Origin of the sequence: Curtobacterium sp. TXMA1 (genome assembly GCF_020162095.1) — a bacterium.
Lineage (GTDB): Bacteria > Actinomycetota > Actinomycetes > Actinomycetales > Microbacteriaceae > Curtobacterium.
In genome coordinates this window covers 1,486,040-1,601,382 of sequence record NZ_CP083910.1, presented here as the reverse complement: position 1 = coordinate 1,601,382, position 115,343 = coordinate 1,486,040, and the positions used below count along the sequence as shown (strand labels likewise).

Sequence of the window (115,343 nt, the reverse complement as noted above, 5' to 3'; positions counted from 1 at the left end):
CGGTGTTCCTCGCCCGCACGACGTCCCGACTTGACCAGGCGGCGACGCTCAAGCGCCTCCGGTACCTGAAGGCCGGGGCCGCGTACGTCCTCGGCGTCCTCGCCGTGCTGCTCTGGACCAGCCTGCTCGTCCCCGTGCCGGGGGCGGTCGTCGCGTGGTTCGGCACCGTCGTGATCGGGCTCGCCCTGGCGACCTCGCTGCCGTGGCGGGCGTGGGCTCGGCGGCTGCGGCGGCGGACGGTGGTCGGCTGACCGACACCGCTCGGACGGCGACGGTCGTCGGAGCAGCGCCGCTCTCGTCGATGCCCTGGGTGCACGCTCAGCGCCGGTTCCCGGTGTCCGGGGCGCCCTGACGGTTCCGGTCAGCATGCTGAGCGGCATGAGCACACCCCTGGATCCGCGCGTCGGCCGGTCGCCTCGCTACCGTCACCGGCTCGTGTCGATGGTCTCGGTGGGGCTGGTCGTCGCCGCCGTCACCGCCCTGACCGTGGGCCCTCGCTGGGCGGCCTCCGTCGGCTGGGCCGCGGCCTGTGCCGTGTACGTCGTGACGGCGTTCCCGCTGCTCCGTGCCGACGCGGACCGCACGGCCCGGTGGGCTGCTCGCGAGGACCCGCAGCGGACGGCGTCCGACCTGTTGCTCGTCGGCGCGTCCGCGGCGAGCGTCGTCGCGATCCTCGTCGTGCTGAGCACCGCGCGGGGGCTGCACGGGACGGCGCAGGACCTGGCGGCCGCGCTCGGTGTCGTGAGCGTCCTGCTGTCCTGGCTGCTCGTGCAGACGCTCTTCACGCTGCGGTACGCCGAGCTCTACTACAGCGGGACGCCCGGTGGCGTGGACTTCAACCAGCAGGAGCCTCCGCGGTACACGGACTTCGCGTACTTCGCCATCACGGTCGGCATGACCTACCAGGTGTCGGACACGACGATCACGGCGAGCACGATCCGGGCGACGACCCTGCGGCACGCGCTCCTGTCGTTCTTCTTCGGCACGGTGGTGATCGCGAGCGTGATCAACCTGGTCGCCGGACTCGGCAGCTGAGCGCAGGCTCACGGTCCAGCCGTCGCCGCTGCGCGCCTCACGGGATGGGCACCGGCGCCCACGACACGAAGAACTGCATCCGGAACGTCGGCGTCGTGTCCGACGGACGGAACCGCGAGCTCAGCGCCGCGGACATCCCGTCCGGCACCGGTACGTCGGTGCTCGCTCCCAGCCGCCCGCTCGTCTCCGTCTCATCGATCGAGGGGACCGAGTCCACCTTCTCCTGCAACTCGTCCGCGGCGCTCGTCGGCAGGGCTGCCGCTCCGAGTGCGTGTCGGTACGCCTCGACCCCTGCGGCCGCACCGGACGTCGACGGTCCCTCGACCTGCAGGACGAACGACCGACCGGGTGGTGTGATGACCTGCCCGGTGGAGTCCGTCAGCCCGTCCGGGAAGTCGTCGACGGTCACGATCACCTCGTCGACCGGCAGGTCGACGACCTGGTCCCCCGGCAGGAGGAAGCGAGCTGGTCGATCGTCGGTGGAACTGAAGGCAGCGACCGCGTTCCGGACCGGTGACCCGCCGTCGGTGTCGACGCCGAACGTCTCGACGCTCGGTGTGCCGGTGAGGTCCCAGACCTCGACGCCGTCCTCGAGGTGCATCGCGGTCGGCTCGGGCCCGTCGTGCTGCACGTCGGCGCGACCCGGGTCCGGAGACCCGACGACGTCGCCTGCGGTGCCGGGTGGCTGCCCGACACAGCCCGACAGCAGCACGACGGCAGCAGTGACGACCAGCGCGACGGTCAGCCGACGACGAGCCCTCGGCCCCACCGTTCTCCGCAGCACATCGACCCCGGTCCGATCCCCCACACGCAGGAGGCTAGCCCCTCCGACCGCTCTCGGCCGCGCTCGTCGGACCGATCGGGAAGGGCGCGCAGCCCGTCCGGCGTTGACTGACGCGTCGGACGAACCCTTGAGGAGACACGTGCTCGGTCCAGAACTGGTGGTGGCCCTCGGGCTCGCCATCGCCGTGACGGCTGCGGTCGCCGACCGGATCAGGATCGCACCGCCCGTGCTCCTGCTCGTCATCGGCGCGCTGCTCGCCTTCGTCCCCACGTTCGGCCGGGTCGAGCTACCGGCGGACGCCGTCCTGCTGCTGTTCCTCCCCGCGCTGCTCTACTGGGAGAGCCTGACCACCTCGCTCCGCGAGATCCGGAAGAACCTGCGCGGGATCGTCCTCATGGGCACGGTGCTCGTGGTCGTGACCGCCGGTGTCGTCGCCACGCTCCTGCACCTGCTCGGGATGCCGTGGGGGCCGGCGTGGGTGCTCGGTGCAGCGGTCGCCCCGACCGACGCCACCGCCGTCGGTGTGCTCACGAGGATGCTGCCCCGCCGCAACGTCACCGTGCTCCGTGCGGAGAGCCTGGTCAACGACGGCACGACCCTGGTCGTCTACGGCATCGCGGTCGCCGTCACCGTCGGCACCCAGGAGCTCACCTTCTGGAGCGTGTCCGGCATGCTCGTCCTGTCGTACGTCGGCGGGGTCGCGGCCGGGCTCCTCGCCGCCTGGCTCGGCTCCCTCGTGCTGCGGCGGGTCGACACGGTCGTCCTCGAGAACCTCGTCACGCTGCTCGTCCCGTTCGCGGCCTTCCTCGGCGCCGAGGCGATCGGTGCGTCCGGGGTGCTCGCCGTCGTCGCCGCGGGCATCGTCGTCAGTCAGGTCGCGCCGAAGCTCGACCGGGCGGAGACCCGCCAGCAGGTCCGCGCGTTCTGGTCCTTCCTGACCTACCTGCTGAACGGCGCGCTGTTCGTGCTCGTCGGGATCGAGGCGATGGTCGCTGCCCGCGCTCTGGAAGCCCGTGAGCTCTGGACGGGGATCGGTCTCGTCCTGGCGGTGTCCGTGGTGCTCGTCCTCGTCCGCTTCGCCTTCGAGGGCACGATCGGCGGGACGGTCTGGCTCGTCACCCGACGCTTCGGCGGCGCGCCCCGCGAGGGCCGCCGCGACCGACTCGTGAGCGGCTTCGCCGGGTTCCGCGGCGCCGTCTCCCTGGCGATGGCCGTCGCCGTCCCGCGCACGCTCGAGTCAGGTGGGACCTTCCCGGACCGCGACCTCATCGTGTTCGTGACCGCCGGCGTGGTCGTCGTCACCATCGTCGGTCAGGCGCTCGTGCTGCCCGCCGTCCTGCGGCGCGCAGCGCTCCCCGAGGACGAGTCCGTCGGGGAGGAACGCCGCTACGCCGAGCGCACCGCCGTCGAGGAGGCCCTCGACGCACTCCCCCGGCTGGCCCGGAAGGCCGGCGCCGACCGAGCGACCATCGACCGCGTGCGGCGGGACCTCGAGGCGCACCTCGACGTCATCCAGGCGCGCGAGGAGGACGACGGGGACCACCCGACGCTGCAGCGCCACGACGCGACGGTCGCCCTCGAGCTCGCCCTGGTGCGGCACAAGGCCGCCACCTTGCTGCGGCTCCGGGACGACGACGAGATCGACGACGTGGTGCTCCGGCAGGTCCGGGCCGGCTACGACGCCGAGGAGGCACGACTGGAGGGCTCGACGCCGCCCTGAGCCCGCCACGTGGTCGCGCTCGGTCAGCGGTCAGGTGGTCGGGACCTGACCCGCTCGGAGCATCGCCCGCTCCAGGAGTTCGAGGTCGATGCCGACGTGACGCCGCGCGAGCACGCCGGCGTCGACCGCACGGCCGTCACAAACGGCGTCGACGAGCCCCTCGTGCTCGCGGAGCGCGCGTTCCTCCATCTCGGCCATGCCCTCGGCGGTCCCCCAGAGGTGCGCGGGCGCCGCGATGGACACCTGCGACTCGAGGTCGGCGAGCGCCGCGGCCAGCACGGGGTTGCGGGCGGCGTCGATGATCGCGCGGTGGAGCACCGCGTCCGCCTGCTGCTTCTCGAGCCCGGACGCCGCGGCTCGGAAGTCCTCGAGCCGCGTGCGCAGCGTCGCGCGCTCGTCCTCGGTGATCCGCTCCGCTGCCGCGGTCGCGAGTGCGCCGTGCAGCAGGGCGATCGCGTCGGTGGTGTCGCGGATGCCGGCCCAGCGCGCGAGGAGCGTCCGGCCGACGGCGTCGGAGGACGAGTCCGGCCACTGCGAGCGCACGAAGGTCCCGCCGCCACGACCCCGACGGGTCTCGAGCAGCCCGCGGTCGACCAGTCGTGCGAGGGCCGCGCGCACCGTGACGCGTCCGACCCCGAGGAGCACGGCGAGCTCCCGCTCGGGCGGCAGCCGCGACGCGGGCAGGTACTCGCCCACGGCAACGGCCGTGACGAGCCGGTCCTCGACCTCGTCGACCCGGGTCTCCGTCGCGCGATCTGGCACTCCGCCCCCTCCTTGCGTTTCGTCCACGTTAAAGGACGAGAAAAGGTATTGCAGGGGACCTTTGCTCGGTCCATGCTGTGCGTCATGTCCCGCATCACCGAAGGCACGATGCCGTTCCAGGACGGCGAGACCTGGTACCGCGTCACCGAACCCGACGCCCCGATCACCGGGGCGCTCCCGCTCGTGGTCCTGCACGGCGGCCCCGGCATGGCCCACGACTACCTCCGGAACCTCGCGGCCCTCGCCGACGAGACCGGTCGCACCGTCGTGCACCACGACCAGTTCGGGTGCGGTCGGAGCTCCCACCGCCCCGACGCTCCCAGTGGGTACTGGACCCCGCAGCTCTTCGTGGACGAGTACGCCGCCCTCGTCGCGCACCTCGGCCTGGACGACCACCACGTCCTGGGGCAGTCCTGGGGCGGCATGCTCGGGTCCGAGATCGCCGTCACGCAGCCGGAGCACCTGCGGTCGCTCGCGATCTGCAACTCCCCCGCGTCGATGCAGCTCTGGGTCGACGGCGCCGCCGAGCTCCGCGCGCAGCTCCCCGACGACGTGCAGGACGCCCTCACCCGCCACGAGCAGGCCGGCACCGTCGACGACCCCGAGTACCTCGCGGCCACACAGGTGTTCTACGAGCGCCACGTGTGCCGCGTCGTCCCGATGCCCGCCGACTTCGTCGACTCCGAGACCCAGATGGAGCAGGAGCCGACGGTCTACCACACGATGAACGGGCCGAACGAGTTCCACGTCATCGGCACGATGCGCGACTGGACCGTGATCGACCGGCTCGACCGCGTGGCCGTCCCGACCCTCGTCGTCGCCGGTGAGCACGACGAGGCGACACCGGCCACCTGGCAGCCCTTCGTCGAGCGCATCGCCGACGTCCGCCAGCACGTCTTCCCCGGGGCGAGCCACTGCTCGCACCTGGAGCAGCCCGAGGAGTTCCGCCGCGTGGTCGCAGCGTTCCTCGCCGACCACGACGACGCCGCGCCGGGCGACCAGCCCACCGACTGACCCCCGGACCGGCCGACAGCCGGTCGCACCGGCCCACCAGGCCGACCACCCGTCCGACGGGAGGCGCGCACCCACCCCGCCACGCACCTCCCGGCCGACACCCCACCGGACCCGACGAGCGCGCCCACCCCGCCACGCGCCTCCCGGCCGTCCCTCCCCTCTTTCCCACGCACCGTCTCTCCGAACGGAACCGACATGTCGCAGCAGCACAGCGAGCTCTCCGCGCAGCAGCAGCTCGAGGCCTACGGCTACAAGCAGGAGCTCAAGCGCTCCGTGTCCACCACCGACCTGCTCGTCTACGGGCTCGTCTTCATGGTGCCGATCGCCCCGTGGGCGATCTTCGGCACCGTCTACAACGCGTCGAGCGGCATGGTGCCGCTCGTCTACCTGGTCGGCCTCGTCGCGATGATCTTCACCGCGCTCGCGTACGCGCAGATGGCGAAGTCGATCCCCCTCGCCGGCAGTGTGTTCTCGTACGTCGGACGCGGCATCCACCCGACCGCCGGCTTCTTCGCGGGCTGGGCGATCCTGCTCGACTACCTGCTCGTCCCGACGCTGCTCTACGTGTTCGCGGCCGAGAGCATGGTCGGCATCTTCCCCGGCACGCCCCGCTGGCTGTGGGCGCTCGTCTTCGTCGCGATCAACACGGTCATCAACCTGCTCGGTGTCTCGTCGCTGAAGCTCGCGAACCGGGTCTTCCTGCTCATCGAGCTCGTGTTCGTGGCGATCTTCGTCGTCATCGCGATCGTCGCGCTGACCGGCGGGACCGTCCCCGGCGCATCGTTCAGCACCGACCAGGTGTGGGACCCGTCGAAGGTGTCCGCGCCGCTCATCGCCTCGGCGCTGTCGATCGCCGTGCTGAGCTTCCTCGGGTTCGACGGCATCTCCACCCTGTCCGAGGAGTCGACCGGCCGCCGCGGCGGTGCCGGTACGGCGATGGTCCTCGCACTCGTCATCGTCGCGTTCCTGTTCGTCCTGCAGACCTGGCTCGCCTCAGCGCTGGCGGCCGGACGTGACGCGTTCGCGGACGACGAGGTCGGCAACGCCTTCTTCTCGATCGTCGAGCAGGCCTCGTCGAGCGGGTGGGCCACCGCGTTCTTCGCCGTGAACGTCCTCGCGGTCGGCATCGCCAACGCGATGGCAGCTCAGGCAGCGACGAGCCGCCTGCTCTTCTCGATGAGCCGCGACCGGCAGCTGCCGGCCTTCCTCCACAAGCTCAACGGTCGGCAGGTCCCGCAGAACGCGATCATCGTCGTCTCGGTGCTCTCCGCGATCCTCGTGCTGTTCTTCGTCGGCCAGATCGACACGATCTCGTCGCTCGTGAACTTCGGCGCCCTGTTCGGCTTCATGCTCCTGCACGTGTCGGTGTTCGTGCACCACGTGGTGAAGGGGAGGTCCCGCAACTGGCTGCTGCACCTGGTCGTGCCGCTCGTCGGCTTCCTGATCATCGGCTACGTGCTGCTCAACGCCGCCGTCGAGGCGAAGGTCGGCGGGATCATCTGGCTCGTCGTCGGCGCCGCGGTGTTCCTCTACTACCGCCGGACCGGCCGCTCGACAGAGGTCGGGTCGGAAGAACCGAGCACACTGGGCGAGGGGTCCGTCGGCCCCGCCACCACCACCGCGGAGGACCGCCGATGACCACGCCCGACCACTTCCTGCCGAACACCCTCGGTCGCCCGGGGTTCTCCGCCGACCGGGACCCCGTGCTCCGCATCACCCCGGGCACCGGCGAGACGATCGGCTTCGAGACCACCGACGCCGTCTACGCCGAGCTCGACGAGCACCACGACCTCGCGCAGCTGCAGGCACCGATCAACCCCGTGACCGGACCGGTCTGGATCGAGGGCGCCGAACCCGGCGACACCCTGGCGGTGCACATCCACGACATCGAGCTGACGACCCACGGCTGGTCGGTGTCGCTGCCCGGGTCCGGGGCGCTCCAGCACGTGATGCCCGAGGGGGTGTTCGCCCGCCGCTGCCCGATCGAGGACGGCGTGGTGCACGTCACCGACCGGCACGCGTTCCCGGTCCGGCCGATGATCGGCTGCATCGGCGTCGCACCGGCCGAGGGCACGAACTCGACGATCATGCCCGCAACCGCGGAGGGCGGGAACATGGACGTCACCGAGGCCCGGCCCGGCTCGACCGTGTACCTGCCCGTGCGGGTCCCCGGTGCCCTGCTGTCGATCGGGGACGTCCACGCGATCATGGCGGAGGGCGAGTCGTCGTTCGTCGCCATCGAGGCGCAGGGCACCGCGATCGTGTCCGTCGACCTGGTGCGGGGCGGCCGACCGCTCCGTGCGCCGCGCATCGAGACCGACGACGAGTGGCTCTTCGTCGGGCTCGGCGACCCCGTGCAGGAGAGCGTGCGGCGCGGGTACGAGGACGCGTTCGCCTTCCTGGTCGAGGATCACGGCTTCACCGCCGAGGACGCCTACGCCGTGCTCAGTGCGGTGGGCGACTCGAAGCTCGGTGGCCCCACCGGGTCGGGCGACCCCGACCCGCTGCACCCGTTCGCGGCCGTCGGCGCGGTGACGCTGCACCGGGTGCCGAAGGCGGTCCTGTAGCGGCCGCCGGACGGGCGGCGCGCGGCACGGCGCGGCGTGCTGCCGCAGAACGCGGGGCAGCTCGCGCCACGGACCTCCGTGGCGCGAGCTGCTTCCGGTTGTGCGGACGGTTCCGGACGACGACGTCGGACGGGAGGCGCGTGGTGGGGCCGCCGCGTGCCTCCCGTCCGGGGGACGGTGCCGGAGGTCGCATGGCCGGCACCACGGTCCGCTCAGCGTTCCGCTCATCGGTGCGACCGACGGCGCGGCGCGACCTCGTTGGACCGCGACCGAGCGGCGGGACGCACCGCCGGCTCGGGCATCGACTGCCAGACCTGCCCCCAGACCTGTTCGTACTCGACGCGGGACACCTGCCCGCGCCGGACCGCGTCCTCGACCAGGCAGAGCAGGTCGAGCGAGGCCTCGAGGAGCCGGTCGTCACCGTGCACCTCCGGCCGACCGTTGCCGTGGAACACCGTGACCGTCAGGGTCCGGACACCGGGGCGGACCCGCCGGGTCGCCCGGCCGAGCAGGACGAAGCCGACCACGTACACCAGGACCGCGACGACGACCCCGACCACGGGCACGCGGTGCAGTGCCACGACGAGGGCGACCGCCACGAGAGCGCCGGCAGCGCCCCAGACCTGGAGCGCCCGGAGCAGCAGGAGCTCACCGGTGGTGGTGCCCGGAGCGTGCACCTCGAGCGTCCGGCCGCTCCACAGCGCCCGGGTGACGGGCTGCACGGAGCACCGTCCCCAGGGGTGCCAGCCGGTGCGGCGGAGGGGATGCGGGTGTCGGTCTCGGTACGTGTCCACGTCGTCCACACTGGGACCGACCGGGCGAGGGTGGGCCGGTCCTGACGGTGTCCTGACGGCACGGAGCACATCCCGTGCGCCGTCCTGACGATGCTGCGGAGGCGGCCGCGCGCTGCCCGTCGCCCGTCGCCCGTCGCCCGTCGCCCACTAGCGTGGCGGGATGGACGACCACACCCTCGCCGCCGCCCTCGTGACCGACGCCGCTCGGCTCGCAGCAGACATGCGACGGGACGGGACCGACGCGGAGCGGAAGACCTCGGCCGCCGACCTCGTCACCGCCGCGGACCGCGCGGCCGAGGACCTCGTCCGCCGACTGCTGCTCGAGCACCGTCCGGACGACGGGGTGCTCGGCGAGGAGGGCGCCCGCGCCGAGGGCACCGACGGACGCCGCTGGACCGTCGACCCGGTCGACGGGACCTACAACTACGTCGCCGGACTCCCCGCGTGGTGCAGCGCCGTGTCGCTCGAGGTCGACGGCGTGCTCCGGGTCGGTGCCGTGTGCCGACCGACCGTCGACGAGACCTGGGTGGCGTCCGACGGCACGACCACCTGCAACGGCGAGGACGTGCCGCCGCTGCCGGACGTGGCACTCGCCGCGACGAGCGTGGCGACGTTCCTGAACAGCTCCCACCTACGCGCTGCCGAGACGGGGCCGATGACAGCGCTCCTGGCCGCCGCCGCGACGGTCCGGATCAGCGGGTCGGGGTCGTGCGACATGGTGGACGTCGCCGCCGGGCGGATCGGGCTCTGGGTGCAGACGGACTGCGCCGACTGGGACTGGCTCCCGGGGCGCGCGCTCGTCGAGGGGGCCGGCGGTGTCGCGACCGTCGTCCGGGCACACGGGCACGACTGGCACCTCGCGGGTGCTCCGACCGCGGTGCGACAGGCGGGCGAGCTGCTCGGCGGCTGATGCGCCTCGTGTGGAGGGGCGGCACTGCCCGAAGTCGCCCCTCCACACCGTCCGGTACACCTCGTCGTGCACCGGACGCGTCCTCGGCGGTACCCCCACCGAGACGTCCTGCCGTCAGGCGGTGGCCGGCAGGCGGTCCTGGTCGTCGACGGCGATCTCCACGGTGCCCGACGCCGTGGGGCGTCCCAGCGCTCGGAGTTCCCAGCCCGCCGCGCGGTAGGCGTCCGCGTCGAGCGCGTGCCGACCGTCGACGATGCGTCGGTGGTGCACGAGGGTACCGAGGTCGCGCGGGTCCACCGTCCGGAACTGCGCCCACTCGGTCAGGAGCACGACCACGTCCGCGTCGATGACGGCCGCGGTGAGCGACTCCGCGTACCGCAGCGTCGGGTACGCGCGGGCGGCGTTCGCCATCGCCTCGGGGTCGTACACGGTGACGACGGCGCCCGCCTCGTCGAGCATCCGGGCGACGTCGAGGGCCGGCGCGTCGCGGATGTCGTCGGAGTTCGGCTTGAACGCGGCACCGAGCGCCGCGATCCGCTTGCCCGCCACCGATCCGCCGGCCATCTCCGTGACCAGGTCGACGGTCCGCTGCCGGCGCCGCAGGTTGATCGCGTCCACCTCGTCGAGGAACCGGACCGCCTGGCCGACACCGAGCTCCTGCGCCCGGGCGGAGAACGCGCGGATGTCCTTCGGCAGGCACCCGCCGCCGAAGCCGAGACCCGGCTTGAGGAACCGGCCGCCGATGCGGGTGTCGTGGGACAGGGCGCTCGCCAGGACACTGACGTCCGCCCCGGCCGCCTCGCAGACCTCGGCCATCGCGTTGATGAAGGAGATCTTCGTCGCCAGGAACGAGTTGGCGGCGACCTTGACGAGCTCCGCCGTGGGCAGGTCGGCCACGACGAGCGGGGTCCCCTCGTCGAGGATCGGTCGGAACGCCGCCCGCAGCTGTGCCTCCGCCCACGCCGACCGCACGCCGAACACCAGCCGGTCGGGGTGCAGCGTGTCCTGCACCGCGTAGCCCTCGCGGAGGAACTCCGGGTTCCATGCGACCTCGACGTCGGCGCCGGCCGGCGCGACCTCCGCGACGAGCGCGGCGAGTCGCTCGGCGGTGCCGACCGGCACGGTCGACTTCCCCACGACGAGCGCACGCCGGTCGATGTGCGACGCGAGCTCGCGGAAGGCCGAGTCGACGTAGGTGAGGTCGGCGGCGTGCGACCCCCGCTGCTGGGGCGTCCCCACGCAGACGAAGTGGACGTCGCCGAACTCGGCGGCCTCGCGCAGCGACGAGGTGAACCGGAGCCGACCGGAGGCGAGGGCCTCGGCGAGCTGCTCGGGCAGGCCGGGTTCGTGGAAGGGCACCCGGCCGGCCACCAGGGCCTCGACCTTCGCGGGATCGACGTCGACGCCGAGGACCTCGTAGCCGAGGACGGCCATCGAGACGGCGTGCGTGGCGCCGAGGTACCCGGTGCCGATGACGGTCAGGCGGGGGTGGTCGACGACGGGTGGCATCCCGGTGGCCGGGATCGGGGTGACGGAAGCAGACATGGGAAGGCTCGCTCTCGGGTCGCGAAGGGATGGGTGTGGACGGTGCGGACGGACCGCGGGGACCGTCGTGCGTCAGTCGGTGCAGCTCGTGGTGCTGAACTCGTTCGAGCCGACCACGGTGTTGTCGCAGGAGACGGTGTTGCCCTCGACGGGGCGGAAGGCGAACGCGACGCCGTCGGTGTTGCCGAGGTCGACGCGGTTGTCGGTGAAGGTGTTGTCGGTGCCCCAGCCGGAGAGCAGCTCGTGGGTCTGGAACCCGTCGAGCGGCGATCGGACGCCCCGGTTGCCGGTGATCGTCCAGCCGTTGCCCTTCACGTCGACCCAGGAGTCGGCGTGGTCCTCGCCCTGCATGCCGACACCGTCGAAGGAGTTGTCCGACAGCGTGCCGCCGGTGGTGCCCTCCTTGATGTCGACGTTCTCGGCGGCGGTGTCGGAGATCGTGTTCCCGGTGACGACGTTGCGGTCGCTCCGGTCCTCCTGGCAGTCCGAGACCTTGCACCAGTTGCTCTTCGAGGACCCGACGTAGATGCCCTCGCCGAACTGCGGCTTCCGGAGTCCGGTCTTCGTGACCGAGCTTCCGCTCACCGTGTTGTCGCTGCTGCCGGCGCGGAGGTGGATGCCCTCGTCGCCGATGTCCTGCACGGTGATCCCGTCGACGGTCGTGTGCTGGACGTCGTCGAACATGACGCCCTTCTGCCCGTTCTGCACCGTGAACCCGGCGAGCCGCCAGTGTGACGCCCCGTCGAGGTGCAGGACGTAGCCCTTGTCGGTGCTGCCTCCGTCGAGGACGGCGCCGGTCGGGCCGCACAGGGTGATCGGCTGCGCGGAGGTCCCCGCGGCGCTGCCGGTGAAGTTGCCCGTGTACGTTCCCGGTGCCATCGCGATCACCTGGCCGGCGGTCGCCTTCGACAGCGCCGCCTCGAGCGCCTTCGCCGTCGAGACCGTCGTCGTCGCATCGGCCGAGCAGGACAGGTCCGCCCGCTCGGCGTCCGGCGCCGTGGTCGGGGCCGTCGACGGCGCCGACCGGGTGGGCGACGGCGTCGGGGCGGTGGTCCGCTCCGACGGGCGGGGCGAGTCGGCAGCACGGGGCGCATCCGGCGTGCTCGCCGCGACCCAGACCCCGCCGACCACGACCGCGCCGACGACCAGACCGACGGCACCCACGACCAGGTGGGACCGGAACCTCCGCAGGGGTGTCGTCATCGGTCAGCTCGCCGTCTGCGGCGTCGCGCCGCCCGGGTCGGCGGCGTGCGAGCCGCGGGCCGTCGGCGCCGGGGGCAGACCGAGCGACACCGGGTCGACCGCGCCGCGGGTGAAGCTCGACAACGGCGCGAGCTTGGCGTACGGGTGCTCGCGTCGACCGGCCGAACGGCGCCGACGGATCCCGCCGATCGCCGCGATGAGCACGACGAGCAGGAGCACGGTCCAGAGCACGGTCAGCGGCTGGAAGATCGCGCGCAGGGTGACCAGGAATGGCTTGGTCGAGTGCCACTCCACCGTCGTGTTGCCCTGCTGTGCGGCCCCGTCGGACCGGGCCAGGTCGATGGCGCTCGGCCCCGACCCGCGGACGGTGTTGTTCTCGATCTGCGTGCCGTCGGCGGCACCGACCGTCGTGACGCCGTGCATCCGCGCGTCGGTCACGGTGTTGTTCGTCACGGACGACGCGGTGGCGCCGCGCAGGTACACGCCGATGTCGGCACCGCTGATCGAGTTCTCGGAGACCTCGGTCGCGCTCGGACCGTCGACCACGGCGATGCCGTTCTGCGTCGAGTCCTTGACCACGTTGTTCCGGATGACCACGTCGTCGGCGTCGTGCCGGACGACGATGCCCATCTGGTTGCCGGTGGCGGTCGATCCGCTGATCCGGACGTTCTTCCCACCGATCACCTCGACGCCGTAGCGGCCGTTGTCGGCGCTCGTGCTGTCGGTGAGGGCGTTGTTGCCGTACGTGGTGGTCGGCATGCCTGCGGAGTTCGGGCCGTCGGCGAGGCCGCTGCCGTTCAGGGTGATGCCGTTCCGCCCGTTGTCCGTGGCCTTCACCTGGCTGAACACGATGCCCGTGGACGCACGGGTCATCTTCACGCCGTCCATGGCGTTGTCGGTGGACTGCACCGACGTGAAGGTCGAGTTCGTCACGTAGCGGTGCAGCACCAGACCGTCGATCAGGGAGTGCTCGACGGTGGCGTTCGACATCGTCACGCCGTCCGCACTCGTCAGGAACAGCCCGTAGGCGTTGCCGTCGAACGTGACGTGCTGGACGAGCGCCGAGACGTAGCTGTAGGCGCCGGCACTGGCCGAGCTGCCGCCGGTGCTCGGCAGCGCCCCGGTCGGCAGGATCGCGTTGCCGAAGACGTCCTGGGTGGTCCGCTTCGTCTTGCCCTGCTGGTCGCCGGACGCCTGGTCGAGCGTGGTGAGGTCGGTGCCGGTCAGCGAGACGCCCCCGGTCGTGCCGCTCCAGAACCCGAGGTGCGAGAACGACGCGTACTTCAGCGTCGCGGTGCCGCCCTGGACCCGCACGTACGCCCGCCCGTCGGACGTCTGCGTGTCGACGGCGCCGGCCTGCGGGTCCCACGCGTCGATCGCGACGGGGGACTTCGCCGACCCGACGACCTGCAGGCCACCGGCCTGCGTCACGATCGAGACGAAGCCGTCGTGGTTGCTCTTCAGGTGGATGCGGAGGCCGTCCGGGCTCGCGAGCCGGAGGGTCGCGCCGTTCTCGACGACGATGTTCTCGCTGAGGAGCCACGAGCCGTCCGGCTGCTTCACGAAGGTGGACGGCGCGAGCTCCGTGAGGTCGTCGATCGTGTACGGGGCGCCGCGCGCCACGAGCACCAGCGTGTACGACGACCCGGTCGCGAGGCGGTACGGCTGGGAGACCGCGAGCCCGCTCCAGCGAGCCGCCGAGGCGAGTGCCCGCACGTTGTAGATCCGGTCGTCCTCCGCGGAGACGAGCCGCGCCTCCTTGTCCGGGTCCCCCTCGTAGGGACGCCCGACCGGGGTGGCCCCGCCGGCCGCCGCGGCCGTCGAGCCGGATCTGCCGGTCGACGCACTCGCGGCGGGCGCAGCGGCCGCGCCGGCCAGGACGAGTCCCGCGCCGATCGCCAGCGCGGTCGCACCGCGCAGGATCGTGGCGCGCACGCGGTTCATGCTGCCACCGCCTGGTCGTCGGCAGCAGCGGAGGCCGCGACCGCACCGGGCTGGACGACGACACCGGGCGTCGGACGACGGGTCTCGACGACGGGCTCCGGCTGGAGCGTCCGCGCCTGCTGCCCGTCACCACCGACCTGGTCGGCGTGCCGGGTCAGCCACCCCTGCTTGTTCATCGTGACGAACGAGTACACCTTGATCGGCAGGGCGACCGCGATCACCACGAGGGCGAGCAGCGGGAGCACGAACAGGTCCAGCGGGTGCCGCTTGAGGTTCGAGACGCCGCGGACCGCGCGGCCGAAGAGCAGCCAGCCGAGGGTGAAGAGCACCCCGACCGTGCTGAGCTCCAGGCGGCTGAAGAGCAGGTACCACATCGTGATGCCCATGGTGACCGGGGTCAGGATGATCTGCAGGACGGTGATCTTGGTCACGAACGGCACCCGCCACACCCACCCCTTCGCGATCGCGGTCAGGTACGTGCGGTACGAGTTGCGACTCCAGCGGATGCGCTGCTTGAAGAACGCCTTGCCGCTCGCGGGGAACATCGACAGCGCCTTCGCGGACGACTGGTGCACGGTCTTGTAGCCGGACGCGATGACGAGCCACGTCAGGCGACCGTCGTCACCCGCGATGCACCGGCGGCCGAGGAAGAACTCGTTCTCGAGGTTGTCGAGCACCGGCAGGACGGCGGAGCGGCGGTACGCGGCGGTGCGCCCGGAGAGGATCGGCACGGCGCCGGCGGCACCCATCGCGGGGACGTAGTTGAAGTACCGCAGGTTGACCAGCCAGTCCGCGATGATGCGCCAGATGCTGGAGTTCCGCTGGTACACGTTCTGCTGCGTGCCGACGCCGCCGACGCGCTCGTCGACGAATGGCATCTGCACCGCCTCGAGGAGACCGGGCTCCCACGAGGTGTCCGAGTCGACGAGGACCAGGACGTCGTACTTCGCGCGACGGATGCCCTCGCCGAGCGCGCTGCGCTTGCCGACGTGGTGGAAGAGCACCGGCTTGACGGTGGGGTCGCCCACCGCCACGATCCGGCGGTACGCCTCGGTGTCCGCGACGTCGAGCACGATGATGATCTCGTCCGGGTGCTGCTCCCGCCAGGAGTCCAGGCAGCGGAGCAGGATGTCGGGGTCCTCGTGGAAGGACGGCACCACGACCGAGGTCGTCGTGCGGAAGCCGTTCTCGACCGGACGGGCCCGTGCCGAGAGCACGACCCGGTAGAGCCAGAGCGCCCAGACGATGATGCCGGCGATGCCGATCGGGAAGTACTTGAGCGCTTCGTGGCCGAAGGCGGCGAGGTTGTCGAGCACGACCTGGGTCGAGGTCTGCGACGCGAAGAGGACGAGCGGGTGCATGAGGTCGGGTCCTTCGTGCGGTGTTCGGTTTCGGGTACGGAACACGACACTCGGCAGCACCGCACGACGACGCACCGCGTAGGGTGACGCGGAGAGAGGCCTGGGTCAGCGGTGCAGAGAGGGTCGGGACAGCGCCGGATCCCCCCGTCGCTGCGAACCGCCAGGCCGGTCCGGGGAGCGTTGTCCCGCCTCCGACGCTGAGCGTTGGCCTGAACGTACTCTCGGGTGTGTCGCACCACAAGCACAGGAGACCGCAATGCGGGTTTGCGCGAATCCGTAGCACGGTGTTCCGCCACACTGGTGCGGTGACGACTGCGCTCCAGCCGCCCGCCCGCGGCCTCGCCCCGCTGTACCTCGCCGGCTTCACCACGGCCTTCGGCGCCCACGGTGTCGCGAGCGTGCTCGGCGCCGAGACCGACGACCTCGGGCTGTCGCTCGTCACCCTCGGCGCCGTGCTCGCCCTCTACGACGTCGCCGAGGTCGTGCTCAAGCCGCTCTTCGGCGCGCTCAGCGACCGCATCGGCCCCAAGCCCGTGATCGTCGGCGGCCTGGCAGGCTTCGCGGTCGCCTCGCTGCTCGCGGTCGCCGTCCCCTCGGTCCTGGTCCTCGCGCTGGCTCGGCTCGGCCAGGGGGCCGCCGCGTCGGCGTTCTCCCCCGCGTCGTCCGCCGCGGTCGCACGGCTGGCCGGACGCCAGCGGCTCGGCCGGTACTTCGGCCGCTACGGCGCGTGGAAGAGCCTCGGCTACGTGCTCGGCCCGGTGCTCGGCATCGTGCTCGTCGAGGGCATCGGCCTGCGCGCGCTGTACGTGGCGCTGACGGTCCTGGCGGTCGTCGCAGCCGCGTGGGTCGCGGTCGCGATGCCGGTCCTGCCCGTGCACGCGCGGCGACGCACGACGCTCGCCGACCTGGTCCGGCAGACCACGGACCGGTCGTTCCTCGTCCCGACGCTCCTGCTCGCGACGACGACCGGCGTGCTCGGGGTCGTGGTCGGGTTCCTCCCGCTCGTGGCGGTCCGGCTCGACCTGCCCGCCCTCGTCGGCGCGGTCGCCATCGCCGTGGTCGCCCTCGTCTCCACCGTGCTGCAACCGCTCACCGGGCGGCTGCGCGACCAGGGTCGCCTCCACATCCGAGCCGGGTGTACGGGTGGACTGCTGCTCGCTGCCGCCGGACTCGCGGTCCTCGCAGCCCTGCCCGGCCCGATCACGCTGTTCGTCGCGGCCGCGGCGGTCGGCGGCATGCTCGGCACGGTCACGCCGCTCGCGTTCGCGCACCTGGCCGCGTCCACCCCCGACGACCGGATGGGCCGGACGATGGGCAACGCGGAACTCGGGCGTGAGGTCGGCGACGCCGGTGGGCCGCTGCTCGTCGGCGCCGTGGCGACGGCGTGGGGCCTGCCCGCGGCCATCGCCGTCGCGGCGGTCGCGACCGCCGCGGTGGGTGCCACGGGTTGGCGGGCGCTGCGCTCGGACGCCGCCGGTGCCCCGGTCACCACGGGGACCGACGCCGACGTGGCAGGGCCGTCGACCGGCTCCTGACGTGACACGGGTCCGGACGGGAGGCACGGTGCCGGCCCGCCACGCGCCTCCCGTCCGTCCCGGTCGGACCGGGCACCGTCGGCGTCAGGACGCGACGGGACCGAACCAGAGCAGGACCGGGGCCAGGACGAGCAGGACCGCGCAGAGGGCGGGGACCGCGGATCCGCGGCCGTCTGCGCGTGCTCCGCGGGCGCGCTCGGCGAGCGCGAGGGCCACCCAGGTGGCCCCGTAGGGCGCGATGGCGAGCAGCACCACCAGCGGGTACAGGAACAGGCTGCCCTGCGAGTCGGTCAGCAGCACCGGGAGCCAGAGCACGGCCCAGAGGACGGCGAAGCTCAGCGCGGACCCCACGAGGAGCGCCAGCGCCACACCGATGCGGGTGTCCGTGGAGGGCGAGGGACCGGCGACCGGGTGCACGTCCCGAGGCTACTGCCGATGCGACGAGCGCGGTGGTCCGATCTCGGTCGCGCCGTTCGCCAGCGCCGAGTCGAGGGGAGATCAGCTATCGTGCACCCATGACTGCCGAAGTGTGGATCGCCATCGGGGGCACGGCGCTGTTCGTCGTCTACTGGATCGGGCAGTTCTTCGCGTGGTTCTCGAGCAAGCACGGCCGAGGGGTCACCGACGGGTCGGCGCCGACGATGCAGGGCAGCCAGACGGCTCCGCCGGACCTCGGCGGTCACGGCGGGGGCCACGCGGGCTGATCGCGCCGCCGGCGCTGACGAGCGGGACGACGCCGCCGACCTGTCCGGAGCCCTCCCGTGGGATGCTCTGGTCGTGCACTACCGGCTGATGAACGAGTACGGCGTGGGCTGGCCCCTGTGGGACGACGACGGGCCGTGTCCCGAGGGAACACCGGCGCTCTCGCCTCGGCTCGCGGCGGAGGTCCGTGACTGGGCCCGGAACTTCGACGAGCACTACGACGTCGAGTCGGGTTGGCCGACGGAGTCGTCCGCCCGGTCCCACGAGCGTCGGGGGCGCCGGCTGGTCCTGCTCGTCGACCGCGAACTCGCGCAGCTGGACGACGTCGTCCTCGAGTACTGGGAGACGAACCACCGCCGGGGCCTGTAGCGGCGGTCTGGTCGTCCAGGTCGGGCCGGGGCCCGGGCGCTGCGGGGCCTACGCTCAGTGCATGCAGGAGACCAACGCGGACCGGTGGTTCGGCGTCCGGTGTGTGTTCCGCCACGGCGAGGGCACCTACGAGGAGCGGATCGTGACGGTCCTCGCGCCGAGCGCCGAAGCGGCCATCGAGAAGGCCGAAGAGTACGCGGAGATGCTGGGTGCGCCGTACCTCGGGCTCGCGCAGTCCTACGAGATCGCCGATGATCCCGGTGACGGCGCCGAGGTGTTCTCACTGATGCGCGACTCGGAGCTCGATGACGAGGCCTACCTCGACACCTTCTTCGACACCGGCGGCGAGCGGCAGCAGGACGTGGAGACACCTCCGTCCCCGAAGGGCCGACCCGACGGGCCGCCGACCGACGAGCCCGGCCCGGTCGACGAGCCGGGTCCCGTTGACGAGCCGGGTCCCGTTGACGAGCCGAGCGCAGGCGAGCCGGCCTCCGTCGCGCCGGACGCCGAGTCGGTCCGTGATGCGACGATCGCGACCTGGACGATCAACCACTTCTCGCGGAGCAACCCCGCGGGCACGGGGCAGGGCGACGTCGCGGCGCTGTTGCGCCGGGTGGCGCAGAGCATCGACGACCTGGGCGACGTGTCGGTCCAGGACCTGACCTTCGCGAGCAGCGTGACCGCCGGCGAGGACGACCTCACGGTGACCGTCTACTACCACCCCGAACCACGACGGCGCTGACGTCCCCGTACCGGGTCGTCGTGCGTGGCAGCGATCGCGTCGAGGAACTGCAGGGCATCAGCGGACTCCGACCCGGCCGGTGCGGAGTACAGGACGAGGGTCTGGTCCTGTTCGGCGAGGTGCAGGTCGTCGCAGTCGACCGTGATCGCGCCGACCGTCGGGTGGGTGAACGTCTTCGTCAGCACCGAGACCGGCTGGACGTCCCGCCGTTCCCAGAGGCGCGCGAAGTGCTCGCTGCCCTGCCGGAGTTCGTCGACGAGCGCCGCGATGACCGGGTCCTCCGGGTACCTGGCCGAGGCGGACCGCAGCTCGACGACGACCTGTCGGCGGAACGCGGCCGCGTCGGAGATGCTCATCCAGTCGGCGGGCGTCGGGGTCGTCACGACGATCCTCGCCACACCGCCCGCAGAACGCGATCGCGGGTTGACCGACGCAGTGCTCCACGGCCTGTTCGCGCAGATCCTGACGGACGAGCCCGTCACGGCGCAGTCCGGCCCCCTCGCCGCGGCCGTGGCGTTCCGAGCCGTGACGAGCGAGCTCGGACAACTGAGCGGCGGCGAACGCGTCCTCCTCGAGGAGTGGCTCGACCGGGTCATCTCCCGTGCCGGCGCAGGGTGACGGGCCGGTCGTCGCGACGGATCCCGCGGCGGAGCGTGTCAGCGCCCGATACTGGAGTCATGGCATCACCGCTCGTCCTCGACGTCGACCACTCCGGCCTCACCGTGGCCGATCTCGACGATGCGTTGGTGCTGTGGTGCTCCGGTCTCGGGTTCACGCTCGATCGCACCCTCACACTCGACGTGGACCTCACGGCGGCGCGTTCACCGTCACCCCCCGCTGCCCACGTGCACCAGCACTGACCGCGTGTTCCCGACCGGGGTGATCGGGGCTGATCCGGTGCAGATCCGCAGCCGGTCTTGCCGCGACGCTGCGGAGTACCGCACCATGGAAGCCCTCGTCCGACCCGATCGCTCGGAGGACCGATGCTCACCACCACCGCCTCCCCACGTCATCGGCTGCTGTTGCAGGCCACGGCGACGCTGGCGTTGCTGCTGCTGGTCGGCTTCACGGTCCTGATGCACACGACGGCCGGACACACCGCCGGCCACGAGCACCCGATGGCTGCTCCCGCGACCACCGCGGAGCACGGCCACATCGAGCCCGCCAGCCACGCCGACCACGTGGCCCCGGTCGCCGCGGTGATGACCGTCCTCACCGAAGCGGGCTGTGACGGCGGCCCGTGCGCGCTCGTGTGCTCGCTGATGGGGATGGCGTGCGCGCTGACGATCGTGCTGTTCGCATGGGCGCTGCTGCGCGCACGGACCGGCGGCATCCTCGCCCTGCTCGCGCGGCTGCTCGCGCTGACCGACCGGCTACCGCGCCGCACCGCGGCACCGAGACCGCCGTCACTGACGGCGTTGCAGATCATCCGCATCTGATCCGCCCCCTGCGGGACCCACCCCCGGAGGGTGGCTCCCGCATGCCCGGATCCGGGAGGCATCCGCCTGCCCGGAACACCTCACGCATCCACGGGAACGGAAGATCATGCACACCACCACCACGCGTACCCTCGCGATCGCTGCCGCACTGACCCTCGGCCTCACCCTCGCCGGCTGCTCCACGAGCACCAACGGCTCCGACATCGGCTCGGCGTCGGCGTCGGCGTCGGCGTCCTCGGCCCACAACGACCAGGACGTGGTGTTCGCGCAGATGATGCTGCCCCACCACGAGCAGGCCGTCGAGATGAGCGAAGTACTCCTCGCCAAGGGCTCTGGCGTCGACCCCGACGTCGCTGACCTCGCGGAGCAGATCACGTCCGAGCAGTCCCCGGAGATCCACCAGCTCACCACCTGGCTGCAGAATTGGGGTGGACCGACCGGGTCGGAGCACGCCGGGACGGGCCACTCGATGACGGGGATGATGTCCGACGCCGACCTGGAGGACCTCGACCAGGCGTCCGCGGAGGATGCCGGGAAGCTCTACCTCGAGCAGATGATCCAACACCACGAGGGTGCCATCGGCATGGCAGAGACCGAGATCGACGAAGGCGAGAACGATGACGCGGTGGCGCTCGCGAAGTCGATCGTGCAGAGCCAGAGCGAGCAGATCACCCGGATGCAGGACGTGCTCGCGTCGATGTGAACCGACCTGGGACGCGGCGTCGTTCCTGCACCGCCGCGTCCCACGACCGCTCCCCTACCGCTTCAGGTTCGTCAGCTCCTGCAGCACCTCGTCCGAGGTCGTGATGATGCGCGCGTTCGCCTGGAAGCCACGCTGCGCCACGATCAGGTTCGTGAACTCCTGCGACAGGTCCACGTTCGACATCTCGAGCGTGCCGGACGCCAGCGATCCCACGCCGGCGGATCCGGGCACGCCCACGTTCGCGTTGCCGGAGTTCGCGGTGGCGCGGTAGCCCGACGCCCCGGTCTTCTCGAGACCCGCCGGGTTCGCGAAGGTCGCCAGCGCGATGCGGCCGATCGCCAGCGAGGACCCGTTCGAGAACGAGCCGACGACGGTGCCGTCCTTCGAGATCGAGTAGCCCTGCAGGGAGCCCGCCTCGTGGCCGTTCTGCGACGAGATCGACGCCGTGTTGAGCGACGCGAAGCCGGACAGCTGCGTCATGTCGACCGCGATGCCGCCGACCTGCAGCGTCTGACCGCTGGTGATCTTGCCGTCGGCGCCGAAGGTGATCGTGCCGGTGGCCGAGGTCCCCTGGCCGTTCGAGGCGGCGACCGACCAGCCGGCGGCGGTGCGCGTGTACCCGAGGGACAGGGTGTGCTTCGTGCCGTACTGGTCGTAGACGGTGGCGTCGCGGTTGAGCGTCTCGCCGACCGCGGTGTCGGACGGCAGGTTGCCGGAGACCGTCGCCGAGCTCGTCGCCGTCGCCGGGGCGGCCGCGTCGATCGGCAGCGTGATGTCGCTGAGGCCGCCGCCGTCGTTCACGACGCCGTTGGTCGCCGAGTAGCCCTGCACGATCTTGCCGTCGGCGGTGACGAGGCGCCCGTTCGCGTCGAAGTCGAACGCGCCGGCGCGCGAGTAGACGGTGTCGTTGCCGAGCCGGGTCACGAAGAACCCGTCGCCGGAGATCATCAGGTCGGTGGCCTTGCCGGTGGCCTGCGCGGAGCCCTGGGCGAAGTTGGTGGAGACGCCTGCGACCTGCACGCCGAGGCCGATCTGCGCGGGGTTCGTCCCGCCGATGCCGGTCTGCGGTCCCCCGGCGCCCTGGGTCATCTGCGACAGGGTGTCCTGGAAGACGGTGGTCGACGACTTGAAGCCGACGGTGTTGACGTTGGCGATGTTGTTGCCGGTGACGTCGAGCATCTGCTGGTGCGAACGGAGACCGGAGATGCCGGAGTAGAGCGAGCGGAGCATGGTGCGACCTTTCGGTGGAGGAGGTCAGGAGGAGGGAGGGAGGAGTGGAGCGGCTCAGGCGGCCTTGATACCGGAGATCACGTCGAGGTCGACCTCCTTCCCGTTCACGGTCACGGTCGGCACGCTGTTCGCGTACGACACGGCGGTGGCGGTGCCCGAGACCGCGGTCCCGGTGCTCGCGTCGGTGTAGCTGACCTGCTTGCCGACGAGGTTCGCGGCGGCGATGCGCATCTGCAGCGAGAAGTTCTCGTTCGCCGTCGTGGTCTGGTTGGTGATCTGCTCCATCGTCGCGAGCTGCGTCTGCTGGCTGATCATCTGGTTGGTGTCCATCGGCGAGGACGGGTCCTGGTTCCGGAGTTGCGTCACGAGCAGCTTCATGAACACCTCGGAGTCCATCGTCTGGGACTTCTTCGCGCTGGCGGTCTGCGCGAGCGCCGCGGCCTGCGTCGCTGCGTCCACCGAGCCGGTGATGCCGTCGAGGGGCATGGTGTGGTCTCCTTCGTGTCCGCGTCAGGCGAGGACGTCGAGTCCGACGGATCGGACGGTGGTGGGTCGGGCCGTGAGCGGCGCGGTCGGGGTGGGGCGGGCCTCCGGATCGGAACCCGGTCGCAGCACCGCCGGAGCCGGTCGGTCGTCGCGACCCGGCTGCGCGCCCGGGTGGTTCTGCGACGACAGGTCGAGGGTCGTCGTGACCCCGCTGCCGGCCGCGTCACGACGGAGGTCCGGCAGGACCTGCCGTACGGCGTCGCGTCCGGCGTCCGAGGCGGCGAACAGCTCGACGTGCATCCCGTGGGCGGTGACGTGCGCGCGGACCGTGACCGGCCCGAGTGCGTCGGGCGTGACCTGGACGGTGACGACGTGGTCGCCGGGGCCGGCCTGGGCGAGCGTGAACAGCGGTCGGGCGAGCTGCTGCGCGAGGGGCGTGGGAGCGTTCGCCGTCGTCGCGCCGGAGGCAGCGCCGGCGCCGGCGGCGGACGCCGTCACCGGCACGGCGGACGCGGTCTCGCCACCTCGCACGGTGGACCCGGCCTGGAGGCTCACAGCACCCTGGTCCCCCGTCCGTCGGTCCGACTCGTGGCCGGTCCGGGGACCCGTGGCCGGGCCGGTCTGCACGACGGACGCGTCGGCGGTCGACGCGCTCGGTGTGACCGCTACCGGGTCGGACACCCGACCTGCGGTCGAGCCGGGCGCCGCCGCACCGGCGGCGGCCACGGCGGAGGCGGTCGTGCTGGCAGCGGGGGTGGCGCTCGTCGCGTCCGCTCGGGCGGTCCCGGCCATCGCGAGTACGGCCGGGGCCGTGACGACCGGCGTCCCGCGGGACGGCGTGCCCGACGTCGTGACCTCGATCGCCGCTCGCACGGTGCCGGCGGTGGTGCCGGCAGCGCCCGTGACCGACGGGTCTGTCCCGGCCGCCGGTGCCCCCGCAGTCGTGGCGGTGCGCAGATCGGCCGTCGTCGGGGTCGTGGTGCTGGTCGGTGTCGCGGGGCTCGGCGGTGTCGTGGTGCTCGTCGGGGACGTGGCGGCCGTCGGTGTCGTCGGAGCACCTGTGGACGCGGACGCGGTCAGGGGTGCGGTGGCGGCGGTGCTCGGGCTGGCGACCGCGAGCGCGACCTGCTCGACTGCGGTCGGGGCGCCACCGGGCACTGCCGCGGCGGGCACGACCGCGGCGGACACGGCGAGGGCGCCGAGGAGCGCCGGGTCGACCACGACCGGCGGGGTGCCGGTGTCCGGAGCGCTGTCCGAGGCGCTGTCGGCCGCACCGGGCGCCGCCGGTCGCGCCGCCGTCGTGCGCCCCGTCGCGGCCCCGGGGGCTCCACCGGCCCCGGAGGCTCCGCCGGCCGCGGTCTGCGCACCGGTACCGGGGGCAGGCGTGCTCCCGGCAGCGGCGAGGGCAGCGCCGAAGGGCAGCGCGGACGCCGAGGCATGTGCGGCGCCTCCGCCGGTCGTGCCGGATGCCGTCCCGGGGGTCGTCGGAGCAGCGGGTGCCAGGGTCACGGGACTCATGCCGCGTTCCCCCGCATCGCGGACAGGAGCGCCGCCGTCTGCAGGTCGGTGACCGACTGCGCAGCACCCGCTGCCGGGACGGACCGGGTCGCCGCCGGAGCCGCGGCCTCGCTCGGCACGATGCGGCGGATCGTCGCGATGTCCGAGTCCTTGTACCAGTTGTCCACGATCCGGACGTCCTTCCCGGGCCGCGGTGCGTGCAGCACCTTGCCGTCGCCGACGTAGATCACGATGTGCTGCTCCCCCTTGGGGACGATGAGGTCGCCCGGCTTCGCGTCCTTGAGCGACCCGACGGGCACCCCCATGTCCGCCTGGTCGGGCACGACGCGCGGCATCGTCACGCCGAGGTCCTTGAACACCGTCTGCACGAGCCCGGAGCAGTCCATCCCGGACCGGGTCGTCCCGCCGAAGACGTAGGGCACGCCGAGGTACTTCTTCGCGTCCTCGACGACGTCGGACCCGGTGGCGCCGCTGCCGGTCGCCAGGGTCCCGCGGCCGGCGTCGACCGACGTCGCCGGGGTGCGCGTCGCCGTGTCGGTCGCGGCCGTGCCCGTCGCGGTACCGGTCGTCGCCGCACCGGTCGCGGTGCCGGTCGCGGTCGCGAGGGCGTCGGCGAACGCGCCGCTCGTGGCCTCGGCGGACGATCCGACCGCGGCCGCGGTCGCGGTGCCACCGCGGAGGGCGTCGATCTGGGTGCGGATCTCGGCGATCCGGGAGAGCACGGCGTCCACGCTCATCGGGCACCACCTTCCGTGCGGCGGCGTGCCGCGATCTCGTCGAGGGCGTGCTGCTCGGCGCGCAGGTCGGCGGCGGCCTGCTCGCGGTCGTGGTGGCCCTCGAGCTTCTCGAGCCCGAGGGCGGCCCGGCGGGCGGCGGCGTACGCGGCCTGCGCGCCGTCGGCCTCGGCGCGGCGGGTCCGTGCGACGGCGTCGAGCTCCTCGAGCATCCCGCGCGTGGATGCTCGCGCGGCGGCGAGGGCGCTCAGGGTCGCGGCGTCGGTGACGGGCTGCGTCTGCTCGCGGTCCGCCAGGTTCCGCCGGGCGGCGATGCGGGCGTCCGCGGCGTCGCGGAGTCGCTCGTTCGCGGCGGCCAAGGCGGCGGCGGCGCGGTCCTGCTCGGCGTGCCGCAGGCGCAGCAGTCCGGCGAGGGGGAAGCGTCTGGCCATCAGGCGGACACCCCCAGCCGGGCGACGAGGGCGTCGAGGGCACGCCAGGAGGTCCCGGCATCGGCCCGCTCGTCCATGCCCTGCCGGAGGAAGGCGTCGATCGCGTCCTGGTGGGTGACCGCGGCGTCGACGAGCGGGTTCGTCCCCGGCTGGTACGCGCCGACGTCGAGCAGGTCCTGCGCGTTCCGGCGCGCCGCCATGACCTTCCGGAGCGCCGTCGCCGCGGCACGCTGCCACGGCTCGGTGACCTTCGACGCGACGCGGGACACCGACCCGAGCGCGTCGACGGACGGGAAGTGCCCGGTCACGGCGAGCCTGCGATCGAGCACGACGTGCCCGTCGAGGATGCTCCGCGCACTGTCCGCGATCGGCTCGTTGTGGTCGTCGCCGTCCACGAGCACGGTGTACAGCCCCGTGATGCTGCCGACCCGGTCGGTCCCGGCGCGCTCGAGCAGCCCGGCGAGCACCGAGAACGTCGACGGCGGGTAGCCCCTGGTCGCGGGCGGTTCGCCCACGGAGAGGCCGATCTCGCGCTGCGCCATGGCGACGCGGGTGAGGGAGTCCATCATGAGCACGACGTCCTGCCCGGCGTCACGGAACGACTCGGCGATGCGGGTGGCGACGAACGCGGCGCGCAGGCGCATCAGGGCCGGCTCGTCCGACGTGGACACGACGACGATCGAGCGGGCGAGCCCCTCCGGGCCGAGGTCGTCCTCCAGGAACTCGCGGACCTCGCGGCCGCGCTCCCCCACCAGGGCGATGACGTTCACCGCGGCGTCGCTGCCGCGGGCGATCATCGACAGCAGCGAGGACTTCCCGACGCCGGAGCCCGCGAACAGGCCCATGCGCTGCCCGCGGCCGACGGTCGTCAGGGTGTCGAGCACGCGGACGCCCAGCTGCATCGGCGCGTCGATGCGCGTGCGGGCCATGGCGTTCGGCGTGGCGTGGTCGATCGGCACCCAGGCGTCGGTGTCGAGCGGACCGCGGTCGTCGATCGGCCGCCCGAGCCCGTCGAGCACGCGCCCGAACAGCCCGGCGCCGGTCGGCACGAGGACCGGTCGACCGGTCGGGCGCACGGGTGTGCCGGCGGTCACGCCGACGAGACGCCCGAGCGGCATGCAGCGCACACCGGTCGAGTCGGTGGCGACGACCTCGACCGGAGCCTGCGGACCGTCCTCGGCACCGACGGTCAGCACGTCGCCGATCCGGGCGTCGACGCCGGCGACGGTCAGCCCGAGGCCCACCGCGCTCGTCACGACACCGACGCGCTGCGGTGCGGCGAGGGCGATCGCCTCGTCGAGGCCGCGGGGACGGAGGGGCGTCGTGGTCACCGGGACGCCTCCTGCGGGTCGGTCGACCGGCCGGGCGCGTTCCGGCCGAGCGCGGTCCGCGCGCGGTCGAGTGCGGCACCGAGGCGCGCGTCGAGCAGCCCGTCGGGCAGGTCGACGACCGCGTCGCCGTCGTGCAGCGCCGCGTCGGCGACGACGGGGACGGGCAGCGCCAGGTCGGCGACGCGGGCGGCGTCACCGGGGCTGAGCCGGACGGCCACCGGGACCGTGGCGTCGACCGAGGCGAGCGCCCGCCGGACGGTGGCCTCCGCGCCGGGGGTGGGTGGTGCCTCCAGGCCGTGACCCGTGACCGCGGGTGCGTCCTGGCGACCCGACCGCACCACGTGCCCGACGACGGCCTCGGCGAGGTCGAGGGCGGCGTCGACCAGGGACTCCTCGGCGTCGTGCAGGACCGGTGCGACCTGGGAGAGCATCGCCGCCGTGGCGGCGTCGAGGACCTGGACGCGGCGGACCGTCTCGGTGTGCAACGCGGCGAGACGCGCCTCGTGCTCGGCCTCGAGCCGGGCGTGCAGCGCGGCGGTCTCGGCCTGCGCGGCGCGGAGCCCCGCGGCGTACCCGGCGGCGTGCCCGCGCACGTCGGCCGCCGCCGCGCGGTCGCGGGCAGTCGCGCTCCCGAGCACCGGGAACGCGACGCGCTGGACGGTGGCGTCAGTCAACGAGCTCGTCCTCCTCGGCGCGGTGGACGGTGATGGTGCCCTCGGCCTCCAGCTCGCGCACCGAGCGGACCACCTCGGCCCGTGCCTCCTCGACCTGCGAGACGCGGACCGGGCCCATGGCCTGCAGCTCGTCGTCCAGCAGCTGGCGGTTGCGCTCGGAGACGTTCGCGCGGATGGTCTCGACGACCGGGGCCGGTGCGCCCTTCATGGCGGTCGCGAGGAGCTTCGAGTCGATGCCGCGCAGGACCTGCTGGATGTCGCGGGACTCGAGCTTGACGATGTCCTCGAAGGTGAGCATGCGCGAGCGGATGTCCTCGGCGAGCTCCGGGTCGCGCGCCTCGAGACCGTCGAGCACGGCCTTCTCGGTGGCGACGTCCGACCGGTTGATGATCTCGACCAGGGGTGCGATGCCGCCGACGACCTCGACGCTCTCGCGCGGGGACACCACGGCACCGGCGCGCTGGCGGAGGACCCCGGCGACGATCCCGACGGCCTCCGGGGTCGCGGTGCCCATGGTGGCGAAGGCCTGGGCGACGTCGGTGCGGACGCGATCATCGACCCCGGCGAGCACCGCGCTCGCCTGCCCGGGGTTCAGGTGCGCGAGCACGAGCGCGATGGTCTGCGGCAGCTCGCCCTCGAGCAGGCTGACGACCTGCCCGGGCTCGGCGTCGTCGAGGAACTCGAACGACTGCCCGGCGAGGTTCGACGCCAGGCGGTCCATCACACCCGCTGCGCGCTCGGAGCCGAACGACGCCTCGAGGAGCCCCAGTGCGGCGTCCTTGCCGCCGCGCTTCTGCACGCGCCCGCGCTGGGTGATGCGGTGGAACTCGCTCATCGTGCGGTCCACGACGCTGTCGTCGACGCGGCGCATCCGCACGATCTCGGCGCTGATCTCCTCGGCCTCGAGCTCGGTGAACTGCTTCATCACCTCGGCGGCGCGCTCGGTCTCCATCTGCATGAGGATGAGCGCGACCTTCTGCGCGCCGGTCAGGGTGCGCTCGGCAGCGCCACCGCCGGCGGGCACCGGGACGAGGGCGCTCACACCGGCGTCCGGTCGTCGAGGAGTCCGCGGAGCAGGTCGGCGGTGCGCTTCGGGTCACGCTCGGCGAGTGCCGAGATCTCCTGGCGGCGCCGTTCGGCGCTGATCTCGTCCGTCGTCAGCACCTCGGTCGGGGCGTCGTCGTGCGGCAGGGTCGGCAGCGCGACGGTCTCCGGCTCGGCGGCCGGGATCGCCAGGTCGTCCGTGCCGAGTGGCAGCTCGAACGTCTCGCCGGCGAAGACGTCGAGCTCGCCGACGTCGACGGCCTCGCGCGACTGGCGGCGGGCGCGGCGGGCGAGGACGATCGCGAGCACGATCGCGGCGGCGAGGACGGCGACGACGATCCCGGCGGTGCGGATGGCCGACCACATGGCCTGCTGCTGCTCGGTCTGCTGCTGCTCCTCGAGGGCCTTCGCGGCGTCCTTCGCGGCGGAGTCGTCGAAGTCCATCATCGCGACCCGGACCTGGTCACCGCGGGTGTTGTCGGCACCGGCTGCGGCGGACACCAGGTCGTTGATGCTCTGCAGGTTGGCGTTCTGCACCGAGTCCGCGCGGGAGTTCAGGGCGACCGAGATCGTCTGCCGCTGGACGCCCCCGGCAGGGATCTGCGTCGTCTCGGTGGTCTTGTCGACGGCGTTGTTCTTCGTCGCCGACTCGTTCTTGTAGCCGCCGTCGCCGGCAGCCGTGCCGTTCGCGGTCGTGCCGCCGGCCGTGCCGTTCGGGACCGCGATGTTGTCCGGGCCGAGCACGCCGGTCGCACCGGCACCCGCGCCGGAGCCGGAGCCGTACTCCTCGGTGGAGCTCGACTCGTTCAGGGCGACCGGACCGCTCGTCGGCTGCGCGAAGCTCTCCGAGGTCCGGGTGCCGGACTCCTGGTTCATCGTCGCCGAGACGACGACGCTGGCGTTGCCCGGGCCGAGCGTCGTGTCGAGCAGGTCCTGGATCTTCTTCTGGGTGGTCGCGTCGTAGTCGGCCGCCTGGTCCGCGCCGCTGCCGGTCGCGCCGGTCCCGACCGCGGACAGCGTCTGGCCCTTCTGGTCGACGACGGAGACGTCGGTCGGCTGCATGCCCTCGACCGCGGCGCTCGTCAGGTGCACGATCGACTGCACCTGGTCGGTGGTGAGCTGCGCGCCGTTCTCGGTCGCGACGAACACCGACGCCGTCGGGTCCTTCTCCTCGGAGACGAACACGGTCTTCTCCGGGATGGCCAGCTGCACGGTCGCGGCCTTCACGCCGTCCATCGACGAGATCGTCTTCGCGAGCTCGCCCTCGATCGCGCGCTTGTAGGTGACGTCCTGCTGGAACTCGGAGCTCGTCACGCCCATCTTGTCGAGCAGCGAGTAACCGCCCTCGTTCGACGACGGCAGGTTGTTCGACGCCGCCTTGAGCCGCTCCGAGTACACCTTGTCCTGCGGCACGAGGATCGTCGCACCGCCGTCGGTCAGCTGGTAGGGGACCCCGTCCGTCGTCAGCTGGTCGGTGATCGAGCTCGCGTCCGCCGCCGCCAGCCCGGTGAAGAGCGGCGCGTAGGACGCCTTGCCGAGCCAGCTCGCCAGCGCGATGCCGCCGAGCACGAGCGCGGCGACACCGATCAGCGCGATCGTGCGCTGTGCGGCCGAGAAGCCCTTCACGTAGGCGACGATGCGCCCCCACGTGTTCTGCACCGCGGCGGGCATCAGGCCTGCATCCGCATGATCTCGTTGAACGCGTCGACGCCCTTGTTGCGGACGGCGGCGACGAGCTCGAGGGTGACCTGGGCGCGGGTGGACGCAATGGTGGCGTCGTGGATGTCGTCGAGGTTGCCCGTGACGGCCTTGAGTGCCAGGGTCTTCGAGGTGCTCTGCAGCTGCTGCAGGCCGTCGACCGCGTTGCCGAGGCTCGCGGCGAAGCCGTCACCGGTCGCCTGCACCGCGCCGGCGCCGGCTCCCGCCGCACCGCCGAGCGCGCCGGCACCGGTCGCGGCGTCCGTGGCTCCGGCGAACGCGCGGGTCATGGCGTTGGTGGTCACACCGTGCAGGGCGTCGATGGGCATCAGTTCTTCCCGATCTGCAGTGCCGCCTCGTAGGCGGTCTTGGCACGGTCGACCACGGCGGCATTCGCCTGGTAGCCGCGCTGGGCCATGATGAGGTCCGCCATCTGCGTACCGAGGTCGATGTCCGGCATGCGGACGTAGCCCTCCGCGTTCGCGAGCGGGTTGTCCGGGTCGTACGTGACGCGGCCGGCGGCACTGCCGAACGCCGCACCCTTCACGTAGGCGCCGGACGTGCCGGCACCCTCCTGCACCTCGACGTACCGGGCCTGGAACGCCGAGTCGTCCATCGACCGCACGGTGTTGACGTTCGCGATGTTGTCGGAGATCGCGTCGAGCCACTTCCGGTGCACGGTCATGCCGGTGCTCGCGATGCCGATCGCGTCGAAGGTCGTCACGAGTTCGTCCGCATCGCTGCACGGAGCGCCGTCGCCTCGCCGCCGACCGCCTGGGTGGCGAACTGGTAGCGCAGGACCGTGTCGATGTTCGACAGGGTCTCCTGGTCGAGGTTGACGTTGTTGCCGTTCTCGTTCGTCGGCTCGAGGCTGCGCGCGGTCGTCGCGGTCGCATGCCCGTCACCGTGCACGATCGACTGCGCGAGGGCGTCCTCGAAGCGCACCTTCTCGGCGTGGTAGTTCGGCGTGTTGATGTTCGCGATGTTGTTCGCGATGGTGCGCTGCCGCAGCGACAGCCCGTCGAGCGCGCTCTGCAGCGCGACGCTCGTCACGGAATCGAACACGGGTGGCCCGTCCCCTCGGTGTGCGACGTCGTGCGACGTCGCCGATTGGCGGTGGCCGATCCGTGGCCGAACGAGTGAGCGATCCGTGCTCGCGGGGCGCTGTCGGCGGGTGCGTCCGGGGCGTTAGGGCTCGCCCCGAACGGGGGCGGGGCTCGGTGCGCGGCGTGCGCGTGGGGTCTCCGACATCCCACCCGTCGATCGATCGGGGCGATGTCGATCCATGCACGTGCTTCACATGCGGCCACACGGTGCGACGAAGCACGCCTCGATCGACCGGTGCGATGTCGCGGATCGGTGTCAGGCGGAGGCGTCGAGGTACACGGAGCCGCGCGGCTCGTCCGTCGCGGCGACCTGGCGGAGCGCACCGAGGTGCTCCAGGGTCTGCCGCCGCTCCGTCTCGAGCTCCTCGAGCCGGTCGCGCTGCGCGGCCAACAGCCGGGAGGCGCGACCCACCAGTGCGCGCGGCACCGGCCCGAGCGTGGTCGGCTCGGCCCACGGGGCGGCGTCCGGTGTCTCGGCTACGGTCGGCGGGGTGGCGGGCACGGTGGCGTCCGCTGCGGACGCCGCGGTCGTCGTCAGCTCGCGCTCGAGTGCGTCGAGCAGCGCCGCCCACTCGCGGTGGCCGACGTCGACGGCGACGTCGTCGGTAGTGATCTCACCCGCATCAAGCGACACCGAGTGCTCCCCCGCTGCCGACCTGCGGCGCCTGCGTCGTCGCGAGCGCTGCGGCCGCCTCGTGCCACGACTGCCGCAGGGGTTCGAGGATCCGGATGCAGTCGCGCGTTGCCTGCACGTCGCGGTGCACGTTCGCCGTGATCAGGGACGTGGACGCGTAGTTGTAGATGGCGAGGAGCCCCTCGCCACCGTCCCACACGTCGATGCGCAGTGTCGACGACAACTCGCCGACGATCGCCTGGGCGTGCAGGAGCTGCTCGCGCGCGGCCTCCCAGTCGGACGTCGTCTGCGCGGCCTCGGCGCGGTGCAGGTCGAGCAGCAGCCGGTCGTAGAGCATCGTGACGAGCTGCGCGGGCGTCGCCGACAGCACGGCCTCGTTCGTGTACTGCGCGCGGCGCTGGTCGGTCACCGTGCGCGGCTGTGCGGCCTGTCGGAAGGCGGCGGACTGCAGGTCGAAGGCGTTCATGGTCGTTCCCGTCACTTCGACGTCGACGCCAGCTGGCTCGAGAGCCACGCCGACTGGGACTGGAGCTTGCTGAGGCTGGTCTCGAGGGCGGAGTACTGCGCCTGCAGCGTCGCCCGTCGTGCGGTGAGCCGGTCCGACCAGTTGTCGATCTGCGTCGTGAGGTCCTTCGCGACCGACTGCTGCCCGGTGATCGAGGTCGTGATCGACCCCGTGTACTTGTCCGACGCGGCCGTCGCCGCGGCGCCGACGTTCGTCGCGACCCCGGACAGCATGGCCTGCGTGCCCTGCGGATCGTCGGCCAGCGCCTTCTGGAAGACTGCGGCATCGAAGCTGAAGGTGCCGTCCTTCTGGATGACGATGCCGATCGACGACGGCGACTTGCCGTTCACCGGCGTCGACATGGTCGTGGTGAGGCGCTGGACCGCGTCCCGGGTCGTGCCGTCGCCGGTCAGGACGCCGGCCTTCGTCGACGTCGTCCCGGTGGTCGGACTCGTGGTGCTCGAGACCGCCGTGTTGGTCGCGTAGTACGAGGTGATTGCGTTGAGCGCGTCGACGAGCCCGGACGCGACGGCCTGGGCCTTCGTGGTGTCCTGCGCGACCGTGACCGTCACCGGGTCCGTCGTGGTCTGGGTCACCGTGACGTCGAGCCCGGGGAGCAGGTCGTCGAAGGTGTTCGTGGCGCTCGTCACCGTCTGCGCGGCGGCGGTCCCGGCCCACAGCGTGACGCTGGCGTCCCTGCCCTGCGTGACGACCGCGGCACCGGGCTGCGCGAAGACGTTCGTCGCCGTGCCCGCCGTCACGTCGTCCGACGTGCCGCGGTAGAGCTCGAAGGACGCCGCTGCGCCGGTCTTCGTCGCGCTGAGCTGCAGGCGGTAGAGCTTCGTGCCGTCGGTGTCCGTGCCGGCGGCGACCTTCGTGGCGGTGACCCCGGCGCCGGCCTTGTTGATCGCGCTCACCGCGTCGTCGAGCGACCCGGAGGCTGGCGTGACGGTGGTCTTCTTCCCGTCGGCCCCGACGAGCGTCAGCGGCTCTGCGGCCGACGCCCAGGTGGACATCGCGGCCGTGACACCGACGTGTGCGGCCGCGGTGGCGCCGACCTGGAAGCTGACCGAGCCGGCGGAGGCCGTGGCGTCTGTCGCGACGGTGACACCGGTGGACGAACTCGTGGCGCCGTACACGTCGAGCGAGGTGGCCTTGGCGGCGTCGCCGGCCTTCGTCGCGAGGGTCTGCACCAGCGAGTTGATCGTCTGCAGCGACGACACGAACGAGTTGGTGTCGGTGAGCTTGTTCTTGAGCAGGGTCTGCGGCACCTGCTCGATGGTCATCAGCGAGTTGATCAGGTCCGAGGTCTTGAGACCGCTGACCAGACCGTCGATCGCGAGACTGTTGCCCGAGACGGACGACGTCGACATCGCGGGGCTCCCTGTCGTCGGGGGTGGTCGTGGGTGTGGTGACGCCGCCGCCCGGAGGACTCGAACTCCTCCGGACGACGGCGTCGGTGGTGCTAGCGGAGGAGCGAGAGCACACCCTGGGTGCTCTGGTTCGCCTGCGCGAGCATCGAGGTGCCGGCCTGGCTCAGGATGTTGTCGCGGGTGTACTTGACCATCTCCTGCGCCATGTCGACATCGGTGATGCGCGAGCTCGCCGCGGTCAGGTTCTCCTTGGCCACGTTCGTCACGTTGATGGCGTGGTCGAAGCGGTTCTGGACCGCACCGATGTTCGAACGAGCGGCGGAGACGTAGGCAATCTCCGTGTCGATCGCCGTGATCGCCTTCTGCGCCCCGTCAGCGGTGCTGAAGTCGAGCTTCTTGGTCGTGCCCGCCGTGGCGTCGTCGTCGACCGTGAGGTTCGCGGCGATGTCCTTGACGCTGGACTTCGACAGGTCGACGACGATCTGGCTCGACGCGTCGCCGTTCGCGCCGACCTGGAAGGTCAGCTGGCCCGTACCCGTGCCGGCATCCGCCGTTGCCTTCGTGGTGGCAGCCTTGCCGTCGAGCAGCTTGATGCCGTTGAAGTTCGTCGAGTCCGCGATGCGACCGAGCTCCTTCTGGAGCTGCCCGACCTCGGTCTTGATAGCTTCACGCGACGTCTCGTTGTTCGAGTCGTTGCCCGCCTGCACGGCCAGGTCACGCATGCGCTGGAGGATCGAGTGGGTCTCGGTGAGGCCACCTTCAGCGGTCTGCACGACGGAGATGCCGTCCTGCGCGTTGCGGGCGGCGACCGTGAGGCCACCGACCTGCGACTTGAGCCCCTCGGAGATCGTCAGGCCCGAAGCGTCGTCGGCAGCACGGTTGATGCGGAGACCCGTCGAGAGCTTCTCGAGGGACTTCGACAGGTCGTTCTGCGTCGCGTTGAGGTTCCGGTACGTGTTGAGTGCCGAGAGGTTGGTGTTGATGGACATACCCATGGTGGTTTCCTCCGTGAATCCTTGGGTGGTGGTGCCTGCCCGTCCATGGGCTGACATCCGTGACTCTCGGCAGGTGCGCCGAGGTCGTTAGGTGTCGGCGAGGAAATCTCCCCGCCGAGGGTCAACTGGCGACGACGGCCGTCGGCGCCGACGCGTCCTGCACGGCCCGGGCGACCCCGGCGGCGGCGTTCGCGGCGACCCGAGCCAGGTACGCACTGCGCCGTGCCGCGGTCGTGCGGGACACGGGCTCGACCGCGGTGCCGTCGCCGTAGTGCTCGGCGAGTCCGTCCCGCAGGAGCCGCATCGCCTCGGACCGCTGCTGCGACACGGCGGAGTGCGTGATCCCGAGCTCGGCGGCGACCTCGGTCACGGACCGGTCGCCGAAGTAGACGTTCTCGACGACGTAGCGCATCCGGTCGGGCAGCGCGGCGACGGCGGCGCGCAGGTACCGGCGCTTCTCGGCCTCGAGCAGGTCCTCGCCCGGCAGCGGCTGGTCGGACGCGATGACGTCGTGCACGGTTTCGTCGAGCGTGCCGACGGTGCGGCCCGCGTCGGACATCGCGTCGGCGGCGGTCTGGCGGTCGACACCCATCGCGTCGGCGATCTCCTGGACGCCGACCGAGCGACCGAGTCGGGCGGAGAGTGCTTCCTGCGTCGCGAGCGTCTCGCGGATGCGCTTCCGGGTGCCGCGCGACGCCCAGTCGGCCGAGCGCATGTCGTCGGCGATCGCGCCGGTGATCCGGGTGCGGGCGTAGGCACCGAAGGGCACGCCGAGCTCCGGGTCGAACGCCTCGGCGGCGGCCACGAGCGCGAGGGACCCCACGGCGGCCAGGTCGTCGCGGTCGAGGTGGGTGGCGCGTGCACGGACGTCCGACACGATGTAGCCGACGAGCGGCAGGTGCTCCACGATCATCGCGTTGCGTGCGTTCCGGTCCATTGGCTTCCCCTGGTCGACGTGCTGACTGACCCGTCCGTGGGCGCGACGGACACCGGCCCTCGGGAGGCCGGTGCGGTCGACGAAGAACCACCCGGTTCCCTCCGGGCGGTGCACCCGCGCCCCTGCGACGCGGTGCCGGGGCGGACCCCTGCGGTGCGTTCCGAATGTATCGGCTGCGAAGTCCCCCGAGCAGGCTGTGAACGTCCCCAGTGCGGGGGGACGCGGGGTTCCGGCGGTCCGCACTTCGGCGGACCCACGGGCCGGAACGACCGTCCTTGTCCCCCGATCTGGGTGACGGTGCGTCCCCCGACGAACGGCGGTCGGGAGGCTCGACCCGCTCCCGCCCCGTCGCTCGCGCCCGTCTCCTGCTCGCGTCCACCGCCGTGGTCCGCTTACGACGGACGGCCCGGCGTCGATAGTCCCCGGTGTCCACCGGAAGGCGGACCGGCGCGACCCGACCGTCGCCGAACCCGACCCCCACCAGCGAGGAGCCATGAGCGTGAACGACCTGTCCGCCGTCCTCTGGCGCGAGCGCGAACTGCTCGAACTGCTCACGTTCAAGCTCGAGGAGGAGCAGCTCCTGCTCGCCGCCGGGCGTTCCCGCTGGGTCTCGCACGCCAGCCGCGAGGTCGAGCAGGTCCTCGAGCGCCTCCGCAGCACCGGACTCGAGCGCGCCGCGTCGAGCGCCGCCGTCGCCGAGGAGTGGGGCGTCGACCCGGACGCTCCCCTGCGCGACGTGGTCGCCGCCGCCCCGAACGGCCCCTGGGGTGAGATCCTCACCGCGCACCTCACGGCGATGGTCGAGCTGACCACGCAGATCGGCGCGCTCCGCGACGAGAACGACCGCTTCCTCCGCACCGCCGCCCAAGCCACCGAGGAGACCCTCGCCGGCTCGGTCGGCGACGCCGCGACCTACGACGCCTCGGGCGGCTCCGGCTCCCGGGCCGACGGCGCTCGCCTGTTCGAGGGGACCCTGTAGCGCCGTGGTCAGCACCTTCGGATCCCTCGCGACCGCCTACTCCGGCGTGACCGCGGCCCGCGCCGGCATCGACGTCACCGGGCAGAACATCGCGAACGCCGGTACCGCCGGGTACACCCGCCAGCGCGTCACGCAGTCCTCGGTGCCCGCCGTGCAGACCGGCTTCGTCCGCGGCACCGCTGCCCTCGCCGGCCAGGGGGTGTCGATCGACGGCATCGCCCGTCTCGGCTCCCTGACGCTCGACGCCGGGCTCCGGACCGCAACCGGCTCCTCGGCGTGGGCGCAGACCCGCGCGACCGGGCTCTCGGCGATCGAGGACGGCCTGCACGAACCCGGGAAGAACGGCCTGTCGGCACAGCTCGACGCCTTCTGGTCCGCCTGGAGCGACCTGGCAGCGCACCCGGACGACGCGGGCGCCGCCTCCTCCGTGATCGCCACGGCGTCCACCGTCGCGGGCACCCTGGCCGCCGGCTCGACGGCCCTCGACACGCAGTGGAGCACCGTCCGGTCGACCGCCGCGACCCAGGTCGACCAGCTCAACGACGCCGCGGCGCAGGTCGCCGACCTGAACGGGCAGATCCGGTCGACGCTCGCCGCCGGCGGCAGCGCGAACGAGCTGCTCGACCACCGCGACCAGCTCACCCAGCAGATCGCCGGGCTCGCGGGCGGCACGGTCCGGACGAACACCGACGGCACCGTCGACGTGCTCCTGGGCGGGAACCCGCTCGTGCAGGGCGACACCGTCCGCACCGTCGCGCTCGAGGGCGGCGCACGTCTCGGCGACGGGCAGGCCGTCACCCTGCGCTGGACCTCGGGCAGCGCCGGCGCGGTGACGCTCGACGGCGGTTCGATCGGCGGTGCGCTGTCGCTCCTCGCCCCGGCCTCGGGTGGCACCGGCGGCGCGATCGCCGAGGCCTCGGCCGCCTACGACCGGGTCGCGACCCGCCTCGCCGAGACCGTGAACACCGAGCACGCGAAGGGCACCACGACCACCGGCGCCACCGGGCAGCCGTTCTTCGCCCTCGCCGCGGGCACGCCGGCGGCGCAGGGGCTGTCGGTCGTCCCGACGGACGGTGACGGACTGGCGACGCGGAACGCGGCGGGGGAACTCGACGACTCGTTCGCCGACGCGCTCTCGCGACTCGGCACCGTCGCCGGGGGTGCGGACAGCACCTGGGCGACGTTCGTGGCGGGGGTGGGCAGTGCCTCCCGGACGGCCGGGTCGGAGGCGACGCTCACCGGACTCGCCCTGACCAGCGCGCGCACGCAGCAGCAGTCGGGCGCCGGCGTGGACCTCGACGAGGAGAACGTGGCCCTGCTGAGCTACCAGCACGCCTACCAGGGCGCGGCACGCGTCCTCACCGCGGTCGACGAGATGCTCGACACGCTCATCAACCGCGTCGGACTCGTCGGGAGGGGCTGACCGTGATCACCCGTGTGACCACCCAGATGTCGATCGCGTCGGCGACGGAGCGGCTGCAGGCGAACGCCGCCCGCGTCGCCGATGCCACGCAGCGTGCCACCACGCTGCAGGCGATCGCGAAGCCGTCGGACGACCCGGTCGGGACCGGCTCGTCGATGCAGGTGCGGAAGGAGCAGGCCGCCGCCGCGCAGTACGCACGGAACGCGGACGACGCCGTCGGCTGGCTCGCGACGACCGACAGCGCCCTGTCCGGCGCCCACTCCGTCCTCACGACGGTGCGGGACCTGACGGTGCAGGCCGCGAACTCCGGCGTGATGGACGACACCGCCCGCGACGCGTTGATCACGCAGTTCCGGGCGCTGAAGGCCGACCTCGAGTCCGCGGCGAACACGACCTACGGCACCCGGTCCGTGTTCGCCGGATCGTCGACATCGCCCGATGCGTACACGTCCGGCTCGGGCTTCGTCTCCTCGACCACCGCGGTGTCCCGACGGGTCGGCGACGCCCAGACCGTGCGCGTGGACACCCCGGGTGCCGCGGCGTTCGGCTCAGGGACGTCGTCGGTCTTCTCGGTGATCGACGGCATCGTCGCCGATCTGCAGAACGGTGTGGACGTGAACCCGAAGCTCAACGACGTCGACACGGCGCTCAGCACCCTCCGCGCGGCGCAGGCCGACGTCGGTGTGCGGCACGCGGCGGCGCTGAGCGCGCAGGACGCCCTGAAGACCTCGTCCGTCGCACTGGAGACCCGCCGAGCCGGCATCGAGGACCTCGACCTCGCCGGTGCGGTCCTCGACCTGCAGGTGCAGCAGACCACCTACCAGGCAGCCCTCGCCGTCACCGCGAAGGTCCTGCAGCCGACCCTGATGGACTACCTCCGATGAGCATCGACCTGACCTTCCCCACGCCTCCGTTCGGGCTCTCGCCGGCGCCCGTGTTCACCCTGGAGCCCGTCGAGGGCGCCGAGGGCCTCTTCGCCCTGCACGGCGACGACGCCCGGCTCTTCCTGCTCGACGCCGCGGTGCACCTGCCCGACTACGCGCCCGAGCTCACCGACGAGCAGGCGGCGACGATCGGCCTGACCGATCCCGCCGACGCGATGCTGCTCGTCGTCGCGAACCCGGGCGCTTCCGGCACGACGGTGAACCTGCTCGCCCCGGTCGTCGTGCACGCGCGGACGGCCGTCGGCGCACAGTTCATCCTCGAGGACCAGGACCTGCCGCTGCGCGCGGAGCTCGCGCGGCGGTAGGGCGCGGGGCGCGGGACGCTCTCGCGTTGGCGGGGCCAGGTCGTTGCCGCTGTCGTGCGTCCCGTGCGCTGACGTACGACACGTGCGCTGTCGTACGACAGCGGATTCGTCGCACTTCTCGCGCGGCGGCACCGATCAGCGAGCGACACGACAGGCCCGCTGTCGTACGACAACGGTTCCGTCGCGCCGCTTGCCGCCTCCACTCCTGCACAGCCGGGAAGCACGACTCACCGTCCACAGATCGGTTCACCCGCGCCGCGCGCGCCGGTCGACGGCACGACCCTGGTGGACATGCACGAACGAGTCCTCGCCGTCCCGCTGATCCGCACCAGCTGCTTCCCCTCCGCCGAGCGCCGTGCGCTCCAACGTCGTGCACTGCGCGGCGAGCTCCGGTCGGTCCGCCCCGGCGTCCTCGTCGAACCCGCATCGACGGTCCACCTCCTCCCGGAGGAACAGCACCTGTTGCTGGTGCGTGCCACAGCGCACCGAATCCGTCCCCCGAGACTGCTGGCCCACCGCAGCGCCGCACTTGCGTACGGACTTCCCCTCGTCGGTGCGCCGCCGGACCGGGTGGAGCTCCGGGATCCACGGCGCTCTCGCGCGGAGGCCACCGCCCACCAGCGGGTCCGACCGGTGGTCGTCCACGCACCGCGCACCCGGTGGGACGGCACACCGCCCTACGAGCCCTCGACGTTCGCGGGCATCGCCGTCGAGCCGCTCGTCGACGTCCTGGTGGACGTCGCCGCAACCGAACCGCTCGTGACCGCGCTCCCGTTCATCGACGCGGCGTTGCACGACCGTCGAGTGCTCCCGGCGATGCTGGCGGAGGCAGCCGAAACCGTCTCCACTGCCCACGACAAGGCTGCGACGGCGCTCCGGATGGGGTCTGCGCTGTCGGACTCCCCCGGCGGAGTCGGTGTGCCGCGTGCGCTTCGTGCAGCTCGGGGCGCCGGTCCCCGTGCAGCAGCACGTGTTCGCGCGGTCGAGCGAACGAACCGCGGTCGTCGACTTCTGGTTCCCCGACCAGGGCGTCGTGGTCGAGGTCGACGGGCGGGGGAAGTACGGCGAGGGTTCGGAGGCCGCCGCGGCGCACTGGCAGGAGAAGCAGCGCGAGGACTTCCTCCGGTCCTTCCCCGAGGTCCGCACGGTCGTCCGGGTCGTCTGGTCCGACCTGATGGCGCCCGAGCGGCTCCGTGCGAAGCTCCTACGGGCGGGTGTGCCGTGCCGGTGACGCCGGCGGCCCGCACGGAGGCCGAGCCACCGCGCGAGGCCGAACCACCGCGCGAGACCGAACCACCGCGCGAGGCCGAACCACTGCACCCGTCGTCCACCGCGCGCGGAGCTCCCACCACGCGGGCGTACGTTCGCCTCCATGGCCCGACAGCACAACGACGGGGCGATCGTGCCGATGCCGCCCGCCCCGGTCCAGCCCGACCCTCGCGACGACCGGACGCCCACCCAGGACAGCCCGAACGGGTGGACGAAGATGCTCGACCGTGTCATCGCGGTACAGCGACCGGTGGTGGTCGCGCACGTCAACGCGGTGCGCCGACGGCACCCGGACGCGAGCCCGGCCGAGATCATCAGGATCCTCGAGCGGCAGTACCTCACGGCGGTCACGACCGGTGGCGCCGCCGTCGGTGCGAGTGCGGTGATCCCCGGTGTCGGCATGGCAGCTGCGCTCGGTCTGAGCGGCGCGGAGACGGTCGGCTTCCTCGAGGCCACCGCCCTCTTCGCGCAGTCGGTGACCGAGGTGCACGGCATCGCACTCGAGGACCCCGAGCGCTCCCGCACCCTCGTGATGGCCCTCATCCTCGGCGCTCCCGGCACGCAGCTCGTGAAGCAGCTCGCCGGTCAGGCCGCAGGCGGTCCGGCGCGCTCGGCGTTCTGGGGCGAGATGGTGACGGCCTCGTTGCCCAAGCAGGTCGTCAGCGGCATCGGTGGCAAGGTCCGCGACCAGTTCATCAAGCGGTTCGCAGCCCGGCAGGGCGCCTCGGTCCTCGGTCGCGCGCTGCCCTTCGGCATCGGTGCCGCGGTCGGAGGGCTCGGCAACCACGCGTTGGGCAAGAAGGTCGTCCAGGCCTCCCGAGAGGGGTTCGGCCTGCCCCCGCGGCACTTCACGATCGTGCTCGAGGCGAAGCCGACGAAGGAGCGTGGGCGCGGAGCGAAGGAGAAGGCGACGAACGGCGACGGCTCCGAGGACCGGGGTCGCCGCGCACTCCCGTGGCGTCGGAAGGACCGCGACGACGAGGACCTCTGGGCGGACACCCCGCACCGCGACCCCCAGCACGACCGCGACTGACCTCGACGTAACGGCGGACCGGCGGGCCCCGGACCCGCAGACCGGCTGACCCGCGGGCGGCGGACCGACAGATCGAAGCACCGTCGAACGAACGGACGGGAGGCGCGGTGCCAGCCGACACCGCGCCTCCCGTCCGTCACCTGCTCACGACGTCACGCGCGCCGCTGCGGCGTCCGCACCACCTGCCCGGCGTGCGCGAACCCACCGCCAAACCCGAAGAGCAGCGCGAGCGCATCCTCCGGCAGCTCCCCCCGGTGCCACGCCTTCGACAACCCGAGCGGCACGCTCGCGGCCGACGTGTTCCCCGACTCCACGACGTCGCGCACGACGTACTTGTCCGAGCCACCGAGCGCCTCGGCGAGGGGCTCGATGATGCGGAGGTTCGCCTGGTGGAACGCGAACACCGCGATGTCGTCGAGGGTCACCCCGGCGGCGTCGACCACCTTGCGGGCGTGGCCCTCCGCCTCGGTGATCGCCCACCGGTAGATCGACCGACCCTGCTGGGTGAAGTACTCCGGATCGCGGGTGACGAGCACGGCCTCGTTGAGGTGCGGCACGCTGCCCCACGAGACGGGCCCGATCTCCGCGGTCTCCGAGGCGCCGATCACGACCGCTCCGGCGCCGTCCCCCACCAGGACGCAGGTCGAGCGGTCGGTCCAGTCGGCGATGCTCGACAGCGTCTCCGAGCCGATCACGAGCGCAGTGTCCGATGCCCCGACGCGGATCGACTGGTCGGCGAGGGCCATCGCGTACTCGAAGCCGCTGCACGCGGTGTTGATGTCGATCGGCGCCGGGCCGTTCGTCATGCCGAGGGCCGCTGCGACCCGGCCGGCGGTGTAGGGCGACCGCTCGCGGTGCGTGGTCGAGGCGACGATGACGAGTCCGATGTCCGACGGTTCGAGGCCCGCGTCGGCGATGGCCATCCGGCCGGCCTCGATCGCCATGGACACGACACTGTCGTCCGGTCCGGCGATGCGGCGGGCCTTGATGCCGGTGCGGGTGGTGATCCACTCGTCGTTCGTGTCGACCATGGTCGACAGCTCGTCGTTGGTGAGGACCCGTTCGGGCTGGTGGTGGCCGAAGCCGAGGATGCGGCTGCCACGGAGTGCTGGCGTGTTCACCCGCGGCACGCTACTCCCCTGCTCGGACCGCTCATGCCCGGCGGGGCATGCAGCGCTGGCTCGACCAGCCGTTCAACGAGCCGCTCGACCGACCGCCCGCGTCACTTGCGCGCCGCTGCCGTCGCCCGGTCGTTCGCACGCTTGATCGCCTGGACGAGTTCGTCCTTGTTCATCGTCGAGCGGCCGCTGACGTCGAGGCGCTTCGCGACCTCCATCAGGTGGGCCTTCGAGGCGTTCGCGTCCACCCCGCCCTGGGTCTCGCCGGAGCCGCGCGAACCCTCGGCACCGGAGTCCGAGGGGCCGGAGGAGTCCTTCTCCTCCCAGTGGTCACCGACCTTCTCGTACTCGTGCTTCACGGCGGCGTAGGCGGTCCGGTGCGCGCGCTCCCCGGGCCCGTAGGTCTCGTTCGCCGAGTCGAGGGTCTCCGTGAAGATGTCCTGCGCATGCTTCGGCGACCGCTGCAGGGTGCTGGGGATCTCGTCCTTCGCGGGCATGGTGCGTCCTTTCGTCGGGGATCCGTCCGCCGTCGTCCGGCAGGAACGGCGAACCCCCTTCTACGCCCCGCACATGACCGGCACCCGCAGGGCCTGGTCCGCTCACCCGCACCCGCGTAGACCGGACCCATGGACTACACACACCTCGGACGGACAGGGCTGTCGGTTTCACGGGCGGTGCTCGGCACGATGAACTTCGGACCGGAGACCAGCGAGGACGACTCGCACGCGATCATGGACCGAGCGCACGAGCTCGGCGTGAACTTCTTCGACACCGCCAACGGCTACGGCGGCTCGGTGGGCAAGGGCGCCACCGAGGAGATCATCGGCCGCTGGTTCGCGAAGGGCGGCGGTCGCCGCGAGAAGACCGTGCTCGCCACGAAGGTCTACGGCGAGATGATCGACTGGCCGAACGGCGGGAAGCTCAGCGCGCTGAACATCCGGCAGTCGCTCGACGCCACCCTCCGCCGCCTGCAGACCGACCACGTCGACCTCTACCAGTTCCACCACGTCGACCGGGCGACCCCCTGGGACGAGATCTGGCAGGCGATCGACGTCGCCGTGCAGCAGGGCAAGGTGCTCTACGTCGGCTCGTCGAACTTCGCCGGCTGGCACATCGCGCAGGCGCAGGAGGCCGCCGCACGCCGGGGCAGCCTCGGCCTGGTGAGCGAGCAGTCCATCTACAACCTCGTCGTCCGCGACGTCGAGCGCGAGGTGCTGCCCGCGGCGCGCGAGTACGGCCTCGGGGTGATCCCGTGGTCGCCGCTGCAGGGCGGGCTGCTCGGTGGCGTCATCGAGAAGACCGAGAACGGCTCCCGTCGTCTGTCCGGCCGCAGCGCCGAGTACGTCGAGGGGCACCGCGACCAGCTCACGGCGTACGAGTCGTTCGCGAAGGAGCTCGGCCACACCCCGGGTGAGCTCGCCCTGGCGTGGCTGCTGCACCAGCCCGGCGTCACCGCCCCGATCACCGGCCCCCGCACCATGGAGCAGTGGGAGTCCGCGGTCAGTGCCGTCGACATCCGCCTCGACGAAGCGGCGCTGGCGCGCCTCGACGAGATCTTCCCGGGGCACGACACCGCGCCGGAGGACTACGCCTGGTGACCTGACCCCGCGGCGTTTCACGCGCCGTGGTGACGAGCACGGCCGGGAGGCGCGGTGCGGGTCGGACCCGTACCGCGCCTCCCGGCCGTGGTCGCGTCGCTTCGTGTGCTCGCCGCCGGCCGGTCGAACCACGGATCCGACAGCGAACCAGCCCGCCCGCCTGGTTCGATGTCGCATCCCTGGTTCGAACGAGACGCCCGGCACGAGACGCCCGCCCCGCACACGACGCCGGGCCCCGCGCCTGCTGTGTGCGCGGGGCCCGTCGTGCGGGTGGTGCGGTGCCTAGCGGACCGAGACCGGGGTCTTGTCCGACTCCTCGTAGAGGACGTAGCCCTCTTCGCCGTGGACCGCGGTGTCGATGCCGGCGACCTCGTCCTCGGTCTTCACGCGGAAGCCGATGGTCTTCTCGATGGCGAAGCCGATCACGAAGGCGAGCACGAACGAGTACACGAGGACGACGCCGGCGGCGACGGCCTGCTTGCCGAGCTGCGCGAACGAGCCCGAGTAGATGAGACCCGTGGTGTCGGCGAAGAAGCCGAGGTAGAGCGTGCCGAAGATGCCGCCGACCAGGTGGACGCCCACGACGTCGAGCGAGTCGTCGAAGCCGAGACGGTACTTCCAGTCGATCGCGAAGCAGCAGACCACGCCGGCGAGGAAGCCGAGCAGGATGCCCCAGCCCGGGGTCAGCGCGGCGCAGGCCGGGGTGATCGCGACGAGACCGGCGACGGCACCCGAGGCGGCACCGACCGACGTGGCCTTACCGTCCTTGATCTTCTCGATGAGCAGCCAGCCGAGGATCGCGGCAGCCGGGGCGGCGAGGGTGTTGACCCAGGCGAGCGAGGCGATGCCGTCGGCGGCACCTTCCGAGCCGGCGTTGAAGCCGAACCAGCCGAACCACAGGATCGCGGCACCGAGGAGCACGAAGGGCGGGTTGTGCGGCTTGTGCGCGCCCTTGGCGAACCCGACGCGCTTGCCGAGGACGAGCGCCAGGGCGAGACCCGCGGCACCGGCGTTGATGTGCACCGCGGTGCCACCGGCGAAGTCGATGACGCCCCACGTGGCGAACATGCCCGAGGTCAGGTTGAACACCCACGAGGCGACCGGGAAGTAGACGACGGTGACCCAGACGCCGGCGAAGATCATCCACGCGCCGAACTTCGCGCGGTCGGCGATCGCACCGGAGATCAGGGCGACGGTGATGATGGCGAACGTGGCCTGGAAGCCGACGAACGCCATCGACGGGTACGCCGCGTTGATGGTCGAGGCCTTCGCCTCCTCGAACGCCTGGCCGAGGCCGATCTGGTTCCAGTCGATGCTGAAGAACCCGACGATGCCCGCGACGTTCGTGCCCGCGCCGTGGTTCGCGAAGGCGATCGCGTAGCCGTAGAGCACCCAGAGGACGCCGACCAGGGCGATCGCTCCGAAGGACATCATCATCATGCTGATGACGGACTTGGCCTTCACCAGGCCGCCGTAGAAGAAGGCCAGGCCGGGTGTCATGAACAACACCAGCGCCGCCATGATCAACACGAATGCCGTGTTGCCCTGATCAAGCATCTGTTCACCTCTCGCGATTGCAGGCGGCTCTCGGTTCCGCCTCGGGTGCTGATGAGTCTGGCGATGCGACGTTTCGCGAGGGAGCACGATGTGTTTCGCGGGTGTAACGCGTTGCGCTCCCGTGTGAACGGTGTGTTTCCGGACGCCGGAAGACCGGTCCGACACCGCTGACGGGACGCCGGACGTGTCGGACGGGAGGCCCGTGGCGGATCCGCCACGCGCCTCCCGTCCGCAGGGTGGCTCAGTCGGCTGCGCGGGAGAGCGCGACCACGCGCGATGCGGCCCGCAGGTACTTCTTGCGGTAGCCGCCGTCGAGCATCGCATGCGGGTAGACCTGGTCGAGGGGCGTACCGGACGCGACGATGCGGACCTGCGCGTCGTAGAGGCGGTCGACGAGCGCCACCCAGCGCAGCGCGTCGGTCTGGTCGGCGAACGCCTGCACGTCGGTGAGCCCGACGGCGTCGAGCCCCTCGACCAGGGCGACGTACTTCGACGGGTGCACGCTCGCCAGGTGGGCGACCACCGCGCGGAAGTCGTCGAGCGTCGTCGACCCCTCCGGCAGGGCACCGGCGACGTCGTCGACCGTGCGGGCCGACTCGTCCACGGCGCGACGGCGGTAGTCAAGACCGTCGATCCGCATCGTGTCGAACCGGTCGGACATCGCCTGGATCTCGCGCAGGAAGTCCTGCGCCGCGAAGCGCCCCTCGCCCAGGGCACCAGGCGGGGTGTTCGACGTCGCCGCGAAGCGGGTGCCCGACTCCGAGAGCTCCTTGATGAGCCGCGTCATCACCATCGTGTCGCCCGGGTCGTCGAGCTCGAACTCGTCGATGCAGACGAGCGACGTCCCTCGGAGCAGGTCGACCGTGCCCTGGAAGCCGAGCGCGCCGACGAGCGCGGTGTACTCGATGAAGGTGCCGAAGGTCTTGCGCGAGGGCTCCGCGTGGTACGCCGCGGCGAGCAGGTGGGTCTTGCCGACGCCGAAGCCGCCGTCGAGGTACACCCCCGAGCGCGCCGGCTGGGCCGGTTCACGCCGGCGGCCGAACAGCCCCCGCTTCGCCGGCTCCGGCCGCGTGGCGACGAAGGTCTCGACCGCGTCGCGGACGGCCGCCTGGGACGGGTACTCGGGGTCGGGCCGGTAGCTCGCGAACGACGCGTCGGCGAACTGCGGCGGCGGCACGAGCGCCGCGGCCATCTGCTGGGGTGTCACCTGCGGGTCGCGGTCGACGAGGTGTGCAGGCAAGTGTGGCCCCTCCGGGAAGCATGTCGTGCGGTGTCACGTTGCAGGTGGCGGTCGGTACGTCCGCGTACCGTTGCCCGCGGGCACCGAGGTCCGATCCTAGCCTCGCCGTGCCGCAGCCGTCCCGCACCTGGAGGTACCCCCGATGACCGCACCGGTCGACCCGTCCGAGAAGTTCGCCGCCTACGCCCACCCCGAGCGCCTGGTGTCGACCGAGTGGCTCCAGGAGCAGCTCGACGCCGGTACGCGCTCCCCCGACCTGGTCGTCGTCGAGTCCGACGAGGACGTCCTGCTCTACGAGACCGGGCACGTCCCCGGCGCGGTGAAGATCGACTGGCACACCGACCTCAACGACCCCGTGCAGCGCGACTACATCGACGGCGAGGCCTTCGCCCGACTCGTCGGCGGCAAGGGCATCGGCCGCGACACCACCGTCGTGATCTACGGCGACAAGAACAACTGGTGGGCCGCGTACGCCCTCTGGGTCTTCACCCTGTTCGGGCACGAGGACGTCCGCCTGCTCGACGGTGGCCGGGCGAAGTGGATCGCCGAGGACCGAGCACTCACCACCGACCGCACCGAGGTCACCCCGGTGGAGTACCCCGTCGTGGAGCGCCGCGACGAGCAGGTCCGGGCCTTCAAGGAGGACGTGCTCGAGCACCTCGGCAAGCCGCTCATCGACGTGCGCAGCGCCCCCGAGTACTCCGGCGAGCGCACCACCGCGCCGGACTACCCGGAGGAGGGCGCCCTGCGCGCCGGCCACGTCCCCACCGCCGTGAACATCCCCTGGGCCACCGCGGCCGCTGCCGACGGCACGTTCAAGAGCCGCGAGGAACTCGACGCCGTGTACCGCGAGGGTGCCGGCATCGGTGACGCCGACGAGGTCATCGCGTACTGCCGCATCGGCGAGCGCTCGAGCCACACCTGGTTCGTGCTGCAGCACCTGCTCGGATACGAGAACGTCCGGAACTACGACGGATCGTGGACCGAGTGGGGCAGCGCCGTGCGCGTCCCGATCGCCACGGGTTCCGAGCCGGGTACCGTTCCTTCGCGATGACGGACGCACCACTCCCCTCCTCCCTCGCCGAGATCCGCGACGACTTCCTCGAGCTGTCCCAGCAGGACCGGCTCCAGCTCCTCCTCGAGTTCTCCGACGAGCTCCCCGCGCTGCCCGAGCGGCTGCAGGGGCACGAGGACGAGCTCGAGCGGGTCGAGGAGTGCCAGTCCCCCGTGTTCATCACCGTCACGGTGGGTGCCGAGGGTGACGCGTCGGACGTGGTCCGGATGCACGCGACCGCTCCGCGCGAGGCGCCGACCACCCGTGGCTTCGCGTCGATCCTGGCGCAGGGGCTGTCGGGGCTGACCGCGACCGAGGTGCTGGCGGTGCCGGTGGACTACCCGCTGACGCTCGGGCTCACCGAGGCGGTCAGCCCGCTGCGGATCCGGGGCATGGTCGGCATGCTCGGTCGGGTGCAGCGGCAGGTGCGGGCGGCCGTCGCGTCCTGATCGCGACCTGCTGACGGACGGGAGGCACCGTGCCAGCTGGCGCCGTGCCTCCAGTCCGTCAGTCCGTCGGTACGCGACATTTCCCTCGCTGGTCATCCTCGCTGCTGCCGTGCGATGATCGAGGAGTCATCGGGGGAGACGACATGGCGAAGGTCCACGGCAACGATCCGACGGGGTACTCGTACGGCGACGCTGACGCGCTGAAGACCGCGGCGCGCAACCTGGCGTCCGCGATCGACGGACAGGCTGCGACGCGCTCCGCTGCGGTGACGAATGCGGAACGCGAGTTCCGCGGGTACTTCTCGCAGGTGTTCGCCGACAACGCCGGTATCGCCTCGCAGAGCGCGAGCAAGCTCTCGGACGCACTGTCCTCCCTCGTCGGGTTCGTCGACGAGCTGCGCGAAGCGGCGAAGCAGGAGGACCGACGACGGGCCGACGCGAAGGCGTGGGAGGCCCGGAAGCGCGAGCGCGAGGAGAACTTCTTCGTCGGTGCCGCGCACGAGGTGTCGACGTGGTTCGGCGCCGAGGACGACCCGAAGCCGCCGGCACCCGAGCCGGAGCCCCAGCTCCAGGCCGATGCGGTCTCGGTCCGCGGTCGCACGATCCCGGCGGGCGGTGGCGGCAGCGGGGGCACGTCGTCGGCGGTGCCGGCCGATCTCCGATCGTTCGCCTCGAGCACCCGAGGTGCCGACGACTCCCTGTCCGGCGCTGTGTCGTCGTTCCGCAACGCCCTGGCCGACTACGAGTCTGGGTGCAACTCGTGCTGGGGTACGTTGCACGCACAGTCCCTCGTGACGGCGGTGCAGGACTGGCTCGCGGACAACGGTCACGACGCCTCGTGGGCGGACACGGTGGCCGCGCAGTTCGAGGCCGCCGGCGGTGGGTCCGGACCGGCGACGCTCTCGGACGCCTCGATCGCGGCGGCGCTGGCGTCGGCCGGGGTCGCGGTCGGACGCGACGACTTCACGATCGGCCCGTTCTCCGCCATGGGGACACCACCCACCAACGGGTTCGCCGACGATCCGGTGAACACCGCGACGGGCAACTTCCTCGAGCCGGAGGACGACCTGACCTTCGGCGGCGCTGCGGCGTCCCTGCGGTTCTCGCGGATGTACAACTCGCTCGACACCCGAGTCGGGGCGTTCGGGGTCGGTTGGTCGTCGGTGCTCGACGTCCGGCTGGAGCTCGGCGACGAGCTGGCCTCGATCGTGCTCGAGGACGGGCGCCAGGTCGACTTCCCGCGCGAGGGCGACGGTTGGGGTCGCGGAGTCGGTCAGGACCTCTGGCTGACCTCGGAGCACGGCGCGATGATCGTGCAGGACAACGGCGGCGGGTGGTGGTCGTTCTCACCTGCTGGCTTGTGGCGTTCGAGTAGCCGAGGTGCTGGGAGCCGCGTCGATGTGCACCGAGACGACCACGACCGGATCATCCGTCTGCAGCACGAGCTCGGGCGACAGGTCGAGGTGCAGTACGACGGCGACCGAGTGGGAACCGTCCGCTCCGCCGAGGGCCGAGTGCTGCAGTACCGGTACGACGACCTCCGTCGGCTCGTGGCGGTCGAGGGCGAGATCGGAACCCGACGCTACCGCTGGAACGACGCAGGCCTGATCGACCAGGTGACCGCCGCGACCGGCGTCGTCGAGTGCATCAACACCTACGACGACCGGGGCCGTGTCGTCGAACAGCGCTCGCCGTTCGGGCGGACCGTCCGGTTCTCCTACCTGCAGGGCAGGGTGACCTCCGTCTCCGACACGGACGGCAGCAACGCCAACACCTGGATCGCCGACCGCAACGGTCGTGTGGTCGGGATCGTCGACGCCGAAGGCACACGGCAGTCGATGTCCTACGACCGGCACGGACACCTGGTCTCCGTCACCGAGCGGGACGGGTCAGTGACGGTGCACGGGTACGACGACCGCGGACGCCGCACGCGCACCGTGACCCCGGACGGCGCCGACGTGACGTACGCGTACGACGACCAGGACCGGACCACCACCGTGGTCACCGCCGACGGCGGGATCGTCGAGTACGAGTACCGCGGCGACGACCGCGATCCGTCGGTCATCACCGATCCCGTCGGCGGACGGACGCTCCTCGAGTGGCGTGCCGGGCAGCTGGCGCGTTGCACAGACCCGACCGGCGTGGTCGTCACGTTCCACCACGACGAACACGGCGACCTCGTCGCGATCGAGGATGCCGACGGGGGGACGGCGCGCTTCGTCCGCGATGCAGCGGGACGCGTCGTCGAGGCGATCACCCCGCTCGGTGCCCGGACCTCGTACCGCTACGACTCGGCAGGTCTGCTGACCGCTCGCGAAGCTCCCGACGGTGGCGTGTGGCGGTTCGAGCACGATGATGCCGGGCGCGTGATCGCCAACACAGATCCGACGGGAGCCCGGACGGCGGTCGAGTACGGCGCACACGGGAAGATGACCGCGACGACCGACCCGCTCGGCCGCCGGACCACCAAGCGGTTCGACGAGCTCGGCAACGTCTCCGGAGTCGCCCTGCCCGACGGGGCGGAGTGGCGGTTCGTGCACGACGCACTCTCGCGGCTGCGAACCGTCGTCGACCCCGCCGGTGGCTCCTGGATGCGCGAGCACGACGCGATCGGTGCCGTCACCGCGACCCTGGACCCCACCGGTGTCCGCACCGCTGTCGACCGGAAGCGTGCCGACGGCACCACCGTCGTCAGTTCCGCGTTCGAGGACGTCAGCGTCCGCACCGATGCGCTGGGTCGGCCGGTCAGCGTCCTGCAGAGCGACGGGTCGTCCGCCGTGACCGTGCGCGACGCGGCTGGTCGGGTCGTCGAGTCGCTGGACGGCGAAGGCGGGCTGACCCGATTCGATCGCGACCTCGCGGGCCGCGTCGTTGCGGTCACCACCCCCGCCGGTCGGACGACGACCTACACGTACGACCGATGCGGACGACCGGCGACCGCCACGGATCCGCTCGGCGGTCGGACGTCACTCCGCTACGACGCCGACGGACGTGTGATCGAGCGGACGTCTGCGAACGGCGACGTCGAGCGCACCGAGTACGACGCGGTCGGTCGGGTCACCTCCGTCGACGCGCCGGCCCTCGGGATGGTCCGGTACCGCTACGACCGGGCGGGGCGCGTGGTCGAGGCACGTGACCCGAGGTTCGGTCGCCGCTCGTTCCGGTACGACGCCGCGGGGCAGCTGGTCGCGGCGACCAACGGCCTCGGCGGGGTAACGCGCTACGAGTACGACGATCGCGGGCGGCTCGTCCGTACCACCGATCCGCGTGGAGCAGTCACGACGCGGACCTACACCGAGCTCGACAAGGTCGCCACCTCGACCGATCCCCTCGGCCGCACGACGAGCGCGACGTACGACGCTGCCGGTCGCCAGGTCTCCCAGACGGAGCCCGACGGCACCGTGCTCCGGTGGGAGTACGACGCAGCCGGTCGAGAGACGGCCCAGTACGTGGACGACGCACTGGTCGCTCGCATCGAGCGCGACCCGCGCTCGCGGACCGTGACCATCTCCGACCACACCCGAACGGACGCTGCCAGTGCCCACCTGCTGGAGTACGACCGGCGGGGTCTCCTCGTCCGCCGAGTGACGGACGGTCGAGAGACGCGATGGACGTACGACGCGGACGGCCTGCGGACCTCGGTGCATGCGCCGGACGGCTCCGTGACGCGCATCGAGCGTGATCCCGCGGGTCGGCCGGGCACCGTCGAGCACACCGCGTTCGGCGCCGTCCATCACGAGTACGACGGCGCCGGACGACTCACGGCGGTGCGCACGGCAGGGACGAGCGACTCCTGGTCCCACGACCGCGGTTTCGTCGTCGGGCACACCCGCTCCGACGGGGACTCGACGGCGACGACACATCTGACCCGCGATCGAGACGGTCGGCTCGTCGGGATCGAGCGACCGGGCACGACGACGGTCTACGAGCATGACGCAGCGATGCAACTCGTCCGTGCCGACACCGACGGAGTCGAGACCGCTTGGTCCTACGACGCCGCCGGCCGACTCGTCGTCGAACACACCGAGGACACCACTCGCACGTTCGAGTACGACGATGCGGGCCAGCTCGTCGCGGTGACCGGGCCCGAGGGACGGACGTCCCACGAGTACGACGCGCGCGGCCAGCGCGTGCGGAGCACCGCCCCGGACGGCACGGCGACCCGCTACTCGTGGGACGGGCGGGGGTGGCTCCGTCTGATCGCCTCGGGTTCGTCGAGCACATCGACCCATGTGGATGCGCTCGGCGACCTCGTCGACGTCGACGGCGTCCGACTCGACTGGGACGCCGGCGCCCCCGTTCCCACCCTGCTGGCCGTCGACGACTCCCCCGTGCTCCGTACGCCCGTCGGACTGCTCGGCGGCTCGGAGGGTACCGGCGCGACGGGCTGGCGGACGGCCCGCAGCACGCCCGAGGCCGATCCGTGGCAGCTCCTCGCCTCGGTCGCCGGCGATGCCGAGAGGGCGCTTTCCTTCGGCGCGGACGGAACCCCCGTGGTCGCCGGACTCGAGTGGATGGGCGCGCGCGCCTACGACCCCACGACCCGCGGTTTCCTCTCGACCGACCCGATCACCGCGCCAGCGGGGGCAGCCTGGGGCGCAAATCCGTACTCGTTCGCCGGCAACGACCCGCTCCATGCGGTCGATCCACTCGGCCTCGCGCCGATCACCGACGCCGAGCTCGAGGCGTACGCCGCCGCCGAGCAGGGGCCGCTGGCGCGGGCGGCAGCGGCGACCGGTGACTGGTTCAAGGACAACTGGGAGTACGTGGCGGGCGGGGCGATGGTCGTCGCGGGTGGTGCACTCATGCTCACCGGCGTCGGCGGCCCACTGGGCGGGATGCTCATCGGCGCCGGGGCGGACACGATCATCCAGAAAGCCACGACCGGCGAGGTCAACTGGGGACAGGTCGCCGTCAGCGGGGCGTTCGGCATGGTCGGCGGTGGCCTCGGGGCAGCGGTCGGCAAGCACTTCGTCGGGAACGCCGTCGAGGGCGCGGTCGAGAACGTTGCGAACACCGTCGTCAGCGGCCAGCCGCTCACGCCGGGCAAGCTCCTGGGTTCCGCTGCTGAGGGTGCTGCGACGTCGGCCGCGACTGGCGGCACGATGTCGAAGGTGCACCTGCCGTCGGCAGTGAACAAGCTCGGCGACGAAATGCCCGTCCCTCCGCCGGGCATCATCTATCGACGCACTGACCTGACCGAGAACCTGAAGCCTTACATCGGCCAGACCAAGAGCGATGAACACTTCCTGGTTCGGCAGTCGGCGCACGAACGGGAGCACCCCGACTCACTCTTCCGCTTCGAAGAAGTCGACCGTGGCCATCCTGGGCTCGACTTGGACCGGCGCGAGGAGTTCCACATCCGGAACGAGGGTGGTCCGACGAACAAGTCTTCCCCCGAAGGTGGCCTATCGAACAAACGACATCAGATGAGCGAGAAACGCTACAACGCCGCAGGAGGAAGCCCCTATTGAACAATGCGAAGAGCGTCTACGACGTGGCCATCGGAGACGTGTTCACGATTCCCGTCGACGACCAGCGCCGCTCGGTCGGCCAAGTCGTAGGCGAGTACAAATCTGCTCTCTATGTCATCGTCTTCGACCAAATCTTCGGAGCTGACCAGGACCCGTCGCTCCAACTCGAGGATCTAACGGGGTCGCAACCGCTGTTCGCCCGGCTGATCTTCGACTCCCGATTTCGACCAGGAATGTGGGAGATCATCGGACACGCTGCTGCCGACTCTGAGCGGTACCTACCTGCCTTCACCTACGGGGCTGCAGAACTCGATGGCGTCAAGATCACGGATTTCAGCGGCTCCAGGGTTCGGCGCGCTTCAGGACCCGAGTCGAAGGAGGTTCCTCGTCGCGCGATCGACTCGCCACTGATCTTGGAGAAAGCCATTCAGGCTCATCATGGCATCGGTCGCTGGCTGCCGGCTTTCGAAGAAGTTCGTTACCGACCGGGGATTGCGTCGTCGGAGCTGTTCGATTGATCGTGCATCTCGGCATCAGACCGGAGTTCTGAAATGCATGAAGTGTTCTTCCTCTCGTCCATGGACAGCGGGCGCTTCTCGTCCGTCTTCCGGTGCGAGGTCGATCGACCGGTTGAGCTTCCGAACGGTCGTCATGCGCTGATGGTCAGCTGCGATCCACCCGTCAACGGTCAGGAGATCGGTCACCCGCTCGGCATCAGTGAGTTGTTGCTGTGGAGTCGGTTCGAGGATGAGGACCTCTGGACAATCCCCGCCTTCCCGCACTTCGTGCAGATATGTCTGCCTGATGTCGATCTGTCTGCCGAAGCCATGCCCGCGAGCATCGCCTGGGGCGAGATCTACAAGACCGAGGCGGACGCTCGAGCACCCGAGCTGCCCGCTCGACCGGCTGAGCGAGCACGCCTGACTCCGGACCGCCCGAGGAAGAGCGCGCGATGAGCGAAGTGGTCGTCGAGGACGTCCCCCTGCTCCTCGTCGGAGAGACGGTCGACGCCATCTGGGTCGACTACTCGCTCCGACTCCTGCTCTCGAACGGCGCCACCGTCATCCTGGAGTGTCCGTTCTCCCTCGGTCGGTCCCCCGACGCCGCGACGATGATCGATCCGGAGGGCGACAAGTCGGGGCTGGTGCCGGCTCTCCGCCTGCACACGCTCGTGGTCACCGAGGCGCACGCCACGGGATCGACGTTGTCGATGACGTTCTCCGATGGCTCGCGTCTGAGCGCCGGACCGCACCCTGAGTTCGAGTCGTGGCACTACATCGGACCGGAGACGCCGCCGACCCGGATCATCATCATGCCGGGTGGGGGCCCTGCCATCTGGCTCCACCACCCAGAGACCGAAAGCGGCCTCCTGTCCTTCCGGACACGGCCGTCGGACGAACACCTGCTCCCCGCGTTCCACGACGTCTTCACATCGCTGACCGTCCCACCGCTCCGGTGGCTCGTCACCGATCTCGACATCGTCATGCGCTCGGGATCGACCGTGAACGTGCACGAGTGGGACCGTCGTCTCAGAGCAGCACCGCCACCTGGCCTGTGGTTCTCACACGACGAGATGCTGACGCTCGTCCGCGACAACGACCAGCTGATCGACGGCGAGTTCTTCGGCGTCCCGTTCGGCGCCGCGGCTGACCCCGCCCAGGCGGTCCTCCGCATCGACTTCTTCGACAGCGGCGAGGCCACCGTGGTCCTCGATCCCTCGGTCATCGGTGTCTCGGAAGCGTTCGAGCGGCTGTTCGGTCCGGCGGTCGAGGTACCCTCGATCGGCAGCCGGAACGCTGACGATGCGGCGTACCGCGTCCAGTCGCTCCTGCTCGCGTTCCTCAACACGCTCCCCGCGCCGGGAACGGCGGAGCTCCGACTGCAGGCCGAGGCGGTGCGGGCCGTCCACGAGACAGCTCCGCGGATCTGGGACGTCGTGCTCGAGGAGACACCCCGAACCGACTTCCCCGACGGTCCCCTCCCGGGATCACTGGCCTACCGCACCGACCAGGCACCGCTCGCGGGTGAGGTCCTCGTGTGGATACTCGACGGCCGGATCGATTCCGTCGAGCTCCCGTGGTTCACGACGGAGATGCCGACCGAACTCCCCCGGCCGGACCAGCTCATCCGCGCCGCGGACGAGCGCGACGGAGGTCACGGTGTTCGGTAGTCGGCACGGCCACGCCCGTCACGCGACGGCTGCTCCCCACATCCTCGTGGAGGCCTGACGTGACGACCCCGGGCACGAGCGTGCCACTGCTCCGCCTCACTCTCCCCAGATGCCTCGGCGTCCCCGACCGTGCCCACGAGGTCCTGGCCGCTGTCCCGGACGGCACCGATGTGCTCACGTACGACGCCCCCGCCGCTGCACTCGCTCGCGCGCTCCGCCGGAGCAGACGAGCGGGCGAGCCCGGCAACGATGCCCTCGTGGCGCCCCTCGACGCGCTCGGGGACGAACCGGTCCTCGTCCGGCAGGTCGACTTCGGCGACGAGCTCGTCACGATCCTGCTCCGGGCAACGGACGGAACGTTCCTGTCCGCCACGGTCACCGACCGATCCGCCGGGGTCGAGACCATCGGCGCCGACGAACTCGCGACGCTTCTCAGAGCCTCCGCAGCACCCGGCGCGGACCGTGCCCTCGAACTCGTCCGACTCCTCGCGCCCGACGACCGCGTCAGGCGCTTCGAGCAGGGCGCTCGATCGACCGCGCGGACGTTCGCGACCAAGTACGGTCTGGCCGCGGAGCGGGGCTCCACGGTCCTCGACCTCGAGTCCTTCGTCGCCGCGGTGTCCCGCTTCGGCGCTGACGACCTCCCCTTCTGTGCCCTCGACGTTCCCGGGGCGGTGGTGACCGTCGCGTTCACGCCGGACCGCACGGCGGTCCTCGCGACGACGATCGCACGACGACCCGCGGACGACCAGGGCGAAGACAGGAGCTGAGCCGGGACGGACGGGAGGCACGATGCCAGTCGGCACCGTGCCTCCCATCCGTCTCAGAACGCGTCTACCGGGCGCTGGTCGCGTCCGTCGGCTGTACCACCTCGGTCAGCCACGCAAGGATCCGCGCGTCGAACCAGTCGGCGTCGTGGTTCCAGAGCTTCGTGTGCCGCGCGGTGGTCTGCACCTCGAGCCGCACGATGTCGGGGCGGACCTGCGCGAGTTCGTGCGACGCCGACGACGGCACGAACCCGTCGTCGTCGCTGTGCAGGATCAGGATCGGCACCGACAGCTCGTCGGCCCGGGCGACCATGTCGAGCTCGCGTAGGTCCACCGGGTGGTGCAGCCCGGCCACGTGGTGCAGCACGGGCGTGCGGAGGATGCGCTGGGCGATCTTGCGCACCGGGCGCGGCAGCTTGAGGACCCGGCTCTGCGACTTGAGCACGGCGTGCCAGTCGACGACCGGCGACTCGAGCACGATCCCGTCGACGAGACCCGCGAAGCGCGACCGGACGAGCGTCTGCAGGACGACGGCGCCGCCCATCGACCACCCCATGAGCACGACGCTCCGCGCCTGCTGCGCGGCGAGCCAGCGGAGGACACCGTCGACGTCCTCCCACTCGGTGCTGCCGAGTCCGTAGCGACCGTCGTCGCTGCGCGGGGCGACGCCGTCGTTCCGCCACGACGCGAGCACGACCGAGTACCCGGCGGCACGGAAGACCGGGACGGCGCGGATCGTCTCGGCGCGGGTGACCCCACGGCCGTGCACGAGCACCGCCCAGGGCGCGTCCGGGTCGTCGGCGCGGACGACCCACGCCGGTGCGGGGCCGTTCGGGGTCGGGATGTCGACGTCCTCGACCGGGACGTCGAGCTCGCCCGGCGTCAGGTAGAACCAGCCGCCCCAGCGTCCGCGTCGAGCAGCGGTCGGGTCGCCGGCGTCGATCGCGATGATGCGCCGGGTGACGGTCGTGTCCGTCGTGCCGAGCACCTCGCCGATGCGCATGTGCCCGGTTCCGCCGCCGAACCAGAGGCTGTAGCGGCCCTGCAGCTCGGTGTCGGCGGTCCGCTCGATGGTGACCGTCATCCGCCCGGGGTCGACCGCGTGGATCGGGACCCGCTCGACGCGCTTCCGGTCGGGCGTGACGACCGCCCGCGCCACCGCGGCGACGAACCCGCCGAGCACAGCCGTCGCGACTGCGGCTGCGGCGACGCCGGCCCCGAGCGCGACGAGACCGGCCGATCGTGCGGTCTCCTGGACGACGTCCTCGGCGGGTCGCGCTGATCGGGACATGGTCCGGAGCCTAGTCTGCAAGCGTGTCCGAATCCCGAGAGCCCGAGGCCTTCGAACGCCTGCGCGCGTTCGTCGCATCGGGCCGGACCCGCACCGAGACCACGGTGACGGAGATCCCCTCACCGTCACGGATCGCGCCGCACTCGATCGCCCTCGCGGCGGACGTCTCGGGGGCCGTGCACGGCATCGACTCCGACCTCGGGACCGGCCGATTCATCGCGCTGTACGACCCCGACGAGCCCGAGGGCTGGGGCGGCGCGTTCCGCGTCGTGACGTTCGCCCAAGCACCGCTCGAACCGGAGATCGGCGTCGACGAGTTCGTCGCCGACGTGACCTGGAGCTGGCTGGTGGACGCGCTCGCGGCCCACGGGGCGACGTACGACCGGGCGTCGGGGACGGCGACCAAGATCATCTCGCGCGGCTACGGCGACCTCGCGGCCCAGGGCGACGGCGCACAGCTCGAGCTCCGGGCCTCGTGGACGCCCCGCGACGAGGACCTGACCGCGCACGTCGAGGCCTGGGAGGAGATCGTCGCGATGCTCGCGGGGCTCCCGCCGGCGTCGGACGGCGTGACCCTGCTGGCTCCGAGGAGGACCACGAAGTGACCGACCCCGCCAGCCAGGCCGACTCCGCGCGCTCGGCCGACTCCGCGCGCTCGGCCGACTCCGCGCGCTCGGCTGACCCCGCGCGCTCGGCCGATCCCGCGTTCGAGGACTCGCACGCCACCGTCCGCGTGATCGAGGACCGCGACGAGTACCTGCGGGCGGTCGCCGCGATCGCCGCCGGACACGGCCCGGTCGCGGTCGACGCCGAGCGGGCGAGCGGCTACCGGTACTCGCAGCGCGCCTACCTCATCCAGGTCTTCCGCCGGGGTGCCGGTGCGTTCCTGTTCGACCCGATCGCGATCGGCGACTTCGCCGAGCTGCAGCAGGCCATCGTCGACGAGGAGTGGCTGTTCCACGCCGCCTCGCAGGACCTGCCCTGCCTGCAGGAGGTCGGTCTCGTCCCGACCCGCATCTTCGACACCGAGCTGGGTGCCCGGATCGCCGGGTTCCCGCGCGTGGGTCTCGGCGCGGTCGTCGAGCAGCTCCTCGGCATCACCCTCGCCAAGGCGCACTCCGCCGCCGACTGGTCGACGCGTCCGCTCCCCCAGGCGTGGCTCGTCTACGCCGCACTCGACGTCGAGCTGCTCCCGGACCTGCGCGACGCCCTCGCCGCGGTGCTCGACGCCGCCGGGAAGTCCCGGATCGCCGCCGAGGAGTTCGCCGCCGTCCTGACCCGCGCCCCGAAGCCGCCGAAGGCCGAACCGTGGCGCCGCCTGTCTGGCATGCACGCGCTCCGCGGCGCCAGGGCCCTGGCGATCGCCCGGTCGCTGTGGACCGCCCGCGACGCGTACGCCCGCGAGGTCGACACCGCTCCGGGCCGGATCATCCCCGACTCCGCGATCGTGGCGGCCGCCGCGGCGAACCCGACCTCGAAGGCGGAGCTGAGCGCCGTGAAGGCCTTCACCGGTCGAGCGAGCCGGTCCGAACTCGACCGCTGGTGGGCGGCCGTCGAGGACGGACGCACCACCGAAGACCTCCCGAGGCTCCGCGGCACCGGTGAGGCCACACTCCCGCCGCCCCGCGCCTGGGCGGACCGGAACCCCGACGCGGACCTCCGCTACAAGGCCGCACGGGCCGCCGTCGTCGCGCGCGCCGAGGAGCTCGACATCCCCGTCGAGAACCTGCTCACCCCGGAGACCCTCCGGGTGGTGTCGTGGGACCCGCCGACGCCGATCGCGACCGAGACCGTCGGGGCCGCACTGGCCACGCACGACGCCCGGCCCTGGCAGGTCGAGGAGACGGCGTCGATCATCGCGCACGCCTTTGTCGACGCCGCACAGCAGCCTGCTGCCGAGAGCAACACCGGCTCGTAGGAACACCCCAACCGGCATGCGTCCGCCCAGCCGGCGGGCATAGCGTCGGTACCGTCGCCGGGCTCGGCCCGGCCGGTCGGGGCGGAACGTGCCCCGACTCGATCGAAGAGGATCTGGAGGCCCGGATTGGCCAAGGCATCAGACGTCGTGTTCGTGGACGGTGTACGCACACCGTTCGGACGAGCCGGTGAGAAGGGGGTGTTCTGGAAGACCCGTGCCGACGACCTCGCGGTCCACGCGATGCGCGGCCTGCTCGACCGGAACAGCCAGCTCGACGGCGCGGCGGTCGACGACGTCGCCGTGGCCGCCACGACCCAGCAGGGTGACCAGGGCCTGACCCTCGGTCGCACGGTCGGCATGCTCGCCGGGCTGCCGAAGTCCGTCCCGGGCTACGCGATCGACCGCATGTGCGCCGGTGCGATGACGAGCGTCACCACGCTCGCCGGTGCGATCGCGTTCGGCGCCGCCGACGTCGCGATCGCCGGCGGGGTCGAGCACATGGGTCGCCACCCGATGGGCTTCGGTGCCGACGTCAACCCGCGCTTCGTCGCGGAGCGCATGGTCGCGACCGACGCGCTCGTCATGGGCAGCACCGCCGAACGCCTGCACGACCGCTTCCCCGCCATCACGAAGGACCGCACGGACGCCTTCGCCGTCCAGTCGCAGCAGCGCTACGCCGCTGCGTGGGCAGCCGGCAAGCTGCAGCCGGACGTGATCCCGGTCGAGGTGAACACCGGCCAGGGCTGGGACATCGTCACGACCGACGAGCCGCCGCGTCCGGGCACCACCCTGGAGGCCCTGGCTGCGTTGCGCACGCCGTTCCGGCCCCACGGACGGGTCACCGCCGGCAACGCGGCCGGTCTCAACGACGGTGCCACGATGAGCCTCCTCGCCTCCGAGGACGGCGCGAAGCAGCACGGCCTGCAGACCAAGATGCGCATGGTCTCGTTCGCCTTCGCCGGCGTCGAGCCCGAGGTGATGGGCGTCGGCCCGGTGCCCGCGACGGACAAGGCGCTCCGCAAGGCGGGCCTCACCATCGACGACATCGGCCTCTTCGAGATCAACGAGGCGTTCGCCGTCCAGGTGCTCGCGTTCCTCGACAACTACGGCATCGCGCAGGACTCCCCGGACGTCAACGCCTGGGGCGGCGCGATCGCCGTCGGGCACCCGCTGGCGTCGAGCGGTGTCCGCCTGATGAACCAGCTCGCGGCCCAGTTCGCCGAGCGACCGGACGTCCGGTACGGCATCACGACGATGTGCATCGGCCTCGGCCAGGGCGGCACCGTCATCTGGGAGAACCCGAACTTCAGCAAGAGCGCGGCACGGAAGGCGGCCTGACGATGACCACCACCCCGATCGACCAGCTGACCGAGCTCAGCGCCGACGAGGTCGTCACCCACTCGTACGTCAAGCACGTGCCGCTGCCGTCCGGTGGCACGCTCGCCCTCGTCACGCTCGACAACGGCAAGGACTACAAGCGACCCTCGACCCTCGGCCCGCGGACCATGCGCGAGCTGTCGGACGTGCTCGACACCCTGCGCGCAGCGGCGTCCGCCGGGAGCATCCAGGCGGTCGCGATCACCGGCAAGGAGTACTGCTTCGCCGCCGGCGCGGACCTGTCCCAGGCGGCTGCACTCCCCTCGCGCGAGGTCGCCCACGAGCTCGGTGCGCTCGGCCATGCCACGCTCCGCAAGCTCGCCGACCTCGGCGTGCCGTCGTTCGCGTTCGTGAACGGCATCGCGCTCGGTGGTGGGCTCGAGATCGCCCTGCACTGCACCTACCGGGTGTTCTCGTCAGCGGCACAGGGCATCGGCCTGCCCGAGGTCTTCCTCGGCATCATCCCCGGCTGGGGTGGCGCCACGCTGCTCCCTCGTCTGATCGGGCCCGAGAAGGCCCTCCGCGTCATCGTGGAGAACCCGCTCAAGAACAATCGGCTGATGGACGGCTCGGCCGCCGTCGAGCTCGGCATCGGCGACGCACTCATCCCGTCGGTGACGTTCCTGCCGTCCGCGGTCGCCTGGGCCGACGGCGTCGTGGCCGGCCGCACGAAGGTGGTCCGCAAGAACGAGCCGGGCATGCTCGAGAAGGCCGCCTGGGGCACCGTCGTCAAGGTGGCGCGACAGCAGGTCGCCTCGAAGATCGGCACCGTCCCGAAGTCGCCGTTCCGAGCGCTCGACCTGGTCGCCGCCGCGAAGTCGGGGTCGCTCGAGGAGCGTTTCGCCGGCGAGGACGACGCCCTGGCCGACCTGCTCGCCGGTGACCAGTTCGCCGCGTCGATGTACGCGTTCGACCTCGTGCAGAAGCGCGCGAAGAAGCCCGTCGGCGCTCCCGAGGGCGTCGAGGCGAAGAAGATCACGAAGGTCGGCGTCCTCGGTGCCGGGCTCATGGCGTCCCAGTTCGCGCTGCTGTTCGCCCGACGGCTCGGGGTCCCGGTCGTCATCACCGACGTCGACCAGTCGCGGGTCGACGCCGGCGTCGAGCGCATCCGGTCCTCGGTCGACGAGCTGCTCGCCAAGAAGCGGGTCTCCCCGGACGACGCGAACCGCATCAAGGCACTCGTGAGCGGTTCGGTGTCGTACGACGCGTTCGCGGACGCCGACTGGGTCATCGAGGCCGTCTTCGAGGAGATGAGCGTCAAGCAGGACGTGTTCCGGAAGATCGAGCAGGTCATCGCGCCCGACGCGATCCTGGCGACGAACACCTCGTCGCTGTCGGTCGACGAGATGGCGTCGGTGCTCGAGCACCCGGAGCGCCTCGTCGGCTTCCACTTCTTCAACCCGGTCGCCGTGATGCCCCTGCTCGAGGTGGTCCGCGCTGCGAAGACCTCGGACGAGGCCCTCGCCACGGCCCTCGCCGTCGCGAAGACCCTGAAGAAGACCGCGATCATCACGGCCGACCAGCCGGGCTTCGTCGTCAACCGGGTGCTCGCCCGGGTGCTCGGCGAGGCGATGCGCGGCGTCGAGGAGGGCACTCCCTTCGAGACCGTCGCCGAGGGTGCGGCACCGCTCGGTCTGCCGATGTCACCGTTCGAGCTGCTCGAGCTCGTCGGCCTGCCCGTCGGCGCACACGTGCTCGACTCCCACCACGCCGCGTGGCCCGAGCGCTTCTACCCCGGTGACGGGCTCAAGCGGATCGCGGAGCACGGGACGATCCTGACCCGCGACAAGAAGGGCAACGCGACCGGGTACGACCCCGCCGCCGTGAAGCTCGTCGCGCCGTCCAAGAAGGACGCGCAGCCGGTCGATGCGGCCACGATGCAGCAGCGGTTCGAGGACGCCCTGGCCGACGAGGTGCACCGCATGCTCGAGGACCGCGTGGTCGAGCACGTCGAGGAGATCGACCTCGGGCTGATCCTCGGCGCGGGCTACCCGTTCCAGGCCGGCGGCATCAGCCCGTACCTCGACCGCTCCGGCGCCTCGGAGCGCGTCTTCGGCGGCACGTTCCACGACCCGAAGGTCGTCGGCCCCGCCTCGCGCTGACCGCCGCTCGGCGATCGAACCACGAAGCCGACATCGAACCAGGCACTCGTCCTGGTTCGATGTCGGCTTCGTGGTTCGACGCCCGCGCCGACGCCGACGCTCGCCGAACCGCGCACCATCGTGGTCCTACCGGTAGACCTCACGACGGTGGGCAGCCCGGACGACCGTGACGAGCAGTGCTTGGTCCTCGATCTCGTAGATCACCCGGTAGTCGCCGGCGCGCACCCGCCACGCGATCTCGGCACCGGCGAGCTTGCGGGCACCAGGCGGACGTGGTTCGTCGGCCAGGGCGGCAACGGCGTCGAGCAAGCGCGTCCGGACGTTCTTCGGGAGCTTCCGGATCGCTCTCGCTGCAGAAGAGGTGAACTCGACGCGGTACCTGCTCACGCCTCCCCGCGGAGCTCATCCAGCGAGACCCGCTCGCCGTCGTCCGAGGCCTTCGCTGCGCGGTACGCACGCATGTCTGCTGCGTCCTCGAGTTGCTCGAGGAGCTCCAGGTCGTCGATGCCGATGACCACCCCGGCGACCTTGCCGTTGCGCGTGACGGCGATCCGCTCGTGCCCGAAGGTCGCGCGCCCCATCACAGCGGCGAGGTCGGCGCGGAACTCCCGCGTTGACAACGATTCCGAGATGCTGTTCATGTGTACACAGTAACAACTGCGGACATCCGTGGCCAGCCTCAGCGGTCCGCCGACTCCCGCGTCCGCGCCGGCTTCGCCTGGGGCAGCTTCGTGCCGACCACCTGGTCGATGACGTCACGCGCGATCGCCTTCGCGGTGAGCCCGACGTCCGCCAGGATCTGCGACCGAGAAGCGTGGTCGATGAACTCGTCGGGCAGCCCGAGCTCGTTCACCCCGGTGTCGACCCCGGCGGCGCGCAGGTCCTGCCGCAGCCGCGTCCCGACACCGCCCACGCGCACGCCGTCCTCGATCGTGATGACGAGGCGGTGGTCGCGCGACAGCTCGATGAGCGACGCCGGGATCGGCACGACCCAGCGCGGATCCACCACGGTCGCGCCGATGCCCTGTGCCTCGAGCAGCGTCGCGGCCTCGAGTGCGACGGGCACCATCGACCCGACCGCGACGAGCAGCACGTCCGGCTCCTGGTCCGACGACGGGGAACGCAGCACGTCCACCCCGTCCGGCAGCCGGCGCTCGGCGGGGATGTCCGGTCCGACCGACCCCTTCGACCAGCGCAGCACCGTCGGGGCGTCGTCGACGGCCACGGCCTCGCGGAACTCCTCGCGCAGCGTCGCGGCGTCACGCGGTGCGGCGATCCGGATCCCCGGGACGACCTGCAGCAGCGCGAGGTCCCACATCCCGTGGTGCGAGGGTCCGTCCGGTCCGGTGATCCCGGCGCGGTCGAGCACGAAGGTCACGCCCGCCCGGTGCAGGGCGACGTCCATCAGGACCTGGTCGAACGCCCGGTTGAGGAAGGTCGCGTACAGCGCCACGACGGGGTGCAGGCCGCCGTACGCCAGGCCCGCGGCGGTCGTCACGGCGTGCTGCTCCGCGATGCCGACGTCGATCACCCGCTCGGGGTCCTGCTCCTGGAACAGGTGCAGCCCGGTGGGGCGGAGCATGGCGGCGGTGATCGCCACGATGCGCTCGTCCTCGGCGCCGACCGACGCCAGCGTCGACGCGAACACGGACGTCCACGACGGTCCGGCGGACACGTCGAGCGACTCCCCCGTCTCGGGATCGATGTGCCCGACGGCGTGGAACTGGTCCGCCTGGTCGCGGAGCGCCGGCTCGAAGCCGTGGCCCTTCTCGGTGATCGCGTGCACGATCGTGGGCGCGCCGTAGGCCTTGGCCTGTCGGAGCGCTGCCTCCATCGCCCGCTGGTCGTGCCCGTTCACCGGGCCGATGTACTTGATGTCGAGGTTCGAGTACAGCGCCTCGTTGTTCGTGAACCGCGACAGGAAGCCGTGCAGGCCGCCGCGCACACCGCGGTAGAACGCCCGCCCGGGTGCGCCGAACCGGGAGGCGACGGCTTGCGACTTCTCGAACAGTGCCCGGTACTCACGGCGCGTGCGGACCGAGCTGAGGAACCGTGCCATGCCGCCGATGGTCGGCGCGTACGACCGCCCGTTGTCGTTGACGACGATGACGAGCCGCCGGTCGTTGGTGTCCGAGATGTTGTTGAGCGCCTCCCACGTCATCCCGCCCGTCAGAGCCCCGTCGCCGACGACGGCGACGACGGTCCGGTCGTCCTGCCCGGTCTGCCGGAAGGCACGGGAGATCCCGTCCGCCCAGGACAGCGACGAGGACGCGTGCGAGGACTCGACGATGTCGTGCTCCGACTCGCTCCGCTGCGGGTAGCCGGCCAGGCCGCCGCGCTCGCGCAGCCGCGAGAAGTCCTGCCGCCCGGTGACGAGCTTGTGCACGTACGACTGGTGCCCGGTGTCGAACACGAAGGGGTCGTGCGGCGAGTCGAACACGCGGTGCATCGCGAGCGTCAGCTCGACGACACCGAGGTTCGGTCCGAGGTGCCCGCCGGTCTTGGCGACCTCGGCGACCAGGAACCGACGGATCTCGGCGGCGAGCTCCGTCATCTGCGCGTCCGACAGACGCCTGAGGTCGCGCGGCGACGTGATGCTGCTCAGCAGGCTCACGGGCGCTCCTTTCGTGGGGCAGGTCCCCACACTATCCGCGCGACCGGGACACGGACGGGAGGCTCGTGGCGGGCCCGCCACGAGCCTCCAGTCCGCCCCGCCACCCTCCGCAGAACGCAACGAAGGCGGTTCCGCGCAGCGCTGTGACGCTGCGCGGAACCGCCTGGGTTGCGTTTCGCGGGAGGGCTCAGACGAGCGAACGGAGCACGTACTGCAGGATGCCGCCGTTGCGGTAGTAGTCGGCCTCTCCGGGGGTGTCGATGCGGACGACCGCGTCGAACTCGATGGTCTGCTTGCCGGCCGGCGAGTGCTCGCTCGGCTCCGCCGTGACGTGCACGGTCTTCGGCGTGCGCCCCTCGTTCAGCTCGGTCAGCCCGGAGATCGACACGACCTCGGTGCCGTCGAGACCGAGCGACTCGACCGTCTCGCCCGCCGGGAACTGCAGCGGGACGACACCCATGCCGATGAGGTTCGAGCGGTGGATGCGCTCGAAGCTCTCGGTGATGACCGCCTTGACGCCGAGCAGGTTCGTGCCCTTCGCCGCCCAGTCGCGCGACGAGCCGGAGCCGTACTCCTTGCCACCGAAGATGACGAGCGGGATGCCCTGCTCCTGGTAGTGCTGCGACGCGTCGTAGATGAACGACTGCTCGCCGTCGGGCGTGGTGAAGTCGCGGGTGTAGCCGCCCTCCACGCCGTCCAGCAGCTGGTTCCGCAGGCGGATGTTCGCGAACGTGCCGCGGATCATGACCTCGTGGTTGCCGCGACGCGAGCCGTAGGAGTTGAAGTCCTTGCGGTCGACGCCGTGCTCGTCGAGGTAGCGCCCGGCGGGACTGTCGGCCTTGATCGAACCGGCCGGCGAGATGTGGTCGGTCGTGACGGAGTCACCGAGCTTCGCGAGCACGCGGGCGCCGGAGATGTCCGAGACCGCGTCGGGCTGCATCGTCATGCCCTCGAAGTACGGGGGCTTCCGGACGTAGGTCGACTCCTGGTCCCACTCGAACGTGTCGCCCGTCGGGGTCGGCAGGTTCTTCCAGCGGTCGTCGCCCTCGAACACGGACCCGTACTCGTGGGTGAACATCTCGGTGTCGATCGACGAGTCGATGACGTCCTGCACCTCGGCCGCGTCGGGCCAGATGTCCTGCAGGTAGACGTCCTTGCCGTCCTGGTCGGTGCCGAGTGCGTCCTTGTCGAAGTCGAAGTGCATCGACCCGGCCAGGGCGTAGGCGATGACCAGCGGCGGGGACGCCAGGTAGTTCATCTTCACGTCGGGGTTGATGCGGCCCTCGAAGTTGCGGTTGCCGGAGAGCACCGCGGTGACGGCGAGGTCGTTGTCCTGCACGGCCTGCGAGATCTCCTCGGGCAGCGGGCCCGAGTTGCCGATGCAGGTGGTGCAGCCGTAGCCCACCGTGTAGAAGCCGAGGTCCTCGAGGTAGCTGGTGAGCCCGGCCTTCTCGTAGTAGTCGGTGACGACCTTGGAGCCCGGCGCGAGGGTGGTCTTCACCCACGGCTTGGCCTTGAGGCCCTTCTTCGCGGCGTTGCGCGCCAGGATGCCGGCCGCCATCATCACGGACGGGTTCGACGTGTTGGTGCACGAGGTGATCGCGGCGATCGCGACGGCGCCGTGGTCGATGGTGAAGGTGTCGCCGTCGGCGACGGACACCGACGTCGGCTTCGAGACCGTGCCGGGTGCGCTCGAGGCGTGCACCGGGACCTCGGAGGCCGGGGCGTCCTGCAGGTCGTCGACGGCGTGCTCGTCACCCGGGGCAGCGGCGACCGGGTCGGACGCCGGGAAGGTGTCCGCGACGGCCTTGTCCTCTTCGGTGTGGTCGATGCTCGCGTAGTTGGCGAGGTCGACCTCGAACTGGTCCTTGGCCTTCGACAGCTCGATGCGGTCCTGGGGACGCTTCGGGCCGGAGATCGACGGGACGACCGTCGACAGGTCGAGCTCCATGTACTCGGAGTACGCGGGCTCCACCGACGGGTCGTGCCACAGGCCCTGGGCCTTCGAGTAGGCCTCGACCAGGGCGATCTGGTCCTCGGACCGGCCGGTCAGGCGCAGGTAGTCGAGCGTGACGGCGTCGACCGGGAAGATCGCCGCGGTCGAACCGAACTCCGGCGACATGTTGCCGATGGTGGCGCGGTTCGCGAGCGGGACCTCGGAGACGCCCTCGCCGTAGAACTCGACGAACTTGCCGACGACGCCGTGCTTGCGGAGCTCCTGCGTGATGGTGAGCACCACGTCGGTTGCGGTCACGCCGGCCGGGATCGAGCCGGAGAGCTTGAAGCCGACGACCTTCGGGATGAGCATCGACACCGGCTGGCCGAGCATCGCTGCCTCGGCCTCGATGCCGCCGACGCCCCAGCCGAGCACGCCGAGGCCGTTCACCATCGTGGTGTGCGAGTCGGTGCCGACGAGGGTGTCCGGGTACGCGTAGAGCTCGCCGTCGAACTCGCGCGTGTACGTGACCTTCGCCAGGTACTCGATGTTGACCTGGTGCACGATGCCGGTCCCCGGCGGGACGACCTTGAAGTCCTCGAACGCGGTCTGGCCCCAGCGGAGGAACTGGTAGCGCTCCCCGTTGCGCTCGTACTCCAGGTCCGTGTTGCGCTGGAGGGCGTCCTCGCGGCCGAACAGGTCGGCCACGACGGAGTGGTCGATGACCATCTCGGCCGGCGAGAGCGGGTTGATCTTGTTCGGGTCGCCGCCGATCTGCGCCATCGCCTCGCGCATGGTGGCGAGGTCGACGATGCACGGGACGCCCGTGAAGTCCTGCATGACCACGCGGGCCGGCGAGAACTGGATCTCGGTGTCCGGCTCGGCCTCGGGCTTCCACGAGCCGAGCGCGCGGATCTGCTCCTCGGTGACGTTCGCACCGTCCTCGGTGCGGAGCAGGTTCTCGAGCAGCACCTTCAGGCTGTACGGGAGCTTCTCGTGCCCCGGCACCGTGTCGATCCGGTGGAACGCGTAGTCGACACCCCCAACCGAGAGCGTGTCCTTCGAGCCGAAGCTGTTGACTGCAGCCACTGTGCCGCCTCCCTACTGATCGGTGTGCCCTCATCATCGCGGGCGTCGGAACGTCCCACCAGCAAGGCAAACCTAATCCCGACGGTGCGGGCGCGCCCCCGGGAAACTGTCTCGATGTCGAGACAACTCTACACCGCGGCCGTGTCCTCCCGGCGCACGAACACCGTGCGGACGAGCAGCCACGTGACCCAGAGCACGGCGGCGTAGAGCGGGACGCCGAGCACGAGCTTCACCGCGGCGAGGAGCTCGACCTGCGCGGTCAGGTAGAGCGGCACCTCGACGGCGAGCCGGACCGCGAAGAGCCCGACCCAGATCCACGTGGCCACGGTGAGCACGCGGCGCTTGGCGGGGTCGGCGCGCCAGTCGACGTGCGACCCGTCATCGTTCGGCGGCAGCAGGAAGCCGACCACGATGCCGATGAGCGGCCACCGGACCGCCAGGGTGACGAGGAGCCCGACGAGCCACACCGCGTTGATGACGATGCCCGGGATGAAGTTCGTCTCGGCACGGCCGGTGAACAGCGCCAGGGCCGCGGACACCACCACGCCGGCGATGCCCGCGAAGGACATCGTGAGCGACTGCCGCTGCGCCAGGCGGACGACCACGAAGACGAGCCCGACGAGCACCGGGATCACGACGCTCGGGACGAGCTCCTTCGTGACGGCGTAGACGACGAGGAACGCGAACCCGGGCAGCACCGACTCGGCGAGCCCGCGCACGCCACCGACCGCGCCGAGCAGGGCGCGGCCGGAGGGTGCCTCACCGGGCGCGACCCGGGCGATGCCGGCGTTCTGCACCGCGGCGCGGAACTGCGCCGAGAACGACGGCGCAGCGTCGTCCGGCGTGCCGGCGCTCTCAGCCGGGACGGCGTGCTCGCCGCGCGTGTCCGCGGGACGGGGGGTCTCGTCGTGGTCCGGCACCGTGCCTCCAGGCCGTGTCGTCGGTGTCTCGCGTCGCGAGCGGTCGTCGGGAGCCGGTCGTCAGACCGCGGTCTGCGTCGACTTCGGCATGTGCAGCGGGATCAGGTCGCGCGGCGGCATCGGCGTGGTGCCGCGCACCACGACGACGGAGCGGAACAGCTCCTCGATCTCGGCGGCGTCGTCCGGGCTCTCGGCGGCCTTGCCGGCGATCACGCCGCGCAGGAACCAGCGGGGACCGTCGACACCGACGAAGCGTGCGGCGCGGGCGCCGTCGGTCGCACCGGAGCCGTCGACGACGACCGGCACGAGGGCACGGAGCTCGGGGCCGAACGGGCCGTCGACCTCCTCCACGCGGCCGCCCTGGCGCTCGATCTGGTCGGCGATCTGCGCGCGGATCTCGTGCCAGAGCCCCGTCGAGCGGGGCGCGGCGAAGGGCTGCACCTGGAGCGTGGACTCGTCGTAGTCGAGCCCGACGGCGACGACGCGCTGCGAGCCCTCCTCGACCTCGAGGCGGAGGTGCAGGCCCTCGCGCGGGAGCACCTTCACACCACCCAGGTCGACGTAGGGGCGGACCAGGTTCGCCTCGGTCTCGTCGTGCGGACCGTTCTCGGCGCGGTCCTCCGGAGCCGACTTGTCGGTCGGGGCGACCGCGTCCACCTCGTCGAGGTCGGCGTCGGCGTCGGTCGCGATGTCGACCTCCGGCGTCGTCCCCGCGACCACCGCGTCCTCGGCGACGGCGTCTGCCACCTCGATCTCGTCCCGCTTGCGTCGACCGAACTTCATGCGCCCGTTCCTTCCTGCGTGTGCGCGGCGCCGGACAGGGCACCGCTGCGCTGGTCACCGTAGCCCGACGAGCCGAAGCCGCCCTCACCGCGGACGCTCTCGGGCAGCTCGTCGACCCGCGTGAACGTGACCCGCGGCACCGGCATGACGATCACCTGCGCGATGCGGTCACCGACGTGCACCTCGTACGGCTCGGCCGCGTCGGTGTTGAGCAGCGCGACCTTGACCTCGCCGCGGTAGCCGGAGTCGACCGTCCCGGGGGCGTTCACGATCGTGATGCCGTGCTTCGCCGCGAGCCCGCTCCGGGGCACGACGAAGGCGACGAACCCGTCCGGGAGCGCGACGCGGAGCCCGGTGCCGACGAGGCGGCGCTCCCCCGGCTGCAGCACGAAGGCCTCGGTCGAGACGAGGTCGGCTCCGGCGTCTCCGGGGTGGGCGTGGACGGGGGCGTTCTCCCCGGTCCAGAGCACGTCGACTGGTTCGGTCACGAGACGAGGGTAGTGCACGAGCCCGGTCGTTCCGTGACCGTTCCGTGACCTGCCCCGAGTCGTGGTGGGATGGAGGGGTGACCGTGTACCGCGAACGACTCTGGGCCCCGCCCGCCCTCTACCTGGCGACGGCGCTCGTCATCCCCGCGAGCCTGCTCGTGTTCCTGCCGATCAGCGTCCTGGCCGGCGTCCTGGTGGCGATCGGCATGTACCTCGGAATCGTCGTGCTGCTCTGGGCGCTCGCACCGACGATCGAGGTCACCGACACCGAGTTCCGCGCCGGCCGCGCGCACCTGCCGCGGACGCTCGTGGGCGAGGTCGCCGCGTACGAGGGCCCCGCGGCCACGACGCAGCGCGGTCCGGCGCTCGACGCCCGGGCGTGGACGCTCTTCCGCGGGTACGTGCGCGGTGTGGTGCGGGTCGAGGTCGCGGACCCGGCAGATCCGACGCCGTACTGGCTCGTCAGTGCGCGCGACCCCCAGGCGGTCGTCGACGCCCTGCGTTCCTGAGGCGGGGCCCGGTCGGGCGTGCGGCGCTCCGGCCGGCCGGGAGGCGCGACTCCCTCCCGCCCCGCCCGTTCCTTCCCACAACGGGTGCAGTACCAGGCGGTCTCGGGCGTACCTGGTCGTTCCGGAACGCCAGGTACGACCGCTTCCGCCAGGCACGCCCGCTTCCGCCAGGTACGCCCGCTTCCGCGCCCGGCGCACTCCCCGCACACGCGGAACGGCCCGCCACCCACGAGGGGTGACGGGCCGTCCGACGAGCAGCGTGCCTAGAGCGCCGCGCACTCCGCGCACACGGGGCCGAGCTTCGACTCGTGGTCGAGCTGCGAGCGGTGCTTCACGAGGAAGCACTCGACGCAGGTGAACTCGTCGACCTGCGGCGGCAGCACGACGACGTCGAGGTCGACGTCGCTGAGGTCCTGACCGGCGAGCTCGAAGCTGCCGGGGTTGTCGGAATCATCGTCGACGACCCCCGACATCTTGTCGGGCACGCGCTCCTTGAGGGCCTCGATCGACTCCGAGTCAGAGGAGTCGTCGGTCTTCCTGGGGGCGTCGTAATCGGTGGCCATGCCCATCCGTTTCTCGTGTCGAGAGGTCGTCGCCGGTGATCGGCGGCGACAGTTTGCACCACGACCCGCGAGAGCGCAAACCGAACGCCGCGCGGGATCGTCAGGCCGTGCAACCCGGTGCCGGACCCGGACATTCCCGAGGTGTGGGAGTGCGCGGCACGCCCGTGCGCCTCCGCGGGATCGGACGCGCGCGGCTGCATACTCCTGCAAGGTACGAGCACGACCGTACGCAACGCTCGGGAGGCGCAACCATGCAAGACGTGAGAGTCATCGGAGTCGAGTCCGGGGCACTCCTGCTCGCGACCGACGGCGGCACCGAGTTCCGGTTGCCGGTCACCGCGGCGCTGTCGAGCCAGGTCCGTCAGGCGAACCCCGACGCCGGTCCGCAGAAGCGCGTGTCGCCGAAGGACGTGCAGGCGCGCATCCGCGGCGGTGCCGACGCTGCCGACGTGGCCGCTGCGCTCGACGTCGACGTCGAGTACGTCCGCCGCTTCGAGGGCCCCGTGCTGGCCGAGCGTGCCTTCGTCCTCGACTCCGCCCGCCGCGTACCGGTGACGCCGACCGACGCCGAGGCCCCCGACACGTTCGGCGAGGCCATCGAGGCGAAGCTCGAGTCCGGCGACGCGACCGGCGTCGAGTGGGCCTCGTGGAAGAACGCCGAGCAGGGCTGGCAGGTGCGCGTCCGCTACACCGCGTCCGAGGTCGAGCACGACGCACAGTGGCTGTTCGACCCGAAGACCTCCACCCTCACCCCGGACAACGGCGACGCGCACCGCCTGTCGCACACCGACGACGAGGGCATCGCCCCGCGCCTCCGCGCGGTGGAGAACGACCACCACGACGCCGACGGCACCCGCTTCGACTCCGGCGCCTTCCGCGTCGAGCAGACCGAGGACGCACCGGCACCCGAGGCGCAGGAGCGCCCGCTCCGCGCACCACTCCCCCGCATCGGCGCTGCGCCGGTCGAGGAGCGGTCGCCCGGCAACGAGACCGCCGACCTGCTCGAGGCACTCCGCCGTCGTCGCGGTGAGCGCGAGGCTGCGTCGTTCACCGAGCAGCAGGACGAGCCGCGCGGCACCTCGATCAGCGTCGTGGACGTGCCGCTGCAGGGCTGGGACTCGCCGGCTTCTGCCCCCGAGCGCGACGACCGTCCGGCATCGGCTCCCGAGACCGACAGCCGCTCCGAGCGCAAGAAGCGCAACCGTCGGTCGATGCCGAGCTGGGACGAGATCGTCTTCGGCACCCGCCCGGAGGACCCCGCCTGATCCCCTGGTCCCCGTCCGGCCCCTCCGGACTGGAGGCACGGTGCAGCCCCGCAACGCCCGTCGCGTCGCGGGGCTGCGGTCGTCCGTGCCCGGGTCCGGTCGGGCGCTCCGGCGCCGCCGACGCGTCGGGTGCGGTCAGCTCGCGAACGCTCCCGCCAGGCGCAGCGGCACGAAGAGCTCGTCGTCCGTCATCGCGCCGTGCTGGCCGATCATCCGCTTCGGCTCCTTCCGGGGATCGGCCTCGCGGTCGTCGTTGAACGCCCACGAACCCCGCGCCACGACGACCACGTCGCCGATGCGCGGGAGCACCCGGTCGTCGACCGCGCCGAACCACCCGGCGGCCACGGCCTCGTCGCGGCTGGCGACGTACGCCTTCTTGCCGTAGCGGGTGCGCCAGGCCTCGACCAGCGCCGGCACGTCGGTGCCCGGGCGGACGGCCAGCTGACGGCAGCGGGGGTCCCCGGCGATGCCCACGACGTCGACCAGGAGTGCCGGGTCGATCGCGATGTTCGCCTCGGCCGGAACGTCGAGCACGCCGTGGTCGGCCGTCACCACGATTCCCACGTCGGGAGCACAGCGGGCCGCGAGCCGGGCGAGCTCGCCGTCGAGCGACTCGAGCGCCGCGGTCCAGCGGTCCGACTCCCACCCGCGCTTGTGCCCGATCGAGTCGAGTTCCGGCACGTAGAGGTAGACGAGCGAGCGCCCGGACGCGGTCGCGGCCAGCGCGGCGTCGACCCGCTGCGCGATGCTGTCCGCGGCGGCGTACCGCGCTCCGCCGAGCACGTTCGCGGTCATCCCCGAGGACTCGTAGCGGGCCGGGCCCACGACCACGGGGTCGATGCCGAGCGCGGTGGCCTCGGTGAAGACGGTCTCGCTGAGCAGCCAGCCGGCGGGGACCTCGGCGTCCCACCCGGACAGCAGGTTGACGACCCGCTCGCCGTCGGGGTCCCAGCCGCTGTAGCCGACCACGCCGTGCGTGCCCGGTGGCCGGCCGGTCGTCAGGGTACTCAGCGCCGCTGCGGTCGTCGTCGGGAACCCGCTGCGCAGTCGCTTGAGGGTGCCGCCGCCGGTGGCGGCGGTGAGCCAGCGCGCGTGTCCGGCGCGTGTCGACAGCGCGGAGGACCCCAGGCCGTCGACCAGGACGACGACGACCGAGCGGGCGGGACGGAGGGTGATCCGCGCCTCCCGGCCGGTGGTGCGCAACCACGTGTCGTCGGCGGCGCCGAGCGCGACGAGGCAACTCGGGAGCACGTCGGCGAGGTTCGCGGTGGTGTCTGGGGCGCTCGGTACGCTGGGGGGCACCCCACGATCCTCCCAGAAAGGTCCCATGGCACGCACGGAAGCAGTCGGCCTGCCCGACGGTGAGCGCATCGAGGACGTCGACGTCTCCGAGGAGATGCAGGGCTCGTTCCTCGAGTACGCCTACTCCGTCATCTACTCGCGGGCCCTGCCGGACGCGCGCGACGGCCTCAAGCCGGTGCAGCGTCGCATCCTGTACCAGATGGCCGAGATGGGACTGCGGCCGGACCGAGGCCACGTGAAGAGCGCCCGCGTCACCGGCGAGGTCATGGGCAAGCTGCACCCGCACGGCGACGGCGCCATCTACGACGCGCTCGTGCGGATGGCGCAGCCGTTCACCATGCGCGTGCCGCTGGTCGACGGCCACGGGAACTTCGGCTCGCTCGACGACGGCCCCGCGGCCGCGCGGTACACCGAGGCCCGCCTTGCCGAGCCGTCGATGGCGATGACCGAGGGCCTAAACGAGGACGTCGTCGACTTCGTCCCGAACTACGACAACCAGATCATGCAGCCGGGCGTGCTGCCGGCGGCGTTCCCGAACCTGCTCGTGAACGGCGCGTCGGGCATCGCGGTCGGCATGGCGACGAACATGGCGCCGCACAACCTGGGCGAGGTCGTCGAGGCCGCCAAGCACCTGCTCCTGAACCCGACGGCGACGCTCGAGGAACTCATGGAGTTCGTGCCGGGCCCGGACCTGCCGTCGGGCGGCACGATCGTCGGGCTCTCCGGGGTGCGCGACGCCTACGCCACCGGACGCGGCTCGTTCCGCACCCGGGCGAAGGTGAGCGTCGAGAACCTCACGCCGCGCAAGGTCGGCCTCGTCGTCACCGAGCTGCCCTACCTGGTCGGCCCCGAGCGCGTGATCGAGAAGATCAAGGACGGGGTGCAGGCGAAGAAGCTCGTCGGCATCTCCGACGTCAACGACCTGACCGACCGGAACCACGGGCTGCGGCTCGTCATCGGTATCAAGTCCGGCTTCAACCCGACGGCCGTGCTCGAGCAGCTCTACAAGCACACCCCGCTCGAGGACGGCTTCGGCATCAACAACGTCGCGCTCGTCAACGGGTCACCGCGGACCCTCGGACTGCGCGAGCTGCTCGACGTGTACGTGCAGCACCGCATCGACGTGGTGACCCGGCGCTCCGAGTACCGCCTGGCGCGTCGGCGCGAGCGACTGCACCTGGTCGAGGGCCTGCTCGTCGCGATCCTCGACATCGACGAGGTCATCGAGGTCATCCGCTCGTCGGACGACTCCGAGGCCGCGCGATCGCGCCTGCAGACCGTGTTCGACCTGTCCGAGGTGCAGGCCGAGTACATCCTCGAGCTGCGACTGCGGCGTCTGACGAAGTTCTCCCGCCTCGAGCTCGAGGGCGAGCGCGACCAGCTGCTCGCCGACATCGCCGCGCTCGAGGAACTGCTGGCGTCGGACGCCCGACTCCGAGCCCAGGTGGCGCAGGAGCTCACCGAGGTGTCCGACCGCTTCGCCACGCCGCGACGCACCCTGCTCACCGAGGCCGATGCCCCGGTGCGCGGCGGCCGCAAGGCTGCGGTCGACCCGGAGTCGCTGCAGATCGCCGACGCCCCCTGCCGCGTGCTGCTCTCCACCACCGGGCGACTCGTGCGGGTGGACGTCCCGGACACCGACCTGGGGATCGTGCGCGTGCCGAAGCGGTCGAAGCACGATGCGGTCCGCTCGACCGTCCTCTCGACCGTCCGCGGGCAGGTCGGAGCACTGACGTCGACCGGGCGGGTGCTGCGGTTCTCCCCCGTCGACGTCCCCGCGGTGCCGCCGGCGTCCGTCCGGCTCGACGCCGGTGTCCGGGTGTCCGACTACCTCGGGATCGCCCGGACCGAGACCGTCGTCGCGCTCGTCGACCTGTCGGCCGGTGCGACGGACTCGCTCGCGATCGGGACCGCCCAGGGCGTCGTGAAGCGCGTCGCGACGGGTGCCTGGCCGGACAAGGACGAGTTCGTCGCGATCGGGCTCAAGCCGAAGGACACGGTCGTCGGGGCCGCGCAGGCACCGGAGTCGGACGACCTCGTGTTCATCACGTCGAACGCACAGCTGCTGCGGTTCCCGGCGTCGGGTGTCCGGCCGCAGGGACTGCCCGCGGGCGGCGTCGCGGGTGTCTCCCTGGCCTCCGGCGCGTCGGTGATCTGGTTCGGGTCCGTCGCCCGCTCCGACGACGCGGTGGTGGCCACGGTGTCGACGGCCTCGGGTGCGCTGCCCGGCACGGACCCCGGGCGGGCGAAGGTCTCGGCGTTCTCGGAGTTCCCCGCGAAGGGTCGTGCGACCCAGGGCGTCCGGGCGCACGCGTTCCTGAAGGGCGAGGACGGCCTGACCGTGGCGTGGGCCGGCATCGCACCGCCGCACGCCGTCGGGTCGGACGGCGCTGCTCGGACCCTGCCCGACTGGCTGTCGAAGCGCGACGGGTCCGGCGCTCCGCTCGAGGCCGTGATCGGCTCGATCGGTGGCAGCGCCGCGGCACTGGACGGTACCGCGGGCGAGGCGTAGGCCGGCGCAGGCCGCGCGCGCCGCGCGCCGCGCGTGCGTGCGCCGCGGCGGGCTGCGCCGCGCCCGTGCGCTGCGGCGGGCCGCGTCGCGCGTCCGTTCCGCCAAAGCGACAGTGTGCCGCGGAGAGGTCGCGGCACACTGTCGCTCTCATGGAGCTGAACGCGCTCCACGCGCACGCCGGGGCCACTGGCCACGGGCCACGGGCCACGGGCCTCGCTCCGGCGCAGGTGCGCACGTTCCGATCGCACGACTCGCCGTCCGGCGCTGCTGCCGACGGCGTGTCGTGCGACCGCGACGGCAGCCTGCGGCACGTCGTGCGACGGGATGGTCGGAGCGACGGACGGGAGGCGCGTCGACGGCCGGCACCGCGCCTCCCGTCCGCCGCCGGGTCGCGCGGGGTCGCAACGGAGCCCGGCCTCGCCGAGCCGGCGCAGAGGCAGCGCGACACCGCGGAACGCGCGAGATGCCGCGGAGGCGGCGAGGCACCGCGGAAGGCGCGAGATGCCGCAGAATCTGACGGCGTCTCGATCGCAAAGCGGTGTCTCGATCACCGCGGGGCGTCTCGGTTGCACGGAGCCTCGCACGCTGACGGCGCGGCCGCCCGCACGGCGCTTCGCACGCCGGTGGTGCGGCCGCCGGGCGGCGCCTCGCCCGCACACCGCCGTCACAGCTGACCGGCGGGCCCGAGACTCGGGCCGAGCGAGCGATCCCGCCCGGCAGACCGCGAGGACGGTCGCGCAGCACGAGTTTCGGCTGCCGCGCTCGAGGCGCGGCGGCTACGCGTCGATGCGGTCGCGGTCGAGGCCCTCGCCCGCCAGGATGAACTCCTTGCGCGGCGCGACGTCGTTGCCCATCAGCAGCTCGAAGACCTTCGCGGCGCTCTCGGCATCGGTCACGTTCACACGGCGGAGCGTCCGGTGCGCCCGGTCCATCGTGGTCTCGGCAAGCTGGTCCGCGTCCATCTCCCCCAGGCCCTTGTACCGCTGGATCGGCTCCTGGTACTTCTTGCCCTGCTTCGCGAGCTTCTTCAGCACGGCCTGCAGCTCGGCCTCGGAGTAGGTGTACAGCGTGTCGTTCGGCTTGCCGCGGTTCACCACGACGACCCGGTGCAGCGGGGGCACGGCGGCGAACACCCGCCCCTGCTCGATCATCGGCCGCATGTAGCGGAAGAACAGCGTCAACAGGAGCGTGCGGATGTGCGCGCCGTCGACGTCGGCGTCCGACATGATGATGATCTTGCCGTAGCGGGCCTGATCGATCTCGAACGAGCGGCCGGAGCCGGCTCCGATGACCTGGATGATCGACGCGCACTCGGCGTTGGACAGCATGTCCGACACCGATGCCTTCTGCACGTTGAGGATCTTGCCGCGGATCGGGAGCAGCGCCTGGTACTCGCTGTTCCGGGCGAGCTTCGCGGTGCCGAGCGCGGAGTCACCCTCGACGATGAACAGCTCCGTGCCCTCGGCGTCCTGCTTGCGGCAGTCGGCGAGCTTCGTCGGCAGCGAGGAGTTCTCGAGGGCGTTCTTGCGGCGCTGCGTCTCCTTGTGTGCCCGGGCCGAGATGCGGGTCTTCATCTCGGCGACGACCTTCTCGAGCAGGGTCGCCGCCTGGGCCTTCTCGGTACGCTGCGTCGAGGTGAGGATGTCCGTCAGGTGCTTCGACACGACCTGGTCCACGATCTTCCGGACCGCGGGGGTGCCGAGGACCTCCTTGGTCTGTCCCTCGAACTGCGGCTCGGGCAGGCGGACGGTCAGCACGGCGGTGAGGCCGGCGAGCACGTCGTCCTTCTCGAGCTTGTCCTGCCCGACCTTGAGCTTGCGGGCGTTCGCCTCGACCTGGGTGCGGACCGCCTTGACGACGCCGGACTCGAAGCCGGTCAGGTGCGTGCCGCCCTTGGGCGTCGCGATGATGTTGACGAAGCTCCGCTCGACGGTCTCGTACCCGCTCCCCCACCGCAGCGCGATGTCCACCTCGCACGTGCGCTCGACCGAGGTGGAGACCATGTGGCCCTTGTCGTCGAGCATCGGCACGGTCTCGGTGAAGGTCCCGGTGCCCTGGATGCGCCAGACGTCGGTGACCGCTGAGTCGACGGCGAGGTGCTCGACGAACTCGCTGATGCCGCCCTCGTACCGGAACCGCTCGATGACCGGACCGGGCGCGACCGTCGTGCCGGTCGCCTCGGCCCGCTGCGCGGCCGCCTCGATCGACGCCGGGCGCTCGTCCGTGATGGTGATGCCGAGCCCGGGCACCAGGAAGGCCGTCTGCCGTGCGCGGTTGACCAGGTCACCCGTGCTGAAGCGGGCGTCCTGGGTGAAGATCTGCCGGTCCGCCCAGTACCGGATGCGCGACCCGGTGACCCCCTTCTTCACCTTGCCGACGACGCGCAGTTCACTGCCCGAGGTGAACGGTGTGAAGGGCGCGTCGGGACCGGCACCGGCAAAGGTCCCCGGTTCGCCGCGGTGGAACGACATCGCGTACGTCTTGCCGCCGCGGTCGACCTCGACGTCGAGGCGCTCCGACAGCGCGTTCACGACGGACGCACCGACGCCGTGCAGCCCGCCCGAAGCCGCGTACGACCCGGATCCGAACTTGCCGCCGGCGTGCAGCTTGGTGAACACGACCTCGACACCCGTCAGCCCGGTCTTCGGCTCGACGTCGACGGGGATGCCGCGGGCGGTGTCACGGACCTCGACCGACCCGTCGGCGTGCAGCACGACCCCGATCTCGTCACCGTGCCCGGCGAGTGCTTCGTCGACGGAGTTGTCGATGATCTCCCACAGGCAGTGCATGAGCCCGCGGGAGTCCGTCGAACCGATGTACATGCCGGGACGCTTCCGAACGGCCTCGAGTCCCTCGAGGACGGAGAGGTGGCGTGCAGAGTAGTCGGAGCTCACCTCCCGATCGTACCGACGGGCTCCGACAGCCACGGCCCGGGACGGCGGCGCGCCTCGGAGTGGGGACATCGGGTCCGCGCTCAGCGAAACAGGCCGTCCACGATGCACGTCTCCCAGCCACCACGTGTTCAAATGGGTGTCCACCCGCACCACCTGCGATCCGTGAGGAGCACAGCAATGACCCAGACCGTGCACGACCTCTCCATCGACGAAGCCAGCAGCCACCAGCTCACCGCCGCTGACCGCTGCGACAGCTGCGGAGCGCAGGCCTACATCCGCGCCACCATGGCCAGTGGCGAGCTCTACTTCTGTGCCCACCACGGCGCCGAGTTCAAGGACAAGCTCGCCGCGACCGCGCTCGAGTGGCACGACGAGAGCAGCCGACTCCACGAGTCGAAGTAGTCGTCACCAGACGAACGGACGGGAGGCGCGGTGCCAGCTGGCACCGCGCCTCCCGTCCGTTCGTGGGTCGCGTGGGTGTTGGTGGGTCGCGTCAGGCGATCCGCTTGAACGCCTTGTCGACGTAGCGGTCGATGGTCGCGCGCGCCTCGCGCGCGTACCGGTCGATCGTCGCCGTGCGCTCCGGGTCCGCGACGTACTCGCGCCCGAGGCGGGTGGTCGCCGCGGACAGCACCCCATCGGTCAGCTGCGGGTTGAGCGGCAGGATCGGGCCCTGCGTGTGCGTCCCGAAGGACGCACCCGCGACCGCGCCCTCGACGGCGGACCCGGCCTGGTTGCCCCCACCGGAGACGACGTCGGCGAAGGGCTCGACGCCGGCAGCCAGCTCGATCCGCGTCGCGTGGTCCTCGAAGCCGGCGAGGCGCTTCGACGCCCCGGACAGCAGCGGGTAGCGCGTGTCCAGTACGAAGTAGTTCACCCTGCGCTCGGCGCCGCGCACGGCTCGCGCGTCGAACACACCGAAGCCCGCGACGGGCGAGCCCTCGGTGGGGACGACCTCGTTCGTCGCGAGGTCGAACCCTCCGCCGACCGCCACGACGGGTACACCGGACGCAGCGAAGTCACGGAGCGGCGCCCCGATGCGCGCCACGTCGGCACCGAGCGAGCGCATCGCACTGAGCGGACCGTTGCCCACCACCACGACATCGGCCGCGGTCGGCAGCGCGTCGCCGGGCGCGTACTCGACGACCTCGGTCGCGATGTCCGCGGCCTCGGCGCGGCGGACGAGGGCGACGACGTTGCCCCGGTCACCCGAGACACCCATCTGACGGGGGTAGACGTGCAGGATGGTCAGCCGGTCGGCCGTCATGCGGTCTTCTCCATGTCGCCGTGGCCCAGGGCCTTGCGGGCGATCATCATGATCTCGTAGTTGACGATGAAGTTCTTCGTGCCCGATGTCGTCGAGCCGAGTTGCTCCATGTGCCGGATCGCGGCCTCGACGTCCGGCTCGACACGGCCGATGCGGACACCGGCGTGCTCGAGCGCGATCGCGATCTGCCATGCCTTGTCACCGGAGACGACGTCCACGTGGTCGAGCTTCGAGAAGTCGATGTCGTAGATCCACGAGATGTCCGGCGTGCCCTCGTCGATCGCCATGAGGACCTGCTCCGGACGGTCCGGCAGGGCGTCGAGGTTGAGCTGCAGGCTGGCCGCGTTCTTGAACATCGTGAACTCGGCGGACTCGCCGGCGATGGGCAGCCGCTCACCGCGGCCGTACGCCGGCTTCATCGTGCCGAAGGCCTTCGTCACGGCGTCGGCGCGGAACTGCGCGCCGAGCGCGGCACTCGCGGTCGCGGTCGCAGCGGCTGCGTCCACCGCGTAGTGCAGACCGCGCGCCGGCAGGCGGACGGGGATGTCCGCGCCGTCGAAGCGGATCGTCGCACCGTCACCCGTGTTGGCCACGACCTCGGACTGCGCCGGGTTCGGCTCGCCGGCGGTCCGGTCGAAGTCGTCAGCGTTCTGCAGGCCGTTCGGCGCCGCCGCCACGACCTCGGTGCTCGCGCCGAAGCGGAGCACGCGCTGCCCGGAGCGGGCGGCGTAGGCGTCGAGGAACTGGTCGTCACGGTTCGTGACGACGTTCGCCGTCGACAGCGCCGCGGTGTCCAGCATCATCGTCGCGACGCGCTCGGTCTCGAAGAACCGGTAGAGCTGGTCGACCTGCACGTTGAGCATCGTCACCGTCGACGGCGACAGGATGCCGGCGAGCTCGACCGCGAAGGCCTCGTCGACCTCGAGGATGCCGATGTCCGCCTTGAGCCTGCCGGTCAGCGACACCTCGGAGAGCAGCGCCGAGGCGATGCCCTGCGGCAGGTTCGCGCCCGACGGGTTCGTGAACACGCGGAGGCCGTGCGCGCGGACGATGTCCGAGATCATGTGCGTCGTCGTCGACTTGCCGTTCGAGCCGAGCACGAAGACGACGCCGTTCGGGAACTGCTTCGTCACGTGCTGCAGGAAGTCCGGCACGAGCTTCAGGACGATGTACCCCGGGTAGGCGGACCCGCCGCCCCGCGCACGGGCGAGGGCACGGAGGATCCGCCCGACCAGGATCGGGATGAGGAAGCGCATCGGCCTACTCGAGGTAGTCGCGGAGCGACTGCGACCGGGACGGGTGGCGGAGCTTCGCCATCGTCTTCGACTCGATCTGACGGATGCGCTCGCGCGTCACGCCGAACGTGTCACCGATCTGGTCGAGGGTCTTCGGCTGGCCGTCACCGAGGCCGAAGCGCATGCGGATCACGCCCGCCTCGCGCTCGGACAGGGAGTCGAGCAGGCTCTCGAGCTGCTTCTGCAGCATCGTGAAGCCCACCGCGTCGGCCGGCACGACCGCCTCGGTGTCCTCGATCAGGTCGCCGAACTCCGAGTCGCCGTCCTCACCCAGCGGGGTGTGGAGCGAGATGGGCTCGCGGCCGTACTTCTGGACCTCGACGACCTTCTCCGGGGTCATGTCGAGCTCGCGGGCGAGCTCTTCCGGAGTGGGCTCGCGACCGAGGTCCTGCAGCATCTGGCGCTGCACGCGGGCGAGCTTGTTGATGACCTCGACCATGTGCACTGGGATGCGGATCGTGCGGGCCTGGTCGGCCATGGCACGGGTGATCGCCTGACGGATCCACCAGGTGGCGTACGTCGAGAACTTGAAGCCCTTGGTGTAGTCGAACTTCTCGACCGCACGGATCAGACCGAGGTTGCCCTCCTGGATGAGGTCCAAGAACTGCATGCCGCGGCCGGTGTAGCGCTTCGCGAGCGAGACGACGAGGCGGAGGTTGGCGCCGAGCAGGTGCGACTTCGCGCGCTGACCGTCACGGGCGACCCAGCGGAGCTCGCGCTCCTCGGGCTTCGACAGCCCGGTCGAGTGCTGGAGCTTGTCCTCGGCGAACAGGCCGGCCTCGATCCGCATCGCGAGCTCGACCTCCTGCTCGGCGTTGAGGAGCGCGACCTTGCCGATCTGCTTCAGGTAGTCCTTGACCGGGTCGGCGGTGGCACCGGTGATGGTCGTCGAGTAGACCGGGGCCTCGTCGTCGTCCGACTGCGAGATGACGAGCGCACCCGCGGCGACCGCTGCGGCGGCGTCGGGCTTGGAGTCCTTCTCCTCGGACTCGGTCTCGGTGTCCTCGGCGTCGTCCGTCGCGTCGACGGCCTCGTCCACGGGCTCGACGGCCTCGTCGTCCTCGTCCTCGTCGTCGGCCTGCTTCTTGGCGCGGGTGCTGGCCTTCTTCGGCGCGGCCTTCGAGGCGGTCTTCTTCGTGGCGGTGGTCCTGGTGGCGCGCTTCTTCGGCGCAGCCTTCCCCTCGGCCGCGTCGGCGTCGTCCGCCGCGACGGCCTCGGGCTCGGTGTCCTTCGTGGGATCGATCGTCGTGCTCCGGGCAGCCATGCGATCACCTCTCTCGTCGTGCCACGTTCGTGGGGTCGTGGCCTCCCTCGCCGCCCAGGGCCTGGGCCGCGGTCCCCCGCGTCGTCAGGTCCTACCGTTCCGGGCAGCATGAGGACCCATGTCAAGTCCCCCGGCTTCCGCGGCGCGATGAGGCGACGTGGACACGGGGGCCCGAACGGGTCCGTCCTCCATTATTGCACGGCCTTCTTCCGCAGGCGCGCAACGAGTGCAACCCAGAGCGGCCCCACCCGTATTCCGTCCTGCGCGTGCATCTCCCGGCGGGTCCGCCTGCGTGCGAGCAGCAGCATCACGACGCCGAACCCGACCACCACGTACTGCACGGTGAGCGCGACGCGGAAGTTCTCCCAGGCGAACACCGTGCGTCCCGTCGCCCCGGACACGACGTCGAGGAGCGTCCCGATCAGGAACATCATCACGAAGGCGGCCAGGAACCCGCCGACGTTCACGACACCGTTCGCGGAGCCGAGCGACCCGACCGGGTTGAAGCTGCGGGCGAAGTCGAAGCCGATCAGAGACCCGGGGCCGCCGACGCCCATCGCGAGCACGAGCAGCACGAGCAGCCACGTCGGCGGGTGCCCCGGCCAGAGCAGCACCGCCGTCCAGACCACGCCGAGCGCCAGGACGATGCCGAGCACCAGGTTCGACCGACGGAGCGGGAACCGCGCGCACAGCACGCCGAGCAGCGGCCCGACGACGAAGCCCGTGACGACGATGACGGTGAGGAAACCCGCGGCCTCGGACGGGCTGTATCCGAGACCGCGCAGCATCGGGACGCCCCAGAGCAGCGAGAACACCGTGCCGGACGACTGTGTGACGTAGTGGGACCAGAACCCGAGCTGCGTGCCGGGGCGACGGAGCGCGTGCCCGAACGTGCGGAAGGCCCCGCGCCACGAGTGCGGCAGGGGCAGCGGGATGGTGTCGGTGCGCACCGCGACGGGTCCGTTGCGGACGAAGACGACCGCCAGCACGAGACCGACCAGGCTCGCGGCCGCGGCGACCCCGAACGCCGGGGTCCACCCGGCGGTGTGCAGCAGCACGGCGAACGGGAAGGCCGACAGCACCTGCCCGACCTGACCGAGGTTGCCCGTCCACTGCGAGATCTGCGGCAGGATCCGCCCGGTGAACCACATCGGGACGAGACGGATCACCGAGATGAACGTCATCGCGTCGCCCGCCCCGACGAGCACTCGGCCCGCGATGGCCGGGCCGATGGTCGGCGAGAACGCGACGACCGCCTGCCCGACCACGAGCAGCGCGGCGCCGAGCAGGACGAGCTTCCGCGGACCCACCCGGTCGAGCGCGATGCCGACCGGGATCTGCAGGCCGGCGTAGACGGCGATCTGCACCACGGCGAGCGTGGAGAGGACGGCCGCCGAGACCGCGAAGCGGTCCTGCGCGTCGACCCCGGAGACGCCGAGCGACGAGCGCTGCACGACGGCGAGGACGTAGGCGAGCACCGCGACGCCCCAGACGAGGAATGCACGGCGGGAGTTCACCCGACAAGGCTACCGACGCGCGCCCCGCGCCCGGCGCACGCTGTGGAGGACGGGAGGCGCGGCGCGGGCTGTGGAGGAGCCTCCAGGCCGGGCGCGGTGCGGGCGTGCCCCGTCGACGCTCCGTGCGCCCGTTTCGGTCGGGCCGTCCGCGCGCCTGCGTCGGTCGGTCGGGCCGCGCGGCGGGATCAGTCGCTCGGGGCGTCGCCGTCGGACCGACGGTCGGCCAGGAAGCGCTCGAGTTCGGCCGCGATGGCGTCGGCGGTCGGGACCTCGCCGTCGACGTTCGTCAGGGGCGACGCGACCGGGTTGCCCTCCATGTAGGTGTCGTGCCGTTCCTCGAGCACGCCCACCAGGCGCTGCAGCTCGGGGTTGCCCGCGACCTGCTCGTCGACGCGGGCGCGGAACTCGCGGTCCGACTCGCGCAGGGCGTCCGTCGGGAAGATCAGGCCGGTCGCCGCCGAGATGCTGGACAGCGCGGTGACCGCGGCGTCGGGGAACTCGGTGTCGCCGAGGTAGTGCGGGACGAGCAGCACGAGTCCGGTGACCTGCTCGCCCAGCTGCGTCAGCCGGTGCTCGACCAGGTGCAGGACGTTCGCGGGCGCCTGGGTCTCCGGCTTCCAGACGCTCATCTGCTCGACGAGGTCGGCACGGGTCCCGGACACCGTCAGGCTGATCGGACGCGTGTGCGGCACGGGCATCGGGATGGCCTGCAGCCAGGTGGTGTCCGCGACCTGCAGGCGCTCGGCGAGGCCCGTGACCGCGTCGACGAACCGGTTCCACTGGAAGTCCGGCTCGTACCCGGTGAGGAAGAGGAACGGCTGCCCGAGCTCGTCGCGCACCAGGTGGAGGGCCAGACGCGGCGGCTCGACGGCGGCGATGTGGTCGTGCTCGAACGTGATGACCGGACGGCGGGCACGCCAGTCGAGCAGGACGTCCGGGTCGAACTCCGCGACGAGCTCGTGCTCGAGGCCGTCGAGGATCGAGGCCGTGACCTGCGCGACGGCGCCGCCCGCGTCCACGAAGCCGGTCAGGCCCGCGACCAGGTGCAGCCCGGCCGGGACGGTCGGCGCGCCGTCGGGAGCGGAGTACAGGTCCTCGGGGTGGTTCACCGTCCCCATGCTAGGCGGCACCCCCGACCGAGCCCGCGCACCGACCCGACGCTCTCCGCGAACACGTGCTGGCTAGGCTTGGCACATGGTCCGACCGACGCTCTCCACCACCCCCTCGACCCCCTCCGACGTCGACGCCGACGTCCTCGTGCTCGGTGTCCGCGCGGGCACCGACGGCGGCGCCCCCGCGATCGTCCCCTCGGCCGCCGGGACGCTCGACGCACTCACTGACCTCGACCTGGGGTCCATCGGCGTCACCGGCGCGAAGGACCAGCTCGTCCGCCTGCCCGGCACCGGCGTCGCCGCCGCCGGCATCGCACTCGTCGGCCTCGGCTCGACGGTCGACGCGGCGTCCGTCCGGGCCGCCGCCGGCAGCGCCGTCCGACAGCTGCCCCAGGTGTCGTCGATCGCGCTCGCACTCCCCACCGACAGCGCCGAGCTCGTCGACGCCGCCCTCGAGGGCGCGGCACTCGGTTCCTACGCCTTCACCCGCCACAAGGGTACGGGCACGACCGCCCCGGCGCGGGGCGACCAGCGCATCGAGGTCGTCGCACCGGCCGACACCGCCGCCGACACCACCGTCCGCCCGGCGATCGTCGCGGACGCGGCAGCGCTCGTCCGCGACCTCGTGAACACGGCCGCCGGTGACCTCGGTCCGGCGGACGTCGCCGACGTCGCGGTCGCGCAGGCGGAGGGTCTGCCGCTCACCGTCGAGGTCCTCGACGAGCAGCAGCTCGAGGAGCAGGGCTTCGGCGGCATCGTCGGCGTCGGGCGCGGGTCGGAGCGTCCGCCGCGCCTGGTCGTCGTCCGCTACGAACCGGCATCGGCCGCGAAGCACCTCGCGCTCGTCGGCAAGGGCATCACCTTCGACTCCGGCGGCCTCTCGCTGAAGCCCGCTGCGTCGATGCTCGGTATGAAGACCGACATGACCGGCGCCGCGACCGTGCTCGCCGCGACGATCGCCGCCGCGCGCCTCGGGCTCGACACCAGGGTCACCGCGTGGCTCTGCCTCGCCGAGAACATGCCGTCCGGCTCCGCGACGCGCCCCGGCGACGTGCTCACGCTCAAGAACGGCAAGACCGTCGAGGTCACCAACACCGACGCCGAGGGTCGACTCGTCCTCGGTGACGGCATGGCGGCCGCCTCGCTCGAACAGCCCGACGCGATCGTCGACGTCGCGACGCTCACCGGTGCGCAGGTCGTCGCACTCGGCGACCGCACCACCGGCCTGATGGGCAGCGACGACCTGGTCGCCCGGGTCCGCGCGGTCGCCGACGCCGTGGCCGAGCCGATCTGGCCGATGCCGCTGCCCGAGGAGCTCGACGCGCGACTCGCCAGCGACGTGGCCGACATGGTGAACGCGACCGTGGGCAACCCGGCCGGCGGGATGCTCCTCGCCGGCAAGTTCCTCGAGCGCTTCGTCGGCGAGGGCATCCCGTGGGCGCACCTCGACATCGCCGGGCCCTCCGAGCACAAGGGCGGCGGGTACGGCTGGCTCGGCAAGGGCGCGACCGGTGTCATGGTCCGGACGCTCATCGGGCTCGCAGAAGAGCTCCAGTCCAGGTAGTAGGTTGGTGTCCGGCGGGCTGCGCACCGACGCGCGTCCGCCGGAACCAGCGGGACGGGACCGGAACCATGCGGTCCGACCGTCGGACGCCGCCGCCGCGGTGTCCAGTGGGGTCCGACCGGGATCCCGACACGCACGAGGGAGTTGCACCAGGTGACGGAACAGACTTACGACGTCGTGGTCCTCGGTGGCGGCAGTGGTGGCTACGCCGCTGCGCTCCGAGCCGCTGAGCTCGGCATGAGCGTCGCGCTCATCGAGGGAGACAAGCTCGGAGGGACCTGCCTGCACCGCGGCTGCATCCCCACCAAGGCGCTGCTCCACGCCGCCGAGGTCGCCGACGCAACCCGCGACGCGGAGAAGTACGGCGTCGTCGCCGAGTTCGCCGGCGTCGAGGTGCCGAAGGTCATCGACTACCAGCAGGGCGTCATCAACTCGAAGTACAAGGGCCTGCAGGGTCTCGTGAAGGCCCGCGGCATCACCGTCGTCGAGGGCTGGGGCCGCCTGACCTCGCAGAACACCGTGCAGGTCGGCGACCAGACGGTCACCGGCAAGAACGTCGTGCTCGCGACCGGTTCGTACTCGAAGTCCCTGCCGGGCCTCGAGATCGGCGGCCGCGTGATCACGTCCGAGACCGCGCTGAAGATGGACTACGTGCCGAACAAGGTCGTCATCCTCGGTGGTGGCGTCATCGGCGTCGAGTTCGCCAGCGTCTGGAAGTCCTTCGGCGCCGAGGTCACCATCGTCGAGGGCCTGCCCCACCTCATCCCCGCCGAGGACGAGTCGATGTCGAAGCAGCTCGAGCGCGCGTTCCGCAAGCGCGGCATCGAGTTCTCGCTCGGTGTGCGCTTCGACCACGTCGACCAGCACGAGAACGGCGTGGTCGTCACGCTCGAGGACGGCAAGACCTACGAGGGCGACGTGCTCCTCGTCGCGGTCGGCCGCGGCCCGCTGACGCAGAACATGGGCTTCGACGAGGTCGGCGTCGCGATGGACCGCGGCTTCGTCACCACGAACGAGCGCCTCGCCACCAACCTGCCGAACGTCTACGCCGTCGGCGACATCGTCCCCGGCCTGCAGCTCGCACACCGCGGGTTCCAGCAGGGCATCTTCGTCGCCGAGGAGATCGCGGGCCTGAACCCGGTCGTCATCTCGGACACGAACATCCCGAAGGTCACCTACTCCGACCCCGAGGTCGCGTCGGTCGGTCTCTCCCAGGCCAAGGCCGAGGAGCAGTACGGCAAGGACAAGGTCGACTTCTACGAGTACAACCTCGCCGGCAACGGCCGCAGCCACATCATCGGGACCTCGGGTGCCGTCAAGGTCGTCCGCGTCGTCGACGGCCCGGTCGTCGGTGTCTCGATGATCGGCGCGCGCGTCGGCGAGCTCATCGGCGAGGCACAGCTCGCGGTGAACTGGGAGGCGCACCCCGAGGACGTCGCCCCGCTCGTCCACGCCCACCCGACGCAGAACGAGGCGCTGGGTGAGGCTTTCCTCCACCTCGCGGGCAAGCCGCTGCACGCGCTGTGACGACCACGTCCGCCGTGCGCACCGAGACAATGACATCCACCACCACAGCAATCCGCGAACAGGAGCCCACCCGATGAGCGAATCCGTCAACCTCCCGGCGCTCGGCGAGAGCGTCACCGAGGGCACGGTCACCCGATGGCTGAAGAACGTCGGTGACCGGGTCGAGGTCGACGAGCCGCTGCTCGAGGTCTCGACCGACAAGGTCGACACCGAGATCCCGTCGCCGATCGCCGGCGTCGTCGAGGAGATCCTCGTCCAGGAGGACGAGACGGTCGAGGTCGGCACCGCACTGGTGAAGATCGGCGACGGCTCCGGCTCGGGTTCCGACGGCGGTTCCTCCGACGAGCAGGCCGCCGACCAGGACGCCGCTGCCGCCGAGCAGAGCGAGCCCGAGACGGCTCCGAGCACCGAGCAGGGCGAGGAGCAGAAGGCCCCCGAGCCGCAGCGCGCAGACCCGACCCCGGACGGTCAGACCCAGCCGGCCGCACCGCAGGCACCGTCGGCTCCCCCGGTCCCGCAGGCTGCTCCGGTCCCGCCGCCCGCCGCCGTCCCGGCAGCGGTTCCGGCTCCGGCTGCCGCGCCGGCTCCGGCTGCCGCACCGGCCCCGGCCGCTGCTCCGGCCGCCTCGGGTGCGACCGCCTCGGCGTCGGTGCCCAACCCGAACCAGGACGCCTCGGCCTCCGGCTACGTCACGCCGCTCGTCCGCAAGCTCGCCAACGAGCAGGGTGTCGACCTGTCGACCGTCACCGGCTCCGGTGTCGGTGGCCGCATCCGCAAGGAGGACGTGCTCGCCGCCGCTGCGAAGGCGTCGTCCGCCGGTTCGTCGGCTCCGGCCGCCGCTGCAGCCGGTCCGTTCGTGGCCGAGACCTCGCCGCTCCGCGGCACCCGCGAGAAGATGTCGCGCCTCCGCAAGGTCGTCGCCGAGCGTGCCGTGCAGTCGATGACCTCGACCGCGCAGCTCACCAGCGTCGTCGAGGTCGACGTGACCAAGGTCGCGCAGTTCCGTGACGCGAACAAGGCGGAGTTCCTCGAGAAGACCGGTTCGAAGCTCAGCTTCATGCCGTTCTTCGCCCTCGCGGCGTCCGAGGCGCTCAAGGCGCACCCGAAGATCAACTCCACGGTCGAAGGCGACGAGATCGTCTACCCGGACCACGAGAACGTCTCGATCGCGGTCGACACCGAGCGCGGTCTGCTGACGCCGGTGATCAAGGACGCCTCGGGCCTGTCGCTCGCCGACTTCTCGAAGGCGATCGCGGACCTCGCAGAGCGCACCCGCAACAACCAGCTCAAGCCGGACGAGCTCGCGGGCGGCACCTTCACGCTGACCAACACCGGATCGCGCGGCGCGCTCTTCGACACCCCCGTCGTGTTCCTGCCGCAGTCGGCGATCCTCGGCACGGGCATCGTGACGAAGCGCCCGGCGGTCGTCAAGGTCGACGGGCAGGAGGCGATCGCGGTCCGTTCGTTCGTCTACCTGGCGCTGTCGTACGACCACCGGATCATCGACGGCGCGGATGCGTCGCGGTACCTCGTCGCGGTGAAGAACCGCCTCGAGGAGGGCAACTTCGGCCCGAACCTCGGGTACTGATCCGACGGTCCGATCCGCACCGGACGGCCCCGTTCCCTTCGTGGAACCGGGGCCGTCCGGCGTTCCGGGCTCGGTCAGCGGAGGTGTGTCGCCGCGGTGACGAGGCCGCCGGTGACCACGGCGCCGACCACGACGTGCCGCACCGGCACCCGGCGCCGGTGTCCCGCCGGGACCCCACGCTCGAGGACGTCCAGAACCGCCCGGATCAGCATCCCGACGACGCCGTCCGGCCCGATCTGGTCGTGCGCCGGAGCTCCTGTTCCGGCGGGTTCCTCGTCCGGGAACGTCGGGCCCGGCGTGCTCCAGCGCACCGGTCTGGGTGGAGCGGCTCCGACGACGAGGTCGAGCGCACCGGCAACCGTGTCGGCATCCCCGTCGCGAGCAGCGTCGAGGGCCGGGTCGAGGGTGCGCCGCGCCTCCGACCGGGAGTCGACACGGTCCCAGACCATCCGGGCGGCCGTCACCAGCTGTCGGGCACCGTCGAGGTCGCGAGGGTGCGGCAGACCGGCTCCCGCGTGGGCGCTCGGACCGGCCTGCTCGCGAGTGCTCGAACCAGCTTGCGCGCGGGCGCTCGGACCGGCTTGCGCGCGGGCGCTCGGACCGGCTTGCGCGCGGGCGCTCGGACCTGGCTCAGCCGCGCTCTCGGCGCCGGGAGCCGCGGGCGGCCCGTCGGCGCAGACATCGACCGCCCCGGGAGGGCGATCGGCCACGAGGATCGCTCCGGTCTCGTCGACCCCGACGGCGCCCAGGGCCACGACCCCGAGTTCGACGGCACCCGACCGTGCCCGCGCGGCGAGCTCGAGCAGGGGCACCGTGAGGGTCACGGCGACGCCCTCGGTCGGGACGCCGAGCACGTCCAGGGTGTCCTCGAGCGAACGGGTCGCCGGGTGCAGCACCTCGGCCGCGAGGTGCCCCTGCGGACACCTGCCGACGCGGATCACGGGCGCGAGGTGCGGGCCGACGCCCGCCGCGCGGTCCGCGACCCACCTCGAGAACGCGACCGGATCCCGTGCGCCGCACCACCGTCTGCTGGCTGCTGTCGTCTCCATGGTGACGAGCCTCGCCGAGGTGGGGCGCGCCTCCAGACCGGGGGCGGTATCTGTGGAGGACAGCGTTCGCCCACAGCCTGGTGATCGGCGGTCTGCGAGCGATGGTCGAGGCCGTATCCTGGTCGCATGGCACGCAGCACTCCCCAAGCAACGACGGCGAAGGAGCCGGGTCGTCTCAAGCAGATGTACCAGGTCTTCACGATGACCCGTCGGGCCGACCCGAAGTCCGTCTGGTGGTTCCTGCTGGCGTTCGTCGGCCCCGTCGTGGCCGGCGTGCTGCTCGCACTGCTCCTGCCGGGGCAGAACTGGCTGGCGATCACGCTGTGGATCGTCGCCGGTGTGCTCCTCGGTGTGCTGCTCTTCCTCATCGTCCTCGGCCGCCTCGCCGAGCGTGCCGCGTACTCGCAGATCGCGGGGCAGCCCGGTGCCGTGGGGGCGGTCCTCTCGAACTCCCTGCGTCGTCAGTGGCGCTCGAGCGAGATGCCCGTCGCCGTGCACGGTCGGTCGCAGGCCGCGGTCTACCGTGCGGTGGGCACCCCGGGCGTCGTCCTGATCACCGAAGGGCAGCGTGGCAACCTGAAGCGCCAGGTGGACGAGGAGCGCCGCAAGGTCCAGCGCATCGTCCCGAACGTCCCGGTGCACGTGGTCCACGTCGACGACGACGAGGACGGTGTGACGCTGCACAAGCTGCCGCGGGCGATGAACAAGTACAAGAAGGCGCTCAACCGGAACGAGGTCCTGGCGGTCGCGAACCGTCTCGACTCCCTGACGCACAGCCCGGCCGCGGCGATCCCGAAGGGCATGGACCCGATGCGGGCGCGTGCCGGCCGACCGCGGTGATCGACCGCCCCCTGATCGCCGACGCCCCCGACCGTGCCAGGTCGGGGGCGTCGCCCGTTCCGGGGAGCCCGGCGGCCGGGGCGTCGGCGGCCGGGAAGCCCGACGTCCGGGGAGGGCGGCGTCCGGGGAGCCCGGCGTCCCGGGCACCGGCGTCTCGCGCGTGACCGCCCGCCCGCCTGGCCGACGTTGCACGCGTCGATCGACGCGTGCAATGTCGGACCATGCGCGCGCACAGGATGTCCGCGCATCGTTCGACTTCGCACGCGTCGATCGACCAGCACGATGTCGAACTCGGCGCGCCGTCGGCCTCGGCGCAGCGCCGAGCTCGGCGCAGCGTGTTCACGGGGCCGCCGTGACCGCCGCCGCTCCCAGCGCCGCCGCGCCCGGCGCTGCACTCGCCGCCGGTCAGCGCCGGACGAGCACCGTCCCGGCGATGCGGTCGTGCGCGCCACGGCTGTCGCGGTCGATGATGAGCGCCGGGACGACCAGGCAGAGCAGCACCGTGCGGACGATCGGACGCCAGACCCCGACGTAGCCGCCGCGGATCGGGACGACCCGGAGCCCGACGCAGACGTGCCCGAAGGAACCCGACAGCGTGCAGATGAACAGGACCTGCAGCGCCGCGAAGATCGCGAGCTGGATCCACGTGTGCGCGATGTCGCCAGAGCCCTCGAGCGGCGACCACACCCCCGTGACGTAGGCGACGAGGTCGGCCAGGATCCCGTCGATGAGCAGTCCGACGACGCGGCGGCCGATGCGCCCGACGCTGCGCGGACCGTCCTCGGGGAGGCCGAGGTCCTTGCCGGGCCAGCCGTCCGGGTGCTCCCCACCGGGGTGTGCGGAGGACGCCGAGGGCGGGGTGGTGCTGCGGGCCATGCTCCAAGGGTAGGCGACCGGCGACCCCGTAACACGCACGAAACAATGCAGTCATGTCCGGGAAACCCGGTGTCAATAGCCTCGTCGGAGGGTGCACCCGCGGCACCTCCCGCCATCACCTACCCCCCAGGAGATCGACACACATGTTCAGCGATTCCTCCGAGGTGCTCGCCTTCATCAAGGACACGGACGTCAAGTTCCTCGACATCCGCTTCACGGACCTGCCCGGTGTCCAGCAGCACTTCAACATCCCGGCGTCGACGGTCGACGAGGACTTCTTCTCGGTCGGTCAGCTCTTCGACGGTTCGTCGATCCGCGGTTTCGCGTCGATCCACGAGTCGGACATGCAGCTCATCCCGGACGTGACGACGGCGTACATCGACCAGTTCCGTGCCGAGCGCACGCTGATCATGATCTTCGACATCTACAACCCGCGGAACGGCGAGATCTACGGCCGCGACCCGCGTCAGGTGGCGAAGAAGGCGGAGAAGTACCTCGCGTCGACGGGCATCGCGGACACCGCGTTCTTCGCTCCCGAGGCCGAGTTCTACATCTTCGACGACGTCCGCTACTCGGTCACCCAGAACAAGTCGTTCTACTCGGTCGACTCCGAAGAGGGCGCCTGGAACACCGGCCGCGAGGAAGAGGGCGGCAACCTCGCCAACAAGACCCCGTACAAGGGCGGCTACTTCCCGGTCTCCCCCGTCGACAAGACGGCGGACCTGCGCGACGACATCACCCTCAAGCTGATCGAGGCGGGCTTCGTCCTCGAGCGCTCGCACCACGAGGTGGGCACCGGCGGCCAGCAGGAGATCAACTACAAGTTCGACACGATGGTCCACGCCGCGGACGACATCCTGAAGTTCAAGTACATCGTCAAGAACACGGCCGACCAGTGGGGCAAGGTCGCCACGTTCATGCCGAAGCCGCTCTTCGGCGACAACGGCTCGGGCATGCACACCCACCAGTCGCTCTGGAACGACGGCAAGCCGCTCTTCTACGACGAGAACGGCTACGGCGGTCTCTCCGACACCGCGCGCTGGTACATCGGCGGCATCCTGAAGCACGCCCCGGCGCTGCTCGCCTTCACGAACCCGTCGATCAACTCGTACCACCGCCTGGTCAAGGGCTTCGAGGCGCCGGTCAACCTGGTCTACTCGGCCGGCAACCGCTCCGCTGCGATCCGCATCCCGATCACGGGCACGAACCCGAAGGCGAAGCGCATCGAGTTCCGCGCGCCGGACGCCTCGGGCAACCCGTACCTCGCGTTCGCCGCGCAGCTGATGGCGGGCCTCGACGGCATCCAGAACCGCATCGAGCCGCACGAGCCGGTCGACAAGGACCTCTACGAGCTCCCCCCGGAGGAGGCCAAGGGCATCCCGCAGGTGCCGGGCTCGCTCGACGAGGCGCTCGAGGCGCTCGAGGCGGACCACGAGTTCCTCACGAAGGGCAACGTCTTCACCGAGGACCTCATCCAGACGTGGATCGACTACAAGCGTGAGAACGAGATCCTCCCGCTCGCGCAGCGTCCGCACCCGTTCGAGTACGAGCTGTACTTCGGCGTCTGATCCTCCGCACGAACGGCTGATCCCCTCGGGACACCACGAAGGGCCCCGCACCGTCAGGTGCGGGGCCCTTCCGCGTGCACGGCGCGCTGGGCGTGTGAGTCGACCGCGGGAGCGACAGTGTTCGGCGAACCGTTCGCGGTGCGCTGTCGCTTCCGCGCCAGGATCCGGCGGCGCGCTGGGCACGCGGCACGCGGCGCGCTGGGCACGCGGCACGCATGCGGGAGGCGGGCGGGGCACTGGAAGCGACGGCCTGGAGGCCCGGTGCCGGCCCGGCGGGCGGGCGCCGCGCCTCCAGACCGTCGCCCTCTCGCCCGCCCACCCGTTCCTTCCCATCTCGGTCGCGATGGCAAGGGAGAACGGGCGTACCTGGTCGGAACGGACCACCAGGTACGCCCGGAACCACCAGGTGCGCCCGGAACGATCAGGTACGCCCGGGACGAGCGGAGCACCCGGACACGCAAGAGCGGGGCCCGCGCCGCCCCCGGCACGGACCCCGCTCCTGGCGGTGACGACTAGCGCGCCGTGGCCAGCACGTCGTTCGTCCCCGCCGCCACGCTCACGGGTGCACCCGTGACCGGCGTGGGCCGCCCCAGGGACCGGACGGACCACCCCGCCTCGACCCAGTCGGCGACCGGGAGGCAGTTCCGCGCGTCGATGACGACGCGACGACCGACGATCGCCCCGAGCGCCACGGGCGACGCCTGCACGACCTCGTCCCACTCGGTCAGGACGAGCACGACGTCGGCGGCCTCGACGGCGTCCTCCTTCGTGGCGGCGTAGGACAGCGTCGGGAAGGAGCGTCGGGCGGTCTCGTTGGCCTCCGGGTCCCACAGCGTCACCTGGGCGCCGCGGAGGTGCAGCGCGGCCGCGACGTTGAGCGCCGGCGAGTCGCGGACGTCGTCGGTGAGCGGCTTGAACGCGGCTCCGACGACGGCCACGCGACGGTTGAGCACCGACCCCCCGAGGGCCTCGATCGTCATGTCGATGACGCGCTCGCGCTGCCCCATGTTGATCTCGTCGACCTGCTGCATGAGTCCGACGACCCGACCGGCGCCGATCTCGTTCGCGCGGTGCATGAGGGCGCGGATGTCCTTCGGCAGGCAGCCACCGCCGAAGCCGAGGCCGGCGTTGAGGAACTTCCGGCCGATGCGGACGTCGTGCCCGAGGGCGTCGGCGAGCGTCGTGACGTCGGCGCCGGTGATCGCGCACATCTCGGAGATCGCATTGATGAACGAGATCTTCGTGGCGAGGAACGCGTTCGCGCTGACCTTGACGAGCTCGGCGGTCGCGAGGTCGGTCGTGATGACCGGGGTGCCCTCGGCGATCGGTGCGGCGTAGACCTCGCGGATCACGGCGTCCGCTGCGGCCGAGGCGCCGCCCCAGACCAGGCGGTCCGGGTGCAGGGTGTCGTCGACGGCCTTGCCCTCGCGGAGGAACTCCGGGTTCCAGACGAGTTCGGCCTGGATGCCGGCCGGGCTGAACTCGCGGACGATGCCGCGGAGCCGCTCGGCGGTCCCGACCGGCACCGTGGACTTGCCGACGATGAGTCCCGGGTGGGTCAGGTGTTCGGCGACCCCGCGGGTGGCGGCCTCGACGTAGGCCAGGTTCGCGGCGTGCGATCCGGCCTTCTGCGGCGTGCCGACGCACACGAAGTGCACGTCCGCGGCGGCGACGGCCTCGGCCAGGTCGGCCGTGAAGCGGAGCTTCCCGGTGGCGACGTGCTTGGTGATGAGCTCCGGCAGGCCGGGCTCGAAGAACGGCACCTCGCCGGCGGACAGGGCGGCGAGCTTCGCGGGGTCGACGTCCACGCCGATGGTCTCGAAGCCCATCTCGGCCATGGCGGCCGCGTGGGTGGCACCGAGGTAGCCGGTGCCGATGACGCTGATGACGGGGGCCGGCCGCACGTCGGCGGCGTCGGTCTTCTTCTGAGCGGTCACTGCTTGACCTCCTGCAGGTCGTAGTCGGTGTCGGTGCGGGCGATGCCCTCGGCGAAGGTCGCCAGGCTGTCGGCGCGGGAGTCGAGGCGCCAGTCGTTCGTGGTGCGGGCGCCGTCGACGATGGTGGTCGCCACCTGGCTGAAGTACGCGAAGCCGATGACGTCACTGTTCGCGGGATCGGCGAGGGCGTCGAAGAGCGATGCGATCCACTGGGACTTCTGGCTGTTCGAGACGGTGCCGCCGGTCTCGGTGGCGCCGATCTCGTTCAGCAGGATGTGCTTCCCCGGGGCCACCTGCCGGAGTTGCGCGAGGGTGGCGCCGAAGGTGGTCTGGAACGTGGGCTGCTCGGTGGCGGTGCGGTAGTAGCCGCTCATGCCGACCCAGTCGACGTAGTCGGCGCCCGGGTAGTACTGCCGCATGTAGTCGAGCGTCTGGTACTTCGGGTTGCCGAGCTTGTCGATGCGCGACGGCGACCAGTTCCAGATGACGTAGTCGTTCGCCCCGTTGGCCTGGAAGACGTCGTGCACGTGCTTCCACATCGCGACGTACGACCCCGGCGCGTTCTGCTGCTTCGACGCCTCGGACCAGTTGTACCACTGGCCGTTCATCTCGTGGTCGAGACGGATGACGACGGGCATGCCGTTCGCCTTCAGGGCCTTCGCGTAGTTCGCCAGGTAGTCGTCGAACTTCCCGGAGACGATGTCCTGGTTCGTGTAGCCCGGGACGTACGGCTGGTCGTTGCCGGTCTTCGCGGGCACGGTCTCCCACGTCATCAGCGGCAGACGGCCGTTCGCCCACGACCGCTGGACGGCGCTGGCATTGAAGTCCTGGTCGAACCCCTGGAAGAAGCCGACCATGTTCGTGGCCCGGCCGACCTCCTGCGTGACGCGGTCGTACTCGGCCCAGTTGAAGGGCGACTGCGTCGTGTAGAGCCCGTACCAGCGGGACTGCTGACCGAGGATCTGCGCCTTGGACGGAGTCGTGATCGGCTCGGACGCGACCGGGTCCTTCGACGGTCCGGCGTTGCCGCCGGTCCCACCGGACGATCCCGAACCCGAACCCGAGCCGGTGCCCGAGCCGCCGCTGGAGCTGCCGGCGGCGGACCCGCCAGCACTCCCGCCGGAGCCCGACCCGCCGGAGGACGAGCCGGCAGCACCAGAGCCGGAGCCCGACTGTGGCCCCGCGGCCGAGGCCTTCCCGCCGCTCGTCGCAGCACCGAGGTCGGACTGCAGCGCGGCGATCTGCGCCTTGAGCCGGGTGATCTCCTCGGCCCGCGACCCGGCCTGCGCACCCGAGGAGTCGAGCTTGCCCTCGAGCTTCCAGATGGTCTGCTGCGCGGCCTCGAGCTTCGCGCTGAGCTCGGCGGCGCTGGGCTGCTTCGCCTTCGGCGGGGTGACGCCGAGGGCGGTCTGCACGGCGCTCGACACGGGGCCGGCCGGCGACACCCAGACGGTCCAGGTGATCAGGCCGAGCACCAGGACGATCGCGACCGTGCCGATCGCGGTGCGACGGGCGTGCTTGCTGGACTGGGCCCACCACGTACTGGTGGAACGGATGAGGTCAGACAATGAGGAACGCCTCCAGTGCGAAGACCGCGAACCCGATCAGGTACGGGATCGCCGCGTAGGGGTTGACACGACGGGCCTTGACGGGCGCCGGGCGGGCCGGAGCGGGAGCAGCTGCCGCGGCCACCGCTGCCGATCGCCGCGTGGCGAGCACGGTCGCGGTCGAGTTCGTCGTGGCGTCGGCCCCGAAGAGCTCGTCGAACGCCCGGTCGGCCGCTGCCTGGTCGTCGGCGTCGACCCGGGAACGGAGCACGTCGGTGCGGTCCACGGACGGTAGACCGGCGTCCACCGGACTGACCGGCGGAGTACCGAGGGCGACCGGCGGTGTGCCGAGTCCCACCGGCTGCACCGCGTCCGCGGGGTCCTCCTCCACCGGACCGCCGGCGTACGCCCCGGCCCGGGTGCCCCAGCCGGACGCGTGCGCCAGGCGGAAGAAGCCGATGAGCCGGATCGGCATCAGGAAGAACGTCGACACGATGATGAACATCGGCAGCCGGAAGAAGTCACTCGGCTTCTCGGCCAGGTGTCGCATCTGGCGGATCGCCATGCTGAGCACGCTCGAGACCACCATCAGTCCGGCGACGTAGACGAAGCCCGTCGAGAAGCCGTACTGCTGCAGGATCCCCTGGTACAGGTTCTCGCCCTGACCGGTGACGGCGCGGTAGATCCAGCCGGCGATCACACCGAAGAGCATGAACGGCAGGATGATGTCGGTGAGGAAGAACACGGCCAGGATCGGCGCGTGCCCGAGCATCCACGGGAGCATCCGCAGCGTGTTGTACTGCGAGCCGCGCGCCCAGCGCAGCTGCTGCTTGAACAGCTTCTTCACCTGCAGCGGAGCGTCGGTGTAGACGAGCGACGTGTACTGGTAGACGGTCCGGTAGCCCTCCTTGAGGGTCAGGTTCGTCAGGGTCCGGTCGTCGGACACCTCGAGGAACACCCCCATGAACTTCTCGTGCATGAACCGGTCCATGACGCGGACGAGGATGTTCCGGCGGAACGCGATCGTCCGACCCGGCAGGCAGCCGATCTGACCGAGGACGCTCTGCGCGGGCATCGAGTACAGCGCCCGCGAGTTCTCCAGCCAGTCGGCCCAGCGGGTGATCCACGAGCGCGTCGGCTCGAGGATGCGCTGGCGGGTGGTGACGCCGCCGACCGACTCGTCGGCGAAGGGCTTCAGCAGCTCGGAGAGCGTGCCGGGCGTCCACACGGTGTCCGAGTCGACGAGGATCGTGATGTCACCGGTGGACATCTCGGTGCCGACCTTGACCGCGTTGCGCTTGCCCGGGATGGGCGTGTGGGTCCAGCGCACGAGCGGGGCGAACTCCTCGCAGACCTCCTCGAGCGCTTCGTTGCGGGCGCCGTTGATGACGACGATGATCTCGCCGGGACCCTGCTCGACCATGCGGCCGATCACGTCGCGGAAGAGGTCGAGCGGCTCGTCCACGACGGGGACGACCACGCTGGTGGTGCCGGTGTAGGTGCCGGTGAAGGGGCGGTAGCGGGCGGACAGGACGACCTTGAGCAGCCAGAGCAACCAGATCACCGCGGAGTACACGGCGAACAGGTAGAACTCGGGGTGCCCGTCGACCATCTGCCGGATCTGCAGAATGAAGGTGAACATCGATCCCTGCTTCAACGTTCGAGGTGGGGATTCCGCATCGTCGAGGAACCGTGGACGGTTCGGGTGAGCCAATTGATGCAGAACCTGGACGTCGTCGCAACGCGACCCCCGAGCGGGGGTGTTACCGGCTTGTTACGGGGTACAAGCTGGTCCCCCTCGCGGCACCACGCACCTGTCCGCACTGCTGCTGTCAGCAGGATGGTGGACCGGTCCACCGTCGTGCAGAGCGCAACACGGCATGTGACCCGGCCGGGAAGCACGGCTCACCTCGACAGGAAAGCCCCGGTCACGAGCACATACCCCTGTTCTGGGGTCATCCCCACAGACCCACTCGCGTCCGCCCCGGCCACAGCCGGTCGCGGCCGGGCCGAAGCGGGCAGGACCGTACCGAGCGGGGTACGTCACGAGCGGGGCAGGGGGACAGCCGGCGACGCCCAGAATTCACCCTCGACGACCTGTCACGTTCTCGGTGGCGCGTCACCCCGGGCGTGTCGCGAGCCGCTCAGGCCCCGTAGAACTCCCGCTCGAACACCTGTCGAGCGCGCCGCGTGACCCCGAGGTAGTCGTCCTCGAGCCGCGACGCCGACCCCGGCGGGTACTCCATCAGCCGCGCGATGCCCTCGAGCTGCACCCGGTCCACGGGGAGGACGTCGGTGGTCTTGCCGGACCAGAGCACGAGCGCGCTCCGGGTGCGGGACGCGAAGCGCCACGCGGCACCGAGACGCTCGGCGTCCTCCGGTGCGACGAGTCCGGCCACGGTCGCGGCGTCGAGGGCCTCGAGCGTCGAGGTCGTCCGCAGCCCGGGCACCGTCGTGGCGTACTGCAGCTGCAGCAGCTGCACGAACCACTCCACGTCGCTGAGCGACCCGCGTCCGAGCTTGAGGTGCCGTGCCGGGTCGGCGCCTCGGGGCAGCCGCTCCGACTCGACGCGGGCCTTGATCCGCCGGACCTCGCGGACCGCCTGCTCGTCGATGCGCTCTGGGTACCGCGTGCCGTCGGCGAGGTGCTCGAAGTCGCGGAGCAACGCGTCGTCGCCGACCGCGCCGCGGGCCCGGAGGAGCGCCTGCGCCTCCCACGTCAGCGACCACCGGGCGTAGTACGCGCCGTACGACTCGAGGGTCCGCACGACCGGGCCGTTCTTGCCCTCCGGCCGGAGGTCGGTGTCGAGCTCGAACGGGTGGATCGCGTCGTCCGTCAGCCGCGAGAGTTCGCGCACGATCGTCTGGGCGGCACGCGACGCCTGCTCCGGTGCGAGGTCATCCGGCGCCCGGTACACGTAGAGGACGTCGGCGTCGGACCCGAAGCCGAGCTCGCGGCCGCCGAACCGGCCCATCGCGACGATGCCGAACGCGAGCCCGGGTGGGGCGTCGCGCCGGGCCAGGGCGAGCGCGCCCGTGAGGGTGGCCTCGGTGACGTCGGACAGTGCCGGTCCGAGGGCGTCCACGTCCAGGTGGCCGAGCACCGCGGCCATGCCGAGCCGCAGGGTCTCGCGGCGACGGGCGGACCGGACGAGCGCGGCGGCGCCGTCGACGTCGTCCCCGTGTCGGGCGGTCGTCGCGGCGTGCTCGGCGAGGAGCGACGCGAGCGGCCGCGGTCGGAGCAGCGCGTCCGGCTCGTCGAGCCACGCCACCGCCTCCGGGAAGCGTTCGAGGAGCCCGGCGAGGAACGCCGACTCGGACAGCACGGTCGTGAGGGAGTGCGCGGCGCCCGACGAGTCGCGGAGCATCCGGAGGAACCAGCTCGACTCCCCCAGGGTGTCGCTGAGGCGACGGAAGGCCAGCAGTGCCCGGTCCGGCGCCGGTCCCTCCGCCATCCACCGCAGGAGCACCGGCAGCAGGTTCCGCTGGATCGCCGCACGACGGCTCGTGCCCTGGGTGAGCGCGCGGATGTGCCCGAGCGCTCCCGCCGGGTCTGCGAAGCCGATCGCACCGAGGCGGTCGGCCGCCTGGTCGCTCGTCAGGACGATGTCGCCGTCCGTGGCCGCCACCGCCGACAGCAGCGGGCGGTAGAAGAGTCGCTCGTGCAGTCCGCGGACCTCGAGCTTCACGCCGCGCCACCGCTGTTCCAGTGCGGCTGCCGAGGCCGCGAGCCCGGTGGAGCGCGCGAGCACCCGCAGCTCTTCCTCGTCGCTCGGCATGAGGTGCGTCCGGTGCAGTCGCCGCAGCTGGATCCGGTGCTCGAGCAGGCGCAGGAGGGCGTAGTCGGGGCCGAAGCGCGCAGCCTCGGGTCGACCGACGTACCCGGCCGCGGCCAGGGCGTCCATCGCCTCGAGGGTCGACCGCACGCGCACGGACTCGTCGTCGCGGCCGTGCACGAGCTGCAGCAGCTGCACGGTGAACTCGACGTCGCGCAGGCCGCCGGGTCCGAGCTTGATCTGCCGGTCGACCTCGTCGTCGGGGATGTGCTCGGTGACGCGCTCCCGCATCCGCTGCACGGACTCCACGAAGCCGGGTCGACCGGCGGAGCTCCACACGAACGGGGCGACCGCGGCCGCGTAGCGCTCCCCCAGGTCACGGCTGCCGGCGATCGGCCGCGCCTTGAGCAGCGCCTGGAACTCCCACCCCTTCGCCCAGCGCTCGTAGTACGCCACGTGCGAGTCGAGCGTCCGGACGAGCGCACCGTCCTTGCCCTCCGGCCGGAGGTTCGCGTCGACCTCCCACAGCGCGGGCTCGGCCGCGAGGTCGGTGATCGCGTGCGTCGCCGCGATGGCCAGTCGCGTCGCGATGAGGACCGCCCGGTCGGTGCCGACACCGGTGTCGGCCTCGTCGTCGCGGGTCGACTCGGTGACGAAGATGACGTCGACGTCGCTGACGTAGTTGAGCTCGCGGGCACCGGCCTTCCCCATGCCGATCACCGCCAGCGGGGTCGCTGCGACGTCGGCGGCGGGGAACGGGACCTCGCGCCGGGCGACGGCCACCGCGGCCTCGAGCGCCGCGCCCGCCAGGTCGGCGAGCCCCGCGGCCACCGCCGGGAACGCCTCGGTCGGGACGGGGTGCAGCACGTCGAACAGGGCGATCTGCGCGAGGTGCCGTCGGTAGCGCACCCGGAGCCGGAGCCGGGCGTCCTCGCCGGTCGTGTCGGCCACGGCCTCGGCCAGCGACGCCGTGTACGCCTCCTGCGACCACGGCGGGGTCACCGGGTCGAGGAGCAGCGCGATCTCGGTCGGACGCCGGTGCAGGAACTCACCGAGGCCCGTCGAGGCGCCGAGCAGCCGGACGAGCCGCTCCGTGGCAGCCGGGTCCGCCAGGACCGGCCGGACCGCGTCCGGCGCGCGCTCGAGGAGCCGCTCGAGCAGCCAGAGCGCGCCGTCGGGATCGGCCGTGGACTCCCACAGCGCCGGGGCGTCGGTGACCGGCACCCGCACGTCGGGGCCGAACCGGGCCTCCAGGCTGGCGATCCGTTCCAGGCTCTCGGACAGCTCCGCGAAGCCCAGGCGGGCCATCTCGGAACGGGACGTCCTCGTCCGACCGGTCATGCGCGGCGCTCCGGGCGGCTGCTAGAGCGCGCCGAGGTTGGTGCGGAGCTCGAACGGCGTGACCTGGTCGCGGTAGGCCTTCCACTCCTGCCGCTTGTTGAGCAGCACGAAGTTGAAGACCTGCTCGCCCAGGGTCTCGGCGACGAGCTCCGAGTCCTCCATCAGGCCGAGGGCGTGGTCGAGGCTCGCGGGGAGCTGCCGGTAGCCGAGGGCCTTGCGCTCGGCGTCGGACAGGCTCCAGACGTTGTCCTCGGCCTCGGGCGGGAGCTCGTAGCCCTCGTCGATGCCCTTGAGACCCGCCGCCAGGAGCAGCGAGTACGCCAGGTAGGGGTTCGCGGCGGAGTCGATGCCGCGGTACTCGACGCGGGCGGACTGGCCCTTGTTCGGCTTGTACAGCGGCACGCGCACGAGCGCCGAGCGGTTGTTGTGGCCCCAGGTGACGAAGGACGGGGCCTCGTCGCCGCCCCACAGACGCTTGTACGAGTTGACGAACTGGTTCGTCACCGCGGTGATCTCGGGAGCGTGGCGGAGCACACCCGCGATGAAGTGCTTCGCGGTCTGCGACAGCTGGTACTCGCCGCCGGCCTCGTAGAAGGCGTTCTGGTCGCCCTCGAAGAGCGAGACGTGCGTGTGCATGCCCGAGCCCGGCTGGCCCGACAGCGGCTTCGGCATGAACGTCGCGTAGACGCCCTGCTCGATCGCGACCTCCTTCACCACGGTGCGGAAGGTCATGATGTTGTCGGCCATCGTCAGCGCGTCGGCGTAGCGGAGGTCGATCTCGTTCTGCCCGGGACCGGCCTCGTGGTGGGAGAACTCCACCGAGATGCCGAGGTCCTCGAGCATCCGCACCGAGCGGCGGCGGAAGTCGTGCGCGCTGCCGCCGGGGACGTTGTCGAAGTAGCCCGCCTGGTCGACGGGCTGCGGGCCGCCGTCCGCCCAGTCGCGGCTCTTCAGCAGGTAGAACTCGATCTCGGGGTGCGTGTAGAACGTGAACCCGCGCTCGCTCGCCTTCGCCAGGGTCCGCTTCAGCACGTTGCGGGGATCGGCGACGGCGGGCTGGCCGTCCGGCGTCGTGATGTCGCAGAACATGCGTGCGGTCGGGTCGACCTCGCCCCGCCACGGCAGGATCTGGAACGTCGAGGGGTCCGGGTGCGCCAGGACGTCGGCCTCGTACGAGCGCGTGAGGCCCTCGATCGCGGAACCGTCGAACCCGATGCCCTCGGCGAACGCGCCCTCGACCTCGGCCGGGGCGATCGCGACGGACTTCAGCGTGCCGATGACGTCGGTGAACCAGAGTCGGATGAACTTGATGCCCCGCTCCTCGATGGTGCGGAGCACGAAGTCCGTCTGCTTGTCCATGGACGCCCTTTCCGTGGTGCTGCTGGGGCCTCCAGCCTATTGGTCCTCGTCGTCCCAGCGCTCGTTGTTCGCCTTGATGCGGTCCAGGGCGTGTTGCGCCTCCTCACGCGTGTCGAACGGGCCGATCCGGTCGCGCTGCGGCGACTGCGGGCCCTGCTCCACCTCGTGCGTCTTCTCGTTGAACCACCACTGGGACTCGATGCGTTCATCACTCATGGCGCCACCGTACCCACGGCCGTCGGGCCGCGCCCGCGGGCTCGCGCTCGTCAGTGCCGTGAGAGCGACAGACCGCCGCCGACGGTCCGCGGAAGCCTGTCGCTCCCGCGGCTCGGACCTGCGGGGGCGAACCGGCCCGGGGAAGGTGATGACGGCCTGGAGGCGCGGTGCCGGTCGGACGGACGGGCGCCGAGTCTCCAGACCGTCACCTCCAGGGTACGGACCGGGACGGCACGCAGGGGCCGGTCCTCGTCGGGACGCGTCCACCTGCGGCAGGGGACGCCCTCGGGCGCGCGAGACGCCGGCGTCCGTCCCGGACACCGTCGGGTGTGCGAGACACCGCAGGATCCGGCGGTGTCCCGGTACCGGCGGGGCGTCTCGCGTCGACGCCGGCGTCTCGCTCGCGACGGACGGGCGGGCGCGCGCCACGCACCCGGTTAGAGTGGTCGGCATGCCCCGGGACGCACACGGACACCTGACCGCCGGCCGGATCTCCCCCCAGCGCCCCGTGCCGAAGGACATCGAGCGCCCCGAGTACGTCGGGCGCGCCGAACCGCACGAGCACGGCCTCGGCGACACGTACACGCCGGACGAGGTCGAGCGCATCCGGACCGCCGGGCGCATCGCCTCGCAGGCGATCGACGCCGTCGGCGAGGCCATCCGCCCCGGGGTCACCACCGACGAGCTCGACCGGATCGGCCACGAGTTCGTCGTGTCGCACGGCGCCTACCCGTCGACGCTCGGCTACCGCGGGTACCCGAAGTCGCTGTGCTCGAGCCTCAACGAGGTCATCTGCCACGGGATCCCGGACGACACCGTGCTGCAGGAGGGCGACCTCGTCAACATCGACATCACCGCCTACAAGGACGGGATGCACGGCGACACGAACCGGACGTTCGTCGTCGGACAGGCCTCGCAGGAGGTCCAGGACCTGGTCGACCGCACGCGCACCGCGCTCGAACGCGGCATCAAGGCCGTGGCGCCGGGGCGCCAGGTGAACGTCATCGGGCGGGCGATCGAGGCCTACGCCAAGCGCTTCGGGTACGGCGTCGTCCGCGACTACACCGGCCACGGCGTCGGTCGGGCGTTCCACTCGGGCCTGATCATCCCGCACTACGACGCGCCCCGGTTCGACGACGTCATGGAGCCGGGCATGGTGTTCACCATCGAGCCCATGCTCACGCTCGGCGGGATCGAGGCCGACATCTGGTCGGACGACTGGACCGTGAGCACCCGCGACAAGTCCTGGACCGCACAGTTCGAACACACCCTCGTCGTCACCGAGCGCGGCGCGGAACTCCTCACCGTCTCCTGACGGACACCCACGAAAGGCACCGCTTCTCATGACCTCCCTCGCAGTCGGCGTCGACATCGGCGGAACGGGCATCAAGGGCGCGATCGTCGACGTCGCCACCGGCGAACTGACGACCGACCGGATCAAGAAGGCCACCCCCGAGGGCGGCAAGCCGCACGACATCGTCGCGGTGGCGAAGTCGATCCTCGACGAGCTCGCCCCGGCGGCGGACGTGCCGGTCGGGGTCTGCTTCCCCGCGATCGTCCGCGACGGCAAGACGATGTCGGCCGCGAACGTGTCGAAGAAGTGGATCGGCTTCGAGGCCGAGGCGCTGTTCGAGAAGGAGCTCGGCCGCTCCATCCACTTCGTCAACGACGCCGACGCCGCCGGGTTCGCCGAGCAGCAGTTCGGCGCAGCGAAGGGCAAGGACGGGCTCGTGGTCGTCACGACCCTGGGCACGGGCATCGGCACGGCACTGATCAACGACGGCGTGCTCATCGTCAACTCGGAGCTCGGTCACCTGGAGATCGACGGGCACGACGCCGAGACGAAGGCCTCGTTCGCCGCCAAGGAGCGGGACGAGCTGTCCTGGAAGCACTGGGCGAAGCGCCTGCAGAAGTACTACTCGACGCTCGAGGCCCTGCTCTCCCCCGAGCTCTTCGTCGTCGGCGGCGGCGTGTCGAAGCACCACGAGGAGTTCCTGCCGCTGCTCGACCTGCAGGCGGACATCATCCCAGCCACCCTCCGCAACAACGCCGGCATCATCGGTGCCGCGACCCTGGCGTCCCGCAGCAAGTAGCGGCTGGCGGCCGGCGGCAGCGGTCCTCGTCGCACGACACGGCGTCCGGCGGGCTGGCGGAACACGCCGCGCGAGGTCCGGCGAGCCAAGCGGGACACGCCGCGCAACGTCCGTCGAGCCAAGCGGAACACGCCGCGCGCGGTCCGTCCAGCCAAGCGGGACACGCCGCGCAACGTCCGTCGAGCGGGCAGGACACGCCGCGTGTGGTCCGGCCTCTGGGTGCGATCCGTCGCCCGCCGGCACCGACCGTGACTGATCTGGCCCGCTCGGCGGGCGCCCCGGCGACGAGACGGCAGCGCGGCACGCCGCTGGGTCCGGCAGCGGTAGACTCGGCACTGCGAACGGGTCGGTGAGACGGTCGCGTCACTCCCCCGGGAGTGCCGAGGAACGTCCGGGCTCCACAGAGCAGGGCGGTGGGTAACACCCACCCGGAGCAATCCGCGAGACAGTGCCACAGAAAGCAGACCGCCGGCGGCGACGTCGGTAAGGGTGAAACGGTGGTGTAAGAGACCACCAGGGGTCCGGGTGACCGGATCCGCTCGGTAAACCTCGCCCGGAGCAAGGTCAGACAGAGGACGACGAGGCTGCTCGCTGAGTCCTCGGGTGGACCGCTGGAGGCCGGCGGCAACGTCGGTCCGAGAGAGATGGCCGTCACCGCGAGAGCGGGACAGAACCCGGCGTACGGCCGGCCCGTTCGCACCCACGCACCACGTGCGCGCCAACCGGCCGACGACGGACGGGAGGCGCGTGGCGGTGCCGCCACGAGCCTCCCGTCCGTCGGGTTGCCGGCGCGCTACAGGCCGGACTCGGCCGTGCGCACCAGGATCGCGTCGCTGTCGGGGCAGAGCACGACGTCGTCGGGCGCGGCCCGACGGATGTCCTGCAGGTCCGAGTTCGTGAGCGTCACGCCGGAGGCGGTCGACACCCCGCCCTGCAGCAGGGACGCACCGAAGCCGTAGCGCGCGCGCTGCCGGTCGTAGAGCGCCAGCAGGTCCGCGGGCACCTTCGCGGCGACGGCCGCACGGCTCTGCACCGCGGACTCGCGGTCGGCCTCGACGCGCGCGATCTCGGTGTCGCGCTCGGCGACCAGGGTGGCGCGGTCGGCCTCGACCTGGGCGAGTCTCGACTCGACGTCCCCGACGCGGGCACGGTGCACGTCGAGCTGCTCCATGACCTCGAGCTCGGCGGTCTCCAGGTCGCCGATACGGCGGTGGAGCGACGCCATCTCGCTCTCGAGGCCCGCGGCGTCCTTGGCGCTCGCGACGTTCTGCAGCATCGTCGTGTCCCGCTCGATGCGAGCCTGCGCGGTGGCGGTGTCGGACTCCAGGCGGGCGAGTTCGCGCTCGGCGTCCTCGACCTCGCCGGTCGCGGCCGCGAGTTCGGCGCGGAGCGAGGCAGCGGTGGCGCCCAGCTCGGTGAGCCTGTCGCCCTTCTGCAGGGCGGTGATGCGGTGCGACAGACGGGTCACGTCGTTGTCGAGGCGCTGGAGGTCGAGGAGGACGACCTGGTCCTCGGGTGCTGCCTTCACGGTCGGTCTCCTTCGTGGGCGGGTGCGGGGGCGGGGCTGCCGGCGGCCCCGGGCTCGGCGGCGGCCCCAGGCTCGGCGGCGGGCGCAGGCTCGGTGGCGGGCGCAGCATCGGCTGCCGCGCGCTCTGCTGCGGCCGCAGGCTCGGCGGCGGGCAGGACGGCGAAGTCCCAGGGGTCGGTGCGCAGGTCGCTCACGGTCACGCGGACCCCGGCGAGCCGTCGGAGCTGCTCGGCCGCGACGTCGAGCCAGAGCCACTCGGTCGCCCAGTGCGAGGTGTCGACCAGCGCGGGGCCGTCGACGAGCATCGCCTGCTCGCGGAACTCCGAGGCCGGGTGGTGCCGCAGGTCACTCGTGACGTAGACGTCGGCGGCCCGGACGGCCGGATCGCCGAGCAGGCTGTCACCGGCTCCGGCGCAGAGCGCGACGGTGCGGACGGGCCGGTCGAAGTCGCCCGAGGCGCGGACGCCCGTCGCCGTGGGCGGCAGCAGGTCGACGAGCTGGCGGGCGAGCGCGCCGAGGGTGGTGCCCTCCGGCAGGGTCCCGACGCGACCGATGCCGGTCGAGGGGTCCGCTCCGGGCTCGAGCGGCCGCTGGTCGACGAGCCCGAGCCGATCGGCGAGCACCGCGGAGGTACCGGTCGTCACGACGTCGGCGTTGGTGTGCGCCGAGAGCAGCGCCGTCCCGCCCCGCACGAGCGTGGCGAGGACCCGGCCCTTGGCCGTCGTCTCGTCGATCGTGGTCACGCCACGCAGCAGGAGCGGGTGGTGGGTGAGGAGCAGGTCGGCACCGAGTGCGACGGCCTCGTCCGCGGTGGCGGGTACGGCGTCCACGGCGAGGTGCACGTGCTCGACCACCTGGTCCGGGTGACCGGAGACGAGCCCGACGGCGTCCCAGGACTCGGCGCCGGCGGCGGGCCACAGGTCCTCGATCACGGCCTGGAGTTCGCGGAGCGTCGGCATCCCGTCAGTCTACCGAGGCGCGGGCGGGGCGAGGGCGCTGGGGCAGGACCGGGGCGCTCAGCGGCGGCCGAACAGGGAGCGCAGGCGGGCGACGAGTCGTGCCCACCAGCCGCTGTCGGCACCGGCCGTCGTCGCCGCGGTCCCGTGGTCGTCCCGGTCCGTCGCGCTCGCGCTCGCGGGCAGCGACACGGCGTCGGGCAGCACCACCGGGGTGCCGGCCGTGACGCCCTCGTGCGCGGTCAGCGCCGCCGCGAACGCGGCCCTGTCGATCACGGTCGGACCCGTGGCTGGCTGCACCAGCGGGGTGGGGCGGGTCGCGGCCGACAGTGGCGACCCGACCGGGAGGCCCAGGGCCGGGCGCACGGGCGCCTCGCGTCCCGGGGCGGTCGCCGCGGCGCCGGCGGCGACCGCACTGTCGGTGCTGTCGGTGCTCGTGGGCGGTACCACCTGGACGGGCTCGGCTGTCGACGGCGTGGTGGCACGCTGCACCGGCCGCGAGGGTGTCGGCAGGTCGGCGCGAGGCGCCGTGGTGCTCGGGGCGGCGCGGACGGGCGTCGGCACCGGTGCCGTGGCGGCACGGCGGGCCGCGGCGCGCTCACGTCGCGCGGCCTCGTCCGCCGCGTCCGCGAGCAGGTCGGCGAACACGGCACGGGCGAAGGCGCGTGCAGCGTCGACCTCGGCGTCGTCGAGGTGGGCGACCGTGGCCTCCCACGCGGCGAGTCGAGCGAGGTCCTCGTCGCGACGGGCGACCTCGTCCTCGAGCAGGACGATGCGCTCGATCGTGCTGCGACCGCTCGTGGCCGAGACCTCGACCGCGAGGTCCTCGATGCGCAACGCGATGCGGGCCGGGGGTTCGGGGAACGAAGGAGCGCAGGCGGCGACGTGGCGGGCGCGGTCGCGGCGGCGGAACGCGGTCGGTGCATCGACCGTGGGCAGCGCGGCGGACGGCGCGTCGGCGGTGGGCCCCTCGGCGGTCGGCGCGTCGACGCTGGGCCGCTCGGCGGTCGTCTCCTCCACGTCCGGCTGCTGCACGACCCGGGTGTCCGTGGCGGCGGTCCCGGCGGTGTGAGCGGACTCCTGCGTGGGGACGGCGTCCGTCGTCACCGGGCGCTGTACGGGACCCGTGACCGGCGGCACCACGAGGTCCGCCAGGTACGGCGTGCGGGTCGCCGGGACGTCGCGCAGCCACTCCTCGAGCTCGCGACCGAACGGGTCGACGAGGGGTGTGCGTGCACCGGGCTGGGTCTCCATGTGACGCAGGATAGATATCACACCGGCCGACACCCGGGAGATCCGCGGTGTGTCGCGCATCCCGCCCCCCGGACGTCATGTACCGGTCCGGACGTGAGCGGCGTGTCACGCTCCCGGCAGGGACTCCGCGAAGCCGTCGAGCAGGTGCCGTCCCTCGGGCCAGGCGCCGACACCGCTGGCCACGTTCACGTGCTGTCGGTCCCCCACCCGGAGGACCCGTGCCCCGAGCACGTCGGCGAATGCGAGGGCACGGTCGGCGGAGCAGTACGGGTCGTCGTCGCTGACGACGAGCGCGGTCGGTACGGTCGCTGCTCCCTGCGGCGCACGGAAGGCGGCGGCCGCAGCGGGGAACACCGGCGCATCGGGGTCCGGTGGTGCCACCAGGAAGGCACCGGCGACCCGCTCGGCGGCCCGTTGCCCCGCGCTGCCGGTCAGCCACTCGGCGACCGCCAGCACCCCGAGGCTGTGCGCGACGAGCAGCGGGGGCCGTGCACAGCGGTCGACGGCCTCGGCGATCGCCCGGGACCAGTCCGCCGGATCCGGCTCCGACCAGGACGCGGGTGCGATGCGCACGGCCCGGCCGCCCCGCGCCTCCTGCCAGCGGGACTGCCAGTGCTCGGCGTCCGACCCCCAGATGCCGGGCACGACCACCCACGGGTACCGGTCGGCGGGGCGCTCGTGCTCGTCCATCCGGGCAGCGTAGCGGGCGCGCCGGACGACCACGGATCTCAGGCGTGCAGGGTGTCGCGCGGGTACTCGCCGAAGCGCTTCGCGTAGGCAGCCGAGAAGCGACCGAGGTGTGCGAAGCCCCACCGGACGGCCACGACGGCGACCGTCAGCTCGCCGGGGCGTCCCCGGCTGAGCTCCTCGCGCACGCGGTCCATCCGGATGCCCCGGAGCACCGCGTTCGGCGCGGTCCCGACCTGGCGCTGGAACGCCTGCTGCAGGCCACGCACGCTGAGCCCGACGTGCTCGGCAACGTCCGTCGTGGTGATCGGGGCGTGCGCGTAGGCGTGCATGTACTCGATCGCCTCGCGGACGCGGCTCGTCGCACCCTGCGGCACCGGGACCTCGGGGGCGAGCTGCTCGTGCGGGAAGGTGCGGAGCATCGCCAGGGCGGTCTCGCGAGCGGTCTCGGCCATCACGAGCGGCGAGGGCGCCGTCGCGCCGAGGACCACCTGCGCGGCCCGCCGCACCTGGGCGTTCCACAGCCGCAGGTCCTCCGTCATGGGCCGGGCGGTGTGGTCGAAGACGATCGCGCCCGCGGCTCCGCCGTGCTCCTCCGCCGCGATGCCCTCGAGGAACCGCCGGTCGAAGTGCACGAGGTTCTGGCGGACGTCCTCGACCTCGAACACGAACGGGCGTCCGGCCGGGAAGACGAGGGCGTGGCCCGGGCCGAACACTGCCTCGTCCCGCCCGACGTCGACCGTGCCCCCCGCCGTCCGTCGTCCACATGACGGCGTAGTCGTCGCCGGACGACGCCTCACCCGTGGCGTGCGCGTCGAAGTGCGTCGACCGGAACGACATCGAGGCGTCGCCGACCATCTTGAAGCGGTACCCGAACGACCGCGACGTGTTGCGGCCTGCGAAGTGCGCGCCGTCGTACGCGTCCGAGAAGAGCTGCAGCGCGGCGCCCAGGTCGTCGCCCACGGCTTCGTAGCGCATACGGGGGTCTGCGCGCGTCTCGGTCGTCACCGGACCGAGCGTGTCACGTCGACGACGCGTCGGTCCGCGCGTCGGCGGGACGTGCGTGGACCGGCTCCCGTCGTGCGGGAACCGGATGATCGGCCGGCTCGGCGCGCAGACCGGATGGTGGGTCGTCAGTGCCGCCCGCGGCGGACGGTCCACCGGTTGCGGTCGGCGACCCGCTCGTAGCGCAGGTCGTCGACGACCATCTGCACGAGCGCGAGGCCACGGCCCCCCTCGGCCAGCGCGTCGGGCAGGTGCGCCGCGGACGGGTCGACGAGCACCGGGACACCGTCGTCCGAGAGCGACACGGTGATGTCGTCCGGGCCGACGTCCATCCGGAGCGAGCAGGAGACCCGGCCACCGCCAGAGCCGTGCTCGATGACGTTAGAGGCAAGCTCGACGAGGGCGAGCTCGAGTGCCATGCGGTCCTCGAGGGACAGGTCGGGTTCGCTGTCCCACACCGAGGACAGGAACGTGTGCACCGCCGTGACGTCCTCGGGCGGGCAGGCGAGGTCCAGGACGTGCTCGCCCATGGCGACGGTCATGCCCAGTTCGTCACCGCGGCGTCCCCGTCCGGGTACGTCCGCAGGATCTTGTCGATGTTGGAGAGCTTGAGCACCATCTGGACCTGCTCCGAGGGGGGCGGCGAGCCGGAGGTCTCCCCCGGCCTGACGAGCGGTCTTCAGACACCCCACCAGGGCCCCCAGGCCGGACGAGTCCATGAACTCGACGCCCGAGAGCTCGACGACCAGACGCGCGCGGCCGCCCTCGACGACCTTCGCCACGGTCTCGCGGAAGGCGCCCGCGCTCACCATGTTCAGCCGTCCGCTGCACTCGAGCACGGCGGTGTCGTCCGTTGCCTCGTGTACGACGATGTCCATGCAGGGGCCTCCTCGGTTCGGTGCGGGTGCACCCTGCAACCTACCGGGTGCGAGCCGTCAAGCGGTACGGCCTCGCCGCGTCGCGAGGACCTGGACGACGACGGCTGCCGCCATGAGTGTCGCCATCACCGCTCCCATCGCCGTGGCGGTCCCGCCGAGCGCACCTGCGAGCGGGGTGCCGAGCCCGCCGAGTCCGAACGTCAGGCCACCCTGCAGCGCGGCGGCGGTGCCGGGGTGTGCCGCGCCGACGTGCTGCGTCCGCGTCATCGCCGCGGGGAGCACGAAGCCCCACGCGCCGGTGACCACCGCGAGGGCGCACCACACCGGTACGGGGCCGAGCCCCGCGAGGGCGGCGACCAGCACGACCGCGCTGCCGAGTGTCCCCGTGGCGAGGCCGGCGGTCAGCAGTGTGTCCTCGGAGAACCGCCCGACGATGCGCCGGAACACGAGCGTCGTGACGACCATCATCGAGGCGTTCGTGGCGAACACGAGCGTGTAGCGCTGCTCCGAGAAGCCGTACTGCTGCTGGAA

General features: G+C 71.7%; 104 protein-coding genes, 1 other RNA gene and 3 pseudogenes (2 of these 108 running past the window's edge). 45 read left to right on the top strand and 63 right to left on the bottom strand.

The genetic code is table 11. The annotated features are described in order from the left end of the window. Together LCG91_RS07600 and LCG91_RS07595 are read left to right on the top strand one after the other, a co-directional pair. On the top strand, positions 1–251 hold the 3' end of the coding sequence (locus LCG91_RS07600) for a DUF475 domain-containing protein (protein ID WP_224443018.1). The gene continues 871 nt to the left of window position 1, outside the view; only the last 251 of its 1,122 coding nucleotides appear in the window; its start codon lies beyond the left edge, outside the window; the stop codon is at positions 249–251. 127 nt (positions 252–378) lie between these two features. Beyond that, complete coding sequence (locus LCG91_RS07595; RefSeq protein WP_224443017.1) at positions 379–1,035, top strand: DUF1345 domain-containing protein; 657 nt, start codon at positions 379–381, stop codon at positions 1,033–1,035. 37 nt (positions 1,036–1,072) lie between these two features. Here LCG91_RS07595 and LCG91_RS07590 read toward each other — a convergent pair whose 3' ends face one another. Then, positions 1,073–1,843, bottom strand: coding sequence for a hypothetical protein (locus tag LCG91_RS07590; protein WP_224443016.1), 771 nt, complete (start codon positions 1,841–1,843; stop codon positions 1,073–1,075). Between the two features lie 115 nt (positions 1,844–1,958). Here LCG91_RS07590 and LCG91_RS07585 point away from each other — a divergent pair, with 115 nt between their 5' ends. Next, positions 1,959–3,539: a Na+/H+ antiporter gene (locus LCG91_RS07585; protein ID WP_224443015.1), complete on the top strand. Its 1,581-nt coding sequence runs from the start codon at positions 1,959–1,961 to the stop codon at positions 3,537–3,539. 30 nt (positions 3,540–3,569) lie between these two features. On the opposite strand, the gene LCG91_RS07580 is transcribed toward LCG91_RS07585, so the two are convergent. Continuing rightward, complete coding sequence (locus LCG91_RS07580) at positions 3,570–4,301, bottom strand: FadR/GntR family transcriptional regulator (protein ID WP_224443014.1); 732 nt, start codon at positions 4,299–4,301, stop codon at positions 3,570–3,572. A gap of 84 nt (positions 4,302–4,385) precedes the next feature. Between LCG91_RS07580 and LCG91_RS07575 the strand changes: the two genes are divergently transcribed. The 3 genes from LCG91_RS07575 (at position 4,386) to LCG91_RS07565 (ending at position 7,882) form a co-directional block, all read left to right on the top strand. Continuing rightward, a complete protein-coding gene (locus LCG91_RS07575; RefSeq protein WP_224443013.1) occupies positions 4,386–5,315 on the top strand; it encodes a proline iminopeptidase-family hydrolase in 930 nt (309 codons plus the stop codon). A 195-nt stretch (positions 5,316–5,510) separates the two neighbouring features. Continuing rightward, positions 5,511–6,953 carry an APC family permease gene (locus LCG91_RS07570; RefSeq protein ID WP_224443012.1) on the top strand — a complete coding sequence of 481 codons (1,443 nt, stop codon included), beginning with the start codon at positions 5,511–5,513 and terminating at the stop codon, positions 6,951–6,953. Continuing rightward, on the top strand, positions 6,950–7,882 hold the full coding sequence (locus LCG91_RS07565; protein ID WP_224443011.1) for an acetamidase/formamidase family protein: 933 nt from the start codon (positions 6,950–6,952) through the stop codon (positions 7,880–7,882). The genes LCG91_RS07570 and LCG91_RS07565 overlap by 4 nt, the downstream gene beginning before the upstream one ends. A 224-nt stretch (positions 7,883–8,106) precedes the next feature. Here the strand turns inward: LCG91_RS07565 and LCG91_RS07560 are convergent, their stop codons facing one another. Next, the gene (locus LCG91_RS07560; RefSeq protein ID WP_318010454.1) at positions 8,107–8,676 is read right to left on the bottom strand and encodes a DUF6611 family protein; all 570 of its coding nucleotides are present in this window, start codon (positions 8,674–8,676) and stop codon (positions 8,107–8,109) included. Between the two features lie 160 nt (positions 8,677–8,836). Here LCG91_RS07560 and LCG91_RS07555 point away from each other — a divergent pair, with 160 nt between their 5' ends. Next, positions 8,837–9,586 carry an inositol monophosphatase family protein gene (locus LCG91_RS07555; RefSeq protein ID WP_224443009.1) on the top strand — a complete coding sequence of 250 codons (750 nt, stop codon included), beginning with the start codon at positions 8,837–8,839 and terminating at the stop codon, positions 9,584–9,586. Positions 9,587–9,700: 114 nt separating this feature from the next. On the opposite strand, the gene LCG91_RS07550 is transcribed toward LCG91_RS07555, so the two are convergent. The 4 genes from LCG91_RS07550 to LCG91_RS07535 all read right to left on the bottom strand — a co-directional run bounded on the left by LCG91_RS07550 (position 9,701) and on the right by LCG91_RS07535 (position 15,639). Beyond that, positions 9,701–11,131, bottom strand: a complete 1,431-nt coding sequence (locus LCG91_RS07550) for a UDP-glucose dehydrogenase family protein (protein WP_224443008.1) — start codon at positions 11,129–11,131, stop codon at positions 9,701–9,703. A 72-nt stretch (positions 11,132–11,203) separates the two neighbouring features. Next, the gene (locus tag LCG91_RS07545; RefSeq protein WP_224443007.1) at positions 11,204–12,334 is read right to left on the bottom strand and encodes a right-handed parallel beta-helix repeat-containing protein; all 1,131 of its coding nucleotides are present in this window, start codon (positions 12,332–12,334) and stop codon (positions 11,204–11,206) included. 3 nt (positions 12,335–12,337) lie between these two features. Then, complete coding sequence (locus LCG91_RS07540) at positions 12,338–14,269, bottom strand: right-handed parallel beta-helix repeat-containing protein (RefSeq protein WP_224443006.1); 1,932 nt, start codon at positions 14,267–14,269, stop codon at positions 12,338–12,340. A gap of 5 nt (positions 14,270–14,274) precedes the next feature. After that, positions 14,275–15,639, bottom strand: a complete 1,365-nt coding sequence (locus LCG91_RS07535) for a glycosyltransferase (protein WP_224443005.1) — start codon at positions 15,637–15,639, stop codon at positions 14,275–14,277. Positions 15,640–15,944: 305 nt separating this feature from the next. Between LCG91_RS07535 and LCG91_RS07530 the strand changes: the two genes are divergently transcribed. Beyond that, positions 15,945–17,174 carry an MFS transporter gene (locus LCG91_RS07530; RefSeq protein WP_224443004.1) on the top strand — a complete coding sequence of 410 codons (1,230 nt, stop codon included), beginning with the start codon at positions 15,945–15,947 and terminating at the stop codon, positions 17,172–17,174. A gap of 84 nt (positions 17,175–17,258) precedes the next feature. Here LCG91_RS07530 and LCG91_RS07525 read toward each other — a convergent pair whose 3' ends face one another. Continuing rightward, the gene (locus tag LCG91_RS07525) at positions 17,259–17,591 is read right to left on the bottom strand and encodes a hypothetical protein (RefSeq protein WP_224443003.1); all 333 of its coding nucleotides are present in this window, start codon (positions 17,589–17,591) and stop codon (positions 17,259–17,261) included. A 98-nt stretch (positions 17,592–17,689) separates the two neighbouring features. Here LCG91_RS07525 and LCG91_RS07520 point away from each other — a divergent pair, with 98 nt between their 5' ends. The 3 genes from LCG91_RS07520 (at position 17,690) to LCG91_RS07510 (ending at position 18,987) form a co-directional block, all read left to right on the top strand. Beyond that, entirely contained in the window at positions 17,690–17,878 is a 189-nt protein-coding gene (locus LCG91_RS07520) for a hypothetical protein (protein ID WP_224443002.1), read from the top strand. Between the two features lie 73 nt (positions 17,879–17,951). After that, positions 17,952–18,245 carry a hypothetical protein gene (locus LCG91_RS07515; RefSeq protein WP_058729553.1) on the top strand — a complete coding sequence of 98 codons (294 nt, stop codon included), beginning with the start codon at positions 17,952–17,954 and terminating at the stop codon, positions 18,243–18,245. 61 nt (positions 18,246–18,306) lie between these two features. Beyond that, complete coding sequence (locus LCG91_RS07510; protein WP_224443001.1) at positions 18,307–18,987, top strand: hypothetical protein; 681 nt, start codon at positions 18,307–18,309, stop codon at positions 18,985–18,987. Here LCG91_RS07510 and LCG91_RS07505 read toward each other — a convergent pair. After that, positions 18,960–19,385: a hypothetical protein gene (locus LCG91_RS07505; RefSeq protein WP_263480182.1), complete on the bottom strand. Its 426-nt coding sequence runs from the start codon at positions 19,383–19,385 to the stop codon at positions 18,960–18,962. The two genes, LCG91_RS07510 and LCG91_RS07505, sit on opposite strands and share 28 nt — an antisense overlap. Before the next feature lie 25 nt (positions 19,386–19,410). Between LCG91_RS07505 and LCG91_RS07500 the strand changes: the two genes are divergently transcribed. The 4 genes from LCG91_RS07500 (at position 19,411) to LCG91_RS07485 (ending at position 21,129) form a co-directional block, all read left to right on the top strand. Then, entirely contained in the window at positions 19,411–19,605 is a 195-nt protein-coding gene (locus LCG91_RS07500) for a hypothetical protein (protein WP_224442999.1), read from the top strand. Between the two features lie 59 nt (positions 19,606–19,664). Beyond that, positions 19,665–19,847, top strand: a complete 183-nt coding sequence (locus tag LCG91_RS07495; RefSeq protein ID WP_224442998.1) for a hypothetical protein — start codon at positions 19,665–19,667, stop codon at positions 19,845–19,847. 123 nt (positions 19,848–19,970) lie between these two features. Further along, a complete protein-coding gene (locus tag LCG91_RS07490; protein WP_224442997.1) occupies positions 19,971–20,426 on the top strand; it encodes a hypothetical protein in 456 nt (151 codons plus the stop codon). A 106-nt stretch (positions 20,427–20,532) separates the two neighbouring features. Continuing rightward, positions 20,533–21,129 (top strand): DUF305 domain-containing protein, encoded by a 597-nt coding sequence (locus tag LCG91_RS07485; protein WP_224442996.1) that lies wholly within the window; start codon positions 20,533–20,535, stop codon positions 21,127–21,129. A 54-nt stretch (positions 21,130–21,183) separates the two neighbouring features. Here LCG91_RS07485 and LCG91_RS07480 read toward each other — a convergent pair whose 3' ends face one another. The 17 genes from LCG91_RS07480 to LCG91_RS07400 form a co-directional block, all read right to left on the bottom strand. Continuing rightward, positions 21,184–22,359 (bottom strand): flagellar hook protein FlgE, encoded by a 1,176-nt coding sequence (locus LCG91_RS07480; protein ID WP_224442995.1) that lies wholly within the window; start codon positions 22,357–22,359, stop codon positions 21,184–21,186. Between the two features lie 54 nt (positions 22,360–22,413). Beyond that, a complete protein-coding gene (locus LCG91_RS07475; RefSeq protein ID WP_058729550.1) occupies positions 22,414–22,845 on the bottom strand; it encodes a flagellar hook assembly protein FlgD in 432 nt (143 codons plus the stop codon). 24 nt (positions 22,846–22,869) lie between these two features. Further along, on the bottom strand, positions 22,870–24,363 hold the full coding sequence (locus tag LCG91_RS07470) for a flagellar hook-length control protein FliK (RefSeq protein ID WP_224442994.1): 1,494 nt from the start codon (positions 24,361–24,363) through the stop codon (positions 22,870–22,872). Continuing rightward, positions 24,360–25,100 carry a C40 family peptidase gene (locus LCG91_RS07465; RefSeq protein WP_224442993.1) on the bottom strand — a complete coding sequence of 247 codons (741 nt, stop codon included), beginning with the start codon at positions 25,098–25,100 and terminating at the stop codon, positions 24,360–24,362. The genes LCG91_RS07470 and LCG91_RS07465 overlap by 4 nt, the downstream gene beginning before the upstream one ends. After that, positions 25,097–25,528: a hypothetical protein gene (locus LCG91_RS07460; protein ID WP_058750377.1), complete on the bottom strand. Its 432-nt coding sequence runs from the start codon at positions 25,526–25,528 to the stop codon at positions 25,097–25,099. The genes LCG91_RS07465 and LCG91_RS07460 overlap by 4 nt, the downstream gene beginning before the upstream one ends. Continuing rightward, positions 25,528–26,859, bottom strand: a complete 1,332-nt coding sequence (locus LCG91_RS07455; RefSeq protein WP_224442992.1) for a FliI/YscN family ATPase — start codon at positions 26,857–26,859, stop codon at positions 25,528–25,530. The genes LCG91_RS07460 and LCG91_RS07455 overlap by 1 nt, the downstream gene beginning before the upstream one ends. Then, on the bottom strand, positions 26,856–27,533 hold the full coding sequence (locus tag LCG91_RS07450; protein WP_224442991.1) for a hypothetical protein: 678 nt from the start codon (positions 27,531–27,533) through the stop codon (positions 26,856–26,858). Before LCG91_RS07450 ends, LCG91_RS07455 begins: the two co-directional genes overlap by 4 nt. After that, positions 27,526–28,575, bottom strand: a complete 1,050-nt coding sequence (gene fliG, locus LCG91_RS07445; protein WP_082687684.1) for a flagellar motor switch protein FliG — start codon at positions 28,573–28,575, stop codon at positions 27,526–27,528. The genes LCG91_RS07450 and fliG overlap by 8 nt, the downstream gene beginning before the upstream one ends. Continuing rightward, positions 28,572–30,248: a flagellar basal-body MS-ring/collar protein FliF gene (gene fliF, locus LCG91_RS07440; RefSeq protein ID WP_058750380.1), complete on the bottom strand. Its 1,677-nt coding sequence runs from the start codon at positions 30,246–30,248 to the stop codon at positions 28,572–28,574. The genes fliG and fliF overlap by 4 nt, the downstream gene beginning before the upstream one ends. Further along, positions 30,248–30,604, bottom strand: coding sequence for a flagellar hook-basal body complex protein FliE (gene fliE, locus LCG91_RS07435; protein ID WP_224442990.1), 357 nt, complete (start codon positions 30,602–30,604; stop codon positions 30,248–30,250). Before fliE ends, fliF begins: the two co-directional genes overlap by 1 nt. Next, positions 30,604–30,999: a flagellar basal body rod protein FlgC gene (locus tag LCG91_RS07430; protein WP_224442989.1), complete on the bottom strand. Its 396-nt coding sequence runs from the start codon at positions 30,997–30,999 to the stop codon at positions 30,604–30,606. The genes fliE and LCG91_RS07430 overlap by 1 nt, the downstream gene beginning before the upstream one ends. Then, positions 30,996–31,340: a flagellar basal body rod protein FlgB gene (locus tag LCG91_RS07425; protein WP_058728372.1), complete on the bottom strand. Its 345-nt coding sequence runs from the start codon at positions 31,338–31,340 to the stop codon at positions 30,996–30,998. The genes LCG91_RS07430 and LCG91_RS07425 overlap by 4 nt, the downstream gene beginning before the upstream one ends. Before the next feature lie 297 nt (positions 31,341–31,637). Then, on the bottom strand, positions 31,638–32,015 hold the full coding sequence (locus tag LCG91_RS07420; protein WP_224442988.1) for a hypothetical protein: 378 nt from the start codon (positions 32,013–32,015) through the stop codon (positions 31,638–31,640). Beyond that, on the bottom strand, positions 32,005–32,481 hold the full coding sequence (gene fliS / locus LCG91_RS07415; protein WP_224442987.1) for a flagellar export chaperone FliS: 477 nt from the start codon (positions 32,479–32,481) through the stop codon (positions 32,005–32,007). The genes LCG91_RS07420 and fliS overlap by 11 nt, the downstream gene beginning before the upstream one ends. Positions 32,482–32,492: 11 nt before the next feature. Continuing rightward, positions 32,493–33,893 (bottom strand): flagellar filament capping protein FliD, encoded by a 1,401-nt coding sequence (gene fliD, locus LCG91_RS07410; protein WP_224442986.1) that lies wholly within the window; start codon positions 33,891–33,893, stop codon positions 32,493–32,495. A gap of 92 nt (positions 33,894–33,985) precedes the next feature. Beyond that, the gene (locus LCG91_RS07405) at positions 33,986–34,888 is read right to left on the bottom strand and encodes a flagellin (protein ID WP_224442985.1); all 903 of its coding nucleotides are present in this window, start codon (positions 34,886–34,888) and stop codon (positions 33,986–33,988) included. Positions 34,889–35,009: 121 nt separating this feature from the next. Continuing rightward, the gene (locus LCG91_RS07400) at positions 35,010–35,825 is read right to left on the bottom strand and encodes a sigma-70 family RNA polymerase sigma factor (protein ID WP_224442984.1); all 816 of its coding nucleotides are present in this window, start codon (positions 35,823–35,825) and stop codon (positions 35,010–35,012) included. A 493-nt stretch (positions 35,826–36,318) separates the two neighbouring features. Here LCG91_RS07400 and LCG91_RS07395 point away from each other — a divergent pair, with 493 nt between their 5' ends. From LCG91_RS07395 to fliW, 4 genes are read left to right on the top strand one after another with little or no spacing between them, the layout of a single operon-like run. Next, positions 36,319–36,804: a flagellar protein FlgN gene (locus LCG91_RS07395; protein WP_058728377.1), complete on the top strand. Its 486-nt coding sequence runs from the start codon at positions 36,319–36,321 to the stop codon at positions 36,802–36,804. Between the two features lie 4 nt (positions 36,805–36,808). Further along, positions 36,809–38,227, top strand: coding sequence for a flagellar hook-associated protein FlgK (gene flgK, locus LCG91_RS07390; protein ID WP_224442983.1), 1,419 nt, complete (start codon positions 36,809–36,811; stop codon positions 38,225–38,227). Positions 38,228–38,229: 2 nt separating this feature from the next. After that, positions 38,230–39,111, top strand: coding sequence for a flagellin (locus tag LCG91_RS07385; RefSeq protein WP_224442982.1), 882 nt, complete (start codon positions 38,230–38,232; stop codon positions 39,109–39,111). Continuing rightward, complete coding sequence (gene fliW / locus LCG91_RS07380) at positions 39,108–39,476, top strand: flagellar assembly protein FliW (RefSeq protein ID WP_058728380.1); 369 nt, start codon at positions 39,108–39,110, stop codon at positions 39,474–39,476. The genes LCG91_RS07385 and fliW overlap by 4 nt, the downstream gene beginning before the upstream one ends. Positions 39,477–39,722: 246 nt before the next feature. Here the strand turns inward: fliW and LCG91_RS07375 are convergent, their stop codons facing one another. After that, positions 39,723–40,271 (bottom strand): hypothetical protein, encoded by a 549-nt coding sequence (locus LCG91_RS07375; protein ID WP_224442981.1) that lies wholly within the window; start codon positions 40,269–40,271, stop codon positions 39,723–39,725. A 130-nt stretch (positions 40,272–40,401) separates the two neighbouring features. Between LCG91_RS07375 and LCG91_RS07370 the strand changes: the two genes are divergently transcribed. Together LCG91_RS07370 and LCG91_RS07365 are read left to right on the top strand one after the other, a co-directional pair. Then, positions 40,402–40,707 carry a hypothetical protein gene (locus LCG91_RS07370; protein WP_224442980.1) on the top strand — a complete coding sequence of 102 codons (306 nt, stop codon included), beginning with the start codon at positions 40,402–40,404 and terminating at the stop codon, positions 40,705–40,707. 141 nt (positions 40,708–40,848) lie between these two features. Then, positions 40,849–41,778 carry a hypothetical protein gene (locus LCG91_RS07365; protein ID WP_224442979.1) on the top strand — a complete coding sequence of 310 codons (930 nt, stop codon included), beginning with the start codon at positions 40,849–40,851 and terminating at the stop codon, positions 41,776–41,778. Positions 41,779–41,930: 152 nt separating this feature from the next. On the opposite strand, the gene LCG91_RS07360 is transcribed toward LCG91_RS07365, so the two are convergent. Next, a complete protein-coding gene (locus LCG91_RS07360) occupies positions 41,931–42,899 on the bottom strand; it encodes a beta-ketoacyl-ACP synthase III (protein WP_224442978.1) in 969 nt (322 codons plus the stop codon). 101 nt (positions 42,900–43,000) lie between these two features. Next, positions 43,001–43,393 carry a ChaB family protein gene (locus LCG91_RS07355; RefSeq protein WP_224442977.1) on the bottom strand — a complete coding sequence of 131 codons (393 nt, stop codon included), beginning with the start codon at positions 43,391–43,393 and terminating at the stop codon, positions 43,001–43,003. 129 nt (positions 43,394–43,522) lie between these two features. On the opposite strand from LCG91_RS07355, the gene LCG91_RS07350 reads away from it, so the two are divergent. Beyond that, positions 43,523–44,494 carry an aldo/keto reductase gene (locus LCG91_RS07350; RefSeq protein ID WP_224442976.1) on the top strand — a complete coding sequence of 324 codons (972 nt, stop codon included), beginning with the start codon at positions 43,523–43,525 and terminating at the stop codon, positions 44,492–44,494. 282 nt (positions 44,495–44,776) lie between these two features. On the opposite strand, the gene LCG91_RS07345 is transcribed toward LCG91_RS07350, so the two are convergent. Continuing rightward, the gene (locus LCG91_RS07345) at positions 44,777–46,051 is read right to left on the bottom strand and encodes an ammonium transporter (protein ID WP_224442975.1); all 1,275 of its coding nucleotides are present in this window, start codon (positions 46,049–46,051) and stop codon (positions 44,777–44,779) included. Between the two features lie 241 nt (positions 46,052–46,292). Then, positions 46,293–47,243, bottom strand: coding sequence for a cell division protein ZapE (gene zapE / locus LCG91_RS07340; RefSeq protein WP_224443112.1), 951 nt, complete (start codon positions 47,241–47,243; stop codon positions 46,293–46,295). 190 nt (positions 47,244–47,433) lie between these two features. Between zapE and LCG91_RS07335 the strand changes: the two genes are divergently transcribed. From LCG91_RS07335 to LCG91_RS07305, 7 genes are all read left to right on the top strand, one after another. After that, the gene (locus LCG91_RS07335) at positions 47,434–48,345 is read left to right on the top strand and encodes a sulfurtransferase (protein WP_058727765.1); all 912 of its coding nucleotides are present in this window, start codon (positions 47,434–47,436) and stop codon (positions 48,343–48,345) included. After that, positions 48,342–48,794, top strand: coding sequence for a SufE family protein (locus tag LCG91_RS07330; RefSeq protein WP_224442974.1), 453 nt, complete (start codon positions 48,342–48,344; stop codon positions 48,792–48,794). The genes LCG91_RS07335 and LCG91_RS07330 overlap by 4 nt, the downstream gene beginning before the upstream one ends. 143 nt (positions 48,795–48,937) lie before the next feature. Beyond that, positions 48,938–54,268 carry a DUF6531 domain-containing protein gene (locus LCG91_RS07325; RefSeq protein ID WP_224442973.1) on the top strand — a complete coding sequence of 1,777 codons (5,331 nt, stop codon included), beginning with the start codon at positions 48,938–48,940 and terminating at the stop codon, positions 54,266–54,268. Between the two features lie 23 nt (positions 54,269–54,291). Continuing rightward, on the top strand, positions 54,292–54,786 hold the full coding sequence (locus LCG91_RS07320; RefSeq protein WP_224442972.1) for an Imm26 family immunity protein: 495 nt from the start codon (positions 54,292–54,294) through the stop codon (positions 54,784–54,786). 33 nt (positions 54,787–54,819) lie between these two features. Then, a complete protein-coding gene (locus LCG91_RS07315) occupies positions 54,820–55,224 on the top strand; it encodes a hypothetical protein (RefSeq protein WP_224442971.1) in 405 nt (134 codons plus the stop codon). Beyond that, a complete protein-coding gene (locus tag LCG91_RS07310) occupies positions 55,221–56,438 on the top strand; it encodes a DUF6188 family protein (protein WP_224442970.1) in 1,218 nt (405 codons plus the stop codon). Before LCG91_RS07315 ends, LCG91_RS07310 begins: the two co-directional genes overlap by 4 nt. Positions 56,439–56,497: 59 nt before the next feature. Then, positions 56,498–57,208 (top strand): hypothetical protein, encoded by a 711-nt coding sequence (locus LCG91_RS07305; RefSeq protein WP_224442969.1) that lies wholly within the window; start codon positions 56,498–56,500, stop codon positions 57,206–57,208. A gap of 64 nt (positions 57,209–57,272) precedes the next feature. Here LCG91_RS07305 and LCG91_RS07300 read toward each other — a convergent pair whose 3' ends face one another. Beyond that, the gene (locus LCG91_RS07300; RefSeq protein ID WP_224442968.1) at positions 57,273–58,496 is read right to left on the bottom strand and encodes an alpha/beta fold hydrolase; all 1,224 of its coding nucleotides are present in this window, start codon (positions 58,494–58,496) and stop codon (positions 57,273–57,275) included. Between the two features lie 23 nt (positions 58,497–58,519). Here LCG91_RS07300 and LCG91_RS07295 point away from each other — a divergent pair, with 23 nt between their 5' ends. The 4 genes from LCG91_RS07295 (at position 58,520) to LCG91_RS07280 (ending at position 63,893) form a co-directional block, all read left to right on the top strand. After that, entirely contained in the window at positions 58,520–59,101 is a 582-nt protein-coding gene (locus LCG91_RS07295; RefSeq protein ID WP_137767179.1) for a DUF3000 domain-containing protein, read from the top strand. Positions 59,102–59,229: 128 nt separating this feature from the next. Beyond that, complete coding sequence (locus tag LCG91_RS07290) at positions 59,230–60,414, top strand: HRDC domain-containing protein (RefSeq protein ID WP_224443111.1); 1,185 nt, start codon at positions 59,230–59,232, stop codon at positions 60,412–60,414. Between the two features lie 126 nt (positions 60,415–60,540). After that, on the top strand, positions 60,541–61,752 hold the full coding sequence (locus tag LCG91_RS07285; RefSeq protein ID WP_224442967.1) for a thiolase family protein: 1,212 nt from the start codon (positions 60,541–60,543) through the stop codon (positions 61,750–61,752). Between the two features lie 2 nt (positions 61,753–61,754). Further along, entirely contained in the window at positions 61,755–63,893 is a 2,139-nt protein-coding gene (locus LCG91_RS07280; RefSeq protein WP_224442966.1) for a 3-hydroxyacyl-CoA dehydrogenase NAD-binding domain-containing protein, read from the top strand. Positions 63,894–64,019: 126 nt separating this feature from the next. Here the strand turns inward: LCG91_RS07280 and LCG91_RS07275 are convergent, their stop codons facing one another. The 7 genes from LCG91_RS07275 to dut all read right to left on the bottom strand — a co-directional run bounded on the left by LCG91_RS07275 (position 64,020) and on the right by dut (position 71,723). After that, a complete protein-coding gene (locus tag LCG91_RS07275; protein WP_224442965.1) occupies positions 64,020–64,280 on the bottom strand; it encodes a type II toxin-antitoxin system RelE family toxin in 261 nt (86 codons plus the stop codon). After that, the gene (locus tag LCG91_RS07270; protein ID WP_137767175.1) at positions 64,277–64,534 is read right to left on the bottom strand and encodes a type II toxin-antitoxin system Phd/YefM family antitoxin; all 258 of its coding nucleotides are present in this window, start codon (positions 64,532–64,534) and stop codon (positions 64,277–64,279) included. Before LCG91_RS07270 ends, LCG91_RS07275 begins: the two co-directional genes overlap by 4 nt. A 38-nt stretch (positions 64,535–64,572) precedes the next feature. After that, positions 64,573–66,507, bottom strand: coding sequence for a 1-deoxy-D-xylulose-5-phosphate synthase (gene dxs, locus LCG91_RS07265; protein ID WP_224442964.1), 1,935 nt, complete (start codon positions 66,505–66,507; stop codon positions 64,573–64,575). 187 nt (positions 66,508–66,694) lie between these two features. After that, the gene (locus LCG91_RS07260) at positions 66,695–69,532 is read right to left on the bottom strand and encodes an aconitate hydratase (protein WP_224442963.1); all 2,838 of its coding nucleotides are present in this window, start codon (positions 69,530–69,532) and stop codon (positions 66,695–66,697) included. Positions 69,533–69,660: 128 nt separating this feature from the next. After that, positions 69,661–70,452, bottom strand: coding sequence for a DUF3159 domain-containing protein (locus LCG91_RS07255; RefSeq protein WP_224442962.1), 792 nt, complete (start codon positions 70,450–70,452; stop codon positions 69,661–69,663). A 60-nt stretch (positions 70,453–70,512) separates the two neighbouring features. Next, positions 70,513–71,235 (bottom strand): DUF3710 domain-containing protein, encoded by a 723-nt coding sequence (locus LCG91_RS07250; RefSeq protein WP_224442961.1) that lies wholly within the window; start codon positions 71,233–71,235, stop codon positions 70,513–70,515. Continuing rightward, positions 71,232–71,723: a dUTP diphosphatase gene (gene dut / locus LCG91_RS07245; protein ID WP_224442960.1), complete on the bottom strand. Its 492-nt coding sequence runs from the start codon at positions 71,721–71,723 to the stop codon at positions 71,232–71,234. The genes LCG91_RS07250 and dut overlap by 4 nt, the downstream gene beginning before the upstream one ends. Positions 71,724–71,800: 77 nt before the next feature. Here dut and LCG91_RS07240 point away from each other — a divergent pair, with 77 nt between their 5' ends. Then, positions 71,801–72,232, top strand: a complete 432-nt coding sequence (locus LCG91_RS07240; RefSeq protein ID WP_058727783.1) for a DUF3093 domain-containing protein — start codon at positions 71,801–71,803, stop codon at positions 72,230–72,232. Positions 72,233–72,495: 263 nt separating this feature from the next. On the opposite strand, the gene LCG91_RS07235 is transcribed toward LCG91_RS07240, so the two are convergent. Further along, on the bottom strand, positions 72,496–72,795 hold the full coding sequence (locus LCG91_RS07235) for a DUF4193 domain-containing protein (RefSeq protein WP_031272446.1): 300 nt from the start codon (positions 72,793–72,795) through the stop codon (positions 72,496–72,498). Positions 72,796–73,055: 260 nt separating this feature from the next. Between LCG91_RS07235 and sepH the strand changes: the two genes are divergently transcribed. After that, entirely contained in the window at positions 73,056–74,060 is a 1,005-nt protein-coding gene (gene sepH / locus LCG91_RS07230) for a septation protein SepH (RefSeq protein WP_263480181.1), read from the top strand. Positions 74,061–74,195: 135 nt separating this feature from the next. Here the strand turns inward: sepH and LCG91_RS07225 are convergent, their stop codons facing one another. After that, a complete protein-coding gene (locus tag LCG91_RS07225) occupies positions 74,196–75,362 on the bottom strand; it encodes an alkaline phosphatase family protein (RefSeq protein WP_224442958.1) in 1,167 nt (388 codons plus the stop codon). Between the two features lie 25 nt (positions 75,363–75,387). Between LCG91_RS07225 and LCG91_RS07220 the strand changes: the two genes are divergently transcribed. After that, positions 75,388–77,874, top strand: coding sequence for a DNA topoisomerase (ATP-hydrolyzing) subunit A (locus LCG91_RS07220; protein ID WP_224442957.1), 2,487 nt, complete (start codon positions 75,388–75,390; stop codon positions 77,872–77,874). A 776-nt stretch (positions 77,875–78,650) separates the two neighbouring features. Here LCG91_RS07220 and LCG91_RS07215 read toward each other — a convergent pair. Continuing rightward, a complete protein-coding gene (locus LCG91_RS07215; RefSeq protein WP_058728616.1) occupies positions 78,651–80,768 on the bottom strand; it encodes a type IIA DNA topoisomerase subunit B in 2,118 nt (705 codons plus the stop codon). A 177-nt stretch (positions 80,769–80,945) separates the two neighbouring features. Between LCG91_RS07215 and LCG91_RS07210 the strand changes: the two genes are divergently transcribed. Beyond that, positions 80,946–81,170: a hypothetical protein gene (locus tag LCG91_RS07210; RefSeq protein ID WP_058728615.1), complete on the top strand. Its 225-nt coding sequence runs from the start codon at positions 80,946–80,948 to the stop codon at positions 81,168–81,170. Between the two features lie 91 nt (positions 81,171–81,261). On the opposite strand, the gene LCG91_RS07205 is transcribed toward LCG91_RS07210, so the two are convergent. The 5 genes from LCG91_RS07205 to LCG91_RS07185 form a co-directional block, all read right to left on the bottom strand. Continuing rightward, positions 81,262–82,035: a type 1 glutamine amidotransferase gene (locus tag LCG91_RS07205; RefSeq protein ID WP_224442956.1), complete on the bottom strand. Its 774-nt coding sequence runs from the start codon at positions 82,033–82,035 to the stop codon at positions 81,262–81,264. Next, a complete protein-coding gene (locus LCG91_RS07200) occupies positions 82,032–83,291 on the bottom strand; it encodes a MurT ligase domain-containing protein (protein ID WP_224442955.1) in 1,260 nt (419 codons plus the stop codon). Before LCG91_RS07200 ends, LCG91_RS07205 begins: the two co-directional genes overlap by 4 nt. A gap of 4 nt (positions 83,292–83,295) precedes the next feature. Then, positions 83,296–84,594: an RNA polymerase sigma factor gene (locus LCG91_RS07195; protein ID WP_058750272.1), complete on the bottom strand. Its 1,299-nt coding sequence runs from the start codon at positions 84,592–84,594 to the stop codon at positions 83,296–83,298. A gap of 191 nt (positions 84,595–84,785) precedes the next feature. Next, a complete protein-coding gene (locus LCG91_RS07190; protein WP_224442954.1) occupies positions 84,786–86,111 on the bottom strand; it encodes an MFS transporter in 1,326 nt (441 codons plus the stop codon). 185 nt (positions 86,112–86,296) lie between these two features. Further along, on the bottom strand, positions 86,297–87,229 hold the full coding sequence (locus LCG91_RS07185; RefSeq protein ID WP_224442953.1) for a proteasome assembly chaperone family protein: 933 nt from the start codon (positions 87,227–87,229) through the stop codon (positions 86,297–86,299). Positions 87,230–87,305: 76 nt separating this feature from the next. Here LCG91_RS07185 and LCG91_RS07180 point away from each other — a divergent pair, with 76 nt between their 5' ends. From LCG91_RS07180 to sucB, 3 genes are all read left to right on the top strand, one after another. Continuing rightward, positions 87,306–88,787: a leucyl aminopeptidase gene (locus tag LCG91_RS07180; protein ID WP_224442952.1), complete on the top strand. Its 1,482-nt coding sequence runs from the start codon at positions 87,306–87,308 to the stop codon at positions 88,785–88,787. Positions 88,788–88,940: 153 nt separating this feature from the next. Continuing rightward, entirely contained in the window at positions 88,941–90,314 is a 1,374-nt protein-coding gene (gene lpdA, locus LCG91_RS07175; RefSeq protein WP_224442951.1) for a dihydrolipoyl dehydrogenase, read from the top strand. A gap of 73 nt (positions 90,315–90,387) precedes the next feature. Continuing rightward, positions 90,388–91,902 (top strand): 2-oxoglutarate dehydrogenase, E2 component, dihydrolipoamide succinyltransferase, encoded by a 1,515-nt coding sequence (gene sucB / locus LCG91_RS07170; protein WP_058728608.1) that lies wholly within the window; start codon positions 90,388–90,390, stop codon positions 91,900–91,902. Positions 91,903–91,976: 74 nt separating this feature from the next. On the opposite strand, the gene LCG91_RS07165 is transcribed toward sucB, so the two are convergent. Further along, positions 91,977–92,951 (bottom strand): hypothetical protein, encoded by a 975-nt coding sequence (locus LCG91_RS07165; RefSeq protein ID WP_224442950.1) that lies wholly within the window; start codon positions 92,949–92,951, stop codon positions 91,977–91,979. Between the two features lie 126 nt (positions 92,952–93,077). On the opposite strand from LCG91_RS07165, the gene LCG91_RS07160 reads away from it, so the two are divergent. Then, on the top strand, positions 93,078–93,791 hold the full coding sequence (locus LCG91_RS07160; RefSeq protein ID WP_058728606.1) for a DUF4191 family protein: 714 nt from the start codon (positions 93,078–93,080) through the stop codon (positions 93,789–93,791). A gap of 405 nt (positions 93,792–94,196) precedes the next feature. On the opposite strand, the gene LCG91_RS07155 is transcribed toward LCG91_RS07160, so the two are convergent. Next, complete coding sequence (locus tag LCG91_RS07155) at positions 94,197–94,667, bottom strand: RDD family protein (protein ID WP_058728605.1); 471 nt, start codon at positions 94,665–94,667, stop codon at positions 94,197–94,199. A gap of 143 nt (positions 94,668–94,810) precedes the next feature. On the opposite strand from LCG91_RS07155, the gene glnA (LCG91_RS07150) reads away from it, so the two are divergent. After that, the gene (gene glnA, locus LCG91_RS07150; protein ID WP_058728604.1) at positions 94,811–96,235 is read left to right on the top strand and encodes a type I glutamate--ammonia ligase; all 1,425 of its coding nucleotides are present in this window, start codon (positions 94,811–94,813) and stop codon (positions 96,233–96,235) included. A gap of 512 nt (positions 96,236–96,747) precedes the next feature. On the opposite strand, the gene LCG91_RS07145 is transcribed toward glnA (LCG91_RS07150), so the two are convergent. The 6 genes from LCG91_RS07145 to LCG91_RS07120 all read right to left on the bottom strand — a co-directional run bounded on the left by LCG91_RS07145 (position 96,748) and on the right by LCG91_RS07120 (position 106,411). Continuing rightward, positions 96,748–98,172 (bottom strand): UDP-glucose dehydrogenase family protein, encoded by a 1,425-nt coding sequence (locus tag LCG91_RS07145; RefSeq protein WP_224442949.1) that lies wholly within the window; start codon positions 98,170–98,172, stop codon positions 96,748–96,750. Further along, entirely contained in the window at positions 98,169–99,740 is a 1,572-nt protein-coding gene (locus tag LCG91_RS07140) for a glycoside hydrolase family 26 protein (RefSeq protein WP_224442948.1), read from the bottom strand. Before LCG91_RS07140 ends, LCG91_RS07145 begins: the two co-directional genes overlap by 4 nt. Next, positions 99,733–101,361 carry a glycosyltransferase family 2 protein gene (locus tag LCG91_RS07135; protein WP_224442947.1) on the bottom strand — a complete coding sequence of 543 codons (1,629 nt, stop codon included), beginning with the start codon at positions 101,359–101,361 and terminating at the stop codon, positions 99,733–99,735. Before LCG91_RS07135 ends, LCG91_RS07140 begins: the two co-directional genes overlap by 8 nt. Before the next feature lie 502 nt (positions 101,362–101,863). Next, positions 101,864–104,836, bottom strand: a complete 2,973-nt coding sequence (locus tag LCG91_RS07130) for a bifunctional [glutamine synthetase] adenylyltransferase/[glutamine synthetase]-adenylyl-L-tyrosine phosphorylase (RefSeq protein ID WP_224442946.1) — start codon at positions 104,834–104,836, stop codon at positions 101,864–101,866. A gap of 21 nt (positions 104,837–104,857) precedes the next feature. Then, complete coding sequence (gene glnA, locus LCG91_RS07125; RefSeq protein ID WP_058729960.1) at positions 104,858–106,195, bottom strand: type I glutamate--ammonia ligase; 1,338 nt, start codon at positions 106,193–106,195, stop codon at positions 104,858–104,860. A gap of 36 nt (positions 106,196–106,231) precedes the next feature. Further along, positions 106,232–106,411, bottom strand: a complete 180-nt coding sequence (locus tag LCG91_RS07120; RefSeq protein WP_058729959.1) for an SPOR domain-containing protein — start codon at positions 106,409–106,411, stop codon at positions 106,232–106,234. Between the two features lie 451 nt (positions 106,412–106,862). Between LCG91_RS07120 and map the strand changes: the two genes are divergently transcribed. The 3 genes from map to rnpB all read left to right on the top strand — a co-directional run bounded on the left by map (position 106,863) and on the right by rnpB (position 109,201). Beyond that, positions 106,863–107,726 carry a type I methionyl aminopeptidase gene (gene map, locus LCG91_RS07115; protein ID WP_058729965.1) on the top strand — a complete coding sequence of 288 codons (864 nt, stop codon included), beginning with the start codon at positions 106,863–106,865 and terminating at the stop codon, positions 107,724–107,726. Positions 107,727–107,754: 28 nt separating this feature from the next. Then, entirely contained in the window at positions 107,755–108,504 is a 750-nt protein-coding gene (gene ppgK / locus LCG91_RS07110) for a polyphosphate--glucose phosphotransferase (protein ID WP_058729958.1), read from the top strand. A gap of 342 nt (positions 108,505–108,846) precedes the next feature. Then, an RNA gene (gene rnpB, locus LCG91_RS07105) (RNase P RNA component class A) lies at positions 108,847–109,201 on the top strand. Positions 109,202–109,297: 96 nt separating this feature from the next. Here rnpB and LCG91_RS07100 read toward each other — a convergent pair. The 8 genes and pseudogenes from LCG91_RS07100 to LCG91_RS07065 all read right to left on the bottom strand — a co-directional run. After that, positions 109,298–110,032, bottom strand: a complete 735-nt coding sequence (locus tag LCG91_RS07100) for a zinc ribbon domain-containing protein (RefSeq protein WP_224442945.1) — start codon at positions 110,030–110,032, stop codon at positions 109,298–109,300. 152 nt (positions 110,033–110,184) lie between these two features. After that, positions 110,185–110,991, bottom strand: a pseudogene (locus LCG91_RS07095) (Nif3-like dinuclear metal center hexameric protein); the annotation flags it as partial. A 57-nt stretch (positions 110,992–111,048) separates the two neighbouring features. Next, positions 111,049–112,242, bottom strand: coding sequence for a hypothetical protein (locus LCG91_RS07090; RefSeq protein WP_224442944.1), 1,194 nt, complete (start codon positions 112,240–112,242; stop codon positions 111,049–111,051). 105 nt (positions 112,243–112,347) lie between these two features. Further along, complete coding sequence (locus tag LCG91_RS07085; RefSeq protein WP_224442943.1) at positions 112,348–112,932, bottom strand: RBBP9/YdeN family alpha/beta hydrolase; 585 nt, start codon at positions 112,930–112,932, stop codon at positions 112,348–112,350. Positions 112,933–112,970: 38 nt separating this feature from the next. Next, a complete protein-coding gene (locus tag LCG91_RS07080) occupies positions 112,971–113,729 on the bottom strand; it encodes a helix-turn-helix transcriptional regulator (RefSeq protein ID WP_411955831.1) in 759 nt (252 codons plus the stop codon). Between the two features lie 333 nt (positions 113,730–114,062). Continuing rightward, a pseudogene (locus tag LCG91_RS07075) lies at positions 114,063–114,419 on the bottom strand (ATP-binding protein); the annotation flags it as partial. Positions 114,420–114,472: 53 nt separating this feature from the next. Further along, positions 114,473–114,812 (bottom strand): annotated as a pseudogene (locus LCG91_RS07070) (STAS domain-containing protein). A gap of 57 nt (positions 114,813–114,869) precedes the next feature. Next, positions 114,870–115,343: the final stretch of a multidrug effflux MFS transporter gene (locus tag LCG91_RS07065; protein ID WP_224442941.1), read on the bottom strand. 744 nt of this gene lie beyond the right edge of the window; the window shows 474 of its 1,218 coding nt (coding positions 745–1,218); its start codon lies off the right edge, out of view; the stop codon is at positions 114,870–114,872.

Coding starts and splice junctions, on each gene's coding strand:
- LCG91_RS07595 (WP_224443017.1), top strand. CDS start 379: ATGAGCACACCCCTGGATCCGCGCGTCGGCCGGTCGCCTCGCTACCGT.
- LCG91_RS07575 (WP_224443013.1), top strand. CDS start 4,386: ATGTCCCGCATCACCGAAGGCACGATGCCGTTCCAGGACGGCGAGACC.
- LCG91_RS07570 (WP_224443012.1), top strand. CDS start 5,511: ATGTCGCAGCAGCACAGCGAGCTCTCCGCGCAGCAGCAGCTCGAGGCC.
- LCG91_RS07565 (WP_224443011.1), top strand. CDS start 6,950: ATGACCACGCCCGACCACTTCCTGCCGAACACCCTCGGTCGCCCGGGG.
- LCG91_RS07555 (WP_224443009.1), top strand. CDS start 8,837: ATGGACGACCACACCCTCGCCGCCGCCCTCGTGACCGACGCCGCTCGG.
- LCG91_RS07550 (WP_224443008.1), bottom strand. CDS start 11,131: ATGTCTGCTTCCGTCACCCCGATCCCGGCCACCGGGATGCCACCCGTC.
- LCG91_RS07545 (WP_224443007.1), bottom strand. CDS start 12,334: ATGACGACACCCCTGCGGAGGTTCCGGTCCCACCTGGTCGTGGGTGCC.
- LCG91_RS07535 (WP_224443005.1), bottom strand. CDS start 15,639: ATGCACCCGCTCGTCCTCTTCGCGTCGCAGACCTCGACCCAGGTCGTG.
- LCG91_RS07520 (WP_224443002.1), top strand. CDS start 17,690: ATGACTGCCGAAGTGTGGATCGCCATCGGGGGCACGGCGCTGTTCGTC.
- LCG91_RS07510 (WP_224443001.1), top strand. CDS start 18,307: ATGCAGGAGACCAACGCGGACCGGTGGTTCGGCGTCCGGTGTGTGTTC.
- LCG91_RS07495 (WP_224442998.1), top strand. CDS start 19,665: ATGGCATCACCGCTCGTCCTCGACGTCGACCACTCCGGCCTCACCGTG.
- LCG91_RS07490 (WP_224442997.1), top strand. CDS start 19,971: ATGCTCACCACCACCGCCTCCCCACGTCATCGGCTGCTGTTGCAGGCC.
- LCG91_RS07485 (WP_224442996.1), top strand. CDS start 20,533: ATGCACACCACCACCACGCGTACCCTCGCGATCGCTGCCGCACTGACC.
- LCG91_RS07480 (WP_224442995.1), bottom strand. CDS start 22,359: ATGCTCCGCTCGCTCTACTCCGGCATCTCCGGTCTCCGTTCGCACCAG.
- LCG91_RS07475 (WP_058729550.1), bottom strand. CDS start 22,845: ATGCCCCTCGACGGCATCACCGGCTCGGTGGACGCAGCGACGCAGGCC.
- LCG91_RS07470 (WP_224442994.1), bottom strand. CDS start 24,363: ATGAGTCCCGTGACCCTGGCACCCGCTGCTCCGACGACCCCCGGGACG.
- LCG91_RS07465 (WP_224442993.1), bottom strand. CDS start 25,100: ATGAGCGTGGACGCCGTGCTCTCCCGGATCGCCGAGATCCGCACCCAG.
- LCG91_RS07460 (WP_058750377.1), bottom strand. CDS start 25,528: ATGGCCAGACGCTTCCCCCTCGCCGGACTGCTGCGCCTGCGGCACGCC.
- fliF (WP_058750380.1), bottom strand. CDS start 30,248: ATGCCCGCCGCGGTGCAGAACACGTGGGGGCGCATCGTCGCCTACGTG.
- fliE (WP_224442990.1), bottom strand. CDS start 30,604: ATGCCCATCGACGCCCTGCACGGTGTGACCACCAACGCCATGACCCGC.
- fliS (WP_224442987.1), bottom strand. CDS start 32,481: ATGAACGCCTTCGACCTGCAGTCCGCCGCCTTCCGACAGGCCGCACAG.
- fliD (WP_224442986.1), bottom strand. CDS start 33,893: ATGTCGACGTCGTCCGTCTCGGGCAACAGTCTCGCGATCGACGGTCTG.
- LCG91_RS07405 (WP_224442985.1), bottom strand. CDS start 34,888: ATGGGTATGTCCATCAACACCAACCTCTCGGCACTCAACACGTACCGG.
- LCG91_RS07400 (WP_224442984.1), bottom strand. CDS start 35,825: ATGGACCGGAACGCACGCAACGCGATGATCGTGGAGCACCTGCCGCTC.
- LCG91_RS07395 (WP_058728377.1), top strand. CDS start 36,319: ATGAGCGTGAACGACCTGTCCGCCGTCCTCTGGCGCGAGCGCGAACTG.
- fliW (WP_058728380.1), top strand. CDS start 39,108: ATGAGCATCGACCTGACCTTCCCCACGCCTCCGTTCGGGCTCTCGCCG.
- LCG91_RS07365 (WP_224442979.1), top strand. CDS start 40,849: ATGGCCCGACAGCACAACGACGGGGCGATCGTGCCGATGCCGCCCGCC.
- LCG91_RS07355 (WP_224442977.1), bottom strand. CDS start 43,393: ATGCCCGCGAAGGACGAGATCCCCAGCACCCTGCAGCGGTCGCCGAAG.
- LCG91_RS07350 (WP_224442976.1), top strand. CDS start 43,523: ATGGACTACACACACCTCGGACGGACAGGGCTGTCGGTTTCACGGGCG.
- LCG91_RS07345 (WP_224442975.1), bottom strand. CDS start 46,051: ATGCTTGATCAGGGCAACACGGCATTCGTGTTGATCATGGCGGCGCTG.
- zapE (WP_224443112.1), bottom strand. CDS start 47,243: ATGGCCGCGGCGCTCGTGCCGCCGCCGCAGTTCGCCGACGCGTCGTTC.
- LCG91_RS07335 (WP_058727765.1), top strand. CDS start 47,434: ATGACCGCACCGGTCGACCCGTCCGAGAAGTTCGCCGCCTACGCCCAC.
- LCG91_RS07330 (WP_224442974.1), top strand. CDS start 48,342: ATGACGGACGCACCACTCCCCTCCTCCCTCGCCGAGATCCGCGACGAC.
- LCG91_RS07325 (WP_224442973.1), top strand. CDS start 48,938: ATGGCGAAGGTCCACGGCAACGATCCGACGGGGTACTCGTACGGCGAC.
- LCG91_RS07315 (WP_224442971.1), top strand. CDS start 54,820: ATGCATGAAGTGTTCTTCCTCTCGTCCATGGACAGCGGGCGCTTCTCG.
- LCG91_RS07310 (WP_224442970.1), top strand. CDS start 55,221: ATGAGCGAAGTGGTCGTCGAGGACGTCCCCCTGCTCCTCGTCGGAGAG.
- LCG91_RS07300 (WP_224442968.1), bottom strand. CDS start 58,496: ATGTCCCGATCAGCGCGACCCGCCGAGGACGTCGTCCAGGAGACCGCA.
- LCG91_RS07280 (WP_224442966.1), top strand. CDS start 61,755: ATGACCACCACCCCGATCGACCAGCTGACCGAGCTCAGCGCCGACGAG.
- LCG91_RS07270 (WP_137767175.1), bottom strand. CDS start 64,534: ATGAACAGCATCTCGGAATCGTTGTCAACGCGGGAGTTCCGCGCCGAC.
- LCG91_RS07250 (WP_224442961.1), bottom strand. CDS start 71,235: ATGAAGTTCGGTCGACGCAAGCGGGACGAGATCGAGGTGGCAGACGCC.
- LCG91_RS07235 (WP_031272446.1), bottom strand. CDS start 72,795: ATGGCCACCGATTACGACGCCCCCAGGAAGACCGACGACTCCTCTGAC.
- LCG91_RS07220 (WP_224442957.1), top strand. CDS start 75,388: ATGGCACGCACGGAAGCAGTCGGCCTGCCCGACGGTGAGCGCATCGAG.
- LCG91_RS07210 (WP_058728615.1), top strand. CDS start 80,946: ATGACCCAGACCGTGCACGACCTCTCCATCGACGAAGCCAGCAGCCAC.
- LCG91_RS07205 (WP_224442956.1), bottom strand. CDS start 82,035: ATGACGGCCGACCGGCTGACCATCCTGCACGTCTACCCCCGTCAGATG.
- LCG91_RS07200 (WP_224442955.1), bottom strand. CDS start 83,291: ATGCGCTTCCTCATCCCGATCCTGGTCGGGCGGATCCTCCGTGCCCTC.
- LCG91_RS07195 (WP_058750272.1), bottom strand. CDS start 84,594: ATGGCTGCCCGGAGCACGACGATCGATCCCACGAAGGACACCGAGCCC.
- LCG91_RS07185 (WP_224442953.1), bottom strand. CDS start 87,229: ATGGGGACGGTGAACCACCCCGAGGACCTGTACTCCGCTCCCGACGGC.
- LCG91_RS07180 (WP_224442952.1), top strand. CDS start 87,306: ATGGTCCGACCGACGCTCTCCACCACCCCCTCGACCCCCTCCGACGTC.
- sucB (WP_058728608.1), top strand. CDS start 90,388: ATGAGCGAATCCGTCAACCTCCCGGCGCTCGGCGAGAGCGTCACCGAG.
- LCG91_RS07165 (WP_224442950.1), bottom strand. CDS start 92,951: ATGGAGACGACAGCAGCCAGCAGACGGTGGTGCGGCGCACGGGATCCG.
- LCG91_RS07160 (WP_058728606.1), top strand. CDS start 93,078: ATGGCACGCAGCACTCCCCAAGCAACGACGGCGAAGGAGCCGGGTCGT.
- LCG91_RS07155 (WP_058728605.1), bottom strand. CDS start 94,667: ATGGCCCGCAGCACCACCCCGCCCTCGGCGTCCTCCGCACACCCCGGT.
- glnA (WP_058728604.1), top strand. CDS start 94,811: ATGTTCAGCGATTCCTCCGAGGTGCTCGCCTTCATCAAGGACACGGAC.
- LCG91_RS07135 (WP_224442947.1), bottom strand. CDS start 101,361: ATGTTCACCTTCATTCTGCAGATCCGGCAGATGGTCGACGGGCACCCC.
- LCG91_RS07130 (WP_224442946.1), bottom strand. CDS start 104,836: ATGACCGGTCGGACGAGGACGTCCCGTTCCGAGATGGCCCGCCTGGGC.
- glnA (WP_058729960.1), bottom strand. CDS start 106,195: ATGGACAAGCAGACGGACTTCGTGCTCCGCACCATCGAGGAGCGGGGC.
- LCG91_RS07120 (WP_058729959.1), bottom strand. CDS start 106,411: ATGAGTGATGAACGCATCGAGTCCCAGTGGTGGTTCAACGAGAAGACG.
- map (WP_058729965.1), top strand. CDS start 106,863: ATGCCCCGGGACGCACACGGACACCTGACCGCCGGCCGGATCTCCCCC.
- ppgK (WP_058729958.1), top strand. CDS start 107,755: ATGACCTCCCTCGCAGTCGGCGTCGACATCGGCGGAACGGGCATCAAG.
- LCG91_RS07090 (WP_224442944.1), bottom strand. CDS start 112,242: ATGGAGACCCAGCCCGGTGCACGCACACCCCTCGTCGACCCGTTCGGT.
- LCG91_RS07085 (WP_224442943.1), bottom strand. CDS start 112,932: ATGGACGAGCACGAGCGCCCCGCCGACCGGTACCCGTGGGTGGTCGTG.